The organism is Xylanibacter brevis ATCC 19188, assembly GCF_000621725.1.
GTDB lineage: Bacteria > Bacteroidota > Bacteroidia > Bacteroidales > Bacteroidaceae > Prevotella > Prevotella brevis.
In genome coordinates, this window is sequence record NZ_JHXM01000018.1 from 1 (window position 1) to 98,616 (window position 98,616).

The following is a 98,616-nucleotide window of genomic DNA, read 5'->3' on the forward strand; positions in this document are numbered from 1 at the left end:
GACCAGTCTCTCTATGGTCTGAACGGACAAAAACTGCCGGTTTCATCGCGTCATCGCATCGTCGTGAGCCAGCAGAAGAAGTACCTCCTGAAATGACCGCATCGCCTTTAAGTCAACAACTTGAAGATACCGATATAGCAAAAAAGCGGGCGAATTGTTTGGCAGTTCGCCCGCTTCTTTATACCTTTGCAGTAAACTTTTCGAATAGACGAAAGCAGACATGAATAATAACAATACTGACCCCACCCCCTGCCCCTCCCCTACAAGGGAGGGGAGAACCGCGGAGGAAGCCGCCTCTCTCTCCTACAAGGGAGGGGAGAACCGCAGAGGAAGCCGCCTCTCTCTCCTACAAGGGAGGGGAGAACCGCAGAGGAAGCCGCCTCTCTCCCCTTGAAGGGAGGAAAGAACCGCAGAGGAAGCCGCCTCTCTCCCCTTGAAGGGAGGGGAGAACCGCAGAGGAAGCCGCCTCTCTCCCCTTGAAGGGAGGGAAGAACCGCAGAGGAAGCCGCCTCTCTCCCCTCCCTTGTAGGGGAGGGGCAGGGGGTGGGGTCAGTAACCTTAGTTATATAGAAGTATGATTACACAAGACCAATTGAAAGATGTGCTCGATCGTGCAGAAAAGTTGGAGCACTACCTCAAAATCGATCAGAAAAGAATAGAGTGGGAGGAAGAAGACCTGCGCACGCAGGCTCCCGACTTCTGGGACGACCCGAAGAGGGCAGAGGCCCAGATGAAGAAGGTGAAGGCCATCAAGAAGTGGATTGATGGCTACGATGATGTGCGCACCAAGGCCGACGAGCTGCAGCTGGCTTTCGACTTCTACAAGGAAGAGATGGTCACCGAGGAGGAAGTCGATGCCAACTATGCCGCTGCCATTGCAGCCATCGAGCAGCTGGAGCTGATGAACATGCTGCGCCAGGAGGAAGACCCCATGGACGCCGTGCTCAAGATCAACAGTGGTGCCGGTGGCACCGAGGCGCAAGACTGGGCCCAGATGCTCATGCGTATGTATATGCGCTGGGCCGAGGCTCATGGCTATAAGGTGACCATTGCCAACCTGCTGGACGGCGATGAGGCCGGCATCAAGAGTGTGACCATGCAGATAGAAGGTGGCGAGTATGCCTATGGCTATCTGAAGAGCGAGAACGGTGTGCACCGTCTGGTGCGTGTCTCGCCCTATAATGCGCAGGGCAAGCGCATGACGTCGTTTGCCTCTGTCTTTGTGACCCCGCTGGTCGACGACACCATCGAGGTTTATGTAGATCCCGCCAAGTTGTCGTGGGACACGTTCCGCTCCAGCGGTGCCGGTGGTCAGAACGTCAACAAGGTGGAGTCGGGTGTGCGTCTGCGCTATTGGTACACCGACCCAGACACCGGCGAGGAAGAGGAAATCCTGATTGAAAACACAGAGACGCGCGACCAGCCCAAGAACAAAGAGCGCGCCATGGCCCTGCTGCGCTCGCAGCTCTACGACCGCGCCATGAAGAAGCGCATGGAGGCACAAGCCAAGATTGAGGCTGGCAAGAAAAAAATAGAGTGGGGATCGCAGATCCGTTCGTATGTCTTCGACGACAAGCGTGTGAAAGACCACCGCACCAACTACCAGACAGGCGATGTCGATGGTGTGATGAACGGCAAGCTCGACGGCTTCATCAAGGCCTACCTGATGGAGTTCCCCTCCACTTCAGAAGATTAAAAGGTTGAACGTTTTAGGGCAATGTTTTATGCATAAAAGGTCATTGCTCTAATTCCGTACTATAAAACGCGTGGTTTATAGTATCAAGAGTGGCATTATTCGTGATGAATAGTGCCACTCTTGCTATCCTATAGTGCCGCACCTGAAATGTAGCTAGCCCCTGGATGACTCGATTCTAGACCCTAGAATCATCTATTCTAGACTCTAGACGCGCGCAATCTAGACTTTAGAATCAGGTCATCTAGACTCTAGATTGAGGTATTCTAGACTCTAGATCGACACCAAAACCTTTAGTATTGCAAGTCAAAAGTGCCACTATTGCAGGATAAAAGTGTCACTATTGCTATCCTATAGTGCCGCTCTTGCCCCGCAAAACTGCCATTTCGGGACCCAAAAACCGCTGCTCTGCCCCATAAATGACTTTGAAACAAAAAAATTAAACAGATAATTTTTGGCGAAACAGAAAAAAGTTGTATCTTTGCCTTCCGTAAACCTATCAAACATTAAGTATTATGTCTAATAAACAAGGAAAGCAACTGAATAAAAAGCAGAAAGCCTACGCTCAGAAGCTGGAGCAAAAGGGTACCAACGTGGTGGCATGGATTATTGGCGTGCTTATTGTGTGCGCAGTGCTCTACGCTTTCATCTCTGTTTTGATGTTCGAATAAATGAGCGGACTGGAGATAGAACGTAAATTCCTGGTGCGCAACAGCGACTACAAGCGCCTGGCACATCGGAGCTACCGCATCAAGCAGGGCTACATCTGCAGTGGCGGCGGTAAGACCGTGCGCGTGCGCCAACGCGACGAACAGGGATTCCTCACTATCAAGGGCCCGTCGCTCGACGGCGGACTCAGTCGCTACGAGTTTGAGAAAGAGATCAGCCTTGATGAGGCTGCCAAACTCTTTGACCTCTGCGAGCCAGGTATTATCGACAAGACCCGCTATCTGGTTGACTACGAGGGTTATACCTTCGAGGTTGACGAATTCTATGGCGAAAATGACGGTCTCGTGGTGGCCGAAGTTGAGCTGAAATCTGTTAACGACAATCCTAAACTACCTCCGTTCCTCGCTCAAGAGGTGACGGGCGACCGACGTTATTACAATAGTCATCTCCGCCAAAATCCCTTTTGTAACTGGAAGGATAGTTTATAACTATTCTTTGGCTTATGAGCATACGTCAGACCATCTGTTGCATGGTCACCTTTCTATTTGTGGCAGTAGAAACGGCTTGGCCGTCGTCCCTCACACCATCAGCCCTGATGGCCCGAGGTGATTCCTGTCGTTTTTCTTTAAAGTTCAATGAATCCCTGAAATACTATCAGCAGGCCTACGATGACCTGACCGATAAGGGCGACCCTGCACTCAGGTTGCAGTTGTTGGAGCGCATCATGCGTACGCACGACATGTTGCGCCATTGGAAGGAAATGCCAGAGGCCTCCTATCGACTCTACATGCTGGCTCGGCAGCAAGACGACTCCGTGTCTCTGTCAAAAGCCCTCTTTATGCGAGGCCGACGCCTTTATAGGCAGGGCTACAAGCAGATGGCGTATCAGACCTGTTTCCATGCCCTTGGCATCATGAAGCGCTCCAACTATGAGCATAAGTATCATGAACTGGCGGCCTACTATTGCTTGCTGTGTTATATGTATTATGGTGATGGTTTGTGTCGAACAGCCATGCGCATGTGCGATAACGAAGAATACTGCGTGCGCAAGGGATCGTCGTTTCACGACAAGGTGTGGCAGCAGCGTGCCTGGCAGCGTGTTCATACCATGCGCATCGCCCTTCTGGCTAAGTTAGGACGCACTGCCGAGGCCGACCAAATCTATCACGAGTATGTGGGCGAAGCCATTTCCGATCCGTTGGTTGGCGATGCTCTGCTGGAGTATTATCGCCTGCGCCACATGAACGACGAGGCGCTTCGCTATCTCGACAGGTCCATCCAACATATTACGAGTGACGGCGATAGCTTGGGGCGCAACATGTTGAAGTTGCTAGCCGATAAAGGTTCTATCTATAATCAGATGGGCGACAGCCAGCATGCCGTTGAGTGTTTTGCCAGCACCACCCGTATTGCCGATACCATCAGCGCTCATACGTTGGCCACCATCTCGGACGAAGTGATGAAGGTGATAGACAATGAGCGTGCTAACTCGCGTCATGTTCAGCTCATCATAGTGACGGGCGCCGCTGCGCTGTTGCTGTTTGTTGTGATGCTACTGATGTTGAATTACAGCTTGATGGTGCGTCGCAAGAACCAAACCATTATGGCCACTGTGCGCCAATTAATGCACTATCGCGACATGGTTGTGGGTGATCAGACTACCGATGAAACCGTTGAAAATCGTTCAACAGATGCACCCGATGAAGTGCAACGACAATTCGAGGAGATAGATCGTCGCATCATCCGTGAACGACTCTTTGTGAAGCCCGACTTCGGTCGCGACGATCTGATGGGCTTGATGGGTGTTGATAAAAACATGCTGGCCACTATTATTAATAAGTACACGAATACCAACGTGCCTGGCTATATCAACACCAAACGCATGGAATATGCCGCGACGCTCATCAAAAGTCATCCTGAATATACCATGGCTGCCATTGGCGAAGCCTGTGGTATCCCCAGTGCCACCACGTTCATTCGAAATTTCAAGCATGTTTATGGCATGACGCCATCTGATTTCCGCCGACAACTGGAGGCATCAGAACCTACCCCCCCCGAAAATTAACACATGATAACATAACGTAACTGTTAATATTACAAATTTATTGGTCCTTTTACTGTGATTAACTTGCGCAAATATGTGCAAGTTTTTTTCCTTTTTGTCGTCTAAAACGCCTTAAATACATGAAAAACTATACCATTTGGACAAAATGAAAAATGTAAAAGACAATATGATAAAAGGTAATTGTTAAAATTAGTAATAAAATGAAATCATTTAGTAATTTTGCCAATGATAGATTTATGTTATACAATATTAATAGGCTTAAGTATGCGTAGGTTTTTATTGAACATATTGCTTCTTTGCGGGTTCGCCATTAGCACGAATGCTCAGCAGGTCACCATCGGCAACAACCTGCTCTACGATGCATGGCTCACCCCTAATCTTCGCGTCGGTACCCGTCTGTCGCCCCACTGGTCGGTGGGCATGACGGCAGGTTTCCGTCCTTGGCCTACTAACGATCAGACCTCGCGCAAGTGGCGTCACCTATTGTTGTCGCCCGACGTGCGCTACTGGACAGACTCTGTTAACGTGCACCATTTCTTTGGTGCTAACCTGATTTATAGTCATTATAACGTGTCGGAGGTTCGCTTCCCGTTTGGTATGTATCGTTCCGTGCGCGACGAGCGTCGTCAGGGCGACTTGGGAGCGCTGGGATTTTTCTATGGCTACTCCTGGCCACTGGGGCGCTACTGGAATTTGGAAGCCATTATCGGAGCAGCCGTTGGCTACACCCGATTTAACCGCTATGAATGCGGACACTGCGGCAAGAAACTGGGCAGCACGAAGAAAGCGTTCTTCATGCCCCAGGCTGCTTTGAACATCGTCTATAACCTGCCTGGCAGACCTCGACTGGAACCACTGCCCGAGTTGCTGCCCGAAGTGGAAAGCAAGCCCGCATTTGCACCTTTCATGACGCCCGTGACGAATCTCACGTATAGTGCAGGCCGACTGCATCAGGACGAGCGCCCGCTGCATGTGCATTTCCCCTTCGACAAGTCAGTGCTGCTGCCCGAATTTCGCAACAATGCCGAGGTGCTGCGCCAGATACTGGATGTCACCGCCCATGCACTGGCCGACACCATGACCGATGTGCGCACCATCCAGATTGTGGGTCTGGCATCTATCGAAGGACCTGTTGCCTACAACCAGAAGTTGTCGCTTCGTCGTGCCGAGGCATTGAAAGAGTATGTACGTCAGCACCTGCAGTTGGCCGACACACTGTTTGAGGCCGTTGGCGGTGGCGAGGGATGGGCTGATTTCCGCCAGCAGTTGCAAGTCGAGGCCGAGCAGAATGCCGACCGTGCTGACGAGCTCCGCCAGGCGCTCGACTTGATAGCCAGCGAGAAAGACCCGAACCGTTGTGAACAGAAACTGAAGCGTTTGAACGGTGGACGCACGTGGCAGTATATCAAGACACATATTCTGCGCGACCAGCGTAACTCCGGCTACATGCGTGTGATGTATAAATATGAACCCGACAAGGTGGCGCCCCTCATCAACCGTGCCATTGGCCTGTTGCGCACCGACTGTAGCGATTGTCATCACGAAGCCCTGCAGCATCTGCTGACTATTCGCCACGAAGAGCGGGCACAAAATGCACTGGGCGTGGCCTACTACCTCTGCGGCTACACCAGTGAAGCCCTTGACTGTTTCCGAAGGGCCGCAGCTGGTGGCGATCGCGATGCCATCGACAACCTGCGGCAACTGGAACATCCCTAACCTGTGAATAGCAATGCTAACAAATGAATAAGCGAGAAAAAGAATATTATTAATTACTAAACAAAATGTTTGACATGAAAAAGTTTTTCAACTATGCCTTTGCAGGAGCGATAGCACTCATAGGTACGTACGTGTTCAGTGGATGCACGTCTGACGACGAAGTCGTGACAGATGCTGTGAATCCTACGTACGATTCGGAAAAAGGAACTGTAAACACACAGTTCGTATTGAACATTGCTGCCGCCGACCAGAGCGGTATGAAAAAAGCACCTGTGCGTCGCTCTTCGGCCACAGCCACACAGGCTCTCGGTACCAACTTCCGCGGATTGACCGATGCCCGTATCCTAACCTACAAGCAGTCTGCTAACGGTAAGCACCTCTATGATGTTTCTACCGATGCGTTGGCTACTTCAACACGTAACTACGACCTGTCTAGTTTGCTGGCATCAGGTGCCATCGCTGCCGACAACTCTCGTCGTGTGGTTGAGTTGGCACTGCCCATAGGTACCAACACGCTGTTGTTCTATGGCCGCGCTCCCAAGCCAACAACCGGCGCCAACCCCTCGGAGTATGGTAACATTATCTACAACGTAGGCGATAAAGCCACTGCAACAGAGTTCACAACGAATGCTCGTATCAATGGTAATACGGCAGCCTTTTCGCAAACTTGTACGTTGCTGGCCACGCTGATGACTCGTATGGCCAACCTGGGTCTGCACAAAGAAGCTCCAAACGACGATTATCTGAGTAAGTCTGATCCGGACTATAGAGTGTCTTATTGGACGCCAGGATTCCTGGATGCTCCCTATAAGACCGTCAGTGGTAGTAAGAGTGCCTTGGCCGGTGACGAACTGGCAGCTGCGATTGCTGCAGGAACCTATGAGGATGAGCAGGGTGGTGTGACCTACACCTATAGTGGTCTGATATCAAAAGACTGGCGTGATTATGGTGTTGCATATAATGATCCCGCAACAAGAGTGAACATGAAGCCTCTGGAGGAAATCCTGGGTAAGGCCTATGTGCTGCTGACCACGATTCGCACGGTGGGCGGTGCTGCCGAAATACGTTCGGGCTCTGCAGATGGTATTCTGAGCGTGATTGAAGACTTGTGGGTGGTGGCCGACAAAGTAGCTTCAGCCACACCTACCAATGAGAAGGAGTTTATTGCTAAGAAGATGGGTCAGCGCATTAAGAACCGTTTCAGCAACTATTTCCAGCGCGATGATGTGAATAATGTGACGTTCAAGGATTTGGCAAGTATCAAGACAGCCTTCAATACTTATATCAATGTAGATTTGAATACTCTTACAAATGCCATCGACCCCAATACCTTCCCTGAAGCTCTGAACCTCCCAGACGGAGCCGCACAGTTGACGTTCGCTCCTTCGGCCAATAATGGTACGGGTGCCTTCAGCTATGCTACCAATATTTCTGTGTTCAAACCCGTATCTGATAATACAACGACTGTTGATAAGTTCCTGTATCCTGCAGAGCTTGTTTACTTTGGCAATAGCCCCGTGCGTGTCAGCAATGAGACCCATGTGGAAAGCAATTACCCACAGACCGTGGCAAACTGGGACAACGACGGCTACTGGACGGCTGCCAATAACCTGAAAGGCTGGGTCAAGGATGGTGCTGTGGCTAATACCACCCGTAGCGTGGCTATGCAGCGCGACATTAACTATGGTACAGCTTTGCTGGCCACCACAGTGAAGTATGGCGCAGCTAGCATTGATGATAACCAGGCTGCTTGTACAGAGGAGACCAGCGATCAGCATATCACCGTGAATAGCACCTCGTTCAAGCTCACGGGCGTCATCGTTGGCGGTCAGTGCCAAAAGGTGGGTTGGAACTTCCTGAAAAAGGATGTTGCAGGCAACGACTTCAACTTCATGGTTTACGATAGCTATATTGGCAGTGATGGCAATGGCATCACCGTGCCCTCTAACACTGCACAGACTTCTGACTACAACTACACCCTGTTGTGGGACAACTATGATGCTGCCAACAACAAGCAGCCAGTATTCGTAGCTCTGGAGTTTGTGAATAATTCGGGTGTTGACTTCTGGGGCAATGCCAACCTGATTCGTCGTGGCAGCAAGTTCTACCTTGTAGGTAAGCTGGATCCCACCAGCAGTTCGTTCCCCGCTAGCCGAGCCACAACAGATGCAACAAACTACATTCTGCCTCCTTACAAGGCCGATGGCACCACCGATACCGAGAAGGTTCGCGTGTTCATGCAAGACTACAAGACCACGGCTAACTTCACCATTGGTTCGAACTCACTGAAGAGTGCTTATTCTACCGTTCCTGACCTGCGTTCTTCACAGGTATCGCTGGGTCTGGCTGTAGATATCCAGTGGGAGCCAGGTCTTACATTCAACGTAGAACTGGGACAGCAATAAACAGTTATTAATATGATGTATCTCGACAGAACAATCGCAAAGCTGATGGTGACAGTGCTCACAGCATTGTCACTGTCGGCGTGTTCTGTCATCGACGATGATTTGTCCGACTGTCAAGAGGGCGAGAAGTTCGAGATGGACTACCAGTTGAAACTGGTCACCAACATGACTACGGAGCTGAAGACCCAGCTGACCACCATCACCGAGATGAGTGTGGCCGGCGCACTGGAGACACACCTGAAGGACATCTTCAGCGACTTCGCCCACGATGTGGACCTCTCGTTCTACGATACCGACGAGGAACAGGAGCGACTGGAACATGTACAGGACATTATCAATGCCAACCAGACCAGTTACACGCTGACGCTGCCCATGCGCAAATACATGCACCTGGCTGTGGCAAACATCAAAAACAACCCTGTGGTGACGCTGCACGACGATGAGCTTAGTCCCACGTCGAAATTGCAGCAGACCGAGGGCGAGAAGATTACCTCGCACACCACAGGCCTGTTTACGGCACGACTGCCGATGGAGGTACTGGAGGGCATCGATCAGACATTCAATGTCCGACTATATATGGCCAACAGTGCTGCCACGCTGGTCATCGACCCTCGTGGCGTGAGCTATCGCGACATGAAGGTCTATGCCACCGGATTTGCCAATGCCTTCTGTATCAGCGACAGCATCTATCGCTATCCTGAAAAGCCCGTGCTGGTCGAGGCACAGAGAGTAGCCACCGACAACGACCTGTTATGCTTCTGTTCGGTGAACTTCCCATCGCCCGATGCTGTGCCTGCTGGGGCACCACGCCGCGTTATCGACACCTCGCTCTGGCAGTTCAAGGTGTATGTTACCAAGACCGACGGCACCGTGACCGAGACCGTGCTTGGCATCCCCGAGCCGCTGAAGGCTGGCGACCTGAAAGTGATCAAGGGCGAGTTGAACGACGACGGCGCTGTGACGCCAGCCAACAGTATGGTGGGTGTGAGTATCACGCTGAACTGGAATGATGGCGGCAACTATGAATCGGAACTATAATCAATCCCTATGAGGAAGAAGAGACTACGTCTGATCTTACCTTTGCTTGTTTTGACAGTCCTGAGCGGCTGCACAAACGACGAGTCGCTACGCACTGACGAACAACCCGTCCGTGCGCAGTTAGCTTTCGCCGTGGCACCTCTCACCAAGTTGCACCAGGACAAAGCACCCCTGCATCGCACTGCTGCCAGCGTGGTACAGGCCGATGAGCACTTCCGCGGACTGCAAGAGCTACACCTCATCCCCTTCGCCAAGCGGGGACGTGTGGAGATCAGCGACCAGCCCAAACTCTTTGGAGTGGACTACAGCGCTGGCAGCGATTATAGCAAGACCAATGCACACTTCTTCTACTACGAGGGCATGCAGCTGATGAACGGGGTGGCTTCGTTCCTGGTCTATGCCCGTGCTGCCGGTTCTTCAGATGCGTCGCTCGCCAACAAGCAGTATTATGGTGCACTGACAGCCAACTACCCTGCTGATGGCAATCCCGCCGACATCTCTTTCAGTCTGCAGTCTATCCGAGACAACAACGATGTGCCCAGTGAGGCGGCTGCCATCGCCCGCTATCTGACGGCCATCGCCCATGCGGAATGTCTGCACGAGGCGCATACCTATTCGTGGAGTGCTGCAACCGATTCTAAGTTGCAGGCTTTCTTCCTGAACTTCATTAATCAGGGGCAGGAGACCACTGCGCCCATGGCTGGCTCGTCGGTCAACGTGAATGCCTATGTCAGGGAGCTGCGAAGCAAGATTGCCGCACTGACCTATTCCGACTGGACCGTGGAGCGCAAGCTGCAACAGGCCATCATCGACTCTATCGACAACAAGGCTGTAGGTCTGCCTGTCAACTATCCCGCCTCTATAGGACTGCCCGACGGTGCTGCCGTGGTGCGTTATACCAACGGACAGTTCGTCCCACAGACCACCACCACGCTGGCCAGGGTGGCCGGCATTCGTCGTTATGCGCATCCGGCAGATTTGTACTACTATGCCAACAGTCAGATTAAGACCACAACGACGGATACCCGCAAAACCTATTATGAGAACGAGGCCACCTGGACCGATGTGCTGGCCCGCTACGAGACAGATAATGGCGTGGTGCGAAACAACACCACATCGGTGGCTATCAAGGAGCCCGTGCACTATGCTGTGGGCTGTCTGCAGATGAGGCTCAATCCCCTGACGGTGTCGCTGAGCGATGCCGACGGGCGTTATATAACCGTTGATGCAACGACCTTCCCGCTGACGGGTATCATTGTGGGCAGTCAGCGCCCTGTGGGCTTCGACTTCAAACCCACCAGCACATCGGAAGTCGATGTGCGCTATGTTTACGACTGCTATCCGGTGGCTCCCGATAACAGTGTGATTTATCTGCCTCCCTATGGCGGCACAACTTCGGCCAACAGTAATACGCTGTTGCTGCAAACACCCGACGACGAGGAGGTGACCGTGATTGCTGAGTTCCAAAACAACAGCAACGTCACTTTCCGCGGACTGAACGGACTGGTTTACCCCGGTACCCGTTTCTACCTGTTGGGCATCTTGGCACCCGAGGGTGGTGCCACATACGACTATCAGCGTCGTGTCATTACGCAAGACTATGTCACCACGCTGAATGTCAGCGTCAACTCTCTCCGTAAGGCGTATAATGTGGTGCCCGACCTGCTGACAGAACGGCTGGAGGTGGGCATACAGCTGACCGCCGACTGGAAGATGGCGACGCCAACGATTGTAGAACTTGAATAAACAGAAAGACCGCATGAGACAAACTGCTGGGACATATCGCATCATTCGCACACTACTGCTACTACTGGCAGTGGCAATGGGCGGCGTGGGCTGTTCTCATGATAGCGGCGACGAGGCAGGGCGTGCGCCTGTGACTCCGTCTTTATACCTTAATATATATATAGAAGGCCAACAACTGAGCAACAAGCAGTCGGCTCCTCGGCGTGCCTACATCGGTGATGTGGCTGCCACGGAGGCCGAAAACAAGGTCAGCAGTGTGCAGATATGGGTGTTTACTCATAACGATGGCACTCTGGTGGGCTATCTGAATCCGGCCATTGGTCAACTGAACAGTCAGCGCAGTGCCACCTACCTGATGCTGGTGCCAGACGAGTTTGCTCAGAACCCCACCAGCGTGGATGTCTATGTGCTGGCAAATGTTGCACACACGCATCAGCTGGACGAGACCACTACGCGACAGGAACTGGAAGACGCTTTGATGCTGACTGGCGACCAGCCCTTCGGACTGACCGTCCTGACTACGGTGGTGCCTGACGAAGGACTGCCCATGTCGGGCGTGCTGAGAGACCAGCCCGTCTATGGCGATAGCCCCGTGCTGCGCATTGGTACGGCACAACAGCCAGCTATTGTCAACGTGACGCGCATGGTGTCGAAGGTACGCTTCCTGTTTGGCTGTGCCGTGACGCTGTCTGACTTCCAGATGACCCGCGTGGAGCTGGCTGGCAACATGATTCCTGCCGACGAATATCTGTTCCTGAGCGACGATGGCAACGACTATCACTTGGGCAACAGCTATGTGGATGACGCCACCACACTGGCCACCATCACCGAAGAGGTGCCCAAGATAGAAGATCCGGAGACCTATGAATACCTGCCGGGAATGGCTCCCTCGTACTATGACCGACTGGTCAATGCGGCTGTGGCCGACGGTCACCTGCTGCAGGCAGGACCGTTCTATCTGCGCGAGAGTGACAAACGGCTCAGTGGCACCATCCACTATATGGTCGATGGCGTTCTTAAAGAGGCACCATTCCAGATGGAAAGGGCGGGCGACTTCTCACGTAATCACACGTGGATTGTGTATAGTTACTATGCAGGCAATGCCACCGACCGACTGGTGGTGAACGATGTCTTTGTGACAGACTGGAACGAAGTGAATCAAAATCACGAGGTGTATAACTGGTAAGCAAGTGTATGGCAATGAAGATGTTTCTGAAGAATATGGCGATGAGCACACTGGCAGCACTGCTGCTGGCTGCTTGCAGCATGGACGACGTCAGCGACCCACAGGGCACAACCGACGGCGAAATGCTGCAGTTGTCGTCGATGGTGAGACGCTCACCGGCCATCGTGCCAACCACCGACCAAGCCATCGAGATATACGTCACGCGGGGCACTGAAGCCCGAAGGGGCACGTTCAGCTATGCCACCGACCTGGCGGAATGGCGCAGCAACGTCAGGGTGCTGCCTAACGAGAACCAGTATCTCTATGGCTTTATGCCTGCCACTGCGGCATCGTCAACGGCTATCAGCTACTTGTCGGACGGCTATGCCAAAGGCGCAATGCTGACCATCAACAACCTGGACCCCGTGACACCTGTTGACCTGTGCTTCCTGGCTGGCGTCAAAGGTGGTGAACCTGTGTCCAGTTCGGAGAATATCACCCTGTGGAGATACCTGTATGAGGGTCAACCCAAGAACCACAACAAGGTGAATCTGCTGATGGAACACCTCTATGCCAGCCTCAGCCTGCGACTGCTGGTGGGCAGCGATTATGACATTCTGCGCACTATCAAGGTGAAGAAGATACAACTGAAAGCTGCTGGAGCACGTAAGGTCAACGTGAGCATCACGCAGTGGAACGGACTGGAACCGCTGTTCAACTATACCACGACCGAGACGGCTGTCGAGGTGACAGACATGCTGAACAGTTCCGAGGGCGAGACGCTGAGTACCAGCGTACCACTGGTGGTGAACGACCTTTATGTGGCACCCATCCTGACAGGACTGAAGTTGGTGAGTTTCTATGATGTTTACGACAAAGAGGGCCATCTGGTCAGAAAGGACTGTCGAGCAGAGAATGACATCACCGGACTGATGTCTATGCGAGACGGCACCAAGACGACGCTCACCATGACGGTGGCTCCCAGCTACCTCTACTATTTAGCCGATCCTGATGCACTGGATCCGACGATTGTGAAGGAGTGAAAAACTAAAAAAACAAACGAAATGCGAAAGCTAATGACCATATTACTGAGTTGGATGTCTGCACTGGCAGTGCAGGCACAGATTACCATTGGCGGCAACGTCTATGGTGGCGGTAATGTGGGCAATACGAAAGGAAACACGACCGTTGCCATTTATGCCGGCGACCTGAACAGGGTGTATGGTGGTGCACGTATGGCCGATGTGCAAGGCTCTGCCTTTGTGCATGTCGATGGCGAGCATGCCTCCAACTATATCGTGATCAACCATCTCTATGGTGGTAATGACATTGCCGGAAGCATCGGCTCGTCAGACTCTATCCCTAAGCAACTGACGCGGGTGGGCACCGGTGCCGGACAGAATAAGATTGATAGTACATGGAATGCCTTTGTACGCCTTTCCACCAAGACGGAGATCGTCGGCGGAAAGATCAGGGCTGCTGCTGATGCCAAGAAGGTGTATATCGGACAGCTCTTTGGCGGCGGTAATGGTGACTATGACTACAACTCGCTGAAGCTGGAAGACGGCGAGACACCGAACCCCTATTTCGGATTGCCTAAGCCTGAACTGGGAAAGACCTATCTGGAGATACTGGGTGGCTCTATCGTCTATGCCTATGGTGGCGGTAATAATGCCACGGTGAAGAAGAAAACGGTAATCTGTCTGGACAACCCCAGCGCAGCAGTTGGCAGCATTATTGATGCTACCAATCCGAATGCCAACCAGGCTGGCGAGGTGCTGAACGATGACCGACTGGAAAGCAAGATGGGCATCAACCTGACGTTTACCTATCCTCACAGCAATGCCTATCAGATAGGACGCCTGTTTGGCGGAAACAACAAGGCTGAGATGGCCATACGCCCCCGATGGAACCTGATTCGCGGTTCTGTGCGTAACCTCTATGGTGGCGGTAACGAAGGCCGTATGACCAGTCCTGAGGGCCTGCTCCTGCAGGTGGAAGGCGACAGCATGGTTGTGGAGAATGTCTATGGCGGATGCCGTAAGGCCGATGTGCGTGCGCTTTATGACGGCGACGACAATCATCCCGTGCCCTATACGGAAATACAGTTGGATCCTTCCGACAACCCGAACAATATTCCTGGTGGCTATGCAGCGCGTGTGCGTGTGCTGGGAGGACACGTGACCAATGTCTATGGCGGTAATGATATCTCGGGCAACGTCTATGGTGGTAACACCGTAGGTATCCTGACGCATATCTATGGTAATGTCTATGGTGGCGGCAACGGCTCGTATGCCTATACCGACAATCCGAAGTTGAAGGACGACCCCAAGTGGCATGACTTCTACTATAACCCTGCAGAGATCCTGGGACTGGAGGGCACCTCCTTCACACAGATGCAGTCGGCCGAGGCCCTGAACATCTTCCGACCGAATGCCGAACAGGTGTCTATCCTGGTTCGTGGCACTGAAGAAAAACCTGTACTCGTAGAGGGCGCCCTTTACGTGGGTGGCAACAGTGCCTCGCTGCGCGAACAGACGGCCAGAAGCAACTTCGACACCCGTCAGCCGCACATCAAGATCGGCTCCTATGTCACCATCGACAATGTGTTCTTGGGCAACAATGGCGAGAACATGGTGAAATACAACGAGGCCGTGGACGAGCAAGGTCGTGAAGAGGGTGTGCTGCGCACGCTGACAAGTACCGACCAGACCCCCGATGGTTCGCGCTTCAACTCGATGAACCTGAAGGACTCGTTGCTCTTTGCCAAGTACATGGAGGGTTGCGCCATGAAGGTGAAGCCCAATGTGCTGTTTGAGGATACACACCGTGGCGATCCTAATGACTATATCCCCTACAGCTCGATGTTCGGCTCTCTCTATTGCGGCGGTAACGTGGGAAGCATCATGACAGACGGTAAGATGACCGTTGACTTCGTCGATAAGATTATCATATATAACAAGGTGGTGGGTGGTTGTAATAATGCCAACGTCTATGCCACCGACGATTATAATGCGGAATATCTAGGCGGACTGCTGGGCAATGCCGATGCCAATGGCGACAAGCTGGAGTTGAACTTTGCAGGATTGAAGATTCAGCCCAAGCGATGGAATGCCAGCAAAACTGCGTTGGAATGGAATACCATCAGTGCTGCTACGGGCGAGAACGTCAGTTCCGAGGGACTGTTGCCCGGCACCACAACGGCTGCCGACCATGACCGCCGACTGAAGGGTGGTAACGTCTATGGCGGCTGCTATAACACCGGTCATGTGAACGGCAATGTGATTATCAATGTCAATGCGTCTATCGTTGACCGCAAGGGCGAGTTTGCCATCTTCGACCAGGTGGAACAGAACGAGGGTGAAGCGATCCTTTATGGTAACAGCGACTATCATGTGACAGAGCGCCGCTCGGGTGTGATCCTCGATGAGCAGGGCATGGATGTGCTGGGTCGGGCATTGAACGTGTTTGGCGGCGGCTATGGACCCGAGTCAGAGATATGGGGCAGCACGACGGTGAATATCAATAAGGGCTACGTGTTCCAGGTCTTTGGTGGTGGCGAGAATGGTCCTGTCGGCAATGCTGACTACTTCGACCCTGAGGCCTGGAAGCTGGTCTATTCCTATCACCCGGAGAATAGTTGCTATGTCAACCTGAAAGGCTCTGTGGAAGGTGTGCACCGAGGACATGAAGAGGACGACGACGATATGGCTGAGGCTGAGTTTATCTATGGCGGTTCGTTTGAGGCACCCATTGCCGGCGATGTGGTTGTAAACCTGGGTAACGGTCGTGTGTTCAACGCCTTTGCTGGTAGCTGTAATGCCGACATCTACGGACATACGGAGATGTATATCGGACGTAATGGCACAGATGCCGATGGTCATGATGTGTTGGGATTCCCCTGGGTGCGTGACCATGCGTATGGTGGTAATGACCTGGGTGGACGCATCCTGAACAAGGGTAACTTTATGAACCGTATCAACGACAATGTGGTTGACATGGTGCATAACCCAGATTCTGCAGACGTGCCCGACGTGACGAATGCCTCTGCCTATGTGGAGTATATTCAGGGAAATGTGAGCCACCTTTTTGGTGGTTGCTATGGCGACTATGACTATACGGATGCTCACTACCGTCAGTACACTTATCCTGACGGTGCGTCGAAGCCCGGATTCACCAAGCCCCGTATGGACAATGCCTTTGTCAACTTCCGTCCTAATGTGCACGTCAGAAACTCACTGAAGAGAATCTTCGGCGCAGGTCAGGGACACCTGAAGGGACTGGGCGTGGACAGTATGCAGAACCGTAGTTATATATTGGTAGAGATTCCAAAGACCACCTCTAAATATCAGAATGTGGAGATCTTCGGTGCTGGTGCCAACTGCGGTCTGGGTATGGGTGTCAATCCGTTGACGCTGAGTGGCTATACGAATGCACTTGAGGGCACCGTTGAGGGACGTCCGGACAGTGGTTCTGCCATCATCGACCTGATGACGGGTCAGGTGAAGAGCGTGTTTGGTGGTAGCTACGAGGAGGGCGTCACCCGCCGTTCGGTTGTCAATGTGCCGCAGGGCTCGTCCATTTTCGTGGACAGCATCTTTGGTGGTGCCTATGGTGCCGATCCTCTCTATCCTTGCGACGTCTATGAAGCGCATGTGAACTATTGTAGCGAGGAGGCTCGTGTGGGAGCGCTCTTCGGTGGAAACAACTCTGCCGACCGTACCCTCTATGGCCAAGTGAACATCAATGTGCCGGTGTGGAAGGATAAGGAGAATGGTTATCTGGCTACGGTCTATGGTGCTGGTTTCGGTTCTGACACTTGGTCGCAATATACCGAGGTGAACCTGTATGACGGTGCCAAGGTCTATGAGGTCTATGGTGGAGGAAACAACGGTAAGGTGCTGAACATAGAGTCGCTGCGCAAGTGGAAAGAGCTCGACCCAACACTTGACCTTACACTGCCTGGCTACGAGAATGCTGAGGGCTTTGATGACGGTCTGGACATTCCGTTGGCGCATGCCGTGCGTATGGATGGCCAGAAATACAATACGAACGTACACATCCACAAGGGTGCCACGGTGGTTAACTACGCCTATGGTGGTGGCTATGGTACGAATGCTGTGGTCAGCGGTTCTACTTATATCGACTTGTTGGGCGGTAATGTCAATAAGGATATGTATGCCGGTGGTACCAGTGGTGCTGTGCAGGACTACTATAAAGCAGGAACCTTCACGGCCAGTGCCACTGCTTACATAGAGGGCGGTTCGGCTCGTAACGTCTATGGCGGTGGATGGCAAGGTGACGTGGGTTATACTAGGAGCGAGACAGCACAGAACGGCAAGAAGACCATCGTGGAAAATATTCCCGGAGAGACAAATGTGGTGATTGGTATCCGCCAGGATCGTACAGAAGCGCTGCCCGAAGATTATGGCTATTATGATGGTGTGCCAGCCATCTTGCGTAACGCCTATGCCGGTGGTGAAGGTGGTTCGGTCATCGGCCGAGCCACACTGACCATGAACAATGGCTACATTGGCTATTACTATGACACCGAGAGAGGTACTTACGTAGAGAAGGTCAACGATGAGACCTGGAGCGACCACGTGGGTAAGGATCGACTGTCGGACTGTGGTAACCTCTTTGGCGGTGGCTACGACGACAACAGTAGTGTGGATACGAGCTATGTCACCGTGTGGGGCGGCATGATACGTAACAGCGTGTTTGGCGGTGGTGAGATTGCTACCATCGGACGCGGTAAGGTGCACGAAAGCGATGTGGACAACAAGATTCGTGAACTGGACAGCATCTATCTGTATGGCGGCACCAACGTAACAATCTATAACGGTCATGTGAAGCGCAACGTGTTCGGTGGCGGTAAGGGCTATAACATTCTGGGATATGGCGGTATTCACGGTTTCTATACCGACGGCTACGTGTTCGGACAGACTGCAGTGAACGTGTATGGTGGTGAAATCGGTACCGACGAAGGACTGGCGTCTGGCTATGGTAACGTGTTTGGCGGTGGCGATGTGGGCTATGTCTATGGTCGTGGTTACTTCAGTGAGAACAGCCGAAAGATTGGTACGGGCTCGCCTAACCATTACTACTACTACGACAGCGAAGGACACCTGACAGAAGACTGTAAGGTGGTGGTTTCGCCACAGCTGCAAATCAGAAAGAACGGCACACCGGTGACGTTCCAGGGAAAGGTTTACGGTCCTTATGACTATGTGCCTACCGACTATCTGAACACTCTGCCTGCCGATAAGGAAGACAGCAGATGGGCCAACCTCTATACAGGCGACGGACTGACAGCCGACGACCGGGTGGAGCGCGGTGTGCATATCCATAATGCTGTGTTTGCTGGTGGTAACGTGTCGTCTAACAGTGAGAGCTATAACAATGCAACCACAGTATTCGGTAATACCACGGCAACACTCAACGATGTGTACCACCATGACTATATCACCGTGGGCACAGAGCATACGGGTGGTCTCTATGGTGGTGGTAACCTGTCGTTGGTGGGTGGCTATCGCGAACTGAACATCACGAACTATGGTACGGACTACTACGGACTGGATCAGCAAATCTCGTTGGAAGACTATCAGAAGCTGACCAACCGTGAGCGTGCTTACTTCAAACTGGAATACCAGTGCCAGCAGGATGTGGTGATTGGTGGTAAGTCTTACCACGTAACCGATCGTATCAGTGAGGAAGAGTATAATGCTTTGCCCGCTGCCTATAAGATTCCGGAATACTGGATGCAGTATGGCTTCTGTTCTATCTATGCCGGACGATTGTTGAACACCATCCAGCGTGCAGACTTCTGTGGCGTATTTGGCAGTCGATTGGTTTTGCAGGGTGCCAAGGACCGTGTGGCTGACGTGGGCGATGCAACGGAATACACCATCAACCGTGTTGGCGAGCTCTCGCTGAACCAGAAACACTCGGTGATTGCTGAAGACCTGGCGCTGAAGCCTGGTGCTGTGCCAGCGCTGAATGTGAGCGACCAGTCACCTGATGACTATCTGAATGCAGAGAATGCACTTCATGGCAACTACTTCGGTATCTATAGCGTGGTGAACTATTTGGGAGGCTTGACGAGCGATGTGCACTTTAGTGATCCTTACAGATATGTGGAGCGCGGTAATGCCAAGACTGACGACACTGAAACCTATTATAGCTGGAAGACAAGTCACATAGACAAGCGCGACCGTAATAATGGTACTTCTATTAATCAGGTGGCATTGGCATCTGGTGTGTATCTGGAATTGACCTCGGAGCGGAGTACACCGAAAAACAAGATATATGGCGATATTACAGGTGTGGTTGAACTGGACCTGATTAATGTGAAGAAGGACATTGAGGGTGGTGGCTATGTCTATGCACGCAATGAACATGGTGAGCGCAGTGAGATATCTCATGAGAACACTCTGCTGTCTGTCTATAATATGAAGAATGGTGATGAGGCGCTGACCAATAAGATATTTATATATAGTCCAACGGTGCTGTTGGACCACCAGACCAGCGGCAACTTTATCCATAGGTCAAAGCGTATCGTGGATGACTGTTACCCGAACAACGGTGTCTATGATGATGGTTACGTGATATCGCCTGCCCACTATTGGTACATCAAGGGTGAGGTGTATATTTACGACCAGGTAGTGTCTGCCTATGCTGGTTCTGCATCGGCCTACTCAAAAGAGGTCAAGATCCCGCTGACCATCACTGCTGGCTCTAACGGACGACTCAGACTGCTGAACATCCAGCCCAGCCTCTATGCTTACTATGCTAACGATGAGCGGACGGAGAAGATAACACCCGACGGTGTGAAGGTGGAAAACGAGAGTATGACGTACTACCTGAACGACGTCATTTCGTGGTGGGACTGGCACCAGCTGCCGGATAATGAACAGAGATACTTTGTCAAGGAAACCCGCGTCAACGTGGACTCTTGTATCATTGATGGCACGCCTTATTCTGCAGGTGCATTCGTTCTTGAAGATGATGCCACACTTCATAGCACAACGGCCTGGCAAAACTTTGTGTCTGGAAACCACACGGTGTGCAATGCACTCGGTGAAGAGGTGACAGACCTGAACTCGATGTTCCACTCGTCGAACAATATTAGCCATGACACGGGCTATGTGCTCACCGTGAAGATGGACAGCCCGAAGGATTGGAACGACTGGTATAGTCCGCTGATGGACGCTGACGGCGACAAGATACGAAAGGATGCCTATAAGGCACTGCCTGATAAGTCTGGCTATATAGAGGGTCCTACATTCACGTTGACGGGAGCCTCAGGTCTGTATGGTCAGCGTGAGTATGAAGTGGGCGATGTGATCACGAAGGAAGCTCATGACGACTATGTCTCTACGGTGGTTCGCATGCCGCAGCCACCCACAGGACAGGCTGTTGTGGAGCCAGCTTATGTGGCATTGGAAGATTTCGCAAACACTCAGAAAGGTAATGCGATTGGTCAGGAAGCTTACGATGCGCTGGATGATAAGTCGAAGTTTGAGCCTGCTATGGTCTGCATCAACACCATCCAGATTGGCGAAGAGTCGTATATCCTGAACGGAGAACTGGTATCCGGAACCGACGAAAGCCTGGAAGAACTGGCTCGGAAATACAAGGAGTACAACAACAGCAGGATTAATGCCGACTCTGTCACCAATGCGGAGGCGCTGGAGTATGTGAAGGCTCATCTGTCTGAAGCCTACTACGTCAAGAGCGATGGCCTCTATGGCGGTCAGTACTATGAGGCAGGCCAGAATTATAGCGCCATCAAGTCGTGGTGCTCGCTGACAGATGCACGTGAGAATTTCGATTTCAACTATGATGCCCTTGATTTGCTGGTTGACCCAGACTATCATGGCGAGGGCTTCACGGATGTTTATTATAAGAGTCCGTATAGCGATGTGAAGGCGGTAGAGTATGATGCCATTTACGACGGCCCTGGCACTCTGACTTATTATGATAATGACAACGTGGAACACACGATTGCCTCGGGCAACAAACTGACGCGTGAGGAGTACGAGGAAGTTAGAAACGATCAACTGCACTATTCAAGCATTGTGGTGCCCGCAGGGTCTGGCGAACAGAAGGTATTTATTGTCAACGAGTCGTTGATAGACAATGGTACACCTTATGCAAAGGGACAGGAAATCAGTGAGAAAGACTTTAAGTTGCTGTCGGCTGTCAACCGTGCCAAGGTTGATTCTATTACCTTCCAGAAGGGTGGTCTGGCGAACACGGTGTATTACTGCTATGAGTCTTATACACCTTCTGCTTCGTTCACGACAGAGCGTGGTACTGCAGGACAAAAGGGTTCGGTAATCTCTGCCAGTGTCTTTGCCACGATTCCTAACTACCAGAAGCTTTTCTCAATACGTGGTTCTGAGCCAACCGAGACGACAACACTCTTTGTGTCGCGCGAATCAACAGCCAGGGATGTGACATCAGAGAAGATTCTGACGGCCGTTTATCAGTACACCTACTACGAACCTGATGAAGAGGGCGAAGGTATGAGCCTGGTCAATGAGCTGCACGTGCTGAACGTTCATCTGCAACTGGAGAGTGGTGCACCAGAAATTGGCTTGCTGAATGCACCTCCTGTTGTGCTGCCTGGCACAAATCTTGGACTGAAGGCTCCTACGGTGAATCCCGGTCTTTACGAGGTGCTGACCAGCGGTTGGGAGATGTTTGCAGACGAACATGATGCGATGTTGCGCCGTAATGGCGTGCCATTCAAGAACAATGGAACACCGCTGTACTGGTATCAGGATCAGAAAGCATGGATTGCTTTCTATTCGAAGACCTATTTGGGTAAGACCTACTCTAACTACGTGCCAGTCACGGTAGCCAACTATCATGATATGGATGCCGTGATGGCCGACAAGGATCATCATCTGTATGTGGATCATCCTGATGTGACTCGTAATTCAAAGATATATATCAATGGTGGCAACTGTACGTCGGACGCTGGCAAGAGCAAACTCGACCTGTTGAAGGACTTCTACGACCTGAGCCTGCAGACGACAGAGGCTGCTACGGGCGCTACGGCAGGACATGCCCTGCTCGATAGTAGGGTGAAGGGTGGTGCCAACCTGGAGTTCATCCTGAGCAGTGATGTGGCACCAAAGGCATATACCGACTGGACGCCCATTGGCAATGATGAACAGTGCTTTGCCGGAAATCTGCATGGCGATGGCTATACCATCAGCGGACTGAACAACTCGTTGTTTGGCAAGCTCTGTGGCAGTGTCTATAACCTGGGCGTGACTGGCTCGTTTGCTTCGGCAGGTGTCGTGGATACGGGCGATGGCTATGTGGAGAACTGCTGGATCAACACGACGGGAACACCCGATGGTTCGGTCTATGCGGTCTTCGGTAATCCTTCCGACGAGGAGCCTACCACGCGCCAACTGGTGAACTGCTACTACCAAAGTGGCAAGAACTATAAGACCACGGCCAACACGCATGGCGTGGCTACGGCCATGAGTGAACAGGCGTTCTATAACGGTACGGTGGCCTATAACCTGAACGGCTTCTATCTGAACAAACGCTATTACGACAAACAGCTCTCTAGTGGACAGGCCTACCACTACCTGAAGGCAGAGAATGATGTGCTGTCGGAACAGATGCTCACAGGCTATTACCCGACAACGCCCGATGCCCGTTATGGTGATGTGGGCTATGTAGAGAACCGCTATAAGGATGGCGACTTTATCTATGCGGGGGGTAGCATACCTGAGACTTATGATGACCGTATGCGTGTGGACAACAATGGTGCTGTCAGCACCGTCTCTTATGCACCCATCTGGCCCGATGACTACATCTTCTTCGGACAGACGTTGACCTACGGATATAACATGTCTCGTCCGCACGATGACACACCTAAGCACATCATCAAGAATGGCAACCGCCTATCGTTGAGTGGTGCCGGCAACCGCGTCTATCGTGCACCGGCCTACTATCAGAGTAAGGTGATGGACAAGGCTCACTTTAATATCTCGGCTGTGCTTGCTGCAAAATCTGCCCCGAAGTCTGTTACGGATACTGACTTGAAACCAGCCTATCCGAATATGACGGCTATTGACTTCGCCGGACATAACGACAACACGTGGGCACTGGGCACCACAGGTGCTGCGACGCCGGCTTCCTTCTATCCGCCTATGCTGGACGATGCTGACGGACTGCTCAGTATCACCAACGAGGGTGAGACCACCAACTTGTTGGTCTATGCACCTTCTGTCGAACTGAATGCCAAGACAAACGAAGTGCTGACAAACTATTTTGTGGATCCAGACTATACAGATTATTACGTGGATGATGACTACCATCGCGTGAAGGTGGCACCTGCCTCTACGGTTCATGGCCACTTGGTGCAGAGCAACCTCACGGCAATCAGCGATCATCTCTTGGTCGACAAGCGCGATTTCAACTGTCCGTTGAGTTATACGTTCGCCTCAGGAAAGCGTATGTGGCATCAGCGCACGCCTGACCTCTATGTGGACATCAACAAGGGATGGGAGACCGTCAGCCTGCCATTCACAGCCGAACTGGTATCTACGCAGGATAAGGGTGAGATTACACACTTCTACAGTGGCAGTCGCACGCTGGAAGAGAATGGAGCGAAGACGGGTCACGAGTACTGGTTGCGCGAGTATCAGGGTAAGTCGGCCGAGGACGAGCAGGTATTCACAGCGGCCTTCAGTTATCCGCAGGCCACGGGCGATGACAAACAGGTGGACAACACCTTCCTGTGGGATTACTATTACAGTAAGAACGCGCAGAAGGATGCCAACAACGACACCTACCAGACCTACTATGAGAACGGACGTGAGTTCTCAGACTATCCGCTGCTGACCACGGCAAAGCCTTATCTGATAGGCTTCCCGGGCAAGACCTACTATGAGTTTGACCTCAGTGGCGACTGGACCGCGCAGAACACGGCCAGCGTGGTCCCCGCACGACTCAACAAGCAGGTCATCAGTTTCGTTTCCGAACCGGCCATCACCATTGGCGTCAGTGATGATGAGCTGAACAGCGTGCCTGCCGATGGCTATGCCTTCGTGCCCAACTATATGAGTAAGGTGACGAATGGCTACCTTTTGAATGCAGAGGGTAATAGCTTTGATGCGACGCCTGTTGGCGGTCTGGAAGCAACGCCATTCCGTCCGTACTTCGTGGCCAGCCCTTCAGCATCGCGTCGCCATGTGCAGTCTATCCTGTTTGTAGGCAAGGACACCTCCTTCGCTTTCGATGAGCAGAAGCCTTCGGAGGAGGAAATAGGCGAGGGCGGTCTGCAGTTCAGTCTGCGTCGCCATACCATCATAGTCACCTCAACGCTGCGTCGTGCTGCCGATGTACACATTGTGAACACGGCAGGTGTGAAGGTCGGCTCGTTCACCATACAGCCAGGACAAACCGTCAGCACGCGTGTCGGTGTGGGAGGTATCTATATGTTGAATGCCGATGGTGGCAGATATCAGAAGAAAATAGTTGTAAGATAAAGTTATGATAAGGATATACGATTATACGAAACAAGTGATCAAGAAGTTGGCTGTCGCCCTGACCATGCTGGTATTTGGTGGTACTGGCATGTGGGCACAAGACTATTCTGGTGTATATTATATTGCCAATGGCAATGGTTACAATGCAGACACTCCTGCCAATAATTTCTATCTGGTACCAGCCACAAACGCGGACTACACTACGGGACAGCCACATCTGACAACAGCAAAGACTAGACAGGTGGAAAACAGTTGCTGGATGGTGGAGAAAGTAGGCGACTACTACCATATCATCCATATCCCCGACGGCAAGTATCTGACGGCCAACCCCGCCTACGAAAGCTCTACGGAAAATTCCGTAGGTCGTTTGAGGGTACACCTCGAAACAGTCACGACACCCGGCAATAATCATCTGTTTGAAATCAAAACCAACGGCAGTTCCACCGGCCCCTTTAACATCAGACATAAGGATATGAATGATGTCGTCAACAAGAAGACAACGACCTATCTCGATCCTGCTGGTGGTAATCAGGCAGGAACTGACCTCACTAATTATCGAACGATTGTCACCCCTTCTGGAACCGTCAACATTGGTGGTGGCGTCGGTTATTGGACTGACGAGGATGCTGCCAGATGGTATTTTGAATCGGCCATAACGATTACAGCGCCTACCATCACGAACAATTTCGATGGTACCTTCACCATTACAGCCGCTGCTGGTGCCGCTATCTATTACACCACCGATGGCAGCACGCCGACCATGTCGTCCTATACAGGCACTGGTACTACCACGGTCAACGTCAGTCAGACGGAGAACATGCGTGTCATCAAGGCCATAGCCAAGCTGGCCAGCGATCCTTACTCTACGCCAGCCCGCACTTATGAACTGCCTGTCTGCGAAAAGCCGATCATATCGATTCATAGCAGTAAGATTATGGTGACGTGTGGTACAGAGGGTGCTGTCATTCATTATACCACGAACGACACACCTGCCACGTCGGCATCGCCGGTTTACAGCGCTCCCGTCGTCTGGAGCAGTTCCACGGTCTTCAGGACTGTTGCCACCAAACCAGGCTATGTCATCTCTGCTGAGGCTGTTCTTCTGCCTCCCACGGAGGTGTCTTCTTCCAGCGATATTACGGATATGACGGGCAATTATATCCTGGCAGACAATTTCACATCGACGGCCCCCATCGGCACCTCCGACCATCCTTTCAGTGGAACGATTGATGGCAACATGGTGGTGGTGTCGGGACTTGACCATCCTTTCATCGCCTATGCCAATAATGCCATGATCAAGAATGTCATCCTCGACAATGTCAGCATCAGTGGTGGCACGAATGTGGGCGCCATCTGTGCTGAGGCTACCGGCACCACGCGCATCTTCAACTGTGGCGTGCTGGCCACGGGCAGCACGGTGGAGACCGATAAGGATGGCTATAACAGACTGACCAACTGCAGCAGTACCGTCAGTGGCAGCAACTACGTGGGCGGACTTGTAGGTCTGCTCGACGGCAGTGCGCGTGTCATCAACTGTTTCAGTTATGCCCATGTGTCGGGAGGCAGTTATGTGGGTGGTATCGTGGGCTACAACAGCGTGGCAACGACATCGGCCAACCTCAAGACCATGGTGATGAACTGCATGTTCTATGGCGAGGTGAGCGGTTCGTCGGCGGCACCGATCTACAACGGTAAGGTAATCACCAACCGCAGTGATCAGTCGGGCGTCAGTAACTTCAACTACTTCTGGGCTGGTGCCTCTTATGTTCAGAACCGCCATATTGATGTCTATAACTGCGCCCTCTCGGCAGAGACCCGCTTCCTGCAGCGCTTCGAGTTCTTCCGTCCGCTGCTGAACAGCAACCGTGCGCTGGCAGCATGGTGGGCCACGGGCAGCAGCGAGAATGTGGATGATATGATGAAGTGGGTGCTGGAACCTTCGCAGATAGGTAGTACGACGCCATATCCTATTCTTAAAACACCAGGCAAGTATTCTTCAGTGGTTAATATCGACGCAGACCATGCCGAGGCCTTTGCCAGCGATGCTGCTACCAGGAAGACACAGTATAACCAGGGACGTAAGTTCGGCACGCTGATCATCTACATCCAGAACGCATCGAGCGGTGCGCCTGCCGGTGCCAATATCGAGGTGCCCTCGGTCACACCCAATATCACCGACAAAGACCCAGCGCACTTCAATTTCAACTACTACAAGGTGCAGTTGCCCTATTACAACGATGTGGGCTCGAAGAACTATACCAACAATAAAGTTGTGACGGGCTGGAAAATCGTTGCCATCAGTGGTGGCACACATAGCTTCTCTACCGGTTCCGACGCAACGGCAATAGTCGATGCGAATGGCGACATCACGCTGACGACACCTTATAACTTTGCTGATCGCAAGAGCACCGACAAGGACTTGTATAGTGTAGGTGAGCGTGTGTTTAGTCAGGGCGCTTACTTCGATGTGCCCGAGGGCGTGACCTCCATCACCATCGAACCCTATTGGGGCAAGTGTGTGTATGTGGCTGACGAATATCCCGACGTGGTTTACAACCAGGCCATGAACAATGGCACACCGGCCTACGTGACCACCGTTGGCGACGGAGCACGTTACTCCAATGCGGTGGCCTACAACATCAATGGCAGCAGTCAGAACGTCTATACAACGATGCAAGCAGCTGTCACAGCACTGGCACCATCTGGCTCTGTTTACGATAATGCCATCGTGCTGGTGGGCAATGTGCATAGTCTGAAGCTTTCAAGCGAGGCCAAAACGCTGCCCTATACCATCATGTCTATCGACCTGGATAAAGACAATGAGCCCGACTATTCCTATATCCTTCGCTTCGACTCTCGTAAAAGAGTGCATCCCGTCAGAATAGACTTCCTGAATGTCATTGGTCTGGGTATGGCTCAGAAATCCTTTGGCGGTACGGGTACCTATAATCTGGGTATCATGCAGCCCTACGGATGGTTTGAATGCACCAACACGGGTCTTTTCCGTGTGACGCAGTTGGAGTACGACTACCTGAACATCAATGTCGCTAACTCCGGCAGAGCCGAGAGCCCGATGATTCTGCAAGGTGGCGTGATAGAGCAGTGGGTGACTGTCGGCGGTGCTGAGGTCTATCACCATGAGGCCGAGTCGGTGACCTACTACCACGTGGGTGGCAATGTGTGGTTCAAGGAGTTCCACATCGGCGTGCACCAGGATAAGACGCAGGAAAACTTTGTCAGTCCGCATCCGCCCATCTCGGTTACAGGTGGTGATTATGACATCTTCTACCTGACGGGCTACTATAACAGTCCTGCCAACAAATATGCCGATAATGCCGAGTGCTATATCAATGGCGGCCGTTTCGACAAGGTGGCCGGTACAGGCATGCAGGGCATTGGCGCAGCTGGTGGTGCCGACGATACGGGCAACATCGTGTGGCAGATAGATAATGCCGATATCAACGAGTTCTATGGCGGTGGTATCAATGCAGCCCATATTGCCGAGGGCAACATCGTGACAGTCATCACCAACAGTCGTGTGGATCAGTTCTGTGGCGGTCCGAAGTTTGGCGATATGAACAGTAATAAGAAGGTGGCTACCAATGCCTCCAACTGCATCTTCCGCACCTTCTTCGGCGCTGGCTATGGCGGCAACTCTTATAACCGCCGCTATCCTCAGAACCAGAACAAGGTGTCCAACATCGACTGGAATGCCTGGGTTTCTGGTAATAATGGCATACAATACAGATATAACGCCTCTGGCGTGGAGTCGCGCATCGACTATCAGTTTATCCCCATGTCTGACAACGCTAACAACGTGGCCCGTCTGTTTGTTGACTATGTCAGCTTCTCGCTGGCTACCACGCGCGACGTCACCTCAAAGCTGACAGATTGCACCATCACCACCAGTCCGCTGGGCACGCTCGACCTCTTCAGTCAGTGTGTGGGCAACTTCTATGGCGGTGGTAACCTCGGCATGGTGGCAGGCCCTGTCAAGTCCACGCTCACCAACTGTGTGGTGGAGGGCAACGTGTTTGGCGCAGGCTACTCGGCCAGTCTGCCACCAGTGGCAGTGATGGACGACCACTTCCAGACGGAGCCTTACTACGACGTGAACCTGGGAGCCTATCTGGAGGCTGTGCTGCCTTCTACGGTGACCTACACCTGGCAACACCGTGATGTGGTCAACTCTGCAGCGACGGCTATTGACAGAACCAACCACATCCTCTATACGCCTGTGGATCTGACCAACCTTGGTGTCGTCACGGGTGATGTGACGCTGACCGTAGATGGTCACACCACAGTCACTGGCGGCAAGGTGATGAGTGTCACGAAGAGTGTCTTTGGCGGTGGCGAGGAGGCCAGCGTCATTGGCGACACCTACGTCACGGTGAGCGGTGGCGCCATCGGTGTTCAAGGCCTGGGAGCCGCTGTCTATGGCAACGTCTATGGTGGCGGTAAAGGAAAGGTGGACGATAAGATGGCCGGACTGGTGAAGGGCAATACGCACATCCTCATCAACGGTTCGCCCAGGATCTATCACAACGTCTATGGTGGTGGTGCCATCGGTTCGGTGGGCGACTTTACCTACAGTGGTGAGACCGGATTGCCGGCATCGCTGCGTACCAGCAATACGGGTGCATGCCATGTGACGATCCTGGGCGGTCAGATTGGTACCACGGGTATGAACAATGGTATGGTGTCTGGCGCTTCGCGTGGTGATGTGTCTGTACCCGGCGACGACGGCGTGGATCCCTACGACCAGATGGCGTGGGTCTATGAGACGCATGTCACCATCGGTACCTCTGGTTCTGCTACCGGACCTGTCATTACGGGCTCGGTCTATGGCAGTGGTGAGAATGGTCACACGTTTGCCGATACCGACATGAAGATATACAGTGGACTGATAGGCGTCCTGGACCGTAATGTCAATGGTGGTCCGCGCTATCCCCACCGTGGTAATGTCTATGGTGGCGGCTGCGGCACCGATACGTATGTCAAAGGCGGAAAATACTACTATAACCCCATGTCGGGTCAGGTGTGGGGCAACACTCACGTGCAGATCTTTGGCGGCCATGTGGCTCACAATGTCTATGGCGGTGGCGCCATGGGTACGGTGGGTAAGTATGCCTTTGTCGATGAGGCTTATAACACGGCCCATCCCGCTGCTACACTGCCGCTGGGCAAACCCTACGAATGCTTGTCGGGCGGCCTTTGTCAGGTGACGATTAGTGGTGGCTTGATTGGGGCCACGGGGGCCACCATGACAGCCGAAGGCGGTCCTGATGACTTTGGGCATGTGTTTGGTGCTGGACGAGGCGAAATGCACGATCCTGCTTTATACCCGAACCTAGAGGTGGCATGCTATTTCAATACGACACAACTCACCATCAGTGATCAGGCCTTGGTAACGGGTTCTATCTATGGTGGTAGTGAGAGTGGTCATGTGTTGGGAAATACCAATGTGATTATCGCAGGCGGACAGATTGGTTGTGGAGTGGGCACCGATAGGGCTTATTCAGATTGGGATGCTGAGACATTGGCACCCACAGACCACTGGCCTTTCGAGCATAATGGCCGTCCTCACGACCAATATGCTGATGCAAGTGGTAACTATCCAGAGATGCCTGCCGACGAGGATGGACCCTCGGCTCGTGGCGGCTATCCCAGTGCCACCGATGGCCATACGTTCTATGGTAACGTGTTTGCCGGTGGTTCTGGCTACTATCCTTATGCACCAGGCAAATGGCTCCGCTCTGCCGGTCGTGTGGAAGGAAATGCGAGTGTGACCATCAGTGGCGGTCATGTACTGAACAACGTTTATGGCGGTTGTGAGATGGCCGACATTCTTGGCTCTGCCACGGTTCTAATGACGGATGGTACTGTAGGTGTACCACGCAGTGCTGCCGATATTGTTGCCAATCCTGCTGTAGGCCATATCTATGGTGGAGGCATGGGCGACAAACGTATCTTCTTTAATACCAGTACCAATGTAGCCTCGACGTCTGTCAACGTACTCGGTGGCAAGGTCTATGGCTCAGTCTATGGTGGTGGTGAGGATGGTCACGTGTTGAACAATGCAGTGACAACGATTCGCCAAGCAGATAATGATATTGCTACAGTGATAGGTACGGTAGGTACTACGGGCTATGATGGTAATATATTTGGTGGTGGACAGGGCTCTTCTATGGCTTTGACTTCCGGTGTTGTTGGAGGTAATGCGATTTTGAATGTTCAGGATGGTACGATACTTGGCTCTGTCTATGGTGGTGGTCGTATTGCTTCTGTCGGAACCTATTTCGCTATGGCAACAATCATTGATCCTTCATCTGGCGAGGAAGTGGATAATCCTGACTATGGAAAGATGCAGAGCGGCGATGACCATGGCGTGATTACCGTCAATCTCACGGGAGGCACTATCGAACAAAATGTCTATGGTGGCTGTATGGGAACAACTGAAAACGATAGTCTGGGTGTTTCAAAGAATGTCACAGTGAAACTGAATGAGAATGTGGCAGACGATGCTCGCGGTTGCGCTGTGAAGGGCTTTATCTTTGGTTGTAATAATGTGAATAGCTCTCCTCAGGGCGATGTCTTGGTGCATGTCTATAAGACTCAACGTGCAGGACAGACACGTATCACCAATCCTGCGGAAGGTCCGCAGACGGCTAAAGTACCAGGTACCAAGAGTGCCGATGGCAATTTTGTGCTGGAGTCATTCGATGTTAAAGCTGTCTATGGTGGTGGTAACATGGCAGCTTATATGCCATTGGATTTAGCTAATGGTTCTACCCATGTGATCATTGATGGTTGCGACCGCACCAGTATTGGACAGGTCTATGGCGGTGGCAATGCAGCCTCAACACCTGCTACGAATGTGGAAGTCAATGGAACTTTCGAGATTGGCGAACTGTTTGGAGGCGGTAACGGAAAGGATAGTATCGTCGTTAACAACATAAAGAAAAAGAACCCAGGCGCTAATGTCGGTTTCCTGGACTACTCCGATGTTGAGAATGATGAACGATGGGATACAAAGGAGGAAAGAGCAACAAATGCCGATTTCATTGCCCGCTACTCCTATGGCAGTGGTGAGGCTGCTGTTAATGTCAAAGGTGGCACTATTCATCGTGTCTTTGGTGGATCCAATACGAAGGGTAATGTGCGTAAAACAGCTCTGACAATTCTTGAAGAGGTTGACAATAATGGCATACCTCTCTGTGCTTTCCATGTCGATGAGGCTTATGGTGGCGGTAAGAGTGCACCGATGGATGCAGAGGCTAAACTGATTATGGCATGTATCCCTGGTCTGACCGAAGTCTATGGCGGTGCTCAGGCAGCTGATGTCTTCGACGATGTGACGTTGACGATTACCAACGGTAACTTCAATCGCGTGTTTGGCGGTAACAATATCAGTGGAACCATCCGTGGTAAGATTACTATTAACATTGAGGAAACTGGCTGTAGGCCTATTGTCATTGGCGAACTGTATGGTGGTGGCAACGAGGCAGGCTATTCTGTTTATGGCTATAACGAGGACGGATCTCTGATTGAAACTGCTTCTTCGCCTTTGTATGGCGACCCTGAAGTTAATGTCAAGTCGTTTACCAACATAGGCACCATTTATGGTGGCGGCTATGGTACCAATGCTGTGATGATTGCTAATCCCACCGTCAATGTCAATGTGGTGCTGGGTGACTATGCTGTTGATGGCCGGATAGGTACGATTGGTGATGTCTTTGGTGGTGGTAATGCTGCTAAGGTGATTGGCAATACGCAGGTAAATATTGGTACGGCTACGGGCGAAGATATCAACATGATATCACTTCCAATCCTCGATGCTGATGGCAATCCTGTCTTGGATGCAAACAATAAGCCTACTTATACTAAGAAAAGAGTTTTGGGCGCTAATATCACAGGTAATGTCTATGGTGGTGGTAACAATGCCGAGGTAACAGGCTCTGCTAATGTAACCATCGGTAAACAAGTCCCATAACAGCACCCATCATTACGCCTATTGCATCGGCAGCCAAGTCGAGCCATTCGCCTGAGCGGTTGGCGGTGCAATAGGCTTGAACCAGCTCAATCACTCCTCCCATCACGGTGGGAGCCAGACATGCCCACAAGATCAGCTTGCGGGCATTGATGCTATGATGACTGCGCAAGTATTCCCACCAGATGACTGCGCATGTGCCGCCATACATCACAAAGTGGGTCCATTTATCCAGGAAGTTGATGCTTGGCAGCTCCATCTCCTCGGGCGGCATAAACCAGATAGAAAGATACCATACCAAGGTGATGCAGAGCAGAGACAGTGGGTATTTCTTGATGAGTAATAGCATGTGAAAAAGTCTTTTGATGTGCATGTAGCATGCAAAATTACGAATTATTCCGTAATCCTGCAACATGAGACAATGAGTTTTTCTGTTTGATAGTGCCACGATGACGTACCAGTAGTGCCACTTCAGTGTGCCAATAGTGGCGCTTCGGTAACTTTCGACTTAAGTCGTGAGATCTTTCGACTTAAGTCGTGAGAACTGTTGACTTAAGTCGTGAGAACTGTTGACTTAAGTCGTGAGAACTGTTGACTTAAGTCGTGAGATCTGTTGACTTAAGTCGACAGTTGCCAAAGTGGCGCTGTTGAGTTGGAAAAGTGCCACCGTTTGGTGGACAAAGAGCTCGTGTTGGATAGCAATAGCAGAAGTCTTGTTGGGGAAGACAAAAAAAAAGTGGAGCACCGTCATCACTTAAGGATGGTGCTCCACTTTTTAATTATAGATGGGCGATGGCTTTAACGCGTGATCTTCATGATGCGTGTCTGGCCATTGTCGAAGAATATCTGCTGGAAGTAAACACCTTCCGACATGTTCTTCAGATCGTGCTTCGTGTAAGCCTTTGTCGCATTTGCTACCTGACGACCACCTGCATCGTAGAGAACTACCGACTTGATGGTCAGACCATTCAGGGCACTGGCAATGCTTGTGGCCTCGTCGAGCTGCAGCACGTATGGAGCAGCTACGCTACCCATGTTGGCATCAGCCTCGAACAGCTCGGTCTGTGTGAGGTAGTACTCGCCCTCGGTGGTCTTCACCACGAAGGTCAGCATGTCGGCCTGACCCTTCTTACCGTCGATGACGATGAAGTGCTTGCCGTCTGTCACAGCCTGGCCTGACAATCCGCGCAGGTCGGTGCCGGCGTAGATGCTTACCTCGGCATCCTCAACCAGTTGGTCGCCGTCCATCACCGTGGCAATCATGGTCATGTTGTCTCCATGCTGGTGGGTGCGGAGTCCGTTGTGCTGAGCCACGCGGCGTGCTACGTTCTTACGTCCGCTTACCGCAGGCTTCGGATAGGTGAAGGTCTTGTTGGTAGCAGCTTCAGACTTGTAGAGGTAGCCCTCGCCAGGTGTCACAGCAGTCAGGTTGCCCACCCAGTCGCCATCGGTGTAGATAGCAAAGGCTGTCTGGCTCTTCACGATGTCGCCTTCCTCAGGCTGTGCACCGGCAAAGGCTGCAGAAAGGCCGTTGGATGCCTGTGCAGGATATCCAATCCATGACCAGCTGTTCTTGTTCAGCGTGATGCTGGTGTTGGTAGGATCGGTAGGCGTACCAATGAAGTTCTCCTTATAGGCCGTCTTTGCATTCAACTTGTACATGATAGAACAGTCAGAGAAGTTCATGTTACCATGCCAGTTGATGATGGTGTTGCGGCCGTCGGTCAGTGTGTAGATGGCGTCTTTCGCATCCTTGAAGATCACCGAAGGATTGGCGTTGACAGGTGCAGCATAGAGTGAGAACCACTTCCAGCCAGCCTGGCTCATAGACAGATCCTGCTCGATCTCGTTGGTCGGCGTGAAGATGACGGGCTTCTTGAAGGTGCCTACGGCCTTGTCGGCGCTGAAGGTATAGGCTTCCGTATCAGAGAGGCTGACAGCAGGATAGATGATGCCTGTGCTGGCGTCATAAGCCTTGTAGGTCAGTTCGGCATCTTCCTTGCCGTAGATGCTCATCATCACCATATAGCTGTCGTAGCGTGACAGATACTGTGGATGTGCCACACCCACGCATTCCGTACCGCGGAAGGCAGCCACCATATCCATAGGATCGCTGCTCAGCAGATTGTCAATCTTCAACTGTCCTACCACGGTCATCGAGTGCTCGTCGGTGGTAGCTACCCAGTTGGGAGCATCGCCTTCAGAGGTGATGGTGATGTTCAGCGGTGTGGCAATCTCCTGCGAACCTGCCAGGTAGATGGTTGTCTCGTAGGTGCCGATAGGCAGGCCATCAGCCACAGCGAAGGTCAGCGTCTTAGATGTCAGTGGCGACAGTGTGCCGGCCATCTCGTTGGTCTCAATCCATTCAGGCATGCCGCTGAGACTCCAAGTCTCTGTCTGAGAACCCTGGTTCTCGATCGTTGCGGTGAAGGTCTTAGGCTCCTTGCCTGCCTTCGTCAAAGCAATCTCTTGCTCTTTCCACTTCAGGTTGTTCTGCTGCACAAATACGCTCCATGAAATGGGGTCGCAAACGTTTCCGTGCATGTCCTTCACGCCCTTCACGGTGAGTGTGATGTTGCAACCTTCCAGTTTGTAGGGCTGCTCAGTCAGGTTCACCTTGATCTGGCGTTCGCTAGCCACGAAGTTGAACTGTACGTTAGTCAGCGTGGGCGCCTGTTTCAGAGCTGCGGTGTTGTCCTTGCTAACAGAACCAGAGGTAGCCTTGGCACCGGCGGTGAAGAAGGCCAGCTCAGCGGGTTCGCCTGCCAGGCTCTTCATGGTGCTGTTGACCACCAACTGACGGTAGGCATCCAGCTCGCTGCGCTCCATGGGGTAGTAGGCCACCAGTCCGGCCTCGTCGGCCTTCATGCGGTTATACATATTATTCTTGATGACATCGGCTGTGCGACGACCCTTCCAGATGCGCACCTCGTCGATGGCACCCTTCAGCAGCTGGTCGTAGGTGTACAGACCCTGTCCGTCGATGCTCTTGCGGTGAGCACCCAACATCAGCTTGTCGCCGTAGAGGGCAGGCACTGCAGAAGCCGACAGCATCTTGCGCTGCTGACCGTCCACGTAGATCACGGCACCGCCATTAGCGCCTTTCAGCACGTTCATAGCAATGTGGTGCCACTGTCCATCGCGCAGATCCTTGTCGAGAACTGTTGCGACGCTGGTTTCGGTGCCAGCAGTGGGCAGCTCGATCTCCAGCTTACCTTCAGCATTCAGGCGCAGATCCATAGCCTGGGTGCCCAGCACAGAGGCCTTACCGCTCTGTTGCTCGTTGGCCTTGAACCAGGTCTCTACCAGATAGTCGTCGGCCTCGGTGGTGTTCAGTGTTGAGATATCCACGGTGGCAGCCTTGGTGCCGTCGAGTGCGACAGCGTAGTTGTCGCCATTGATCCACCATGCGTTTGTGCTTGGCAGCGTGATGTTGCGGCTGCGAGCCTTGTCAACAGCTACCTCGCCATGACCTTCGTCCAGAGGCCAGTAGCCAATCAGACCACTGGTGAACTGACTCTTTGTGGTGTACATCTCTGCCTGAGCCTGTGCCATAGAGCGACTGTCGTTCCAGATGGTCAGCTCCTGAACCTTTGCGGTGAGGTTGTTGCCACCCACGACAATAGGACCATTGCCCTGGTATGCGTCGATCTTTTCGTTTGTGATCAGTGATACCGTGGCGGCATCCTGTGCGTAGCCAGCGCTCACGGTGTTGTCGTCGGCATTGTAGCTGACGTTCAGGTACAGCCACTTGTTGGTGGGCAGAACGGCATCAGACTGTGCCTTACTGTCGTTGACAGCTACCACGAGCTTACCATTCACAATGTCAATAGAGAAGTGGTTGTCGTTGGTGCCGTGCATCAGCACACGACCATTGTTGCTGTAGTTGATCCACATGCCAGTGCTGAACGACTTGCCGCTTAGGTTCATCGTATTATCTGTCTTCGCAGCATTCTCGCCTGTCAGGCTCAAAGCCACGTCGTGGGTCACCTCCGTCTCGTTCAGAATGCCGGCAACGGTGAAGTTGTCTGCGCTGTTCAGGATAGAACCCTGGATATCCTCGTTGAACGTGATGGCCAGGTCGTCGCCAATGCCCAACACACCGCTTGAAGGTGTAGGAGTAGCAATCAGCATAGGACGAGACATGTCACGTGTGACGGTGATCTCTTCGCTCTCGTTGTTCACCTCTACGCCTCCCTGCATACATACGGTAATGGCGCGGAAGATGTAGGTCTTGTCGGCAAAGCGCGTCTTGTCGCGCAGGTCCACAATATAGTCGAGGGTGTTGGTGCCTTCGAGTGCTGGCAGCAGCAACAGGTTCTTGTCGGCAGCCACGCGATCGGCATCCTTAGCATATTCCTGCAGCGTGATGAAGTCGGCATCACTCAGAGACTTGTACTGCAGACGTATGCCCTGCAGCGACGCCATCGAGTAGTTGTAGCCACTGATGCTCAGTTTCACAGCGCTCTCGGTGTCGCTGTTCACCAGCGTGTGCGTAGAGCTCAGCTTGATGTCCGAGCATGCAGGCTGGAAGAATACAGAGAACTCAGTAGTATCGGCAATCTCGGGGAATACGCCGGTATCGTCGGGCTGACACTGTGATGAGATACGTACCTTGACGTTCTTGTAGTTCAGCACGTCGAGGTTAGACTGCTTGATGCTGAACGTCTTGTACATCGTCTCGCCGGCACGAACCATGATGGCATGTCCGCCCGTGATGTTCAGACCATCCATTGTCACCACCAGACCGTCGGGGTTCGACTCGGGCACCACGTTGATGTTGTACCAGCCGTCTTCCTTCGTGTCGGAGTTGTTGCGGATAGCCATGACAAGCGTACCTACACCACCGGCAGGAATACCAGTCACGAGTTGTGACTGTGCTTCAATCTCGGGCTTCTCAATCTGTACGGTCTTCTCGGAAATCACTGTTCCGGGCTTGTAGTATTCGGTCACCACCTCGTCCTCATAAGGACAGCAGGTAGCACCGCCGCGTGTATAGAAGATAGGACCGAAGCCGTCGGGAGCATCAAACACGTCCACTGTCAGGTAGTCATCGTCACCGTCTTCTACTAGCGAGTAGGAAGTGGTCACGGTCTCTGTCTCTTCAGTCTCCTGCTCCTCGGTGATGGTCACACCGACTTTCTCTTCCACGTGAACGCCCAGACCGACACCGGTGAAGCGGAAGCCTGTCTCAAGACCGATGATGGCATTGATCTCCTGCTCCTCCTCATTCTTGGTGGTGCTGGCTTTCTCGTTGGTCGTAGATACGGTGATTGAAGCACCGGCATCAAACGAGTGGTTCTCTTTCAGATACTTGGTGCTGTTCTGGATGGCAGTTACCTTAGCCTCCTCGTTCTTGCGAAGTTCGTTCTCCCATTTGTTGATCTGCAGATTATAGAAGTTCACCTTGTCCTGGTAGTTGTTGTTCTTGTAGTCCTCTGGCAGAATCATGGTGTATGAAGGACCGCTGTAGATACCATCCTTCAGCTTGTCGAACGTCACGGCCTTGTCGCCCCATACGTCTTTGTCGTTGTTGCTTGTTCCGAAGTTTGCATCGTCTTCGTTCAGCAGCGTCACATAGATAGGATCCTCGCCCTTTTTAGGACGTGCCACACTGGCGATGTTGTTTACCTTACGAAGCAGTCCGTTACGCAGCGTGATGAAGTTAGGAATCAGCACACCCGTGATATAGTTCTGTGTGTAGGCAAAGCCTGTTGTAAATTGATCGCCGGTGGCCAGTGCTGCTTCCATGCTCAGCTTAGCCTTGTTGGCAGTCTCGTCCCAGCGGATGTCCACAGCATTACAAGCACCGAAGATGATGTTCTTCGACGAACCGATGAACACGTCGCCTACAGCACCCACGAAGTCAGACTCGCCACTGGTAGAAATATCGCGAGTAGCAGTGATGGTGGTCGTTGTGCCATGGGTGTTGCCCCATTTCACGTTCACCTCGGCACCAGCCTCAATGTTAACCTTGCTTTCCAGGTCTTGGATTACCATGAAACCGATACCCTCGGCAGTAGCCTGCTCTACACCTGCATAGATGGTGGTGTTGACGCTGGTCTCCGAGTGAGGCTCCACGGTCACGCTCTTCGACTTAGAAACAGAAGAGCCTCGGCTCCATGTAGCTGATGAGCCTGTTCCGGGAGGATCGCGCAGCACCATCAGGATTTCGTCAGGACCTTCGGTCACGAAGTTGTTGCCCGTAGGCAGACCGCCCAGCACAATAGCCTTAAATGAGTTGTTGCCGCTCCAGCTCTTTTCGATGCCGCCAATCTCATACGAGATAGACAGACCGCGAGTGTAAGGCGACTGGATGTTAGGATAACCGACGGTGAACTGATAAGTAGCCTGACCCACAGAGTCCAGTTCCAGTTCGTCGTCTTTCATCTCGTGCACCTCGCCGCTCAGCAGTACCGAGGTCGTTGCAGCATATTGGTTCTTGATGGTCACCTTGCTGCCAGCCAGTGGCACCTCGTCAACGATAATCTCCTGCGCATTATCCTTATTCTCGTAGCGCTCGTAAGCATGGATGTCGTAGGTATAGGTGTCCAGCTCCTGGTAAACAGGATAGCCAAAGGTGTAGTTCACACGACCATTATTATCTATGGTGTAAACCTTCACGTCTCTTTCCTTGCCGCTCAGATCCTTAATCTTATAGTCTTCAATACCGAAGGCACCATTCTCGTGCTCCTTCACCTCGATGGTCGATTCCGAGCGATATTCCAGCTTGGCACTGGCCTGGTAGTTAAAGCGCTCATAGCCATTGCTGCCGTTCTCGATAGAGTCGGTATATACAATGCTTGGGTTGCTGGCATCGATGGTGGGCAGTGAGAAGTCGCTCTTGGTAATAGCATTGTTAGATGGGATGATCACCTCGCTGATGACGTAGCGCAGTGGTGGCAGCATGGCTGCCCACTCGCCGGTCTCGGCATCTGTCTTCACGGTGATGAAGTTCTTCTTGCCAGGAACAGAGGCCTCACCAAAGGCGGTGTCGAAGATGCGTGCGTTCTCGTTCACATTGTTGTTGCTCACCGTCGAATTAGGATCGGGGTCGGCCAAGTTCAGCAGTCCGATGTTCTCGTTCTCAAGACTCAGGGTGAGTGTGGCCTGACCGATGTTGTTCTTACCTTGATACAAGCCCAGAGGTTTCTGGTTTTCAAGGTCGCCACCAGCCACACGTCCGGCAACCATGACGAGGGTGTTGTCATAGAATGTCAGTCCTGTCTTGGCACCGTCGAAGTTCTCACGTCTGCCGATGCCGTTAGGATCGTTAGGATAGCGTCCATCGTTCACAAAGGTATGACCGTTCTTCTTCACCTGGATGAAGTGGTCGCCAATGGGTACGTCCAACTGGTAGTTACCCATAGCGTCTGTCTTCACGGGCTCGCCGTCCTTTGATGCCATCAGACCATCCACGTAGAGATAGGCGTCGGCCACGGGAATGCTGGTATGTTCAAAGTACACCGTACCGCTGACGGGGAATGAGCTGCTGTCCTCGAAGTCCACACCCGAGTGAACCAGTGAGTTCAGGCTGAAGAAGCGACTCTTGTTCGTGGGCGAGAACTGGTGCACACCCAGAGAGGGAGTGATCACGTAGCTCGTACCCTCGCCCGAGAAGCCTACGCCACGGATGGTGTAGTTACCATTGTCGTCGGTATAGGTCATCAGGCTCAACTGGTCCTCGTCGGGCACATCGGTCTGTGTCAGTGCTGTACCATTTACCAGTCCATGGTTACCGTTGTTAATGCCGTTCTGCTTACTGAAGTCGTAGGCCACGGGCTGTCCGTTCTCGATGCCCTCGTCCATAGGCCAGTAGATAACAAGACCCTTCTCTGAACCCGACAGCGTGTGGTTGAAGTTTTTGCTGATTTCTGTTTCGTCAAGCGCTTTCGAGAAGAAACGGAATTCGTCTATCTGTCCCTTGAAGTTATTGGTAGCATCAAAGGTGGTGTTGTTACCCAGTGTCAGTTTGTCTGTTGCGCCGCTCTTATTCCAGTTGGGCTTTTCTACCTTCTTCTGACTTTTCTTCAGCACGTTCTTGGTGTTGACCACATAGAAGTTGAGTGAGTCGTTGTCATAGACCACGCTCAGCTGGTTCCAGTCGTTGGCACCAATCGAATCTGTTGACCATGTCTCTGTGCCGTTGATCTTAGCACCCACCTGGTAGCGCTGGTTGGCTGAGTCGTACTTCAACAATAGGGTAAATACATCTTTAATGTTTAGCAGTTGGTAAGCCTTGTTGTTTTCGGTCATGCCGCCGTTGAAGTTGCTGGCCTTGACGTACATCTGTGCACTGAAGCTGCCGTCCAGCATCTCATTCAGTTTCTCGCTGCTGGCCAAACACTGAATACCCGTCTCGCTACCAGTCAGCTGCAGTGAGCGGAAATTGCTCTCGTTCTGGCCGTCGGCATTGCTGGCACGCATCGTGATTTTCACGTCCTGTACGGCAGTGCCCGAGTTGAAGCTCACGCGACCGCTTACCACACCCGTGGCCACCGAGAAACCGTCGGCGGTCTCTCTGTCGCTTTCGCTCAACTGGTTGTTCTCGTCGTATTCGCGTAACAGCACACGATACTCGTTGAACGAGCCCGGCAGTGCTGTCTGGTCCTCGTAGCTATAGTCAGCAGCAGTGCCGCTGGTGGTATAGATGTCAACGTAATCGCTCTCTTTCTCGCTGCCCAAGGGACGACGTTGTACGGTGAAGTAGGTCGTTGATGTTCCTACCTGATCCACGGTCCACTGCAGTTTTACGGCATTGTTGTAGTTACCGCGTGAAGCCGTGAAGCCCGTAATCGTAGAACCGTTCAGACGAATAGTAGCATTGCCACTATTCTTAATGTTCTCTTCCACCTCCATCTTCAGTCTATACCAGTAGGTGTGGTTCGACTGCAGAGCGGAGTTGTCTGTGTAGCTTCCAGAGGTAGTCTTGTCGCTCTTGATGTCTATCTGGTCAATGTCCACCCACTCTGGCTGCTTGCCCACCTGAGGAGCGTTTGCACGTTGGATGTAGAGCGTGTAGATATTTGTACCACTGGCATCCAGAATGTTGCTGTGTGTCCAGTTCAGCTTGATTTTACTGTTTTCCTCCTTGACTGTCAGTGTGCCGAAGGTGAACGTCCTCTTGAAGTCATGACTCAGCGATGCCGTGTAGGTCAGTGCATCGGCTGGTGTGGTCAGATACCACGAATCGGCAGCAAAGGCCACCACATAGTTCAGTGTCGTGTTGTAGGCCACGTCTTTCAGGTCGTCCGTGTAGGTGATTTTCGATGATTTGTAGGCCACCTCGTCCAGTTTCTGTCCGTTGCGGAAGATGTACCACTTGCCGTTTGTCTTTGTGTTCTGTGTGGTCTGTGGTTCCCATGACAGGGTAATCTTCTTTGAGAACGAGTTAGAGTTTGCCACGCCGAAGTTCTTTGGCGTAGGATACTCATTGCCCTTGTTCAGTGTCACCCTCTGCGACTTTGTCTCAGAGTCGCCAGCATAGCTATTACCTTTTACATAATAATATACTGTATAGTTGCCGGGCTTTTTAGCTTTCATCTGATTAACGTCAGATGTCCACGAGCCGTTGTCCAGCTTGTACATCACGGTACCGTTGTTCGTGGCACCGGCTGTTTTGATTAAGTTCTGGTCACGGCAGTCGTAGGTCAGACTGCTGTACACCTCTACATCTGTCGTTGTGCGACAGGTCTTCGAGGTAGTATATTGATGCAGGTAGATATATTTGCCGCCAGCACCCCTGTTCATGTCGGCGGCCGAACCGCTGCCATTCCATCCCACCGAGCCCGAACTCTCGTTATTCACTGTGATGGTTGACACGGCGCGCTTGTCGCTGAAGTTCGTTCTGGTGTAGAACAGGTGGATGTCAGAACCCTTTGCATTACTGTTCAAGTTACCATAGATGTTCTTGAAGTGGCTGCCACCGTCGTAGGGCGCACGGTTATAGGTGCGTCCGTTGAATGTAGCCGATGATCCATGCTGGTCATAGCTCAGCGCTAGGTCTGTGATGTACCCGCCGTTGGTGTTGGCACGGCTGCTCTTTTTGTAGGCCAGCCAGATCCAGTCACCGCCAGCACCATCATTCAGGTCGTACTTGAGCACAGTGTAGCCTTGGCCGCTGTACTTTGTGGCCATGGCCTCCACTTCACCAGCACTACCGCCCAGCACGATCACGTCTGTCACATACTCGGGCCAGGTGTCGGCCATAGCCGACTGCACTCCTGCCACCGAAAGCAGTATCATGACAATGCATGACATCACATGCCTTCCAAATAGCGAGTGCCGCCAATTGAATAAATGAGTTTTTTCCATAAAAAGGTTTGATTATGATTAAAAAGTTATGTTTGTTGATGTCTTCTTTATTATAAGGTTGTGGTCTTCTCTCACTTGATGACTACCTTTTTGCCCTCAACGATATAGATACCCTTCTTGGGTTGTTTTACCAGGCGTCCTTGCAGGTCGCGACAAGCAGGCTTCTCTTTGATGGCAGACGTGTGGATGCCGTCCACATAGTCGCCTTCTATGGTCAGGATAAATGGTGTGTCGCCTCCCACGATGTCGTTGGTCTTGAACGGAATCACCACGTTTTCTACCTCGGCAATCTTCGGATTCTGAAAGTCGTTGCCATAGATCACCTTGAAGTGAAACGTATCGCCCTCTTCGCCGCGAATGGTCAGCACACACAGGTGGTTGTCTTCCGCTATCGACCTGCTGCAGTGTCTCAACTGGTTGCTCTGGTCATAGACGGCCACCTCATAGTTTTCAATAGGTTTGCTGTTCTTACGAAGTTGCACGCGTACCAAGTAATACTCAGCATTGGCCCAGGTGCTTGGTTGCGTAAAGTCTGGGAAGTAGGTGGGCCTGTCGTAACAATTGTCGTACTTGCCGTGTGAGTCGGCCTGACGGTCCCATGCAATTGCATGAGTGGCGCACAACATCACTGTTGCCGCCAGAAAAAAGAGTCGTTTAGCATTGTTCCGTATCATAAATCTTCTCTCATATAGTTTTCTCTATTCTTGCATATCCGGATTTCTAGTTATTTATAAAGCATACTTCTTCGTTAAGGAACTGTTGTTGACTTTTATAGTCTTTATTTCTTTCTATTTAGTGTTTAATGGTCATTGTTTATTACGCGCTGCAAAGTTAAATCAAACTTACCAATAGGGGGATTGAAAATGGTACAAATAGATTGCAAATAATTAAAATAATGTTGCATTTTGTGTTTATAAACATTGCAAATTGTTCAAAAAACGCAAGAAAGTGTTCTTTATTCTTTTTAAGAATGTTGTGGAAAGTTTACGGTGAAAGCATAATTTTTTTATATTTTTTATTGTTTGTATGTAAAATTTTAGTATCTTTGCAGCATAAAACGTAAACCTAAACACTCACAAGATGAGCTCTTTGCCTCAAACGTATTATTATGGATTGGCAGCAGCGGTCTATCTAACAACTTGCATATCGTTTGCTGCTATTCGTTGGTTTCACACTTGTCGTGCTCCGCGCGAGCAGCGCTCATACATTTGGCCAGACCGCAAACTTCAGGTGTTGGTTTATCTGTGTCCTCTGGTCTTGTTGCCTTACGTATTTAATCCAAACGATTCATCTGCTTGGATGCTGATGAAGTCCTATTTCCCCGCTACCTATTTTTTCTATTGTGGAATGCTGATGCTCTGCTTTGTCGGTTCGGTCAAGCAAAGGGCCCAGTGGAAGAACATCAGTTGGGCAGCTGCCGTGATAGTGGTGGCCACGATGCTGATTCCTGTGCTCAATGCGTGGTTGCCATTCAAGTGTATGAGCAATGAAGGCATGGTTTTGTGGCATTATGTTATTATGATCGAGGGCGTTGCCATGATGGGCTACTGTGGAATAGCCATCTGGCAGGTGGTGTTGTGGATTATCGAAGCCCGCGATGCCAACTATTCCAATCCCGACGATCTACCTTCCAGCTATGGTCGTCTGATGTGCATCTTGCCCATACCGTTGATACCTATGGTGTGGCCTGCCTACATACTCGACTCCAGGACGGTCATGGCTATAGAGCACCTGTTGCTGGCCGTTTTCAATATTGTGTTTCTCATTATTGTCTTGCCCGCCTGGCGTCGCGATGTCCTCCTCTCCAATTCTGATACCGATGATGATAGTGTCAGCGATGAAATCGCCAACGATGAGCATGAAGGCCCAGAGCTAGACCATCGCCTGAACATGATTTCTGAGGAGATAGAGCTTTATGTGCGTGGCGAGAAAGCCTTTCTCGACCAGCATCTGAAAATCATGGATGTGGTGAGGCACACGTCGTATAGTCGTACCTATGTTTCGCTGGCTTTCCAGCGCCATTTTGGGTCTTTTGCCAACTATATCAATGGCTTGCGCCTGGACTTCTACGAGAGATATGTGGCTGAGCATCCTACAGAGACCAAGGAAGCAGCAGCTCAGGCTTCTGGCTTCTCTTCTTATAACGCCTATTATCGCGCCAACCAAAAGCGAAACAATTGAAAGACAGATTAAGCAGGTTGTAACAATTTGTGCTCTTTCTTGGATTCTTTTGTGTCAAGTTGAAGGTCCAGACATGAATTTATTTAAGAATTATTACCCGTGTTTCATTTTTTTTTCCTACTTTTGCATCCGTTTTTAACAGGATACGAGAAATGAATCAGACGGAAAGAGCAAGTTTCGGAAGTAAGTTGGGCATTATCCTTGCCACGGCCGGTTCGGCTGTGGGATTGGGTAATGTGTGGCGTTTCCCCTATATGACAGGTCAGAATGGCGGTGCCGCCTTCATCCTTATTTATGTGGCATGTGTGCTGATATTAGGCATCCCGTGTATGCTCAACGAGTTTATCATCGGTCGCCGGGCACAGGCCAACACGGCTCGTGCCTATGCTAAGTTGGCTAATGGCACCCCCTGGCGGCTCATCGGTCTCTTTGGTGTTTTCACTGGTTTCATGATCACCGGCTATTATGTAGTGGTGTCGGGATGGTGTCTGCAGTATATCTATGCTTCTGCGGCAGGTCATCTTATGGGCGATGCCAACTATGTGAAAACCTATTTTGAAACCTTCTCGTCTGATCCTTGGAAGCCAATTGTCTGTATGCTGCTGTTCATGCTCATGTGTCATTTCATCATCTCGCGTGGTGTGGAGAAAGGCATTGAGAAGGGCTCTAAGATGATGATGCCCCTGCTTTTCATTCTGCTCATCGTGATTGCAGTAGCTTCCTGCACGCTGCCCGGTGCCAGCCGTGGCATCAGTTTCCTGTTCAACCCCGACTTCTCGAAGGTTGATAGCAATGTGCTGCTTGGTGGACTGGGACAGGCGTTCTATTCGCTCAGCGTGGGTATGGGCTGTCTTTGTACCTATGCCAGCTATTTCAAGAAAGACACCCACCTCACAAAGTCAGCCTTCCAGATTGTCAGCATCGACACCTTGATAGCCATCCTGGCAGGTCTCATGATTTTCCCCGCCTTCTTCGCCATCTATCCCAATGCCCCCGAGCTGATGAGCAATCCAAACCAGGCCAGTCAGTACTGTGGTCCCGGACTGGTGTTCATCACCCTGCCCAGCGTCTTCCAGCAGGCTTTCTCTGGTGTGCCCTTCCTTGGCGAGGTGGTAGCCCTGTTGTTCTATGCCCTGTTGTCGCTGGCTGCCCTGACCTCCCTGATGTCTCTTCACGAGGTCAGCACCGCCTTCTTCCATGAGGAACTGAACATCTCGCGTCGCAAGGGTGCTGCCCTTGTCACGCTGACCTGTGCCCTGATTGGCGTGTTCTGCTCGCTGTCGTTTGGCGATGGTCGCGAGTGGCTCGTGATTGGCGGCAAGTCTTTGTTCAACTGGTTCGACTACCTCACCGGTCAGATATTCCTGCCAACGGGCGGTCTGCTCACCTGTCTGTTCCTGGGATGGTATGTGCCCAAGGCCATTGTCAAGGATGAGTTTACCAATGGCGGTACCTTCCGTGGTCGCCTCTTTGGTATTTATATGTTTGCAGTCCGCTTCGTCTGTCCCATCTGCATCCTGCTCATCTTCCTCCATCAGTTTGGCGTGATATGAGCCTGCGCGACTATTTCTATATCAACAAGAGCGACCGTCGCATCATCCTGGCTCTCTTGCTGCTAGGCATGGTAGCCTTTGTGGCAGTAGGTGTTCTCGACGAGGACGTACCTGCCGAGACGCCCTCGTCTGCAAACGCCAAGTGGCGGGGTGGGGCAAGTCAAACGCAGAAAGCCGAACCCTATTATCAGGTCGAAGCGCACCGCGTCGAGCGCTTTCCGTTCGATCCTAACACCGCCGACAGCACCCAACTGTTGCGCTTGGGCCTGCAACCCTGGCAGGTGCGCAACATCTATCGCTACCGAGCTTCTGGTGGCATCTATCGTTCAAAGACAGACTTTGCCCGCCTTTATGGTCTCACCGTCAAGCAGTATCGCGAACTGGAGCCCTTCATCCGCATTTCTTCCGATTATCAACCAGCTTCTACGTTGGTGGCCCATGATGATGGTGCTCAGCGCGACACGTTGCGCTATACGGCAAAGCTCCACGAGGGCGAGACCGTCAGTCTGAACCTTCTCGACACAGCAGCGCTGCAGCGCGTGCCGGGCATTGGCAGCTATTATGCCCGTCGCATCGTGGCCTATGGGCAGCGACTGGGTGGCTATGCCAGCGTCAAGCAGTTGAACGAGATTGACGATTTGCCTGCCGATGTCCAGAAATACCTGCAGGTGACTGGCGATAGCCACATCCGGCGGTTGTCCATCAACCATCTTTCTCTCAACGAGTTGCGCCGTCATCCCTACATCAACTACTACCAGGCCCGTGCCATCATCGACTATCGCCGTCAGCATGGCACCATCACCGACCTGCAACAGCTCTCCCTCTTGCCCGACTTCCCGCCCGAGGCTATTGCTCGTCTGCGTCCCTACATCAGTTATCAGTAGGGCTATCGGGAAAAATGCATGGTATTTATTTGGGAAACCCAATATTTTTTCGTATTTTTGCCACATGAATACTTTTACCAATCAGAAAACTATTGGGTAAGATGATAATGTGTAATGTTAGACAATCCGTCTCTCTGCTACTTTTGTGCTGCGCCTTTTTGGCTTGTAGTACCACAAAAGTGGTGTCAAATAAAAAAGCTTTTTCGTCAGAGAATAAAAGCATCGTTATCTTCTACGACAACGATGTTCATGGTGGTATCGATGGCTATACCAAGATAGCCGGCCTGCGCGATGCCGTGAGTCAGAGCGATACCGCCTGGGTGGCAGCCGTCAGCTGTGGCGACTACCTCTCTGGTGGCGTGGCTTGTACGTTGAAAGAGGGCCTGTATATCGCCAATATCCTATCCAGCACGGGCTATGACGTGCTGACGCTGGGCAACCATGAGTTTGACTTTGGCGTGCCCCGCCTCATGGAGCTCGTGCCTCAGATGCATGCCCCCGTGGTGTGTGCCAACCTCTATACCCTCGATGGAAAGCAGCCCATGTTGCCGCCTTACGTCATGAAGCAGTATGGCAACAAGCGTGTGGCGTTCATCGGTGTGACCACCCCCGAGTCAATGACGCTCGAAGGTTATGCCTTCTACGACTTAGACGGTCGTCAGCTCTACGACCTCCGCACCGCCGATTTCTATCAGTTGGTGCAGCAGGTGGTCGATCAGGTGCGCCGTGAGGGTGCCGACTATGTGGTGGTGCTGTCGCATCTCGGCGAGGAAGATGGCGAGACGGGCATCACCTCTCACAGCATGGTGGCTGCCACCCGTGGCATTGATGTGGTGCTCGATGGTCATACACACCATGTCTTTGTGCGCCAGGAGGTGCAAGACCTCGATGGAAAGTTCGTGCCCATCACGCAGACAGGCACTCAGTTTGCCAATGTAGGCAAGTTGGTCATCACCCGCGATGGCCGCTTCGTCACATCGCTTCTGCCCTGTGCCGACATTCCTTACAGCAGTGAGAAGGTCTCTGCCACCATCGACAGTGTGAAGACCGACATGCATGAGGTCACCTCGCGCCAGCTTTGTCAGTTGGACTATGAGCTGACCATCAACGATGACAAGGGCGAGAGGTTGTGCCGACTGGCCGAGACCAACCTCGGCGACCTGGTTTCTGATGCTTATCTCGATTTCCTGGGTTCCGATATTGGCCTGATGAATGGCGGCGGTCTTCGCAACAGCATTCCCGCTGGTACCGTCGGCTATGGCGATGTGGTCAATGCCCTACCATTTATTAATAGGATGTGCGAGATTGACGTCACAGGCCGTCAACTGCTCGACATGCTGACGAAGTGCACCTCCAGTCTGCCGTTGGAAGATGGTTTCTTCCCTCACGTGTCGGGCATGACCTACACCATTCATGCCAAGCGCCATGCCGTCACCGATGTGATGGTGCGCAACCGCCAGACGCAGGCCTTTGAGCCCTTGGCACTGGACCGTCATTACCGCGTGGCCACCATCGACTATTATTCACGTGGTGGCTTCTACGACATGTTGAAGAGTTGCCCATTCCTTGTTTCAACAAAGGTGCTTAACCGTGATTGTGTGGCCGACTATATGCTCAAGCTCACACCAGCCGATATACAGCGCTACCGCACCTCGCAACAACGTATCACCATCGTCAACGATTGATTTTTCTGCGGTTTCATCGGTAAATATAGTTATTTATCCAACCTTCAGACCTCCTTATTACAAATGAAACAAAACCTTACCACAATATCGAAACACATCTTTCAAGATATGCTCCGTTCATGGATTCTGCTGACGCCTGTTGTCGTCATGACCATGATGGCGGGGTGCACTGGCTGCAACTCCGAGCATCCGACACACAAGCCACAAGCGTCCGACACACTCTACACTCGCGACGCTGCCATGAGAATCTATGGCTATCAGCCCGAACGCGCCTTGCAGATTCTGGACTCTGCCGTCATCGTGGGCAATCTGAAAGACTGGCAGGCCGACCAGTATCGTGCACGCATCTATAGCTCAACACAGATGTACGACGAGGCCGACTCGCTACTTGGCGGCACGGTCAATGCGCGCCTCGTCAAGGCACGCAGAATCGGCGAGAGACTGCTGAAAAACGACTCTATCAAGGCCGACAAGCGCAACTTGCTCGACGTGCTTGAGGTGCTGTGCAACACAGCTCGCATGCAGAACGACACCACCCGCTGGATTCGTCGTTCGCGCCAGTATGTTGACCTGTGCCACCTGATGGGCCCCGATCAGCAGACCAACGCGCTGCGCACCGAGGCTGAGATTGGTGCAGCACTCTGTGCTATGGGGCGCCATGCTGAGGGTATGGCCAAGATGGACAGCGTGATCTACGAACTGGAAGCTACCTTCCACAGCGAGTACGACCGCAGTGCCTTCAACGAGCTCGACGCCCTCATCATTGCCTGCAAACGAAAGATTGTGCAGTTGGGCGTCAACGAACAATATAGCGAGACACTGCCGCTGGCACGCCTGATTCTGGAGCATCTCGACGACTACGAGCAGCACCCGGAGATCTATCATGATGGCTGCGATCGCGAACCCGAGACCGACAAGGAACGCGCCGATTATATACGGTTTTATCGGGCTCAGGCCGAAAACTATATAGCTGCGGCCTACACCTCGCTGGGCGATCAGGGTAACATGCTGGCGGCTTTCGAGAAGATTGAGGATGGCGTCCGAAAGGCCACGGCCCGCGAACAACTGGCCTACTATCAGGCTTTACAGCAGCGCATTGAGTCCGAGCATCAGCACGACATAGCCCGTAAGGCCATGTATTTCTCTGCCTGCATTTGTGTGCTGTTACTGTTGCTCATCATCTTTGTGGTGGTTGTGGTGTTCAAAAGCAGGGCCATCAGTCGCAAAAACATGATCCTGGCTCAGCAGATTGCCGAGACCGTCAACTATCGAGAGAAGTATTGGGAAAACATGCGCACCGAGATTGAGTCGCTGCCCGAGGTCACCAATGATGATACGTTGACCGACGAACAGCTCTTTCAGCGTATCAACGATGTCGTGGTGCGCGAAAAGCTCTTCCTCAACCCCCACTTCGAGCGTCAGTCCATCATGGAGCGCTTCCATCTGTCTAAGGATCGTGTGGGCAGCATCTTCTCCAAGGGAAGCAAGTATGGCCGCATCAGCAACTACCTGCAGCAGCTCCGTCTTGACTATTCGGCCATGCTGCTGGTGACGCACCCCGATATGAGTATTGTGCAGATTGCCACCGACAGTGGCTTCAGCAGTACGTCGTATTTCAGCAGTAGCTTCCGTCAGCATTTCAGCATGAGCCCTTCTGATTTCCGAAGAGATGCGCTGAAATCGGCCAATAGACATTAACTCATTTCGCTGTTCTGAGTTCTTTGAAGGTGTCGTGGTAAGCGATGCCCAGGCTATCAATTTCGTCAGATGGGTTTTAGAAATTGTCTTTTTTGTTTAAATCTTGTCTTTTTGGGCCGTTAAAATTGTCTTTCCTATTGCGGAATAGTTTTTTTATGTCTATCTTTGTCGTGCAGTACAAGATATAACTGCCACTGATGATGACAAGAAGAATAACACACTTTAGGTGTGACAACAGTATAACATAACAGATCTTTACCTATATAAAAGAAGGCGACAATAGGAGTAGTAAACATCCCATTGCCGCCTTCTTCCTTATGAGCGATTCTGGAGTGACAGGATAAAGGTGACGTGACATCCTGAATGTGGCGTGTCTGCAAGTTCGAGTAAGCCGCCTTGTTGTATCATCATGCGGCGACTCAGGGAAAGACCAATCCCACAGCCGCTACGCTTCGTTGTGAAGAAAGGTACAAAGAGCGACTGGCGGTTCTCTGCTGGAATGGGCATACCGTCGTTGCTGATATAGAGTAGGATGTTGTTGGGCATCTCATGAGCCTCTGTTTCAATGTCGATCTTTTTTGCGTCAGCCTCAATGGCATTCTTGACTAGGTTCATGAGTACTTGTCGAAGCATGCCGGCATCGGCAATTATGGTTAGGTCTTTCGTTATGTCTATATTCCAAGTTAACTGTGGATAGGTTTTCCTAATATCTTCAATCATGTCGCCCAGGTTGACATTGCTTACCTTGGGCTTCTCCAACTCCGATATCTTGCGGTAGTTAACCACAAAGTTGCTCATGTGTTTTGACGTTTCAAAGATGGCGCGAATGCCATCCTCGAGTGGTGTCCCCTTCACGTCCTCTCGGTTCATTAGCGATTGGCTGATACTCGTGATGGGCGCAGTGGCATTCATCATCTCGTGAGTCAGCACGCGGGTCAGTCGTTCCCATGACTCCACTTCGTTTTGATTCACCTGCTGACGAATGGTTTCCCCTAATTGGTTCAGTGTTTCCTGCATGGCTCGTTCCCCGAAGAACATACCATGTGTAGGTATGCGAAATGTGAAGTCTCGGTTACGGATGGCTTCCTGCATCAGGTGGGCGCGAAGGCGTAGCTTATGCTGGTGGTGGACAAACCATGCCACCATCGACGCGCATCCAACACCTATTATGATATATAGCCAGGTCATAGCCGCTTTATCTTGTTGTAGAGCGTCTGTCGGGTGATACCCAGAATCTCTGCAGCCTGTGTGAGGTTACCATGACAATGGTCGATGGTACGGCGAATATGCTCCTTTTCCATTTCATCGAGACTCACAATCTCATTGCGCATGTCAAGAACATCCTTCAACTTGTGCACCAGTTCGTCATTATCCCATGGTTTGGTAATGAAGTCCGAAGCACCGTTCTTTAGCCCCTTTACCGCCAGGTTGACATCAGCATAGGCTGTCAGCAATACGATTGGCGTTTCAGGATGCTGCTTGCGAATGGCGCGCAGCCAGAATAATCCTTCAGTACCATTATTGACACCAAGCGTGAAGTTCATGTCAAGCAGCACTATGTCAACAGGCTGCTGAGCCATCATTTTCAGAATGTCATTGGGCTGGCTGGTGGTCAGTACATGTTCAAAAGTGCTGTCCAGCAAATAGCGCATCGCTGTCAGAATAGAAACGTTGTCGTCTGCGATAAGTATGGTTCCGTACTTGTTCATGTTGCAAAAATAATCATTTTCCGTCAATAAATCATACATTCAACTGTATAATTTTTAGACGTTTTGCTCTTCTGCGCCGGAAAAAGTATGGCGGTATTAAGTAAAAGAATTAACTTTGCGGTATGAAAAAGACGATGATTGCGCTATTGATAATGACATCGGTGCACGTTGCGGCTCAGGAGAAATGGACGATGCAACAGTGCATGCAGTATGCTGTTGCACATAATCATGAGGTGAAACGAGCAGAGTTGGAACTCGATAACTACAAGGCTGCCAAGACAAGTGCCATCGGCCGCTTCCTGCCTGCTGTTGATGCCGGCATCGGTGCCCAGTATAATTTTGGTCGTGCTATTGATCCTGAGACCAATGGCTATACGGATGTCAGTACTTTTTATAATGATTACTCCCTACACACTTCGCTGCCCGTCTTTGATGGCTTCAGTCGCTTGCATGTCTTGAAAGCGGCAAAGGCTGGTGAACTGATGGGACGTGCTGCCCTGCGGAAACAGCAGGATCAGATAGCACTCAGTACACTTCAGGCCTATACCAATGTGGTCTATTACGAAGGATTGGTGAAGATGGCCGAAGAGAAGGTGGACGAGACTGAGCTTCTGCTAAAACAGATACATCTGTTGGAGGAGGTGGGACGCAAGAGTGCAGCCGATGTTGCACAGGTAGAGTCGCAGAAAGCCGAGGCAGACTATGAGTTGACCCGCCAGCAGAACCTTTTCTCCTTGGCCATGTTGGAGTTGAGAAAGGAAATGGGAGTCTCTCTCTCGTCCTCCGAAGCAGATACCATTGTATTGGCTCCTATGGAGTTCATTGACTCAACCGATAGGGTAATCGAAGCCCCCTCAGGGATTGTGGGAGGGCCGTCTGTAGATGTTGCCCACTATCAGGTACAAGTCTCTAAACACGAGTGGCGTCAGGCCCGTGCCGCGCTTTTTCCTGCTCTCTCGCTAAGTGCGGGTCTGAACACCACTTATTTTCATACCCTTCATTCCAGTGTAGGCCAGTCTTTCCGCAGTCAGTTTAAGAACAATATGGGTGAGTATGTTGGTGCTACATTGAGTATCCCCTTGTTTAATCGCTTGCAGACTGTCAGCAATATCCGCAAAGCCAAGAACAACTATCGAATGGCTTGTGAGTCTTTCGAACAGACACGGTCGGAACTGGAGAAACTCGCTTGTGAGGCCTGGCACGACTGGCAAGCCTATCAGAAACAAACGGAACAGATGAAACACAAGGTTGAGGCCGACAGCTTGGCTTACCAACTGACGCGCCGACAGTTTGAGGAAGGCCTTAGCACGGCTATTGACTTGCGGACGACTTCAGCACAGTTGCTTAATTCTAAAGCCACGCTGCTTCAGTGTCAGTTGATGACTATTGTCAAAGAACAATTAATAAGATATTATAGAGGTGAAACAATATGGACAGAGTAATCGAAAAGACAAGAACTCAGCGCCTGATGAAGCACTGGCCCTATGCGGTTGGTGGCTGTCTGGTATTACTTATTGTTGGCTGGTTGCTGTTTGGTAACCATGCTTCCACGCTTCGAGTGAACAAGGATGACCTGACCATCAGCGACGTGCAGAGTGCAGAGTTTAAGGACTATGTCCGTACCAACGGACAAGTGATGCCTATTCAGGTGGTTCAGATATCGCCAGAGGAAGGTGGCATCGTGATGGAGAAGGTGGTCGAGGAGGGTGCGATGGTACACAAGGGTGATGTCATCGTTCGTTTGAGCAATTCAAGCCTCGACTTACAGATTCTAAATGCCGAAGCCGAACTTGCCGAAAAGCAGAACCTATTAAGAAATACGCAAGTCGCCATGCAGCAAGACCGGCTGAACAATCAGACGGAACAGGCACAGCTGGATATGGATACTCAGCGCAAGCAGCGCACCTACGAGCAGAACGAACGTCTCTATGGTGAGAAGTTGATAAGCAAGGAGGATTATCTTCGTTCGCAAGAGGACTATCAGCTCTCTGCCAAGAAACGCTCGCTGGTGACAAAGCGCCTGAAGCAGGACTCTATCTATCGCACCGTTCAGATGGATCAGATGGAGGACAACCTGCAGAACATGCGCAAGAATGTGGTGCTGGTTCGACAGCGTAAGGACAAGCTCGAGATTCGCTCTGCCATCGATGGCGAGTTAGGGCTGCTCGATGTGGAACTGGGACAGAGCATCCAGCCGGGGCAGAAGATTGGCCAGCTGAATGATTTGTCTGATTATAAGGTGCAGGCCATGATCGACGAACACTATATCGACCGTGTGCGCCAAGGACTTACTGCCACCTTCACGCGCAACAACAAGCAATATCAGCTGCAGGTGCGCAAGGTATATCCGGAGGTGCGCGATGGCAAGTTCCGCTGCGATTTCATCTTCAAAGGTGAACGTCCGGAGAACATCCGTTCTGGTCAGACCTATTACATCGACCTCGAACTGGGACAGCCTGAACAGGCTTTGATCATCCCTCGTGGCACCTTCTTCCAGACCACAGGCGGACAGTGGATATTCGTACTTGACAAAAACGGAGAAAAAGCCTATCGCCGCAATATCCGCATCGGTCGCCAAAATCCGCAGTATTACGAGGTACTTGAAGGACTGGAACCTGGCGAACGTGTTGTCACCAGTGGTTACGAGGCATTCAAGGATAATGAGGTGTTAGTGATTAAATAAACAAGGTGTTACGATATGAATGTATTTAGAAATATGCTTCACATGGCTTGCCGATTCAAGACGGCCACGGTGCTCAACTTCCTAGGACTGACGGTAGCCTTTGCTGCCTGCTACCTGTTCTTGACGCAAGTAACCTATAATCATTCCTACAATAAGGGACTGACCAACTATCAGCAGCTTTATCGCGTGGAAGTGCCTGCGATGTTTGACCACAGCAAGTGGCAGTCGAATGTAAACCGCTTCTTGGCAGACGAGTTGGCTAAGTTGCCTCAGGTGGAAGGTATGGCTTTGCTGCAGTGTTGGCAGAATGATAGTCGTTTTACGAAAGACGGTACTGAGTTTACATTTAAGTCTTGTAAGGTTAGCAATGATGCGCTGAAGACTATGGCTCCACGCCTGCTCGACGGCAAACTCGGTTGGAAGGATGGTGACCAGAAAGGACTGATCATTCCTGCCTCAGTAGCCGTAAAGTATTTTGGGACTACGCAAGTGGCGGGTCGCTGTATGTGGAACGACAAGGACAGCATTGTTGTGAGAGGTGTCTATGAAGATTTTCCTGACAACAGCATCATCGACAATTACGTCTATGGCTGTATGGGAGACGAGAATGAGGGAAACTTCCAGAACTACAACTATAACTGCTATCTGCGCTTGAGGGAGCAGATGGATACGGAGAAAGCCAAGCAACAGATTCTAACCCCGTTGGTAGAGAATATGCATCAGATGTACATCGAACACGGTGTTGAGGATCAATGGGATGAGGAAAAAACGAAAGAAAGTCTCAACCTGCGCCTGCAACCCATCACAGAGACTTGGTTCGCAGGTGTTGACCCTGAGCATGACAGAGGTAACAAGGCTGTTGACTGGATTCTCCAACTTTCGTGCCTCTTGGTGCTGATAATCGCTGCCATCAACTTTCTGAACTTCACGCTGGCTGAGAGTCCGATGCGTATCAAGAGCATCAACACACGTCGCGTGTTGGGCAGTTCTGTGTCATCGCTCCGCCTGGGCGTTGTCGCTGAGTCTGTATGTACTTCGCTTTTAGCATTTCTGTTGGCAGTCATAGTCAGCTATCTGTTGTCGCAGTGGCCATTCATTAGCGAACTCACCGTTGGCAGCAGTGCCTTAGGCGATCATCCATTGCTATTGGTGTGTCTTTGTTTGGCAGCCATTGTTGTTGGTATCGTTGCTGGTGTCTATCCAGCTTTCTATGCAACCAGTTTCCAACCTGCACTCGTCCTGAAAGGTTCCTTTGGACTTACGCCTAAGGGTCGCCAACTGCGCACCTTATTGCTTTGTCTGCAGTTCCTTATCACCAGCGTGATGGTGGTCTATATCGGCATCCTCTATCTGCAAAGCTACTACATCTTCAACTCCGACTATGGTTACGACAAGGACGAGATTCTGTATGCGGATACTTGGGAACTGTTAGACAAGCAGGATGCCCTGCGCTCGGAGCTGATGCAGCAGACGGGTGTGGTTGATGTGGCCTATTCGCAGTTCTCTCTGGGAACTGGCGACAGATATATGGCTTGGGGACGCGGTGACAAGAATCATCAGGTGCAGTTCACGGTTCTGCCCGTGGACTGGCACTATCTTCACACCATGGGCATTCAGGTAATTGAAGGCCATGACTTCATGGAGCACGATGGCGATTGCTATATCATCAATGAAGCAGCCCGCAAGAAATGGGACTGGGTAGAGATTGACAAAAAACTGCTGGATGACGACCTCACGGTGATTGGTGTGTGCCAGAATGTGCGCTTTGCTTCTACCCGTGTGGACAACAACGACTCGCCCATGGCCTTCATCGTTTATGGCGAGACCTATCTCAGTCGTGGGTGGACCAATAACCTTGGGGTGATGAACGTGCGTGTGGCAGCAGGCACCGATAAGGTACAAATGCGCCGGAAGATTAAGGATATCTGCATGAAGCTCGGCGCACCGCACGAGCCGGATGTGAAGTTCCTCGATCAGCAATTGGAAAATACCTACCAGGAGGAGTTCCGCTTCATCCGTCAGGTCATGGTGTTCTCTTTCATCTGTCTTGTTATCACGCTCATCGGCGTGTTCTGTATGACGATGTTCGAAACAGAGTATCGTCGCAAGGAGATTGGCATCCGCAAAGTGATGGGCAGCTCTACCAGTCAGATTCTGGTCATGCTCAGCCGTCGCTATGTGTGGCTGCTTGTAGGTAGCTTTGTGATGGCAGCCCCCTTGGCGTGGTACATTGGCACACAGTGGCTACAGGGCTTTGCCGAGCGCACACCTGTATATTGGTGGCTCTTCCCATTGGCCTTCCTTGCGGTGGGTGTCGTTACCCTTGCCACCATCATCATTCAGAGCTGGCGCACGGCCAATGAGAACCCAGTGAACAGTATAAAAACAGAGTAAAAAGCAGTAAGTGGAGAGTGGGTGTCAACAAATCATACGACATACCGTCTAAAGATTAGACGAACGGCCTTCAGGCGGTCTGAAAAGCTTGCATGGAAAGAGTAATGATCGTAAATTTGCAATGTGAAAACAAAAGAACCAGAGTATTAACAATAAAAGATTACGATTATGAAAAAGTTTATGATTTGCTCGATGATGTGCCTGATGACGTTGATCTCAAATGCACAAGTAATGACATCTGCCTCTGTCGATCATCTTATTGACTCAGCCATTAAGGATGAAACGGGGTATGTACGTGATACCCATCGTGATGCTCATGGCAATATAACGATGATGGAAGTATATAAGGACCAGTCGAAACGCAAAGCCGACACCATGCTGAAGCCCGTCTGCCGCTATGAGTATCAGTATGCAGAGAACGGCTTGCTCGCCAGTCGTACGAAGTATGTGTGGCGAAAGGAGCAGTGGCAGTGTGCCGCCCGTTATGACTACTCGCTCGAGAATGGCATCTATACGGTCAGCTATAGCCGATGGAACAAATCAAAGGCTTGCTTCGGTCAGCCCGTGAGTCAGATCAGTTACACGTTGCTGCCGGACGAAAGTATTGCCGGCGTGTCGGTCTATGGACGTCATCGAGGCGATGATGCACTGAAGCTGGAGTGGCAGGCACTCGTGGATAGTCACTCAGACCATATGAACTATTATATCACTCAGAAATAAACTATGAACGTATTTAAATCTCTCAATCAGCGCGGCCAGCACAATTGGATCAAAATATTGTGCTTGGCCGTTGGCTTGGCTACTGGTATCGTATTATTAGGTAAGGCTGGCTTCGAACAGTCGTGGGACAAGGACTTCGATACGAGCGACCGTATCTATGTGCTTTATGAGGATGTTATCCGAGATGGCGAATATCAGCATTACTCACAGACTTCAGGTGCTATCGCCCATGGGCTGAAACGTTACTGTCCGCAGGTTGAGGCGGCCACCCGCTATACGGGCTTCAGCTGGAACATGCCATTGGTTACCGAGGATGACAGACGTGTTCGCACCAACTTCTTTTTTGTGGATAGCTGTTTCTTTGATGTTTTCCCTTACCGCGTGTTGACTGGTGACGCCAAGAAGATACTCAGTCAGCCAAACTATTGCATGATACCCCAATCGTTGGCAGAGAAACTGGGCGACGATGTGATAGGTCAGAAGGTCTATTATAACAGACACGGTGGTTTTGAACTGACAATCGGAGGCGTCTATGAGGATATTCCCTTGAACACGCGCCTTCACGATTTGGAAGTGCTGGTGGCTATGCCCACGCTACCCCAAGTGATATGGGACGGACGTGATAACTGGGTGGGCAACGACCGCTACTTTAGCTATGTGCGCCTGGCTAAGGGTAATACCCCCGACGACCTGAAGCCGCAGATTGAGAAGATGAAGCACGACAACCTGCCTGAGGATGAGCTGAAGAAGGCTGGCGTGGATCTCGGCTATTCGCTGCGACCATTGGCTGACTACCATACGCAGGATGAAGCCATACAGCGTATGGTGTGGATTGTGTCACTCTTGGCTGTCATATTGATTGGTTGTGCCGTGATGAACTATCTCTTGCTGGTGGTTGGCGGCATCAGTCGCCGTGCCCGTGAGATGGCTGTCCACAGATGCTATGGTGCTGAGGCTCTTAATATCTACCGTCGGGTGCTGGCTGAGAGTGCGCTTCATCTGTTGCTATCGTTGATACTGGCTGCTGCATTGCTGCTTGTGTTCCGTGATACGATTGAAGAACTGACGGGTACCACGCTCCCGATGATTCTGACGGCAGGGCATAATATGTGGTTCATCGCTATTACCTGTCTGGTGGTGCTGGTCATCACGGGGTTGGTGCCTGGCTGGGTCTATACCCATATCCCCGTGGCTGCTGCCTTCAAGAATTACAGCCGTAGCCATCGTGTGTGGAAGATGCTGTTGCTGGGCCTGCAGTTTGCCTCGGCTACCTTCCTCTTTGCCTTGTTGATGGTGGTGGGTCGCCAGTACCAGCTCATGGTGAACGATAATCCTGGCTACGACTACTTTACGTTGGGTGATATCAATACCGACGAGCTCTCGTTGCAGCAAAGAAACCTTGTTGTAGATGAGCTCAGGAAGTTGTCGGGTGTAAAAGGTGTCACCACCTCGTATGCCTATTTGCCGGAGATGCAGAGTGGCGACAATATCTTCCTGCCCGATGAGGATCGCGAGTACTTGAATGTGGCAGACCTTTTCGATGTGGGTGATGACTATTTCGAGGTGATGGGTATTCCCGTTGTCGAGGGCCGCACCTTTACGGAGCAGACGGATTCTATGAACGAGGTGATGGTGAGCAGACAGTTCGAGGAACGTATGAAGGAACTGGCTGGTTGGGACCAGGCTGTGGGTAAGCAGATTATCTGTACGTCGTACGCTGGTGTACACACCATCGTGGGTGTCTATGAGGATCCTCGCCTGGGCAGTATTACCTATCCTGATACACGCCCCAGTGTCTGCTTCTATGAACGTACGGGTAAGTACACCCACCATATCACAGTGCGCTTCCACGATATGGAAGTACTCGATGCAGCCAACAAGCGTCTGCACGAACTGGTTCCTGAGAATCCCGACGTGGTGATTCGTCCTTATACGCAGCTGATGACGCAACTCTATACCGATGCCCTTCGTTTCCGTACCACGGTGATGATAGGTGGCGTGGTGGCTCTCATTATTGCGTTGATAGGACTGATTGGTTATATGGCTGGTGAGATGGCGCGCCGACAGAAGGAGATTGCCATCCGTAAGGTGAACGGTGCACATATCATCGATGTACTGCAGCTCTTGAATCGTGATATCCTCCGTGTGGCATTGCCTGCGGTTACCATTGGTGCCATCGGTGGCTGGTATGTATCGCGCTTGTGGTTAGAGCAGTTCAGCGAGAAGGCTGTTCTGTCGCCAGTACTCTTCGGCCTTTGTGCCTTGGCTGTGGTGGTTGTCATCCTCACGGTGGTATGTGCAGGCTGCTATCGGGTGGCCAGCAGCAATCCTGTAGATTATCTTAAGAATGAATAATAATCAAACAATATAAAAACAATGATACGATTAGAAAACATACAGAAGGTGTTCCGCACGGAAGAGGTGGAAACCGTAGCACTGGGCGGTGTGTCGCTCGAAGTGAAGAAGGGTGAGTTTGTGGCCATCATGGGTCCTTCGGGCTGTGGTAAGTCCACCTTGTTGAATATACTGGGTTTGCTCGACAATCCTACCAGTGGCTCTTACTATCTCGATGGTGAGGAAGTGGGGGCGCTGAAGGAGAGCCAGCGCACGAAGGTGCGCAAGGGACAGATAGGTTTCGTGTTCCAGAGCTTCAACCTGATTGATGAATTGAATGTAGAAGAGAATGTTGAGTTGCCATTAACATATCTGGGTGTTCCGAAGAAGGAACGCAAGCAGCGTGTTGAGGAGGTGCTGCGCCGCATGGCTATCAGTCATCGTGCTCATCACTTCCCTCAGCAGCTCAGTGGTGGTCAGCAGCAGCGTGTTGCCATTGCTCGTGCCGTAGTGATGAATCCTAAGTTGATCCTTGCCGACGAGCCTACGGGTAATCTGGACTCAAAGAATGGTCTAGAGGTGATGCAACTGCTTACCCAACTGAACCAGGAAGGTACTACTGTCGTTATGGTGACACACTCGGAGCGTGATGCTGGTTATGCTCAGCGCATCATCAACCTGCTCGATGGGCAGGTGGTGCCAGAGGTCAGTCTGTGATACGAAAAAAGGTGGTCGGTTATTTCGACCACCTTCTTGCTTTCTGCTGTCGGGATGAGGCGACTCGAACGCCCGACCCCTACGTCCCGAACGTAGTGCGCTACCAACTGCGCTACATCCCGATTGCTGTCAGTTTGTTTTCAAACTGGCTGCAAAGTTACTATTTTCTTGCCGATTCAGCAAATTTTTAACTGAAAAGTTTAAAGCAGCTCTGGCAACTGATAGAGTTTGGTTCCGTTGGAGCCTTTGACAAGAATGAGCTTGTGCTGGGGCTTCTGCTGCTGCAGTTCGGCCTTCACGGCTTCCACGTCGGCAAACTTACGGTAGTCGGTGCGGGTCTTGCCGAACTCTTCGCCCACCAGCCATATGTTTTCCAGTCCACTGGCTGCCAGCAGGTCAACAATCTTCTGGTGCTCCTCGGCACTGACTTCGCCCAGTTCGCGCATGTCGCCCAGGATGGCCATCTTCTCCTCGCCCTCCTTGGTTTCCACCATATGGAAGTTGTCGAGGGCTGCCATCATGCTCGATGGGTTGGCGTTATAGGCATCCACGATGAGGCGGTTGCTCTGTGTCTCAACCAGTTGCGAGCGGTTGTTGGTGGGCACATAGTTCTCCAGGGCATGGTCTATCTGCTTGCGGTCCACGCCGAAGTTGATGCCCACGGCGATGGCAGCCAACAGGTTGTCGATGTTGTAAGAGCCAATGAGGTTGGTCTGCACCTTGTGCCACTTCTGCGAAGCGCCCGTCTCCTCGAGCTCCATCAGAGGCTTGCGCCAGCGGAACTTCAGCAGTGGGTCGCAGCTCAGCACCTCGCCCGAGATACAGCCATACTGGTTGTCGGGATCGGTAGAGTAGGGCGTACACCACATGTCGTCGGTGAGCATATCCACCAGATAGTCGTTGTCGGCATTGATAAACACCAGTCCGTCTTCCTTAGAGCGCAGGTAGTCGTAGAGCTCGCCCTTGGTCTTGACGACGCCCTCGAACGAACCGAAGCCTTGCAGATGGGCACGGCCTACGTTGGTGATGAGGCCGCAGGTGGGCTCGGCAGTCTCCACCAGCGTCTTGATGTCGCCAGGATGACTGGCACCCATCTCGATGATGGCAATCTCGTGTTCCTTTGTGAGGCGCAGCAAGGTCTTGGGCACACCCACGTCGTTGTTGAAGTTGCCCTCGGTGGCGAGCACGTTGTACTTCTCAGACAGCACGGCCTTGATGAGCTCCTTGGTGGTGGTCTTGCCGTTGGTGCCCGTGATGCCGATCACAGGGATTTTGAACTGGCGGCGATGCTCGCGGGCAATGTCCTTGAACGTCTGCAGACAGTTGTCAACAAGGATGTAACGGTCGTCTTTGACCACCTCGGGATTGTCAACGATGGCATAGGCACACCCCTTCTGCAGGGCGCCCTCTGCATAGAGGTTGCCATCGAACTTCTCGCCCTTCAGAGCCAGGAAGATACTGCCTTCGGGACAGTCGCGGCTATCTGTGGTGATGCACGGATGCTGCTGATATAGCTTGTATAGTTCTTTAATATCCATACCTTTGTTTGTTTTTCTACTGCAAAAGTACGAAGAAGTGAGCGAACCACCAAGCGTTTGCCCACTTTTTTCGGTCTGCCAGCGTGTGGCCTTGCCGCCTTTCCGTTCTGAAAACGACACTTTACTCAGCCGATAGCACTACCTTACTAACTCAATAGTGGCACTTTGGCTACCTTTCGACTTAAGTCGTGAGATCTTTCGACTTAAGTCGTGAGAACTGTTGACTTAAGTCGTGAGATCTGTTGACTTAAGTCGAAAGATCTGTTGACTTAAGTCGTAAGATACAAAAGCATAACTATCAGGGCGCTATTCCTACGCATACGCGTCGCCATAGTTCCCACCTTGAGAGGCTAGGGCTGAGGTTTTAGGACTGGCGCTCAGTTTTTTTTCTATTTCCTGCCGTTAATTGCAAATAATTAAGTAATTTTGCAGGCAAATAAAGTACTACGATGGCATACACACTGAATATCAAGGGACAACTGCTCGATCTGAGCGAGCCGCGCGTGATGGGCATACTGAACGCTACACCTGACTCGTTCTTTGCCGGTAGTAGAAAACAAACAGAACAGGAGATTGCCGATCGCGCTCGTCAAATCGTGGACGAGGGCGGCACCTTTATTGACGTGGGCGCCTTCTCGACACGTCCCGGTGCTGCCGAGGTAACCGAGGCGGAAGAGCTGGACAGGATGCGTCGCGCCTTGCAGATAGTGAAGCGCGAAGTGCCCGATGCCATCGTCTCGGTGGATACGTTTCGTCCGGCCGTGGCACGCATGGCCGTAGAGGAGATGGGTGCCGACATCATCAACGACGTGTCGGAAGGCGGTGTCACGGGCATTGTTGGCAAACAGTTGGCCGCAGAAGGCGGCGAGGTGCCACAGATATTCCGCACGGTGGCCAGTCTGCAGGTGCCCTACATCCTGATGTCGGTGCAGAAAGACCTGCACGACACGCTGATGGCCTTTGCCAAGAAGGTGCAGCAGCTGCGCGACCTGGGCCAGAAAGACATCATCCTGGATCCGGGCTTCGGCTTTGGCAAGACCCTGGAAGACAACTACCGACTGATGGGCGAGATGGAGAAGCTGCAGGTGATGGAGCTGCCATTGCTGGTGGGCATCTCGCGCAAGTCCATGATATACCGCCTGCTGGGCACCGATGCCGACCGCGCCCTGAACGGCACCAGCGTGCTGAACACCATCGCCCTGATGAAAGGCGCCTCTATCCTGCGTGTGCACGACGTGAAAGAAGCTGTGGAGTGCGTGAAAATTGTGAGTAGCAGCATGGCATCGAGATAATGAACTAACTGAATAAACGAAAGAAAAAACATGTTTTTTGAATTCGGACTGAAGGATTTCCTCGACATATTGTTTGTAGCCATAGGTCTATACTATGTTTACAAGCTGATGCGTGAGTCGCGCTCGCTGAACGTGTTTGTGGGTGTGCTCATCTTTGTGGTGGTATGGCTGTTTGTGTCGCAGGTGCTGCAGATGCGCTTGCTCGGCACCATCCTCGACCGCTTGGTCAGTGTGGGTGTGATAGCCATCATCGTGCTGTTTCAAGACGAGATCCGGAAATTCCTGTATAACCTAGGTGCCCATCGTCGCATCAGGAGCTTCGTGCGCCTGTTCTCGCCAACACATGTAGAAGAGGAGGACAAAGCCAAGCTGAAGAAAAACATCATGCCTATCGTCATGGCCTGTATGTCGATGGCCAAAGGCAAGGTGGGCGCACTGATCGTGATAGAGCGTTCCACACCGCTGAACGATGTGGTATCCACTGGTGAGGAACTCGACGCTGAGATCAATCAACGACTGATAGAAAATATCTTTTTCAAGAACTCGCCCCTGCACGACGGTGCCATGATCGTACGCGACCACCGCATCAGGGCCGCATCCTGTATCCTGCCGGTGAGCCACGACCTGGACATCCCGAAAGAACTCGGACTCAGACATCGTGCCGCCCTGGGCATGTCGCAAGAGAGCGACGCCCTGTGTATTGTGGTCAGCGAAGAGACGGGTGGCATCTCGATAGCCCGCAACGGACAGTTCCGCCTGCGCCTCTCGGCCGAGGAACTGGAAGCCGTGCTGACCGAGGGCATGGAATGACAAACATTATCTACAAAATAAAAATAAACAAATAAAACAATGGATTTATTAAGTCAAATTGTTGCGCGTGCTAAGAGTAACAAGCAGCGCATTGTACTTCCTGAAGCAGAGGAAGAGCGCACCCTGTGTGCCGCAGACCGTGTACTGGCCGAGGATATGGCCGACATCATCCTGATTGGTAATCCTGCAAAGGTTGAGGCCCTGGCTAAGGAGAAGGGACTGACCCATATCGGCAAGGCCACACTCATCGACCCCGAGAACTATGAGAAGAGCGAGGAACTGGCAGAGAAACTGGCCGAGATTCGTAAGTCGAAGGGTATGACCATCGAGCAGGCTCGTGAGCTGGTGAAGAACCCCTTGTACCTGGGTTGTATGATTATCAAGACCGAGGGTGCCGACGGTCAGATTTCTGGTGCTCTCTCTACCACAGGCGACACCCTGCGTCCTGCACTGCAGATCATCAAGTGTGCTCCTGGCATCACCTGCGTGAGCGGTGGTCTGCTGCTCATCTCTAAGCAGAAGCAGTATGGCGAGGATGGCGTACTGGTGGTTGGCGACGTTGCCGTGACACCTATGCCCGATGCTGCCCAGCTCTCACAGATCGCAGTGTGCACCGCCCAGACCGCCAAGAGCGTGGCTGGCTTCGCTGAGCCCCGCGTGGCTATGCTGAGCTTCTCTACCAAGGGCAGCGCTAAGCACGAGGTAGTGGACAAGGTTGTTGAGGCTACGAAGTTGGCTAAGGAACTTGATCCTTCTTTGAAGATCGACGGTGAGCTGCAGGCTGACGCTGCTCTGGTGCCATCAGTAGGTGCCAAGAAGGCTCCCGGTTCAGACATCGCCGGTAAGGCCAACGTGCTGGTATTCCCCAACCTCGAGGTGGGTAACATCGGCTATAAGATGGTGCAGCGTCTGGGTGATGCCATCGCTATCGGTCCTATCCTGCAGGGTATTGCACGTCCTGTCAACGACCTGTCTCGCGGTTGCTCGGTAGAGGATATCTACTACATGGTAGCCATCACCGCTTGTCAGGCTATGGACGCTAAGAAGTAGGACCCACCCCCAACCCCTCCCTGTATGGAGGGGAGTGGATACAATTAGAATAATCATTTAAAGAATGCCCCTATAACTCCTATTGGTAAATACTCCTCCCCATACAGGGGGAGGCTGGGAGGGGGTCGATAATTATGAAGATATTAGTTTTGAATTGTGGCTCTTCGTCTATCAAGTACGCCCTGTACAATATGGATGACAAGAGCGTGATGACCAGCGGTGGCGCAGAGCGCGTGGGTTTGGACAATGCCTTCGTAAAGGTGAAGCTGGCCAATGGCGAGAAAAAACAGATTATGCACGACATCCCCGAGCATACCGAGGGCGTGAAGTTCATCTTCTCTTTGCTCACCGATCCTGAGATTGGTGTCATCAAGAGTCTCGACGAGATCGACGCTGTAGGCCACCGTATGGTGCACGGCGGCGAGAAGTTCAACCAGTCTGTAGTGCTCACCGACGAGGTGCTGAAGGCCTTCGAGGAGTGCTCTGACCTGGCTCCGCTGCACAACCCCGCCAACCTGAAGGGTGTGAATGCCGTGAAGGAGTTGATGCCCGGTCTGCCACAGGTAGGCGTGTTCGACACTGCCTTCCATCAGACCATGCCTGCTAAGGCTTATATGTATGCCATCCCCTACGAGCTCTACGAGAAGTACGGCGTGCGTCGCTACGGCTTCCACGGTACCTCTCACCGTTATGTGTCAGCTCGTGCCTGCGAGTTCCTGGGCATCAAGGCCGAGGGTACCAAGATGATTACCTGTCATATCGGTAACGGCGGTTCTGTGGCTGCTGTGCTCGATGGCAAGTGCATCGACACCTCTATGGGTCTGACTCCACTGGAGGGTCTGGTAATGGGTACACGCTCTGGCGACATCGATGGTGGCGCTGTCACCTTCCTTGAGAAGAAGCTGGGCTTGGATGCCGACGGCATGAGCAACCTGCTGAATAAGAAGAGTGGTGTGGCCGGTATCACTGGCGGTTCAAGCGATATGCGCGACGTAGAGAACGCTGCCAAGGCTGGCGAGCCCCGTGCCGTGTTGGCTCAGCAGATGTACTTCTATCGCATTAAGAAATATATCGGTGCTTACGCAGCTGCTATGGGTGGTGTTGATGTGATTGTCTTCACTGCCGGTGTAGGTGAGAACCAGATCTCTATGCGTTCTGAGGTATGTAAGGGCCTGGAGTTCCTGGGCGTGAAGTTCGACGAGCAGAAGAACAACGTGCGTGGTGAAGAGGCTATCATCTCTGCCGACGACTCAAAGGTCAAGGTGGTAGTCATCCCAACCGACGAGGAGCTGATGATTGCTACTGATACGATGAACCTGCTGTAAGCTTATAGCTTCATAAGCTAGATAAAAAAAAAGATATGGTTAGTTTCTGCATTCCAGACTAATCATATCTTTCTTTTTTTTATCTTTTGTCTTTTATCTACACCTTGCTTTCCCCTTCAATGTATTGTTGCATAAAGAGGTGCTCGCCATCGTAGACCACATAACTGAATTGGCTAATCCAGTCGCCGAGGATAATGGCACGCGCTTTCTTGCTGACCTGTAGGTCAATCTCGATATGACGATGGCCGTAGATGAAGACATCCACGTTGGGATGCGTCTTCATGTAGTCCTTCGTGTAGAGGATGAGGTGCTCGCGGTCCTCACCCATGTATGGCGGCTCTTCGCCATTGGGACGCTTCATGCGTGAGTGCCTGGCCCATGTTTGTCCGAACCACATGCCCCAACGGGGATGGATGGCAGAGAACAGATGTTGGCAGACGGGATTGTGGAATACCGCACGGATGAACTTGAACTTCTTGTCGGGATCGCCCAGACCGTCGCCATGAGCCATGAAGAATATCTTGCCGTAGAGTTCAACGGTAAGAGGCTGCTTGTGAAGAATAACGCCACACTCGCGCTCCAGGTAGTTGAAAGCCCAGATGTCGTGGTTGCCAGTGAAGTAGTGAACCTCCACGCCCATGTCGGTTAACTCGGAAAGCTTTCCAAGAAAGCGCGTATAGCCGCGGGGCACCACAAACTTATACTCGTACCAGAAGTCAAACATGTCGCCCAACAGATAGATGGCTGCCGCCTTATCCTTGATGCTGTCAAGGAAGCGCACCAGTCTGCGCTCCTGCATGCGACGGTGGTCAAGAGCCCATGAGCCCAAGTGGGCATCGGATAAAAAATAAATCGATTTCATCGCTTTCTTTTTTATAAGTGAGAGGTGAGAAGTGAGAGGTGAGAAGTGTTGTTAGACTGTGCTGAAAAATTATGGCACAGCTTTCTGCTTAAGTGTCTTGATTGATGCTGTAAGCAGTTTAACCAGTTCATCGGCATCTTGGTAAATAGAGTTGTATTCATCTTCATTAAGAAATTCTCCTTTATATAAGTTTTTAATCCAGAAAGTGGTTTCGTCGGCCTCTTTGAGGGCGATACTTAGTTTGTGGATGAAGTCTGCATGACTCTGAGCATTTTTGCTTTCCATAATGTTAGCGCCAATGCTCGTGCCGCTTCTGAAGACTTGTTTAGAAATGACAAATTCCTTCTTCTGCTGCGTGAGGTACTTGTACATTTTGATGATTCGTCCTGCAAAAGCCTCAGATTTCTCCAATAGAAAATATCCTTTGTCGGTCATGTCTCAAATCTAACAATACTTCTCACTTCTCACTTCTCACTTCTCACTTCAATCAAATCCCAATTCCACGCGTGCTTCTTCTGACATCATGCTTTGATCCCATGTGGGTTCGAATACGAGGTTGATGTTGGCAGACTTGACGCCTTCGACGCTCTCTACCTTGGTGCGGACATCCTCGAGGATGAAGTCGGCGGCGGGACAGTTGGGAGCGGTGAACGTCATGTCGAGATCGACGGTGGCGTCCTCGCTGACGTCAATCTTGTAGATCATGCCCAGGTCATAGATGTTGACCGGGATCTCGGGATCGTAAACGGTCTTCAGAACGTCAACAATCCTTTCTTCTATTTGAGTTTTCTCTTCTTGTGTCATATTATGAGTGTTGTTAGTGCGTAGCGGTCATGGGGAAAGCGTATGTGGTCGTGCCCTCATGCGTGTTGATGCTGATGCTGACAGAGTCGGCGCTCAGGTCAGACAGTGGGATGCTGAAATAGCTGCGGAGCGAGTAGTAGGCCGGCACACCATTCTGGTCGTGATAGAACTGCAGATGGATGGTCTTTGTGCCGTCGGTGTTGACCTTCTTGCCAAGCAGATGCGCTGCAACTATGTGCTTGGCCTCCGTGTCGGTGGTGCTGCCCACCATCAGGCGCACGCCGAGGTTCAGGTAGGTGCCGTTGGTGCTCACCCAGCAGGTCTCCACCTTCAGCGGGTCGGTCTTCATGTCCTTAATCTGTTGGGGACGTAAGACGGTGACACGGTTGAAGCTGATGGCGTCAGCCTGTTTGTCGCCCTTGTTGTAGTACAGGATGCCGCGATAGGTAGAGTCGGCGGTGGTGATCCAACTGGTGGTGAAGGGTGGGGCGGTGACGAGGCGCTCGTCTTCGTCGGTCACCACAAAGTCTATCTGCTTGTTGCTGTTGGCATGGGCCATCACCATCTCGGCAAGCATGTGAGAGTAGGGTCCTTCACCCTTGTCATAGACATCTTGCGTGCAGGACGATAGAGCCAAAAAGGCCACAGCGAGACAGAGCAGTTTTTTCATTGTGCAGCTATTTTGTTCTTGACGGGGTTGGCATACATGGTCAGCATCTTCTCGCGCAAAAAAGCTTCATCCTTGTTGGGGATGGTGATCTTGGCCATTTGCTTGGCAAGATACTGCTCGAAGCGCTGACGGTCGGCATCGCTGTAGTGGCTGGCCTCTGCGGTGTTGCCATTCAGCAGGTCGAGGGCCACGTAGTTGCAGGGATAGAGCGTATAGCCCTGGTGGATGGCGCGGTCCATGCGCTGACAGAGCGTAGCGTAGTACTCCTGTTTTGGGAGACCTTCGAGCTCGTCGATCCACTCGTTAATGGGCTTGCCACAGTAATAGGTGACGCGTCCCTTGTAGCCCAGGATGCCCGTCTTCATATTGTCGAGGTCGTCCTGCTTGCTCTTCTTGAAGGCAGGGTTGTCGCGTTTCAGTTGGAACTCCTGAGCCTTCAGGTAGTCGCAGGGGTCGAACTCGTAGCTGATGGTCAGCGGCACGATGTTCAGTTCGCGCAGGTCGCCACCCATGGCCAGCATCTTCAGCACGGCTTCCTGGGTGTGGTCGCTAGAGTCCTTGGCACGACCTTCGCGCTGAGCAATCCAGATGTTCTCGTGCTTCTGCTGCACGGCATAGTGGATATAGCTGCTCATCAGTTGGCTGGAGCGCAACATCTCCTTGGGCGTCAGGCCACGGCGCACGGTGAACGCCTTGTTCATGCGCACCAGTCGCTTGATCCACGGGTAGATGAGCAGGTTGTCGCCAATGCCAATCTCTACGGTGGTGGGATAGCCCGCCTCGATGAGTTTCACGTCGAGAAAGGCAGAGTCGAGCACGATGTCGCGGTGGTTGCTGATAAAGGTGAAACGCGGCTGTAGCTTGTCGGCCGGCATCTCGCTGTTATCCAGGAAGCAACCGTCGGTGTGCTTGCGTATGATGTAGTTCACCACCGGCTTCATGAAACGAATCTGGAAGTCCAGCGGTGTCTTGATGCCTGTGAAGGCGAGGCGCAACAGGCCATTGCGCAGCGACTTAGGCAGCCAGGGCATGAAGCCCTTCATGATGATGTTGAACTGGCGGTCGCTGAGCAGGTCGTTGAAGGCCTGTTTCATCTCTTCGGCCTCGTATGGCCGGATATCGTCAAACTCGTTACTTATCATACCTCTTACCTCTCATTTCTCACTTCTCACTTACCTAGAATTGGTTCTCGATGATGTCGGTCAGCACATCCTTGATATCAAGGCCGGCGGCACGTACCTGCTGTGGAATGAAGCTGGTAGCGGTCATGCCAGGTGTCGTGTTGACCTCGAGCATAGAGATCTTCTGGTCCTTAGAGATGATATAGTCAATGCGGATGATGCCGTTGCAGTGCAGGATGTCGTAGATTTTGCTGGTGAGTTCAGCCACGCGCTGAGCGGTCTCTTCGGGCAGACGGGCAGGGGTGATCTCCTGTACCTGACCATTGTACTTGGCATTATAGTCGAAGAAGTCGTTCTGGCTCACCACCTCGGTAGCGGGGAAGACCACCGACTTGTTCTTGGTCTTGTAGCAGCCGATGCTGATCTCGGTGCCTTCGAGAAACTGCTCGATCATCACCTCGTCGCTCTCCATCATGGCCACGCGCATGGCAGCAGCCAGCTGGTCGGGCTTAACAACCTTGGAAACACCGAAAGAGCTGCCGTCGTTGGCTGGCTTGACAAAGCAAGGCATGCCCACGATGTCGATGATGGCTTTCTTGCTGACTTCGTGCTCCTGTCCGCGACGCACCAGCACACTCTCGGCCACCTTGACACCGAAACCACGCAGGTAGTTGTTCAGTACGAACTTGTCGAAGGTCATGGCCTCTACCAGTACGCCACTGGTGCTGTAGGGCAGGTGGATCAGGTCGAAGTAGCCCTGCAGGATGCCATTCTCGCCAGGAGTGCCATGGATGGTGATGTATGCGTAGTCGAAGAGGCGCGTCTTGCCGTCCTCCTTGAACGAGAAGTCGTTCATGTTGATACGCGCAGTGGTACCATCGTTCAACTGCACCTTCCAGTCAGTGCCTTTAATCTCAACGATATATACGTTGTAACGGTCTTTGTCAAAAAATGAATAAAGGCCCTGAGCCGAGCGCAATGACACGTCGTGCTCAGAAGAGTCGCCACCGCAGACGATGGCAATAGTGCGTTTTTGTAGTTGCATAGTGTATTATTGGTTATTTTTTAATCTTCCTCTCCATTTCTCTATCACTGCCGTCAGGTCCTCGGGCCAGTCGCTGGTGAAGTCCATCTGCTCACCGGTGCGGGGATGCACGAAGCCCAGGGTGCGGGCATGCAGGGCCTGGCGCGGACAGAGCTTGAAACAGTTGGCAATGAATGCCTTGTAGGAGGCAGTGCGCTCGCCACGCAGGATCTCGCAACCGCCATAGCGCTCGTCGGAGAACAGCGGATGACCGATGTGCTTCATGTGGGCACGAATCTGGTGGGTGCGACCCGTCTCTAGGCGGCACTCCACCAGCGTGGTGTAGCCATAGCGCTCCAGCACACGATAGTGGGTGACGGCGGGCTTGCCGATCTCTGAGTCGGGTGGAAAGACAGCCATGCGCTGGCGGTCCTTCGGATCACGACCGATGTTGCCTTCGATGCGTCCCTCGTCTTCCACGAAGTTGCCCCATACCAGCGCGTTGTACGAGCGGTGGGTGTCGTGGTTGAAGAACTGCTTGCCGAGATGTGACTTCGCCTCGGGCGTCTTGGCCACCACCAGCAGACCGCTGGTGTCCTTGTCGATGCGGTGCACCAGTCCCACCTGCGGATCGTTAGGGTCGTAGGAGGGCAGGTTGCGCAGATGCCAGGCGATGGCGTTGACCAGTGTGCCATGGAAATTGCCGCAACCGGGATGCACCACCATGCCGGCAGGCTTGTGGATGACCATCAGGTCGTCGTCCTCGTAGCGTACGTCCAGAGGAATCTCCTCGGGTTCGATGGTAGTGTCGTAATGGGGTCTGTTGAGCATCAGGGTGATGATGTCGCCCGAACGCACCTTGTAGTTGCTCTTGACAGGTCGGTCGTTGACAAACAAAAAACCAGCATCAGCCGCTTGCTGAATGCGATTGCGGCTGGAATGCTGGGTATGCTCTGTGAGGTATTTATCGATTCGTAGAGGAACTTGTCCGCGGTCAACTTCCAAGCGCATGTGCTCGTAAAGCTGCTGATCGTCGGTCACTTCGTTCTCACCTTCCAGAAGGTCAAGTTCCTCGTCTTCGTTGATGTAGTTATCTATGTTCAATGTGCTATGCTTTGTTTATTCAAACACTTCCAGGAAATCATCTACGTCGTCGTTGGAAGCACCGTTGCCCGATGACTTGGCGCCCGTGCTGTCGGCGCTGCCCCAACCGCCCATGTCATCGCGGTCGCCAATGGCGCCATTGCCGATGACGAGTACCAGTTGCGACTCTTTGGCCACCATGTCGCCTGCCGAGAGGTTGCGACCATCCAGCTGGATGCCATAGACCCAGTCTTTCTCGCCGTCAATCAGTTTGGGAGGCAGCATCTTGAAGTCGAGTGCCGAGAGCTTGGCCTCTGCTTCGCGGTAGCTGCTATTGTCTATCAGGTCGGGGATGGCCACGCGGGGCATGGTCAGCGAGTTGATGGTCACATAGACGATGCGTCCCTGCTTGACCATCATGCCCTTCTCGGGTTGCTGTGTCAGGATGCAACCGCTGGGCAGCGCCTTGTTGTAGCTGGAGTCGTTGACCACCAATATCAGACCTTCTTCCTCCAGGTCGCTCTGCGCTTTCTGGTAGTTGACACCATAGAGGTCGGGCATCTCGATGCCGTCACCATGGTGCGTATAGGAATCCAGCCAGCAGATCAGCGCAATGAATAGCGCAATGATGGTGATAAAGACTGCCAGTAGGTTGCCCCAGATGATAGGTGCTTTGAGTTTTTCTTTTATTTCTTTGAAATTCATTTCTATGTGTTCTGTACTCTTGATTTGAATGCAAAGATAAAAAGATTCTACGAATCTTGCAAGTAAAATGAAAAAATAAATGGGATGAAACCTCTCGGTTCATCCCATTTTAGCTATCTGTTTATGACAAGCGGAATTTATTTTCCGTGGTTCTCGTCAGAAACGGTCAACTTCTTACGGCCCTTGGCGCGACGTGAAGCGAGCACGCGACGTCCATTCTTTGTGGCCATGCGCTCACGGAAACCATGCTTGTTCACGCGGCGACGGTTGTGGGGTTGAAATGTTCTTTTCATTGCAATGAATCTTTATTTATTAGTATTTATTTTCTCGAAATCGTCTCGATTTGGGCTGCAAAATTACATAAATCTTTTTAATTACGCAAGTTAAATGCTAATTTTTTCACTTTTCACTTTTCACTTTTCACTTTTTTTCGTAACTTTGCACCCGGAAATTAATATTATACATTATAATTTTTATGATTAACTCACAAGACATTAAGAAAGGCACCGCCATTCGTATGGACGGTAGCATTTGGGTTTGCATCGATTTCCAGCATCGCAAGCCAGGTAAGGGAAACACCATCATGATCATCAAGCTGAAGAACGTTAGTGATGGTCGCGTGTTGGAGCGTCGTTTCAACATCGGTGAAAAACTGGAGGACGTCATCATCGAGCGTCGTCCTTATCAGTATCTCTACGAGGACAACTCTGGTCGTATCTTCATGAACCAGGAGACCTTCGAGCAGATTCCCATCGACAACGAGCTGGTAATCGGTCACGAGTACATGAAGGAGAGCGACATCGTGGAGGTTGTTTCTGACACCACCGATGGTACTATCCTCTATGCTGAGATGCCTGTGAAGACTATCCTCCGCGTGACTCACTCTGAGCCCGGTATCAAGGGTGACACCGCTACCAACACTCTGAAGCCCGCTACGCTGGAGACTGGTGTTGAGGTGCGCGTTCCTCTGTTCATCAACGAGGGCGACCTGATTCAGGTAGATACCCGCGACGGTTCTTACCTGGCTCGTGCTAAGGAGTAATCCAATTGACAATTGATAATTAAGAATTGACAATTGAAATATTCTATCATCGTTCCGGTCTTCAATCGTCCTGATGAAGTAGAAGAACTCCTGGAGAGTCTCTGCCATCAGGAGGTAAAGGACTTTGAGGTTATCATCGTTGAAGACGGATCGAAGAAACCATGCAAGGATGTCTGCGACAAGTACGCAGGCATCCTTGATTTGTTTTATTACTACAAGGACAACAGCGGGCCGGGGCAGAGTCGCAACTACGGTGCGGCGCGTGCTCATGGCGACTGGTTGATAGTCTTGGATAGCGATGTGGTGCTGCCTGATGGCTACCTGAAAGCTGTGGACGACGCGCTGGCGCAGCACGACTGCGATGCATGGGGTGGCCCCGATGCCGCTCATCCGTCGTTTACACCTGTACAGAAGGCCATATCCTATTCGATGACGTCCTTCTTCACCACCGGAGGCATCCGTGGTGGAAAAACTAAACTTGACAAATTCTTTCCGCGCTCCTACAACATGGGCATCCGTCGTGAGGTGTACCAGCAGTTGGAGGGCTTTTCTAAGATGCGCTTTGGCGAGGATATCGACTTCTCGTATCGCATCGTGGAGGCGGGATTTAAAACGCGACTGCTGCCCGCCGCCTGGGTGTGGCATAAGCGTCGTACAGATTTCCGGAAGTTCTTCCGCCAGGTTTACAACAGTGGCATTGCACGTGTGAACTTGGAGAAGAGGCATCCCGGCACGATGAAACTGGTGCATCTGCTGCCCACGGTATTCACCGTTGGTGTCTTCGGCCTGCTGCTCTTGGCGCCGTTCACCTGCGGGTGGTCGCTGCTGCCACTATTGCTTTATGCGTTGCTCCTCTGCGTGGATTCAACCGTCCTTCATAAAAGTCTGCACGTGGGGCTGCTGAGCATTCCTGCGGCTTTCGTCCAACTGATGGGCTACGGCATGGGATTCATAGAGTCGTGGTGGAAGCGCTGTGTGCTGAAAAGAAGCGAGTTCTCTGCTTTTGAAGAGACATTCTATAAATGATCCATAAACTGAACATTACCCAATGGGCTGAAGAAGACCGTCCACGCGAAAAGATGGAGCGGTTGGGGGCTCAGGCGCTGAGTGATGCCGAACTGCTGGCTATCCTTGTTGGCTCAGGATCGCCTGAGGAGGATGCGGTGTCGCTGATGAAGCGCATACTCAATGAGTGCAACAACAACCTGAACACGCTGGGCAAGAAGTCCATCAACGATCTGTGCCAGTTCAAGGGCATCGGACCGGCAAAGGCCATCACCATCATGGCAGCCTGCGAACTGGGCAAGCGCCGACAGCTGGAGACGGCCGAGGAACGGCCAGACCTAGGTACGGCAACTCTTATCTATAACCACATGCATCCCGTGATGCAGGATTTGGATGTGGAGGAGTTCTGGGTGTTGCTGATGAACCAGAACTACCGTCTCATCAAGAAGGTACGCATTGCTCATGGCGGTATCAGCGAGGTGAGTGTGGATATCCGCATCATCATGCGCGAGGCTGTCTTGTCGAATGCCACCATCATGGCGGTCTGTCATAATCATCCCAGTGGGAGCATCCGTCCCAGCCGACAGGACGACGCACTGACGGAGAGCATTCGTAAGGCTTGTCAGCTGATGCGCATCCATTTTGCCGACCACGTCATCGTGGCCGACGGCATCTACTATTCTTACCGTGAAGAGGGTAGGCTGTAGTTTTTGGTAGAAAGAAAAAAACGAACCATGGAAGATGGTTCGTTTTGTAGTTCGCCAACTTGGCGGCGATATAGGATTCAATACGACTTATGAGCGTGATGCGCGTTTGGTGATGTAACTGCCTGCCATCGACAGTACCAGCACGCCGAAGATGAATGCCAGCGACCAAACGGTGGGCACTTCGATGTGGGGCATGTTGAGCTCCAAGCCTGCCCATGCTGCCAACTGATTGATGTATTCGTTCATGGCAAGCAACATCTTTACACCAACAAAGATAAGGATGATGCCAAGACCGTATTTCAGATAAGTGAAATATTGGGCCACGGCTGCCAGTGCGAAATAGAGGGCACGCAGTCCGAGGATGGCAAAGATGTTGGAGGTCAGTACGATGAACGGATCGCGGCTGACGGAGAAGACGGCAGGGATGGAATCGACGGCGAAGGCTACATCGGTGGTCTCGATGACCAGCAGGGTGATGAAGAGCGGTGTGGCCAGTCTTTTAGCGCCTTCTTTGATAAAGAACTTATCGCCGTGCATCTGGGTGGTCACGGGGAAGAACTTCTTAAACACTCTTACCACAATGTTTTGCGATGGGTCGCTTTGCTGTTCGTCGCTGTGAGAGAACATCTTTCCACCTGTATAGAGCAGGAACAAGCCGAAGAGGCCCAGCACCCATTCGAACCGTTCTACCATGGCTGCACCGGCAAAGATAAAGATGCTGCGCAGCACCAATGCGCCGAAGATACCCCAGAAGAGCACCTCATGCTGGTATTTGCGCTCTACGCCAAAGAACGAGAAAAGCATCAAGAACACAAACAGGTTGTCCATCGATAGCGATTTCTCTATCAGATAACCTGCCAGAAACTCTGTTGCTTTCTCATGAGCATCCACCGGATAAAACAGATAGATGCCTGCACAGAAGACCAGTGACACGCCAATCCAGATGGCGGTCATCTTCAGTGCTTCTTTGATGCTTACTTCATGCTCTCCTTTCTTGCCGAACATCTTCAGGTCGGCAATCAGCATGATAAATACGAGAACGTAGAACACAATCCACGCCCAAAGGGGTAGTATCTCCATTGTATTTTTTATAATGATTCAAGTATTCGTTTCAGTACCACCGAACAACTGATCTCGCGGTTGGCTGCCTCGGGGATGACCAGCGAGTTGGGACTCTCGATGACATCGTCGGTGACAATCAGGTTGCGGCGCACGGGCAGACAGTGCATGAACTTACCGTTGTTGGTCCACGACATGTGCTCGGTATCTACCGTCCACGAGCGGTCCTCGCAGGTAATCTTACCATAGTCGGCGGGGTTGGTCACGCCAGGGTTACTCCAGTTCTTGGCATAGATGAAGTCTGCACCATCGAAAGCTTTCTTCTGGTCATACTCCACACGGGCATTGCCCACGAACTTAGGATCCAGCTCATAGCCCTTGGGGTGGGTGATGACAAGATCTACATCATCGGCCGCATTCATCCACTCAGCAAACGAGTTGGGCACGGCCTGAGGCAAAGCACGGCAGTGAGGCGCCCAGGTCAGAACCACCTTTGGCTTCTTCACTGTTTTGTGTTCCTCGATGGTGATGAGGTCGGCAAAAGCCTGCAGCGGATGCACTGTAGCGGTCTCCATAGCAAACACGGGCTTGCCGCTGTATTTGATAAACTGGTGCAGCACCGTCTCGGCATAGTCGTACTCGCGGTCTGTCAGACCAGCAAACGAGCGTACACCAATCACGTCGCAGTAGCATCCCATCACGGGGATGGCCTCCAGCAGGTGCTCGCTCTTGTCGCCATCCATGATGACGCCACGCTCGGTTTCCAGTTTCCATGCACCTGCGTTCACATCGAGCACAATCACGTTCATGCCCAGGTTCATGGCAGCCTTTTGTGTAGAGAGTCGAGTGCGCAGACTATTATTGAAGAATATCATCATCAGGGTCTTGTTTTTGCCCAGATGCTGATACTTAAAACGGTCGTTCTTAATTTCAAATGCCTCGGCCATTGCCTTCTCCAGAGGGCCGATGTCCTGTACGTTAATAAAGCTTTTCATCGTTCTTTGTTTCGTTCTTATGCGTGTACCTTAATAATATAAAAAGTGCTGGCAAAATTACTAAATAATTTCGTCAGCACCAAATAATCGTAAAGAATAATAAAGAAACGTTCTGTTTCCTTATGGCTGTAACGTTATTCCAAATGCCAGATACGCTTTCTGGCTACATGGATTGGTCGTGACCTGGGCAAACACAGGAATCGTAAATGAATTGGTCACGGCAATCGCTTTTGTCGCACGTAGGGAGAGGTTAGTAATGGCAAACCCAGAAGTCTCATAAAATGAGGTAGCGAAAGGTACGGCACCTGCTGTAGCTGTCCAGTCAACCGAGGCAATCTTAAATGGTACAACAAACTCCAGATAGCTGCTGTAGGCTCTGTCGCCGTCCTTGTTCGCTCCGTCGTTGCCCGCAAAGTTGGTGAACCACTGTACCGAGGCTACACCGAAGTCATAGCCGATGTTGGCCTCAAACAGGTGGTTTGTGCTGTGGGCGTCATATCTTAAGTATCTGTTCTGTGGGTCTAGTCCACTATTAAACCAGTAGTCGGTGATGCCGATGTTCAGGTTGCCCAGCGTGTAGCCCAGTGTCAGGTCGAACTCCTTGGTGTCGTTGGGCTCGGCCAGTCCTACGTTGCCCCAAGCTGTCAGCGACAAACCCTTGTAGCCGACGCCCAGTGTGGGCTGTACCGATACACCTCCCAGATCCAGACCACGCCAGATATAGCTGCTCACGATGTCACTACTAACTGTTGTTTCAACTTCGTCCTGTGCAAAGGTGGTGCTGCTGAGCATCATACCCATTGCTAATATCATCAGTTTCTTCATAATAGAATCTATTTTGTGGGTTGATTAATGTTGATTATAGCCTATTGGCTTTTTTAGTTTTGCGTTGGTTGTACTTCTTAACTTCTGTTTTCTATGGTGGCTATAGTACCTATAGTTTCTATAGTATCTATAGCATTAGTTATAGCAGCACTCTCCGTGCTCGTAGATGTCCAGACCTTCTTCCTCGATGCGGGCATTCACGCGCAGACCGTGCAACTTCTTGATGCCGTAGAACAGGGCTACGCCGCAGGCAGCTGCCCAGAGGTCGATCACCAGTACACCGAATACCTGTGCACCCAGGAAACCGAATCCGTAACCGTAGAACAGACCGTTGGTGGTAGAGAACAAACCGGTCATCACTGTGCCGAGAATACCGCAAACACCGTGTACAGATGAAGCACCTACGGGATCGTCGATGTGAAGCTTGTGATCAATAAACTCGATGGCATAAACCAGGACAAGACCGCATACCAGACCGATGACTACTGCGCCCATGGGTGATACCAGGTCGCAACCAGCAGTGATACCTACCAAACCGGCCAGTACGCCGTTCAGTGTCAGTGAGAGTGAGGGCTTGCCATACTTAAACCAGGTCAGGAACATCGTGCTCATACCACCGGCAACAGCAGCCAGGTTGGTGGTCAGGAATACATGTGAGATAGCTACACGGTTCACCTCACCACTGGCAGCCAGCTGAGAACCGGGGTTGAAGCCAAACCATCCCAACCAAAGGATGAAGACACCCAGAGCAGCCATAGCTAGGTTGTGACCGGGGATAGCACGGCTCATGCCTTCCTTGGTGTACTTACCAATGCGGGGACCCAGTGCGAGGGCACCAATCAGAGCCAGCACACCACCTACGCTGTGTACGATGGCAGAACCTGCAAAGTCATGGAACACATCGCCAAAGACGCTCATCATAAAGCCGTCGGCAGCATCGCTGCACAGCCAGCCGCCACCCCATGTCCAGTGACCTTCGATGGGATAGATGAAGAGTGAAATCACAGCGCTGTAGATCAAGTACATAGAGAACTTGGTGCGCTCGGCCATGGCACCACTAACGATGGTGGCTGAGGTGGCGCAGAACACGGTCTCGAAAATCAGGAATCCCTCTACGGGCAGATCGCCACTGTAGAAAGACAGGTCGCCCCAGTTGGGCATACCGATAAAGCCAGCACCGTCGCTGCCAAACATAAATCCAAAGCCTAGGAAGAAGAACAGCAGTGAACCGAACATAAAGTCCACAAAGTTCTTCATCAATATATTTGCTGTGTTCTTACCTCGTGTAAAACCCGCTTCGCACAGCGCAAAACCTGGTTGCATCCAGAATACTAACATGGCTGCCAATAGCATCCATACGGTATCAAGTGAAAAAGCAATTTCGTTCATAGTTGTAATCTCCTTCTTTTTTATTTCTTATCTCTCAGCACCGTGTCGCCGTTCTCGCCTGTACGGATGCTCCATGTGTCTAGTACTTCGCTGACGAAGATGCGCCCATCGCCCACTTCTCCTGTGTGAGCTACCTGCAGAATCACCTTGACTGTGGGGGCTACGAATTGGTCGCGACAAACAATGGTCAGTGCTACGCGCTCAATCACGTCTGTTGAATACTGTACGCCGCGGTAGATGCGCTCCTCTCGACTTTGACCGATGCCGTGCACGTTGTGGTACTCAAACCAGTCAATGTCCGATTGTAGCAGCGCCTCTTTCACGTCGTCGAACTTCGTCTTGCGGATAATTGCTTCAATCCTTTTCATAACTCAATTCTTTTTTACCTTATTAGTTAATAACTAGTCCCCGCTTTCAGGGATTACAATATGAAAGCTTTCGGGTGCAAAATTAATCCATTTTGACAGAATCTTCACGTTCTTTTATTCAAATTGAATCTTCGTTTTAATATTCTGTTGCAAACCGAAAGCAAAACAATTAAAACTACTTTCGATTTGTTATTATTTTGCGATTATTACTTATAGTTTGTTGTATGATACAGTAAAACGCCGTGAATAGGGTTTCTATTCACGGCGTTTTGCTTGGCAAAAGCGGCATTTAGCGCCTAAAAGTTCCTCCCCTCGGGGAGGTTAGGTGGGGGTATCCTCACGCTCTCACTTGTCCTTCACCTTCAATCAACCACTTATAGGTGGTGATCTCTTCCAGGGCCATGGGGCCGCGTGGACCGAGTTTCTGGGTCGAGATGCCTATCTCTGCGCCTAGTCCAAACTGGGCACCATCGGTGAACGAGGTCGGTGCATTCCAATAGACACAGGCGGCATCCACGTGCGACTGGAAGATGCGGGCGGTCTGTTCGTTCATGGTGATGATGCTCTCGCTGTGTCCGCTGCCGTGCTGGTCGATGTGTGCCAGTGCCTCTTCCAGTGAGGCTACGGTGACGACATTCATTTTGTAGTCCATGAACTCCGTGTCGTACAGACTCTCATCGTTATAGTAGAAGGTCACCTTCCCCTGCATTGGAGCCAGCAGTTGGGGGATGTCGGCCTCACGGTCCTTGTGGACAAGTAGTGTGTCGAGTGCATTGCATACGCTGACGCGCCGTGTCTTGGCATTACATATAATATTGCGGCCCATCTCCAAGTCACCCTCCTTGTCAAAGTACGTGTGTACCACGCCGGCACCCGTCTCAATCACCGGCACACGAGCTGTGTCGCGCACAAAGTCGATGAGCTTGCGTCCGCCGCGCGGTATGCACAGGTCTATGTAACCCACGGCGTTGAGCATCTCGCCAGTAGCCTCGTGGGTGGCAGGCAGCAGCGCCACCACATCCTTCGAGATGCCTTGCTGCTCCAGCACTTCGTGGATCAGAGCCACCTCTTCGCGGTTGCTGCAGTCGGCATCCTTGCCGCCTTTCAGCACGCAGGCATTACCACTCTTGAAACAAAGTGAAAACACATCGAACGTCACGTTAGGGCGCGCCTCATAGATCATGCCAATCACGCCGAAAGGCACAGACACACGGCACAGACGCAGTCCGTTGGGCAACGTCTTCGCTTTGGTCACATGTCCCAGTGGTGATGGCAGCGAGGCCACATTGCGCATGTCGGCAGCAATGCCCTCCAGGCGGCTCTCCGTCAGTTGCAGACGGTCGTAGAGCGGGTTCGTCTTCTCCATCTTGGCCAGGTCCTGAGCGTTGGCATCGAGGATGCGCTGCTGCTGTTGCATGATGGCCTGGCTGACGGCCAGCAATATCTCGTTACGTTGTTCGTCGGTGAGCAGGCTCAGTCGTTTGCTGGCTTGCTTCACGCGTTTGAAAGTATCAGTGAGTTGCATGTACTAAGAATTCTGTGTGAGGGGTGTGGATTGGATCTTCTATGAGGTTGATGAGGACATTGTCGCGCTTGCCATTGGCAATGATCACGCGTATGCCTGCAGCCTGAATCTTTGATGCCGTGGCATATTTCGACTGCATACCGCCGCGTCCGGCCGAGCTCTTCTCCGTCTGGATATACTGCGAGAGGTCGCTGCCTGGAGCCACCTCCTTGATCAGTTGCGACTGTGGGTCTGCGGGGTTGCCGGTGTAGATGCCGTCGATGTTAGACAGCAGAATCAGTGTGTCTGCCTCCATCATCTGGGCGATGAGGCCAGATAGTTCATCGTTATCGGTGAACATCAGCTCGGTGACGCTCACGGTGTCGTTCTCGTTGACAATAGGCAGCACGCCGTTCTCCAGCATCACGCGCATACAGGCCTGCTGGTTCTTGTACTGTTCGCCTGGGCTGAAGTTCTCTTTCATCGTCAGCACCTGTCCTACATGAATATGGTATTCGCGAAACAGGTCGTAGTACAGACCTATCAGCTTGGCTTGTCCTAATGCCGAAAACAACTGGCGCTGCTCCACTGAGTCCAGCTCGTGGGTGGCCTTCAGCTCTCGACGTCCACAGGCCACGGCTCCCGACGATACCAGTATCACCTCGAAGTCCTGCTGTCGCAGCCAGGCTATCTGGTCCACCAGTGCCGACATGCGTGTCACGTCGAGGCGCCCATCGGTGCGTGTCAGGGCGTTCGATCCCACTTTGATAACGATTCTTCTCTTCATTGTGTATCCTTTTTCTCAATAAAAATAACAATCTGCTGCAAATTTACGAATAATATTTGTAATTTTGCAGCCTAAAACGGAAAAAATAAGCAAATACGTAAAATTCTAATGGATATAAATCAGCTGATCACTCAGGTTAACGATGCCCTTTGGACTTATGTGTTGATAGGTGCCCTGGTGGGCTGTGGATTGTGGTTCACGTGGCGCACGCGTTTTGTGCAGTTTCGCATGCTGGGCGAGATGATACGCCTGCTCACCGAATCTGCTGTCGATACGACGCGTGGCGTGAAGCATATTTCTTCTTTTCAGGCCTTTGCCGTGTCGGTGGCCACACGTGTAGGTACGGGCAACCTGGCCGGTGTGGCCTCTGCCATTGCCATTGGTGGCCCCGGTGCCGTGTTCTGGATGTGGGTGATAGCACTCGTCGGATCGGCCACGGCTTTCGTGGAATCAACACTGGCCCAGTTGTTCAAGCAAAAACACAAAGACTCTTTTATAGGCGGACCGGCCTATTATATCCAGCGCGGTCTGCATCAGCGGTGGATGGCCATCACCTTTGCCGTGCTGATCACGTGTCAGTTTGGCCTTTCCAACAATTCCATACAGTCCAATACCATCTGTGGCGCCATGCAGGAAGCCTTCGGATGGTCGCCCGTTTGGGTCGGTCTTGCCTTGTCGTTGATGGCCTTGCTCATTGTCTTTGGTGGCATCCAGCGCATTGCAAAGGTCAGTTCGGTCTTGGTTCCAGTGATGGCCATTGGCTATGTGGCCTTGGCTGTCTTTATCATTCTGGCCAATATTGAGAAGATTCCCGTTGTTATGAAGGTGATACTGTCGGATGCCTTTGGCATTCATCAGGTAGCTGGCGGTGGTATCGGAGCCACGATTATGTATGGTGTCAAGCGAGGCCTCTTTTCCAACGAGGCCGGTGAGGGTAGTGCACCTAATGTGGCAGCCACGGCAGCCACGAGCCATCCCGTCAAGCAAGGACTGATACAGGCGCTGGGTGTGTTCACCGACACGCTGCTGGTATGCTCGTGCACCGCTTTTATCATACTGATCAGTGGTCTTTATCGCGACCCCGAACTGAATGGCATTGCCCTGACGCAGTCGGCTCTGCAGTCGGAGGTGGGCAGCGCAGGTCCTGTCTTTGTGGCGGTAGCCATCTTCCTGTTTGCCTTCTCCAGTATCATCGGTAATTATTATTATGGTGAAGCCAATATCCGTTTCATCACGAACGATACCAAGGTGATGGCCCTCTATCGCATTTTCTCAGGTGGTGTGATGGTGATCTTCGGTGCCCTGGCCAGTTTCGAACTGGTATGGAACATCGTTGATTTCTTTATGGCCTTCCTGACGTTTTGCAACCTCGTGGCCATTGTTCTGCTCGGCCGCTACGTGTTCCGCCTCCTCGATGACTATCGCAGTCAGAAGCGACGCGGCATCAAGGAACCGGTGTTCCACCGCAGTCAGATTCCTGAGTTGGAACACGAACTCGAGTGTTGGGAATAAAAAAATGGGAACCGCGATGGTTCCCATTTTTATTGATGGTTACTGTTATTTCTCAGCGTCTTTCTTTCTGATCTCTACGCGGCGTATCTTACCAGAGATGGTCTTGGGCAACTCATCCACAAACTCCACGATACGGGGATATTTGTAGGGAGCGGTCTCCTTCTTGACGTGCTGTTGCAACTCCTTCACCAGGTCGTCGCCAGCCTTGTCCTTCCATTCCTTGCCCAGCACCACGGTGGCCTTTACCACCATACCGCGGATATCGTCGGGCACACCGGTGATGGCACACTCAACCACGGCGGGGTGGGTCATCAGGGCGCTCTCTACCTCGAACGGACCAATGCGGTAACCACTCGACTTGATGACGTCGTCGATACGTCCCTCAAACCAGTAGTAGCCGTCCTCATCGCGCCATGCCATGTCGCCCGTGTGATAGATACCGTCGTGCCACGCCTCGCGGGTCTTCTCCTCATCGCGGTAGTAACCCTTGAACAGTCCCACAGGCTTCTTGTCGCCTACGCGAACCACAATCTCGCCCTTTTCACCGTCCTCACATGGTGTGCCATCGGCACGCAGCAAGTCGATGTTGTACTGAGCATTGGGAATACCCATTGAACCAGGTTTCGGCGTCATCCAGGGGAAGGTACCCAGAGTCATCGTGGTCTCCGTCTGACCGAAGCCTTCCATCATGCGGATGCCCGTCTTCTCGTAGAACTTATCATATACTGCGGGGTTCAGTGCTTCGCCTGCGGTGGTGCAGTATTGCAATGAGCTGAGGTCATACTTCGACAGGTCCTCGCGAATCATGAAGCGGTAGATGGTGGGAGGTGCACAGAAACTGGTCACCTTGTATTTCTCCATCTGGCGCAACAGCGTGTCGGCATTGAACTTCTCGTGGTCGAACACGAAGACCGTAGCGCCAGCAAACCACTGTCCGTAGAACTTGCCCCATACGGCCTTGCCCCAGCCCGTGTCAGCTACAGTCAGGTGGAGCGAGCCTTCGTGCAGGTTGTGCCAGAACACACCTGTTGTCAGATGGCCCATGGCGTAGAGGTAGTCGTGTGCCACCATCTTTGGTTCGCCGCTGGTACCGCTGGTGAAGTACATGATCATCGTGTCCTCGTTGTTGTTGACGAAGGCCGGACGCTCGAACTTAGGCGCCTTCACCACCTCCGACTGGTAGTCGCGGAAGCCTTCGGGGATGGGTTTGCCGTGATCGGTGATGGTGATGTATTCCTTCACAGAAGGACTCTCGGGCATAGCCAGACGAATCTGTTCGCAGACATAAGGATCGTCCACGCAGATGATCGACTTGATCGAAGCGCGGGTGTTGCGATACACAATGTCGTGCTTGGTCAGCATGTGGGTGGCGGGAATCACCACGGCACCAATCTTACACAGTGCCAGCATCACAATCCACCACTCATAGCGGCGCTTCAGTATCAGCATCACGGGGTCGCCCTTGCCGATGCCCAGCGACTGCAGATAGCTGGCAGCCTGGTCGCTCTGCTCTTTCAGGTCGGCATATGTGGCGCGAATCTCTTCGCCCTGGTCGTTGGTCCACAGCAGTGCCAGTTTGTTGGGCGCCTCTGCAGCCCATGCGTCCATCACGTCGTAGGCAAAGTTGAAGTGCTCGGGTATGATGAACTCTAAGTTTTTATTGTAATCCTCTACAGACTCAAAGTGAGTTTGCTTTAAAAATCTCTCTACCATATTTCTTTTGCGTTTTGTGTTTTCCTTCCTCTTATTCTACTGTGAATGCCAGGAATTTTACTGCTTTGTCGCCAACGGCCAGCATGCCGTGAGGCTTTGTTGCATCAAAGTAGATGCTGTCACCCTCTTCCAGAATGATGGTCTTGCCGGCAATATACAGTTCCATCTTGCCCTCCAGCACCAGGTTGAACTCCTGTCCGGGGTGACTGTTCTTGTAGATGGTGCGTGCACCGGGCTTGGGCTCCACGGTGACCACGAAGACGTCGGCCTTGTGACCCACAAAACCGCCTACCAGCGACTGGTATTTATAAGCCTTCGTGCGCTCAATGCTCATGCCCTGTCCCTTACGTGTCACGTAGTATGAGGTCATGTGGGGAGCCTCGGCAAAGATCAGCTCCTCGGTAGATACGCCATACTTATGGGCAATCTTCATCAGGTTTGAAATGGTAATATCCATCTCGCCCTTCTCTATCTTTTCGTATTTTGCTGTGTCGATGCCAATGGTCTCGGCCATCTCGCTGACGGGAATGTCAAGCACGTCGCGCAGTCCGCGCAGACGCTCACCAATCTGTTTTAGTTGTTCGTCCATATATAAGCCCCCTAAGTTAGGGGGATGGGGGTCTGAACAAGCGTTTATCAGTCCCTTTATTATGTTGTTATGGAGGTCTGCGCTTGTTCAGACCCCTGTTGTCCCCTAACTTAGGGGACTCAAACTCCTGCTTTCAATCCACGAATCACGGCCGATGTGAATCCAGCATGCTCCATCTCGTTGAGGCCCTTGATGGTCAGTCCGCCAGGCGTGGTCACCAAGTCGATGGCAGCCTCGGGGTGCATGCCGTTGGCCTGTAGCAGTTTCACGGCGCCCAGCATGGTCTGCATCACGATCTCCTTTGCATGGTCGGCCTTGAAGCCCAGCTCCACACCACCTTCCGAGGCAGCGCGGATGTAGCGCATGGCATAGGCAATGCCGCAAGAGGCCAGTGTAGTGCCTGCAGCCAGGTGCTGCTCGTCGGTCATCAGCGTGTTGCCCATGGCGTCGAAGATGTCCTTCACGGTCTTGGTGTGCGAGGCGTCGCCAGCAGCAGCCACCAGGAAGGTCATCGAGGCCAGCTCAGCAATAGCGATGTTGGGGATGCAGAGGAACAAAGGCATGTCGATGCCAATCCACTCCTGTATCTTTGCTGAGGGCACACCGGCGGCGATGACTACCAGAATCTTCTCTGCCGTCAGTGAGGGGGCGATGCCTTTCAGCACCTGCTCCACAAGCCAAGGCTTTACAAACACCATCACCACGTCGGCCTCGGCTGCAGCCTTCGCATTGTCGGTGGTCACGTTGATGCCCTGTGCCGAGAATTTATTCAGTACGGCCTCTGAGGGGTCGCTCACGGTAATGTTCTTATTGTCGAAGTAGTCGGCCTTTATCATGCCTTCTACGGTGGCGCCACCCATGGCGCCAGCACCTATAACTGCTATTTTCATAATGCTTTCTCTAAACGTATAATGAATTCGTCGGCCATATCCTTACTGAAGGTCAGTGGTGGCAGCAAGCGCAGCACGTTCTCGCCCGAACAGCCTGTGAACACATGCTGCTCGTAAACCAGACGCTCGCGTACGGGCTTCTGAGGCTCGTTCAGCTCGATGCCAATCATCAGACCGCGACCGCGCACCTCTTTAATCATGGGGTGGTTCAGTGAGCGAAGCTTCTCCATCAGGTAGTCGCCAGTCACACGGGCGTTCTCGATCAGGTCTTCCTGCTCAATCACGTCGAGCACAGCCAATGCTGCCGAACAAGCCAGGTGGTTGCCACCGAACGTGGTGCCCAGCTGTCCGAACTGAGGCTTGAACTCAGGCGAGATCAGCACGCCCGACATGGGGAAACCATTGCCAATACCCTTGGCCACGGTGATGATGTCGGGTTTGATGTCCAGCCACTGGTGTGCAAAGAACTTACCGCTACGGCCATAGCCACACTGAATCTCGTCGCATATCAGCACTGCACCGAATCGCTTGCAGGCATAAGCCAGACTCTGGGCAAACTCAGGTGTTGCCATGCGGATGCCGCCCACGCCCTGGATACATTCCAGGATGGCTGCAGCCACACCGCCTTTCACCATCTCGCGCACCCAGCCCTCGATGTCGTCCAGGGGCAGGAACTTAGCGTGGTGGTTGTCGTTGATAGGTGCCACAATCTTGGGGTTGTTGGTCACCTCTACAGCCAGCGACGTACGACCGTGGAAAGCCTTATGGGCCGACAGCACGCGGGTGTTGCCCGTCTTAAATGATGCCAGCTTCAGGGCGTTCTCGTTGGCCTCGGCACCGCTGTTCACCAGAAACAGCTGGTAGTCCTCATAGCCCGACAGCTTGCCCAGCTTCTCGGCCAGCTCCACCTGCAGGTTGTTGTGCACCGAGTTTGAGTAGAAGCCCAACTTCTGAAGTTGCTCTGACACCTTTTTAATATAATGGGGGTGTGCATGACCTATCGAGATGACGGCATGACCGCCATACAGGTCCAGGTATTCCTGTCCCTTCTCGTCCCATACCTTGCAACCTTCTCCCTTGACGATGTTGACATCGAATAGTGGATAGACGTCGAATAGTTTCATATTGTTTCCTTTCTTTTATGTTGGTTAGAAAGCAGATGCCTTCAGTTTCAGTCCGGCCATCTCGTCGATGCCGAACATGATGTTCATGTTTTGCACAGCCTGCCCCACAGCACCCTTCAGCAGGTTGTCGATGGCCGAGGTGACCAGCAGCTTGTTGCCATATTTCTCCACGTGCACCAGTGCCTTGTTGGTGTTCACCACCTGCTTCAGGTCGATGGCCTTGTCGGTGTAGTGGGTGAAGGCAGCATCCTGATAGAAGTCCTTATAGGCCTCGATGATATCCTCCACGGGGACCGATGTCTTGATCACGGCCGTGCAGAAGATGCCACGGGCAAAGTCGCCGCGATAGGGGATGAAGTCGATGTCGGCATCCAGATAGCCCTGCACCTGCTTCAGGCTCTGACGTATCTCGGCGATGTGCTGATGCTGGAAAGGCTTGTAGATGCTCAGGTTGTTGTTGCGCCACGAGAAGTGAGTGGTGGCACCAGGCTTCTGTCCGGCACCGGTAGAACCCGTGATGGCATTCACGGCCACATCCTCTTTCAGCAGGTTCATGTGGGCGGCAGGCAACAGAGCCACCTGAATGGCGGTGGCGAAGCAGCCGGGGTTAGCCAGGTGCTGAGCCTGTGCAATCTCGGTCTTGTTGATCTCGGGCAGACCATACACGTAGTCGTGGTCGCCCTTGATGCGGAAGTCCTGTGCCAGATCGATGATCTTCACGTTGGCCGGTATTGTATGTTCTTTCAAGAACTGTTCGCTCTTGCCGTGTCCGAAGCAGAAGAACACCACGTCCACCTGGTCAAAAGGCATTTGGTCAGTGAACTTCAAATCAGTCTCGCCGATGAGTCCTTCGTGCACATCGCTGATCAGATTCCCCGCATTACTCTCCGAATTTGCAAACACAATCTCTGCCTCCGGGTGGTTCAGCAGCAGGCGAATCAGTTCACCGCCAGTGTAGCCGGCGGCGCCTAGGATGCCCACACGGAGGGACCCACCCCCATGCCCCTCCCTGTGAGGGAGGGGAGAGGTTACTTTTATGCCGTTGCTTATTTCTTTATTCATTGAAATAATTCTCTATTTGTTGTACTACCTGTTCAGTATTAAAGAGAACTTCTTCATTGGAAAACCTGAGGAAGTGATATCCCATTTGTTCCAAAGTGTCCTCTCGCATTTTGTCGTTTTCTTGTTGATGTGGTTCGGTGTGATATCCACCATCAACTTCAATAATAAGACCCTTTTCGGTTGAAACAAAGTCTGCGATATAATCCCCGATAACGTGCTGACGTAGAAATTTTACTCCTAATTGTTTATCGCGGAGAAACTCCCAAAGCACCATCTCTGCAGTCGTGGCATTCTTCCTGTTCTCTCTGGCCCAAGCCTTGAGCAGCCCATATCTGTCCGGAGCAGCCGTCTTATACCCCATACCATTATTATATTTATAATATAAACTTCTCCCCCCCCATCTATCAATAAACTCCCCTCCCTCACAGGGAGGGGTACGGGGGTGGGTCTCTATAAACTCCCCTCCCTCACAGGGAGGGGCACGGGGGTGGGTCTCTTACCTCTCATTCGGATGGATCCCATAATACACGCGCAGCGGTGTGCTCGACACCTTGATGAAGCCCTTTGCCTCATCGGCAGTCCAGCCGGTCTGGGTCTCACCATATTCGCCCAGCTTGCTCTTGGTCAGGTCGTTGTCCGAGTCGATGCCCACGGTCTCGAAGCCGTAGGGGCGGAGCTTCAGGATGGCCGTACCCGTCACGTTGCGCTGACTGCTGGTCAGCATAGCCTCGATGTCGGGCATCACGGGCTCCAGGTACTGACTCTCGTGCAGGAACATGCCATACCAGTTGGCCACCTGGTCCTTCCAGTACTGCTGCCACTTAGACAGTGTTGACTTCTCCAGCAGACGGTGAGCCTCGATAATCAGCTTAGGTGCAGCAGCCTCGAAACCTACGCGGCCCTTGATGCCGATGATCGTGTCGCCCACGTTGGCATCGCGACCGATGGCATACGAGGCACCAATCTCCTCAATCTTCTGGATAGCCTTGATCTTATCGTCAAACTGCTCGCCGTTCACAGCCACGATCTCACCCTTGTCGAAGGTGATCTTCAGCGTAGCCTCTTTCTCGGCAGCCGTCACGTGCTTTAGGTAAGCCTCTTCGGGCAGACCCTGTGTGGGGTCGAGCAGTTCGCCGCCGCAGATGCTGGTGCCCCAGATACCTACGTTGTACGAGTACTTCAGTTTGGTGAAGTCGGCGAAGTAGCCATTAGCATTCAGATAATCTACCTCCTCCTTACGAGTCAGGTTGCGGTCGCGTGTCAGTGTGATAATCTCCACGCCCGGTGCCATCACCAGGAAGGTCATGTCGAAGCGGATCTGGTCGTTGCCGGCACCGGTAGAGCCGTGTGCGATGGCGTCAGCACCAATCTCCTTGGCATAGCGTGCGATGGCGATGGCCTGGAAGATGCGCTCCGAGCTCACCGAGATAGGGTAGCAGTTGTTGCGCAGCACGTTGCCGAATATCATATATTTCAAAGACTTGGCGTAGTATTCCTGTGTTACATCGAGCGTAACGTAAGCCTTCGCGCCCAATTTATAGGCGTTCTCCTCGTTTCTCTTCAGCTGTTCTGCCGAGAAACCACCGGTGTTTGCACATGCGGCATACACCTCATAACCCATTTCCTTGGTCAGGTACATCACGTTGTATGATGTGTCCAGACCACCACTGAATGCTACTACTACTTTTTTCTTCTTCTGTTCCATGCTTAAAGTCCCTTCATTTCTTTAGTTAGTTTTGCGAGCTGTGCTCTTCAATCTCTTCTAGTTGTTTGATGCGCGCAATGGTCTGTGGCGTCAGTTTGGCAGGCAGTTGCTCGGTGGGATCGAACAGCATGCCCGTGCAGATGCAGTACTTGCGCCCCGTGCGGTGCAGCACGTCCACGTTGATGCAACCTTCGCATCCCTTCCAGAAGGATTCGTCGTCGGTCAGTTCGGCAAAGGTCACGGGCTTATAGCCCAACTGTGTGTTCATAGCCATCACGGCAGCGCCGCTGGTCAGCGAGAAGATCTTGGCGTGTGGCCAGCGTGTGCGTGCCAGCGTAAACGTCAGGTCTTTGATGCGCTTAGCCAGTCCCAGGCCGCGAAAGTCGGGGTGAACAATCAGACCCGAAGTGGTCACATACTGCTTGTTGCCCCATGTCTCGATGTAGCTGAAACCAGCGAAGCGCCCATCGCTCTCGCGCAGCGCAATCACGGCCTTGGCTTCCTGCATCTTCTTCGCCACATACTCATGTGTGCGCTTGGCGATGCCAGTGCCTCTCACCTTAGCAGCTTCAGCTATAGTCTCTAAGATGGTGTCCACATAAACCTCGTGCTCGGGGCCTGCCACCATCACCTTGATGTCTTTACTTGTTTCCATGTTTTATTTTATGTTCGGAACCACCTCGCTCAGCGCGTTGATCAGTGCACGCTGGGATGTTCCTTCTTTTATCACAATAAATATTGTGTCATCGCCAGCAATGGTTCCCAGTATGCTGGTGATGTTGGCACAGTCTATGTTCCATGCAATGGCGCTGGCATAGCCCGGACGCGTCTTGATGACGCCCATGTTGCCAGAGAAGTGGATGTTCACAAATCCGGGAATCTCCATCATCTCTCGGGCGGTGGTGGGTGTGGTCACGCGCTTATACATCGTCTCGTTGGGCAGCACGTAAACATAGTCACCATTGATGGTCGATGCTTTGGCCACCTTCAGTTGCTTAAGGTCACGGCTCAGTGTGGCCTGGGTCAGGTTGAAACCTTCCTTCCTCAGGGCCTCACGCAGTTCTGCCTGATTTCCAAGTTGTTGACTTGAAATGATGAGTCTCAGTGCTTCCAAACGGTAGTCTTTTTCTTTCATTGTTTTTGTGTTAAGAAGTATATTTATTCACTAACGCGGTGCAAAATTACATATTTTCTTGTATATAACCAAATAAAAGTGTATTTATTTGCATAATTGGAAATAAACTGCATAAATAAAAGAGCGGCACCACCATGGCGGAGCCGCTCTTTGCTGTTTATAGATGACTTGGCGGGTGCCAAGTTATCGTGCGATTACTTGCGAAGCACCTTCTTGCCGTTCACGATGTTCAGGCCCTTCTGCACCTTGTTCAGCTTCTGGCCGTTCAGGTTGAAGATGGTCTGTTTCTCGTTGTTGGCATTCACGTTCTGTATGCCGGCAGCATCAGCTGCTTTCTGCAGTTCGCTCTCCAACAGGCTCTTAGCCTTCTCTGCTGTTTCAGCAAAGACGATGGTTGTGATGGTAGCTTGTTTCATGGTCAGCACCAGTTCGGGTGTTGCCTCGGCAGTTGCCTGACTACCCTCAACAGTAGCAGAGTAGTTAATCGCCATCATACCGCCGCCATCGAAGGTTACATTCGTTGGCTCTGAGCTGAATTTGATGCCATTCTCATCAAGTGTTGTATTAGCTGCAAGAGTCAGGTTCTCAAAGCTTGTTGTAGGTGGTATCTGCATGTTGAATCCAGAGAAGGTGATTTCCACGCTGTTCTCTCCAGCCTCAGCGATAGTCACAGCCTGTTCTGCAGTTGCGATTGCGGTGCCAGGTACCTGGGTTCCAGGTGTGGCAACAGGACAGGTGGCGATGGCAATATAACCATTATAGGTAGTGCCCTGCTTGGGCTGCTCCAGCTTTACCAGGCGGAAGTCAGAGAATGACATCCAGTTGTGGAGCACGCTGGTCACACCGCGAATACCGATTGTTACGGCACCAGCCTCAGTAACCTCGAACTCAACGTTGTGGATGTTCCAACCGCGGTTGAACAGACCACCTGCGGCACCGATGCTGGCTGTCTTCACGCTATCTGTACCAGCGAAGAGCTTCAGTTCAACGTCGGCAGAAGCGCGTGAGATGGCAGAGAGCAGATATTTACCAGGCTCCAGGGTTACATCCTGAGTGAATGAAACGTCCCATGCCTCTTTATCCCAAGCGCCACCGTCGAAATAGTTGTGGGTAGCGCTACCATCGGCACTAGTCCATGGCTCGTTGCTTAAGATTTTGATACTGCCGGTAGAACCTTCACCGTTGGTGGCGGTCCAGCCGTTGATACCGTCGTTAGCAGCAGCGTTGGTGATCAGTTCAGTTACATCAGTAGCACCTGCCTTGCCCTCAGCAGCAGCGTTAGACTCGTAGTAGGTGCGCAGTGCTGCGTACAGTTCGTCGCCAGCCTGCTTAGCGGCAGTAGCATTGTCTGCAGTCTTAGCCTCAGGCTTCTTCTCTGCGTTAGCATAGGGCAGATCTACGATTGCAGCATTGGCAGCGGCCAAGTAGTTGTAGTTGGGAGCTGCATCGGTGAAGGTCTTGGTAGCAGCCTTCAGGTCGCTTGTAGCAGCCTCGTATCCTTCAGCGGTTGTAGGCTCAGCCTTTGCAACTTCTGCCTCCAGAGCGGTCTTCTCAGAACCTGTTACGTTCTTCTCTGCTTCCAGGGCAGCCTGAGCTTCGGCCAAAGCAGCTTGATAGTCTTTTCTAGGAGCAGCAATGATGTATGCAGCGTAGTCGCCATAGTAAACGAGTGACAGTTGGTCGATACCAACCCAGTTGGCATTGGTGCTTTCGGTCTTGAAGCCAACCTCGATGTCACCCTCGGCCTCGTGGTTGTAAACAATCTGATACTCTTTCCATGTGCCGCTTACAGCAACAATAGCATCGTTTACGTAGAGAGATGCACCGGTAATAGTCCAGTCAGCATGATCCTGCTGCAGTGCATTGGCAGTGCCTTTCAATACGTATGCACCAGCGGGCATATCCTTGAAGATCTGCTTGGTAGAAACGTCAGGCAGATGTCCGTCGTTGCCGGCGCCAACCCACTTCTCAATATAGCGAGTAGGACGCTCATTGTTCTGCTGATACTGCATGTTGTTCAGTGTCCAGCCCTCGTTCTGTGTATCGCATGAGCCGTTTACAAGGATTTCGGGAGATGGATTCTCCACAGTGTACTGAGCCCAAACGAAGGCTTTCTCTGCCTTCTTCAAGGCCTCAATGGCATCTTCCATTTCTGCGATGTTCAGGTGATTGTCGTTCAGAGCAGTCTCGGCATTGCCAATAGCAGTGTTGAATGCATCCAAGCCCTCGGTACCTACCAGCGCCTTAGCAGCGGTAATCTCGTCATTCAACAGAGCTTTGATAGCTGCGAATTTAGCCTTAGCAGTGGTAACCTTACTCAAACTCTTGATTTGGATAGAGTGCCATTCAGTCATAGCAGCCTTAGCCAAAGCCAAACCGAAGGTCAGTTTTCCGTCAGCAACCTCAATGCCGTTGATTGAGTAGGCCACTGGCTCAGTTTCAACAAGCCCACTATTTCTACGGGCAGTAATCCATGTCTGTTGAGTGTTCTCTCCAGATTTTGCGAATACATAAGCCACGTCGTCAGCATCTTCCTGTAGGTTAGGAGCACCAGCTGCGTTTGCGCCATACTTGCCATTCCATGCGTTGTGTGAGGTAGCATACAAGCTAATGTTGTAGATACCATTTTCAACTTCAACTTCCTGTGTGAGGACATCACCTACACCAGTCACACCGAATACCTGGATGAGATTGATGCCGTTTCCAAGGTAAGGCTTGAATTCTCCAGCAGCACAATTCTGGGCATTTACCCATTTGTCTGTACCGGTACCAACCTTTGATGTAACGTCAAGTTCGCTTCCTGCATTGTCAGCCTTAAACTGATTAACTGCAGCCAGCAATTCGGTCTCGTCGCCACTTGCCTGAGCGGCACCAATAGCATCAATCAACTTGCCAACAGCCACAGCATCGGCATCGGCAGCCAGTGTCTTGGCTTCCTTCATCAGTTCGCTCTCTACGTAAGTTTCTATATTGATGTAGTCGTAGAACCAACCATCTTGGCCATTGGGGCGGAAAGAAATCTTGTAGTTGCCATCAGCGGTAATTTCACCATTCTCGCCATAGTTGTTACCCATGCCGTCGGGGAACCATATCTGGTTCGCACCGTCCTGCTTTACAACCTTGAACTGGCTTGCGGTGGTCAGAGCCATGGTGTAAACGTACTCCTCTACTTCAGCCTTCTTGTTGAGGGTCATCTTGTAGGCGTCATTTACACCCCAGTTGGTCATGTTACCAACAACGTAGTAGTTGGCAGCGGGCTGAGGAGTTTTTCCGTTTTCCCATACGATGGTAATCTTGTCGATGTAAATAGCTCCGTCCTTTGAACGGAAACCCACGAATGCGTAGTCGCCACTTATGGTGATAGTTTTGCTTTCTGCATTTGCAGCAATCTCTCCCAGAAGTGTACCCTGAGTGCCTTCGTCGTACAGCTCTGTGGCAGCGGTGTAGGCAGTGTTGCTACCATAGATGCTTATAGAACGGTCTGTGGTAGCAGAATTGAATTCTATGGTCACAGATTTAACTTTACCACCAGTAGCTGTGGTGATAATTCCTGCGTTGCTGTTTTTTGTGCGCAACTGGATGCAGGTACTGTTGTTTGTTGCCATCTGTCCAGCATAAACGGCGTCAGATGTGAATGTTTTGCCCGTAAAGTCAGCATAGCTATTACCTGTGATTTCAGAGAATGCGGCAACGGTCAACTCGTCGGTGACTTCACTCGCAAACATCGTACCACAAAGCACAGCAAACAAACTGAGCAATGATAAACGTAATGTTTTGGTCATAATTAGTAAATGTTAGTTAATAAATGAGTTGTATAATTAGTTGTTTATAGTTTTATAGTGTACGTTGTTAGTCGTAGGAATTGTTGTTTGTAGTATAGTCAGTCGTTTATGATAGTTTTGTAAACTAGTTGATGGATTATAGTAAATCCGGTGCAAAGATACAATATTTATTAATACGTGCAAACTTTTTTGAGAAAAAAACGATAAAAAATATTACTTTTACACTTATCATGGTATGTAGCATCGCTTTCTCCTTTCGTTAAGACTATCATCCTTTTTCCCCAAAAAAGTACCCCCTTCGCTTCCTTATTCAGCCACTATCACAATCTTATAGTGCCACTATCGAAATGCAATAGTGCCCCTTTTGAGTCGCAATAGTGGCCCTTTTGAGTCGCAATAGTGGCACTTTTGCTCCCAATCTAGAGTCTAGAACAGTCGCATCTAGACTCTAGATTGGGTGCATCCAGACTTTAGAACGGATGCATCTAGACTCTAGAATGCTCACGTCTAGCCCCTAGAATGATCTCATCTAGCCCCTGGAATCACTTCATCTAGCCCCTAGAACTGCGTCGTCTAGCCCCTAGATAAAGATCAAAACTTACCGAATTGCAAGTCAAAAGCGCCAGTATTGCATCGCAAAACCAAAACTATTGCGGGGCAAAACAGCAAAAGTGAGGGCCTCACCCCCAACCCCTCTCCGAAGGCGAGGGGCGCAAAATCTTCAATTTTCAGCTTTTCCCTCCCCTCGTGGAGGCCAGGAGAGGCTCTCGTGACCTTTGGTGGAGCTTTTATTCCTCCCCCTTGGGGAGGTCAGGAGGGGGTCCCCTTTTCCTCGCACGCGCATAATATTAATAAGGAGAACATAGTAATGGTGCATTGATGTATATCAAGACAAACATAAAAAATGCATTATTTCTCAAATTTTTCTCGAAAAAGTTTTGGTGGTTCCGAAAAAAGCCGTACCTTTGCATCCGCTTACGAGGAACACCTCCTCACAAGCAAAACAAGAAAGAGTTCTTTGAAAGATTTACATAGACAGAGAAGTAGTACAAGAAGCGAGTGCTAATCTTAATTGAAAGGCACTTGGGTAACAGTAACGAACCGTCAATCATATTTTAAAATAGGTTGATAGACTTGATACTTTTTGGATAGTCATTCTGAAACAGATAATAGATAGTCCTCCTTTATTATATAGGGGAGCGGCGATCAAAAGATACAAACATTATACAATGAAGAGTTTGATCCTGGCTCAGGATGAA

Annotated in this window: 63 protein-coding genes and 1 tRNA gene; 31 read left to right on the forward strand and 33 right to left on the reverse strand. The window is 51.8% G+C overall.

Going from position 1 to position 98,616, the window contains the following annotated elements:
- The first annotated feature begins 574 nt into the window (after positions 1 to 574).
- The 12 genes from prfB (at position 575) to T433_RS0109975 (ending at position 33,011) form a co-directional block, all read left to right on the forward strand.
- On the forward strand, positions 575 to 1,696 hold the full coding sequence (gene prfB / locus T433_RS0109920) for a peptide chain release factor 2 (protein ID WP_027455685.1): 1,122 nt from the start codon (positions 575 to 577) through the stop codon (positions 1,694 to 1,696).
- A 512-nt stretch (positions 1,697 to 2,208) separates the two neighbouring features.
- Complete coding sequence (locus T433_RS16645) at positions 2,209 to 2,364, forward strand: hypothetical protein (protein WP_162164195.1); 156 nt, start codon at positions 2,209 to 2,211, stop codon at positions 2,362 to 2,364.
- The gene (locus T433_RS0109930; protein ID WP_027450659.1) at positions 2,365 to 2,850 is read left to right on the forward strand and encodes a CYTH domain-containing protein; all 486 of its coding nucleotides are present in this window, start codon (positions 2,365 to 2,367) and stop codon (positions 2,848 to 2,850) included.
- Positions 2,851 to 2,864: 14 nt separating this feature from the next.
- Positions 2,865 to 4,427, forward strand: coding sequence for a helix-turn-helix domain-containing protein (locus T433_RS0109935; protein ID WP_027455686.1), 1,563 nt, complete (start codon positions 2,865 to 2,867; stop codon positions 4,425 to 4,427).
- 264 nt (positions 4,428 to 4,691) lie between these two features.
- On the forward strand, positions 4,692 to 6,143 hold the full coding sequence (locus T433_RS15955) for a DUF3575 domain-containing protein (protein WP_162164196.1): 1,452 nt from the start codon (positions 4,692 to 4,694) through the stop codon (positions 6,141 to 6,143).
- Between the two features lie 74 nt (positions 6,144 to 6,217).
- A complete protein-coding gene (locus tag T433_RS0109945) occupies positions 6,218 to 8,548 on the forward strand; it encodes a hypothetical protein (protein ID WP_155808465.1) in 2,331 nt (776 codons plus the stop codon).
- 12 nt (positions 8,549 to 8,560) lie between these two features.
- Positions 8,561 to 9,586 (forward strand): hypothetical protein, encoded by a 1,026-nt coding sequence (locus tag T433_RS0109950; RefSeq protein ID WP_155808466.1) that lies wholly within the window; start codon positions 8,561 to 8,563, stop codon positions 9,584 to 9,586.
- Between the two features lie 9 nt (positions 9,587 to 9,595).
- Positions 9,596 to 11,332, forward strand: a complete 1,737-nt coding sequence (locus T433_RS0109955; RefSeq protein WP_155808467.1) for a hypothetical protein — start codon at positions 9,596 to 9,598, stop codon at positions 11,330 to 11,332.
- A 13-nt stretch (positions 11,333 to 11,345) separates the two neighbouring features.
- Positions 11,346 to 12,518: a fimbrial protein gene (locus tag T433_RS0109960; protein ID WP_155808468.1), complete on the forward strand. Its 1,173-nt coding sequence runs from the start codon at positions 11,346 to 11,348 to the stop codon at positions 12,516 to 12,518.
- Between the two features lie 8 nt (positions 12,519 to 12,526).
- Positions 12,527 to 13,540, forward strand: a complete 1,014-nt coding sequence (locus tag T433_RS0109965; RefSeq protein WP_155808469.1) for a hypothetical protein — start codon at positions 12,527 to 12,529, stop codon at positions 13,538 to 13,540.
- 33 nt (positions 13,541 to 13,573) lie between these two features.
- Positions 13,574 to 25,018: a hypothetical protein gene (locus T433_RS0109970; protein WP_155808470.1), complete on the forward strand. Its 11,445-nt coding sequence runs from the start codon at positions 13,574 to 13,576 to the stop codon at positions 25,016 to 25,018.
- Positions 25,019 to 25,022: 4 nt separating this feature from the next.
- Positions 25,023 to 33,011: an FN3 associated domain-containing protein gene (locus T433_RS0109975; protein WP_081778448.1), complete on the forward strand. Its 7,989-nt coding sequence runs from the start codon at positions 25,023 to 25,025 to the stop codon at positions 33,009 to 33,011.
- On the opposite strand, the gene T433_RS0109980 is transcribed toward T433_RS0109975, so the two are convergent.
- The 3 genes from T433_RS0109980 to T433_RS0109990 form a co-directional block, all read right to left on the reverse strand.
- On the reverse strand, positions 32,980 to 33,357 hold the full coding sequence (locus T433_RS0109980) for a VanZ family protein (protein ID WP_027455694.1): 378 nt from the start codon (positions 33,355 to 33,357) through the stop codon (positions 32,980 to 32,982). The genes T433_RS0109975 and T433_RS0109980 overlap by 32 nt on opposite strands.
- Before the next feature lie 449 nt (positions 33,358 to 33,806).
- Positions 33,807 to 43,268 (reverse strand): LamG-like jellyroll fold domain-containing protein, encoded by a 9,462-nt coding sequence (locus T433_RS0109985; protein WP_162164197.1) that lies wholly within the window; start codon positions 43,266 to 43,268, stop codon positions 33,807 to 33,809.
- 125 nt (positions 43,269 to 43,393) lie between these two features.
- Positions 43,394 to 43,996, reverse strand: a complete 603-nt coding sequence (locus T433_RS0109990) for a hypothetical protein (protein WP_155808471.1) — start codon at positions 43,994 to 43,996, stop codon at positions 43,394 to 43,396.
- Between the two features lie 406 nt (positions 43,997 to 44,402).
- On the opposite strand from T433_RS0109990, the gene T433_RS0109995 reads away from it, so the two are divergent.
- The 5 genes from T433_RS0109995 (at position 44,403) to T433_RS0110015 (ending at position 51,323) form a co-directional block, all read left to right on the forward strand.
- The gene (locus tag T433_RS0109995) at positions 44,403 to 45,503 is read left to right on the forward strand and encodes a helix-turn-helix domain-containing protein (protein WP_052357078.1); all 1,101 of its coding nucleotides are present in this window, start codon (positions 44,403 to 44,405) and stop codon (positions 45,501 to 45,503) included.
- Between the two features lie 152 nt (positions 45,504 to 45,655).
- Entirely contained in the window at positions 45,656 to 47,056 is a 1,401-nt protein-coding gene (locus T433_RS0110000) for a sodium-dependent transporter (RefSeq protein ID WP_027455698.1), read from the forward strand.
- Positions 47,053 to 47,940 (forward strand): ComEA family DNA-binding protein, encoded by an 888-nt coding sequence (locus tag T433_RS0110005; protein ID WP_027455699.1) that lies wholly within the window; start codon positions 47,053 to 47,055, stop codon positions 47,938 to 47,940. The genes T433_RS0110000 and T433_RS0110005 overlap by 4 nt, the downstream gene beginning before the upstream one ends.
- A gap of 182 nt (positions 47,941 to 48,122) precedes the next feature.
- Positions 48,123 to 49,625, forward strand: coding sequence for a bifunctional metallophosphatase/5'-nucleotidase (locus T433_RS15160; protein ID WP_162164198.1), 1,503 nt, complete (start codon positions 48,123 to 48,125; stop codon positions 49,623 to 49,625).
- A gap of 63 nt (positions 49,626 to 49,688) precedes the next feature.
- Complete coding sequence (locus tag T433_RS0110015; protein WP_027455700.1) at positions 49,689 to 51,323, forward strand: helix-turn-helix domain-containing protein; 1,635 nt, start codon at positions 49,689 to 49,691, stop codon at positions 51,321 to 51,323.
- Between the two features lie 315 nt (positions 51,324 to 51,638).
- Here the strand turns inward: T433_RS0110015 and T433_RS0110020 are convergent, their stop codons facing one another.
- Both T433_RS0110020 and T433_RS0110025 read right to left on the reverse strand, forming a co-directional pair.
- Positions 51,639 to 52,511 carry a sensor histidine kinase gene (locus T433_RS0110020; RefSeq protein WP_248616511.1) on the reverse strand — a complete coding sequence of 291 codons (873 nt, stop codon included), beginning with the start codon at positions 52,509 to 52,511 and terminating at the stop codon, positions 51,639 to 51,641.
- Complete coding sequence (locus T433_RS0110025) at positions 52,508 to 53,032, reverse strand: response regulator (protein WP_027450645.1); 525 nt, start codon at positions 53,030 to 53,032, stop codon at positions 52,508 to 52,510. Before T433_RS0110025 ends, T433_RS0110020 begins: the two co-directional genes overlap by 4 nt.
- A 122-nt stretch (positions 53,033 to 53,154) precedes the next feature.
- Between T433_RS0110025 and T433_RS0110030 the strand changes: the two genes are divergently transcribed.
- From T433_RS0110030 to T433_RS0110055, 6 genes are all read left to right on the forward strand, one after another.
- Positions 53,155 to 54,474, forward strand: a complete 1,320-nt coding sequence (locus T433_RS0110030) for a TolC family protein (RefSeq protein ID WP_027455702.1) — start codon at positions 53,155 to 53,157, stop codon at positions 54,472 to 54,474.
- Entirely contained in the window at positions 54,462 to 55,715 is a 1,254-nt protein-coding gene (locus T433_RS0110035) for an efflux RND transporter periplasmic adaptor subunit (protein WP_027450643.1), read from the forward strand. Before T433_RS0110030 ends, T433_RS0110035 begins: the two co-directional genes overlap by 13 nt.
- Before the next feature lie 15 nt (positions 55,716 to 55,730).
- A complete protein-coding gene (locus T433_RS0110040; protein WP_027455703.1) occupies positions 55,731 to 58,109 on the forward strand; it encodes an ABC transporter permease in 2,379 nt (792 codons plus the stop codon).
- Between the two features lie 168 nt (positions 58,110 to 58,277).
- Positions 58,278 to 58,829 (forward strand): DUF3836 domain-containing protein, encoded by a 552-nt coding sequence (locus tag T433_RS0110045; protein ID WP_081778452.1) that lies wholly within the window; start codon positions 58,278 to 58,280, stop codon positions 58,827 to 58,829.
- A gap of 3 nt (positions 58,830 to 58,832) precedes the next feature.
- On the forward strand, positions 58,833 to 61,184 hold the full coding sequence (locus tag T433_RS0110050; protein ID WP_027455705.1) for an ABC transporter permease: 2,352 nt from the start codon (positions 58,833 to 58,835) through the stop codon (positions 61,182 to 61,184).
- A 21-nt stretch (positions 61,185 to 61,205) separates the two neighbouring features.
- Positions 61,206 to 61,880 (forward strand): ABC transporter ATP-binding protein, encoded by a 675-nt coding sequence (locus tag T433_RS0110055; RefSeq protein WP_027455706.1) that lies wholly within the window; start codon positions 61,206 to 61,208, stop codon positions 61,878 to 61,880.
- Between the two features lie 49 nt (positions 61,881 to 61,929).
- On the opposite strand, the gene T433_RS0110060 is transcribed toward T433_RS0110055, so the two are convergent.
- A tRNA-Pro gene (locus T433_RS0110060) sits at positions 61,930 to 62,002 on the reverse strand.
- 78 nt (positions 62,003 to 62,080) lie between these two features.
- Positions 62,081 to 63,418, reverse strand: a complete 1,338-nt coding sequence (locus T433_RS0110070; RefSeq protein ID WP_027455707.1) for a UDP-N-acetylmuramoyl-tripeptide--D-alanyl-D-alanine ligase — start codon at positions 63,416 to 63,418, stop codon at positions 62,081 to 62,083.
- 449 nt (positions 63,419 to 63,867) lie between these two features.
- Here T433_RS0110070 and folP point away from each other — a divergent pair, with 449 nt between their 5' ends.
- The 4 genes from folP to T433_RS0110090 all read left to right on the forward strand — a co-directional run bounded on the left by folP (position 63,868) and on the right by T433_RS0110090 (position 67,895).
- The gene (folP, locus tag T433_RS0110075; protein WP_027455708.1) at positions 63,868 to 64,710 is read left to right on the forward strand and encodes a dihydropteroate synthase; all 843 of its coding nucleotides are present in this window, start codon (positions 63,868 to 63,870) and stop codon (positions 64,708 to 64,710) included.
- A gap of 30 nt (positions 64,711 to 64,740) precedes the next feature.
- Complete coding sequence (gene cdaA / locus T433_RS0110080) at positions 64,741 to 65,520, forward strand: diadenylate cyclase CdaA (RefSeq protein WP_027450635.1); 780 nt, start codon at positions 64,741 to 64,743, stop codon at positions 65,518 to 65,520.
- A gap of 39 nt (positions 65,521 to 65,559) precedes the next feature.
- The gene (gene pta, locus T433_RS0110085; protein ID WP_027450634.1) at positions 65,560 to 66,570 is read left to right on the forward strand and encodes a phosphate acetyltransferase; all 1,011 of its coding nucleotides are present in this window, start codon (positions 65,560 to 65,562) and stop codon (positions 66,568 to 66,570) included.
- 134 nt (positions 66,571 to 66,704) lie between these two features.
- Positions 66,705 to 67,895: an acetate kinase gene (locus tag T433_RS0110090; RefSeq protein ID WP_027450633.1), complete on the forward strand. Its 1,191-nt coding sequence runs from the start codon at positions 66,705 to 66,707 to the stop codon at positions 67,893 to 67,895.
- 97 nt (positions 67,896 to 67,992) lie between these two features.
- Here the strand turns inward: T433_RS0110090 and T433_RS0110095 are convergent, their stop codons facing one another.
- The 9 genes from T433_RS0110095 to rpmH all read right to left on the reverse strand — a co-directional run bounded on the left by T433_RS0110095 (position 67,993) and on the right by rpmH (position 74,457).
- Positions 67,993 to 68,757 (reverse strand): UDP-2,3-diacylglucosamine diphosphatase, encoded by a 765-nt coding sequence (locus T433_RS0110095; protein ID WP_027455709.1) that lies wholly within the window; start codon positions 68,755 to 68,757, stop codon positions 67,993 to 67,995.
- A 69-nt stretch (positions 68,758 to 68,826) separates the two neighbouring features.
- On the reverse strand, positions 68,827 to 69,192 hold the full coding sequence (locus tag T433_RS0110100; protein WP_027455710.1) for a four helix bundle protein: 366 nt from the start codon (positions 69,190 to 69,192) through the stop codon (positions 68,827 to 68,829).
- 48 nt (positions 69,193 to 69,240) lie between these two features.
- On the reverse strand, positions 69,241 to 69,561 hold the full coding sequence (locus T433_RS0110105; RefSeq protein WP_027455711.1) for a metal-sulfur cluster assembly factor: 321 nt from the start codon (positions 69,559 to 69,561) through the stop codon (positions 69,241 to 69,243).
- Positions 69,562 to 69,574: 13 nt separating this feature from the next.
- Positions 69,575 to 70,231 (reverse strand): NigD1/NigD2 family lipoprotein, encoded by a 657-nt coding sequence (locus tag T433_RS0110110; protein ID WP_027455712.1) that lies wholly within the window; start codon positions 70,229 to 70,231, stop codon positions 69,575 to 69,577.
- On the reverse strand, positions 70,228 to 71,373 hold the full coding sequence (locus T433_RS0110115) for a hypothetical protein (RefSeq protein ID WP_027455713.1): 1,146 nt from the start codon (positions 71,371 to 71,373) through the stop codon (positions 70,228 to 70,230). Before T433_RS0110115 ends, T433_RS0110110 begins: the two co-directional genes overlap by 4 nt.
- A gap of 34 nt (positions 71,374 to 71,407) precedes the next feature.
- Positions 71,408 to 72,397 (reverse strand): D-alanine--D-alanine ligase, encoded by a 990-nt coding sequence (locus tag T433_RS0110120; protein WP_027450627.1) that lies wholly within the window; start codon positions 72,395 to 72,397, stop codon positions 71,408 to 71,410.
- Positions 72,398 to 72,403: 6 nt separating this feature from the next.
- Positions 72,404 to 73,474: an RluA family pseudouridine synthase gene (locus tag T433_RS0110125; protein WP_081778454.1), complete on the reverse strand. Its 1,071-nt coding sequence runs from the start codon at positions 73,472 to 73,474 to the stop codon at positions 72,404 to 72,406.
- 21 nt (positions 73,475 to 73,495) lie between these two features.
- Positions 73,496 to 74,164 carry a PASTA domain-containing protein gene (locus T433_RS0110130; RefSeq protein ID WP_027450625.1) on the reverse strand — a complete coding sequence of 223 codons (669 nt, stop codon included), beginning with the start codon at positions 74,162 to 74,164 and terminating at the stop codon, positions 73,496 to 73,498.
- A 137-nt stretch (positions 74,165 to 74,301) separates the two neighbouring features.
- Positions 74,302 to 74,457 (reverse strand): 50S ribosomal protein L34, encoded by a 156-nt coding sequence (gene rpmH / locus T433_RS0110135; RefSeq protein WP_027450624.1) that lies wholly within the window; start codon positions 74,455 to 74,457, stop codon positions 74,302 to 74,304.
- Between the two features lie 182 nt (positions 74,458 to 74,639).
- Between rpmH and efp the strand changes: the two genes are divergently transcribed.
- Genes efp through radC form a run of 3 tightly spaced genes read left to right on the forward strand, consistent with a single transcriptional unit; the run spans position 74,640 to position 76,918 of the window.
- On the forward strand, positions 74,640 to 75,206 hold the full coding sequence (gene efp, locus T433_RS0110140; protein WP_027450623.1) for an elongation factor P: 567 nt from the start codon (positions 74,640 to 74,642) through the stop codon (positions 75,204 to 75,206).
- A gap of 33 nt (positions 75,207 to 75,239) precedes the next feature.
- Positions 75,240 to 76,232 (forward strand): glycosyltransferase family 2 protein, encoded by a 993-nt coding sequence (locus T433_RS0110145; RefSeq protein WP_027455715.1) that lies wholly within the window; start codon positions 75,240 to 75,242, stop codon positions 76,230 to 76,232.
- Positions 76,229 to 76,918 (forward strand): RadC family protein, encoded by a 690-nt coding sequence (gene radC / locus T433_RS0110150; protein ID WP_027455716.1) that lies wholly within the window; start codon positions 76,229 to 76,231, stop codon positions 76,916 to 76,918. Before T433_RS0110145 ends, radC begins: the two co-directional genes overlap by 4 nt.
- Positions 76,919 to 77,005: 87 nt before the next feature.
- Here radC and T433_RS0110155 read toward each other — a convergent pair whose 3' ends face one another.
- The 7 genes from T433_RS0110155 to proB all read right to left on the reverse strand — a co-directional run bounded on the left by T433_RS0110155 (position 77,006) and on the right by proB (position 83,845).
- Positions 77,006 to 77,998 (reverse strand): TerC family protein, encoded by a 993-nt coding sequence (locus T433_RS0110155; protein ID WP_027450614.1) that lies wholly within the window; start codon positions 77,996 to 77,998, stop codon positions 77,006 to 77,008.
- 8 nt (positions 77,999 to 78,006) lie between these two features.
- A complete protein-coding gene (locus T433_RS0110160; protein ID WP_027455717.1) occupies positions 78,007 to 78,972 on the reverse strand; it encodes a Rossmann-fold NAD(P)-binding domain-containing protein in 966 nt (321 codons plus the stop codon).
- Between the two features lie 120 nt (positions 78,973 to 79,092).
- Positions 79,093 to 79,797: a hypothetical protein gene (locus T433_RS0110165; protein WP_027450612.1), complete on the reverse strand. Its 705-nt coding sequence runs from the start codon at positions 79,795 to 79,797 to the stop codon at positions 79,093 to 79,095.
- Positions 79,798 to 79,932: 135 nt separating this feature from the next.
- On the reverse strand, positions 79,933 to 81,186 hold the full coding sequence (locus tag T433_RS0110170) for an ammonium transporter (RefSeq protein ID WP_027455718.1): 1,254 nt from the start codon (positions 81,184 to 81,186) through the stop codon (positions 79,933 to 79,935).
- Between the two features lie 20 nt (positions 81,187 to 81,206).
- Positions 81,207 to 81,554, reverse strand: coding sequence for a P-II family nitrogen regulator (locus tag T433_RS0110175; protein WP_027450610.1), 348 nt, complete (start codon positions 81,552 to 81,554; stop codon positions 81,207 to 81,209).
- Between the two features lie 337 nt (positions 81,555 to 81,891).
- Complete coding sequence (locus T433_RS0110180; RefSeq protein WP_027455719.1) at positions 81,892 to 83,079, reverse strand: glutamate-5-semialdehyde dehydrogenase; 1,188 nt, start codon at positions 83,077 to 83,079, stop codon at positions 81,892 to 81,894.
- Complete coding sequence (gene proB / locus T433_RS0110185; protein ID WP_027450608.1) at positions 83,066 to 83,845, reverse strand: glutamate 5-kinase; 780 nt, start codon at positions 83,843 to 83,845, stop codon at positions 83,066 to 83,068. The genes T433_RS0110180 and proB overlap by 14 nt, the downstream gene beginning before the upstream one ends.
- 108 nt (positions 83,846 to 83,953) lie before the next feature.
- Between proB and T433_RS0110190 the strand changes: the two genes are divergently transcribed.
- Entirely contained in the window at positions 83,954 to 85,357 is a 1,404-nt protein-coding gene (locus T433_RS0110190; RefSeq protein ID WP_044109685.1) for an alanine/glycine:cation symporter family protein, read from the forward strand.
- Positions 85,358 to 85,402: 45 nt separating this feature from the next.
- Here T433_RS0110190 and T433_RS0110195 read toward each other — a convergent pair whose 3' ends face one another.
- The 10 genes from T433_RS0110195 to T433_RS0110240 all read right to left on the reverse strand — a co-directional run bounded on the left by T433_RS0110195 (position 85,403) and on the right by T433_RS0110240 (position 97,357).
- Complete coding sequence (locus T433_RS0110195; protein WP_027450606.1) at positions 85,403 to 87,070, reverse strand: AMP-binding protein; 1,668 nt, start codon at positions 87,068 to 87,070, stop codon at positions 85,403 to 85,405.
- 31 nt (positions 87,071 to 87,101) lie between these two features.
- On the reverse strand, positions 87,102 to 87,659 hold the full coding sequence (locus T433_RS0110200; RefSeq protein WP_027455721.1) for a helix-turn-helix domain-containing protein: 558 nt from the start codon (positions 87,657 to 87,659) through the stop codon (positions 87,102 to 87,104).
- Between the two features lie 119 nt (positions 87,660 to 87,778).
- Positions 87,779 to 88,549 carry a pyrroline-5-carboxylate reductase family protein gene (locus T433_RS0110205; RefSeq protein WP_027455722.1) on the reverse strand — a complete coding sequence of 257 codons (771 nt, stop codon included), beginning with the start codon at positions 88,547 to 88,549 and terminating at the stop codon, positions 87,779 to 87,781.
- Positions 88,546 to 89,673: an aspartate aminotransferase family protein gene (locus T433_RS0110210; RefSeq protein ID WP_027455723.1), complete on the reverse strand. Its 1,128-nt coding sequence runs from the start codon at positions 89,671 to 89,673 to the stop codon at positions 88,546 to 88,548. Before T433_RS0110210 ends, T433_RS0110205 begins: the two co-directional genes overlap by 4 nt.
- A 24-nt stretch (positions 89,674 to 89,697) precedes the next feature.
- A complete protein-coding gene (gene argC, locus T433_RS0110215; protein ID WP_248616512.1) occupies positions 89,698 to 90,735 on the reverse strand; it encodes an N-acetyl-gamma-glutamyl-phosphate reductase in 1,038 nt (345 codons plus the stop codon).
- Positions 90,728 to 91,096 (reverse strand): endonuclease domain-containing protein, encoded by a 369-nt coding sequence (locus tag T433_RS0110220; RefSeq protein WP_027455725.1) that lies wholly within the window; start codon positions 91,094 to 91,096, stop codon positions 90,728 to 90,730. The genes argC and T433_RS0110220 overlap by 8 nt, the downstream gene beginning before the upstream one ends.
- A gap of 135 nt (positions 91,097 to 91,231) precedes the next feature.
- Entirely contained in the window at positions 91,232 to 92,440 is a 1,209-nt protein-coding gene (locus T433_RS0110225; RefSeq protein ID WP_027455726.1) for an argininosuccinate synthase, read from the reverse strand.
- A gap of 25 nt (positions 92,441 to 92,465) precedes the next feature.
- Positions 92,466 to 93,095, reverse strand: coding sequence for a GNAT family N-acetyltransferase (locus T433_RS0110230; RefSeq protein ID WP_027450599.1), 630 nt, complete (start codon positions 93,093 to 93,095; stop codon positions 92,466 to 92,468).
- A gap of 3 nt (positions 93,096 to 93,098) precedes the next feature.
- The gene (locus T433_RS0110235; RefSeq protein ID WP_027455727.1) at positions 93,099 to 93,575 is read right to left on the reverse strand and encodes an arginine repressor; all 477 of its coding nucleotides are present in this window, start codon (positions 93,573 to 93,575) and stop codon (positions 93,099 to 93,101) included.
- A gap of 194 nt (positions 93,576 to 93,769) precedes the next feature.
- Positions 93,770 to 97,357, reverse strand: a complete 3,588-nt coding sequence (locus tag T433_RS0110240) for a cadherin repeat domain-containing protein (protein ID WP_155808472.1) — start codon at positions 97,355 to 97,357, stop codon at positions 93,770 to 93,772.
- Positions 97,358 to 98,616: the final 1,259 nt, after the last annotated feature.

Excerpts from the sequence above, each read along its gene's own strand:
- T433_RS0109935 (WP_027455686.1), top strand. The coding sequence starts at position 2,865 with ATGAGCATACGTCAGACCATCTGTTGCATGGTCACCTTTCTATTTGTG.
- T433_RS0110170 (WP_027455718.1), bottom strand. The coding sequence starts at position 81,186 with ATGAACGAAATTGCTTTTTCACTTGATACCGTATGGATGCTATTGGCA.
- T433_RS0109995 (WP_052357078.1), top strand. The coding sequence starts at position 44,403 with ATGAGCTCTTTGCCTCAAACGTATTATTATGGATTGGCAGCAGCGGTC.
- T433_RS0110205 (WP_027455722.1), bottom strand. The coding sequence starts at position 88,549 with ATGAAAATAGCAGTTATAGGTGCTGGCGCCATGGGTGGCGCCACCGTA.
- T433_RS0110225 (WP_027455726.1), bottom strand. The coding sequence starts at position 92,440 with ATGGAACAGAAGAAGAAAAAAGTAGTAGTAGCATTCAGTGGTGGTCTG.
- cdaA (WP_027450635.1), top strand. The coding sequence starts at position 64,741 with ATGTTTTTTGAATTCGGACTGAAGGATTTCCTCGACATATTGTTTGTA.
- T433_RS0110175 (WP_027450610.1), bottom strand. The coding sequence starts at position 81,554 with ATGAAAAGGATTGAAGCAATTATCCGCAAGACGAAGTTCGACGACGTG.
- T433_RS0110235 (WP_027455727.1), bottom strand. The coding sequence starts at position 93,575 with ATGAAAGAAAAAGACTACCGTTTGGAAGCACTGAGACTCATCATTTCA.
- T433_RS0110165 (WP_027450612.1), bottom strand. The coding sequence starts at position 79,797 with ATGAAGAAACTGATGATATTAGCAATGGGTATGATGCTCAGCAGCACC.
- prfB (WP_027455685.1), top strand. The coding sequence starts at position 575 with ATGATTACACAAGACCAATTGAAAGATGTGCTCGATCGTGCAGAAAAG.
- T433_RS0109930 (WP_027450659.1), top strand. The coding sequence starts at position 2,365 with ATGAGCGGACTGGAGATAGAACGTAAATTCCTGGTGCGCAACAGCGAC.
- T433_RS0110200 (WP_027455721.1), bottom strand. The coding sequence starts at position 87,659 with ATGGACGAACAACTAAAACAGATTGGTGAGCGTCTGCGCGGACTGCGC.
- T433_RS0110155 (WP_027450614.1), bottom strand. The coding sequence starts at position 77,998 with ATGGAGATACTACCCCTTTGGGCGTGGATTGTGTTCTACGTTCTCGTA.
- T433_RS0110160 (WP_027455717.1), bottom strand. The coding sequence starts at position 78,972 with ATGAAAAGCTTTATTAACGTACAGGACATCGGCCCTCTGGAGAAGGCA.
- T433_RS0109975 (WP_081778448.1), top strand. The coding sequence starts at position 25,023 with ATGATAAGGATATACGATTATACGAAACAAGTGATCAAGAAGTTGGCT.
- rpmH (WP_027450624.1), bottom strand. The coding sequence starts at position 74,457 with ATGAAAAGAACATTTCAACCCCACAACCGTCGCCGCGTGAACAAGCAT.
- T433_RS0110015 (WP_027455700.1), top strand. The coding sequence starts at position 49,689 with ATGAAACAAAACCTTACCACAATATCGAAACACATCTTTCAAGATATG.
- T433_RS0110020 (WP_248616511.1), bottom strand. The coding sequence starts at position 52,511 with ATGACCTGGCTATATATCATAATAGGTGTTGGATGCGCGTCGATGGTG.
- T433_RS0110045 (WP_081778452.1), top strand. The coding sequence starts at position 58,278 with ATGAAAAAGTTTATGATTTGCTCGATGATGTGCCTGATGACGTTGATC.
- T433_RS0110100 (WP_027455710.1), bottom strand. The coding sequence starts at position 69,192 with ATGACCGACAAAGGATATTTTCTATTGGAGAAATCTGAGGCTTTTGCA.
- T433_RS0110040 (WP_027455703.1), top strand. The coding sequence starts at position 55,731 with ATGAATGTATTTAGAAATATGCTTCACATGGCTTGCCGATTCAAGACG.
- T433_RS0109980 (WP_027455694.1), bottom strand. The coding sequence starts at position 33,357 with ATGCTATTACTCATCAAGAAATACCCACTGTCTCTGCTCTGCATCACC.
- T433_RS0109970 (WP_155808470.1), top strand. The coding sequence starts at position 13,574 with ATGACCATATTACTGAGTTGGATGTCTGCACTGGCAGTGCAGGCACAG.
- T433_RS0110210 (WP_027455723.1), bottom strand. The coding sequence starts at position 89,673 with ATGAAACTATTCGACGTCTATCCACTATTCGATGTCAACATCGTCAAG.
- T433_RS0110230 (WP_027450599.1), bottom strand. The coding sequence starts at position 93,095 with ATGGAAACAAGTAAAGACATCAAGGTGATGGTGGCAGGCCCCGAGCAC.
- T433_RS0110105 (WP_027455711.1), bottom strand. The coding sequence starts at position 69,561 with ATGACACAAGAAGAGAAAACTCAAATAGAAGAAAGGATTGTTGACGTT.
- T433_RS0110110 (WP_027455712.1), bottom strand. The coding sequence starts at position 70,231 with ATGAAAAAACTGCTCTGTCTCGCTGTGGCCTTTTTGGCTCTATCGTCC.
- folP (WP_027455708.1), top strand. The coding sequence starts at position 63,868 with ATGGCATACACACTGAATATCAAGGGACAACTGCTCGATCTGAGCGAG.
- T433_RS0109955 (WP_155808467.1), top strand. The coding sequence starts at position 9,596 with ATGAGGAAGAAGAGACTACGTCTGATCTTACCTTTGCTTGTTTTGACA.
- argC (WP_248616512.1), bottom strand. The coding sequence starts at position 90,735 with ATGAATAAAGAAATAAGCAACGGCATAAAAGTAACCTCTCCCCTCCCT.
- T433_RS0110055 (WP_027455706.1), top strand. The coding sequence starts at position 61,206 with ATGATACGATTAGAAAACATACAGAAGGTGTTCCGCACGGAAGAGGTG.
- T433_RS0110025 (WP_027450645.1), bottom strand. The coding sequence starts at position 53,032 with ATGAACAAGTACGGAACCATACTTATCGCAGACGACAACGTTTCTATT.
- T433_RS0110190 (WP_044109685.1), top strand. The coding sequence starts at position 83,954 with ATGGATATAAATCAGCTGATCACTCAGGTTAACGATGCCCTTTGGACT.
- T433_RS0110095 (WP_027455709.1), bottom strand. The coding sequence starts at position 68,757 with ATGAAATCGATTTATTTTTTATCCGATGCCCACTTGGGCTCATGGGCT.
- proB (WP_027450608.1), bottom strand. The coding sequence starts at position 83,845 with ATGAAGAGAAGAATCGTTATCAAAGTGGGATCGAACGCCCTGACACGC.
- T433_RS0110005 (WP_027455699.1), top strand. The coding sequence starts at position 47,053 with ATGAGCCTGCGCGACTATTTCTATATCAACAAGAGCGACCGTCGCATC.
- T433_RS16645 (WP_162164195.1), top strand. The coding sequence starts at position 2,209 with ATGTCTAATAAACAAGGAAAGCAACTGAATAAAAAGCAGAAAGCCTAC.
- T433_RS0110070 (WP_027455707.1), bottom strand. The coding sequence starts at position 63,418 with ATGGATATTAAAGAACTATACAAGCTATATCAGCAGCATCCGTGCATC.
- pta (WP_027450634.1), top strand. The coding sequence starts at position 65,560 with ATGGATTTATTAAGTCAAATTGTTGCGCGTGCTAAGAGTAACAAGCAG.
- T433_RS0109965 (WP_155808469.1), top strand. The coding sequence starts at position 12,527 with ATGGCAATGAAGATGTTTCTGAAGAATATGGCGATGAGCACACTGGCA.
- T433_RS0109950 (WP_155808466.1), top strand. The coding sequence starts at position 8,561 with ATGATGTATCTCGACAGAACAATCGCAAAGCTGATGGTGACAGTGCTC.
- T433_RS0110240 (WP_155808472.1), bottom strand. The coding sequence starts at position 97,357 with ATGACCAAAACATTACGTTTATCATTGCTCAGTTTGTTTGCTGTGCTT.
- radC (WP_027455716.1), top strand. The coding sequence starts at position 76,229 with ATGATCCATAAACTGAACATTACCCAATGGGCTGAAGAAGACCGTCCA.
- T433_RS0110115 (WP_027455713.1), bottom strand. The coding sequence starts at position 71,373 with ATGATAAGTAACGAGTTTGACGATATCCGGCCATACGAGGCCGAAGAG.
- T433_RS0110220 (WP_027455725.1), bottom strand. The coding sequence starts at position 91,096 with ATGGGGTATAAGACGGCTGCTCCGGACAGATATGGGCTGCTCAAGGCT.
- T433_RS0110090 (WP_027450633.1), top strand. The coding sequence starts at position 66,705 with ATGAAGATATTAGTTTTGAATTGTGGCTCTTCGTCTATCAAGTACGCC.
- T433_RS0109960 (WP_155808468.1), top strand. The coding sequence starts at position 11,346 with ATGAGACAAACTGCTGGGACATATCGCATCATTCGCACACTACTGCTA.
- T433_RS0110195 (WP_027450606.1), bottom strand. The coding sequence starts at position 87,070 with ATGGTAGAGAGATTTTTAAAGCAAACTCACTTTGAGTCTGTAGAGGAT.
- T433_RS0110130 (WP_027450625.1), bottom strand. The coding sequence starts at position 74,164 with ATGAATTTCAAAGAAATAAAAGAAAAACTCAAAGCACCTATCATCTGG.
- T433_RS0109945 (WP_155808465.1), top strand. The coding sequence starts at position 6,218 with ATGAAAAAGTTTTTCAACTATGCCTTTGCAGGAGCGATAGCACTCATA.
- T433_RS0110180 (WP_027455719.1), bottom strand. The coding sequence starts at position 83,079 with ATGCAACTCACTGATACTTTCAAACGCGTGAAGCAAGCCAGCAAACGA.
- T433_RS0110030 (WP_027455702.1), top strand. The coding sequence starts at position 53,155 with ATGAAAAAGACGATGATTGCGCTATTGATAATGACATCGGTGCACGTT.
- T433_RS0109990 (WP_155808471.1), bottom strand. The coding sequence starts at position 43,996 with ATGATACGGAACAATGCTAAACGACTCTTTTTTCTGGCGGCAACAGTG.
- T433_RS0110000 (WP_027455698.1), top strand. The coding sequence starts at position 45,656 with ATGAATCAGACGGAAAGAGCAAGTTTCGGAAGTAAGTTGGGCATTATC.
- T433_RS0110035 (WP_027450643.1), top strand. The coding sequence starts at position 54,462 with ATGGACAGAGTAATCGAAAAGACAAGAACTCAGCGCCTGATGAAGCAC.
- T433_RS0109985 (WP_162164197.1), bottom strand. The coding sequence starts at position 43,268 with ATGTCATGCATTGTCATGATACTGCTTTCGGTGGCAGGAGTGCAGTCG.
- efp (WP_027450623.1), top strand. The coding sequence starts at position 74,640 with ATGATTAACTCACAAGACATTAAGAAAGGCACCGCCATTCGTATGGAC.
- T433_RS15955 (WP_162164196.1), top strand. The coding sequence starts at position 4,692 with ATGCGTAGGTTTTTATTGAACATATTGCTTCTTTGCGGGTTCGCCATT.
- T433_RS0110120 (WP_027450627.1), bottom strand. The coding sequence starts at position 72,397 with ATGCAACTACAAAAACGCACTATTGCCATCGTCTGCGGTGGCGACTCT.
- T433_RS0110050 (WP_027455705.1), top strand. The coding sequence starts at position 58,833 with ATGAACGTATTTAAATCTCTCAATCAGCGCGGCCAGCACAATTGGATC.